General features: G+C 71.1%; 105 protein-coding genes and 1 riboswitch (1 of these 106 running past the window's edge). Of the genes, 43 read left to right on the top strand and 62 right to left on the bottom strand.

All coding sequences use genetic code 11. The annotated features are described in order from the left end of the window. From BUE30_RS03610 to BUE30_RS03590, 5 genes are all read right to left on the bottom strand, one after another. On the bottom strand, positions 1-695 hold the 5' portion of the coding sequence (locus BUE30_RS03610; protein WP_073326452.1) for an ABC transporter ATP-binding protein. It extends 304 nt beyond the left edge of the window; only the first 695 of its 999 coding nucleotides appear in the window; it begins with the start codon at positions 693-695; the stop codon falls past the left edge of the window. Beyond that, positions 692-1,675, bottom strand: coding sequence for an ABC transporter ATP-binding protein (locus BUE30_RS03605; RefSeq protein ID WP_073326451.1), 984 nt, complete (start codon positions 1,673-1,675; stop codon positions 692-694). Before BUE30_RS03605 ends, BUE30_RS03610 begins: the two co-directional genes overlap by 4 nt. Next, positions 1,672-2,541, bottom strand: coding sequence for an ABC transporter permease (locus BUE30_RS03600; protein WP_073326450.1), 870 nt, complete (start codon positions 2,539-2,541; stop codon positions 1,672-1,674). The genes BUE30_RS03605 and BUE30_RS03600 overlap by 4 nt, the downstream gene beginning before the upstream one ends. Next, the gene (locus BUE30_RS03595; RefSeq protein WP_073326449.1) at positions 2,538-3,470 is read right to left on the bottom strand and encodes an ABC transporter permease; all 933 of its coding nucleotides are present in this window, start codon (positions 3,468-3,470) and stop codon (positions 2,538-2,540) included. Before BUE30_RS03595 ends, BUE30_RS03600 begins: the two co-directional genes overlap by 4 nt. Positions 3,471-3,555: 85 nt before the next feature. Beyond that, a complete protein-coding gene (locus BUE30_RS03590) occupies positions 3,556-5,133 on the bottom strand; it encodes an ABC transporter substrate-binding protein (protein ID WP_073326448.1) in 1,578 nt (525 codons plus the stop codon). 175 nt (positions 5,134-5,308) lie between these two features. On the opposite strand from BUE30_RS03590, the gene BUE30_RS03585 reads away from it, so the two are divergent. The 8 genes from BUE30_RS03585 to BUE30_RS03550 all read left to right on the top strand — a co-directional run bounded on the left by BUE30_RS03585 (position 5,309) and on the right by BUE30_RS03550 (position 13,383). Beyond that, a complete protein-coding gene (locus tag BUE30_RS03585) occupies positions 5,309-6,289 on the top strand; it encodes a GntR family transcriptional regulator (RefSeq protein WP_073326447.1) in 981 nt (326 codons plus the stop codon). Next, positions 6,286-6,984: a creatininase family protein gene (locus BUE30_RS03580; protein WP_073326446.1), complete on the top strand. Its 699-nt coding sequence runs from the start codon at positions 6,286-6,288 to the stop codon at positions 6,982-6,984. The genes BUE30_RS03585 and BUE30_RS03580 overlap by 4 nt, the downstream gene beginning before the upstream one ends. Then, positions 6,981-8,006 (top strand): ketopantoate reductase family protein, encoded by a 1,026-nt coding sequence (locus BUE30_RS03575; RefSeq protein ID WP_073326445.1) that lies wholly within the window; start codon positions 6,981-6,983, stop codon positions 8,004-8,006. The genes BUE30_RS03580 and BUE30_RS03575 overlap by 4 nt, the downstream gene beginning before the upstream one ends. Continuing rightward, on the top strand, positions 8,003-8,743 hold the full coding sequence (locus BUE30_RS03570; protein ID WP_073326444.1) for an SDR family NAD(P)-dependent oxidoreductase: 741 nt from the start codon (positions 8,003-8,005) through the stop codon (positions 8,741-8,743). The genes BUE30_RS03575 and BUE30_RS03570 overlap by 4 nt, the downstream gene beginning before the upstream one ends. Beyond that, positions 8,740-10,104: a M20/M25/M40 family metallo-hydrolase gene (locus tag BUE30_RS03565; RefSeq protein WP_073326443.1), complete on the top strand. Its 1,365-nt coding sequence runs from the start codon at positions 8,740-8,742 to the stop codon at positions 10,102-10,104. Before BUE30_RS03570 ends, BUE30_RS03565 begins: the two co-directional genes overlap by 4 nt. Further along, positions 10,101-11,408: an amidase gene (locus tag BUE30_RS03560; protein WP_170865605.1), complete on the top strand. Its 1,308-nt coding sequence runs from the start codon at positions 10,101-10,103 to the stop codon at positions 11,406-11,408. The genes BUE30_RS03565 and BUE30_RS03560 overlap by 4 nt, the downstream gene beginning before the upstream one ends. A gap of 281 nt (positions 11,409-11,689) precedes the next feature. After that, positions 11,690-12,907 (top strand): GTP-binding protein, encoded by a 1,218-nt coding sequence (locus BUE30_RS03555; protein ID WP_073326442.1) that lies wholly within the window; start codon positions 11,690-11,692, stop codon positions 12,905-12,907. A gap of 185 nt (positions 12,908-13,092) precedes the next feature. Continuing rightward, positions 13,093-13,383, top strand: a complete 291-nt coding sequence (locus BUE30_RS03550; protein WP_073326441.1) for a DUF6525 family protein — start codon at positions 13,093-13,095, stop codon at positions 13,381-13,383. Between the two features lie 208 nt (positions 13,384-13,591). On the opposite strand, the gene BUE30_RS03545 is transcribed toward BUE30_RS03550, so the two are convergent. The 9 genes from BUE30_RS03545 to BUE30_RS03505 all read right to left on the bottom strand — a co-directional run bounded on the left by BUE30_RS03545 (position 13,592) and on the right by BUE30_RS03505 (position 22,963). Next, entirely contained in the window at positions 13,592-14,911 is a 1,320-nt protein-coding gene (locus BUE30_RS03545) for an ABC1 kinase family protein (protein ID WP_073326440.1), read from the bottom strand. Then, on the bottom strand, positions 14,905-15,378 hold the full coding sequence (locus BUE30_RS03540; RefSeq protein WP_073326439.1) for a DUF427 domain-containing protein: 474 nt from the start codon (positions 15,376-15,378) through the stop codon (positions 14,905-14,907). Before BUE30_RS03540 ends, BUE30_RS03545 begins: the two co-directional genes overlap by 7 nt. A 67-nt stretch (positions 15,379-15,445) precedes the next feature. Beyond that, positions 15,446-16,246, bottom strand: coding sequence for an ion transporter (locus tag BUE30_RS03535; protein ID WP_073326438.1), 801 nt, complete (start codon positions 16,244-16,246; stop codon positions 15,446-15,448). 245 nt (positions 16,247-16,491) lie between these two features. After that, positions 16,492-17,778 carry a hemolysin family protein gene (locus BUE30_RS03530; RefSeq protein ID WP_073326437.1) on the bottom strand — a complete coding sequence of 429 codons (1,287 nt, stop codon included), beginning with the start codon at positions 17,776-17,778 and terminating at the stop codon, positions 16,492-16,494. A gap of 407 nt (positions 17,779-18,185) precedes the next feature. After that, positions 18,186-18,836, bottom strand: coding sequence for an ABC transporter ATP-binding protein (locus tag BUE30_RS03525; RefSeq protein WP_073326436.1), 651 nt, complete (start codon positions 18,834-18,836; stop codon positions 18,186-18,188). After that, positions 18,830-19,567: an ATP-binding cassette domain-containing protein gene (locus tag BUE30_RS03520; RefSeq protein ID WP_073326435.1), complete on the bottom strand. Its 738-nt coding sequence runs from the start codon at positions 19,565-19,567 to the stop codon at positions 18,830-18,832. Before BUE30_RS03520 ends, BUE30_RS03525 begins: the two co-directional genes overlap by 7 nt. Next, on the bottom strand, positions 19,564-20,421 hold the full coding sequence (locus BUE30_RS03515) for an ABC transporter permease (protein ID WP_073326434.1): 858 nt from the start codon (positions 20,419-20,421) through the stop codon (positions 19,564-19,566). The genes BUE30_RS03520 and BUE30_RS03515 overlap by 4 nt, the downstream gene beginning before the upstream one ends. Next, a complete protein-coding gene (locus BUE30_RS03510; protein ID WP_073326433.1) occupies positions 20,418-21,401 on the bottom strand; it encodes an ABC transporter permease in 984 nt (327 codons plus the stop codon). Before BUE30_RS03510 ends, BUE30_RS03515 begins: the two co-directional genes overlap by 4 nt. Further along, positions 21,398-22,963 (bottom strand): ABC transporter substrate-binding protein, encoded by a 1,566-nt coding sequence (locus BUE30_RS03505; protein ID WP_083601062.1) that lies wholly within the window; start codon positions 22,961-22,963, stop codon positions 21,398-21,400. Before BUE30_RS03505 ends, BUE30_RS03510 begins: the two co-directional genes overlap by 4 nt. Before the next feature lie 154 nt (positions 22,964-23,117). On the opposite strand from BUE30_RS03505, the gene nikR reads away from it, so the two are divergent. The 5 genes from nikR (at position 23,118) to BUE30_RS03480 (ending at position 27,453) form a co-directional block, all read left to right on the top strand. Continuing rightward, entirely contained in the window at positions 23,118-23,585 is a 468-nt protein-coding gene (gene nikR / locus BUE30_RS03500) for a nickel-responsive transcriptional regulator NikR (RefSeq protein WP_073326432.1), read from the top strand. A 644-nt stretch (positions 23,586-24,229) separates the two neighbouring features. Continuing rightward, positions 24,230-24,336: riboswitch (TPP riboswitch) on the top strand. After that, positions 24,327-24,938 carry a YkoF family thiamine/hydroxymethylpyrimidine-binding protein gene (locus BUE30_RS03495; RefSeq protein WP_073326431.1) on the top strand — a complete coding sequence of 204 codons (612 nt, stop codon included), beginning with the start codon at positions 24,327-24,329 and terminating at the stop codon, positions 24,936-24,938. It overlaps the preceding riboswitch by 10 nt. A gap of 43 nt (positions 24,939-24,981) precedes the next feature. Then, positions 24,982-25,749, top strand: a complete 768-nt coding sequence (locus tag BUE30_RS03490) for an ABC transporter permease (protein ID WP_073326430.1) — start codon at positions 24,982-24,984, stop codon at positions 25,747-25,749. After that, the gene (locus tag BUE30_RS03485) at positions 25,736-26,476 is read left to right on the top strand and encodes an ABC transporter ATP-binding protein (protein WP_073326429.1); all 741 of its coding nucleotides are present in this window, start codon (positions 25,736-25,738) and stop codon (positions 26,474-26,476) included. The genes BUE30_RS03490 and BUE30_RS03485 overlap by 14 nt, the downstream gene beginning before the upstream one ends. Then, positions 26,473-27,453 (top strand): ABC transporter substrate-binding protein, encoded by a 981-nt coding sequence (locus BUE30_RS03480; protein ID WP_073326428.1) that lies wholly within the window; start codon positions 26,473-26,475, stop codon positions 27,451-27,453. Before BUE30_RS03485 ends, BUE30_RS03480 begins: the two co-directional genes overlap by 4 nt. Positions 27,454-27,624: 171 nt before the next feature. On the opposite strand, the gene BUE30_RS03475 is transcribed toward BUE30_RS03480, so the two are convergent. The 7 genes from BUE30_RS03475 to BUE30_RS03445 form a co-directional block, all read right to left on the bottom strand. After that, a complete protein-coding gene (locus BUE30_RS03475) occupies positions 27,625-28,512 on the bottom strand; it encodes an NAD-dependent epimerase/dehydratase family protein (RefSeq protein WP_073326427.1) in 888 nt (295 codons plus the stop codon). Then, positions 28,509-29,336, bottom strand: a complete 828-nt coding sequence (locus tag BUE30_RS03470) for a glycosyltransferase (protein ID WP_073326426.1) — start codon at positions 29,334-29,336, stop codon at positions 28,509-28,511. The genes BUE30_RS03475 and BUE30_RS03470 overlap by 4 nt, the downstream gene beginning before the upstream one ends. Beyond that, entirely contained in the window at positions 29,333-30,553 is a 1,221-nt protein-coding gene (locus tag BUE30_RS03465; protein WP_073326425.1) for an NAD-dependent epimerase/dehydratase family protein, read from the bottom strand. Before BUE30_RS03465 ends, BUE30_RS03470 begins: the two co-directional genes overlap by 4 nt. Before the next feature lie 198 nt (positions 30,554-30,751). Beyond that, on the bottom strand, positions 30,752-32,272 hold the full coding sequence (locus BUE30_RS03460; RefSeq protein WP_073326424.1) for a tripartite tricarboxylate transporter permease: 1,521 nt from the start codon (positions 32,270-32,272) through the stop codon (positions 30,752-30,754). Positions 32,273-32,285: 13 nt separating this feature from the next. Continuing rightward, positions 32,286-32,732 carry a tripartite tricarboxylate transporter TctB family protein gene (locus BUE30_RS03455; protein WP_073326423.1) on the bottom strand — a complete coding sequence of 149 codons (447 nt, stop codon included), beginning with the start codon at positions 32,730-32,732 and terminating at the stop codon, positions 32,286-32,288. A 12-nt stretch (positions 32,733-32,744) separates the two neighbouring features. After that, on the bottom strand, positions 32,745-33,722 hold the full coding sequence (locus BUE30_RS03450; RefSeq protein ID WP_073326422.1) for a Bug family tripartite tricarboxylate transporter substrate binding protein: 978 nt from the start codon (positions 33,720-33,722) through the stop codon (positions 32,745-32,747). A gap of 150 nt (positions 33,723-33,872) precedes the next feature. After that, positions 33,873-34,778 (bottom strand): LysR family transcriptional regulator, encoded by a 906-nt coding sequence (locus BUE30_RS03445; RefSeq protein ID WP_073326421.1) that lies wholly within the window; start codon positions 34,776-34,778, stop codon positions 33,873-33,875. Positions 34,779-34,884: 106 nt separating this feature from the next. Between BUE30_RS03445 and BUE30_RS03440 the strand changes: the two genes are divergently transcribed. The 5 genes from BUE30_RS03440 (at position 34,885) to BUE30_RS03420 (ending at position 38,671) form a co-directional block, all read left to right on the top strand. Next, entirely contained in the window at positions 34,885-35,823 is a 939-nt protein-coding gene (locus BUE30_RS03440; RefSeq protein ID WP_073326420.1) for a VOC family protein, read from the top strand. After that, positions 35,820-36,425, top strand: a complete 606-nt coding sequence (locus BUE30_RS03435) for an alpha/beta hydrolase (protein ID WP_073326419.1) — start codon at positions 35,820-35,822, stop codon at positions 36,423-36,425. Before BUE30_RS03440 ends, BUE30_RS03435 begins: the two co-directional genes overlap by 4 nt. Positions 36,426-36,680: 255 nt before the next feature. Then, positions 36,681-36,932, top strand: a complete 252-nt coding sequence (locus tag BUE30_RS03430) for a hypothetical protein (RefSeq protein WP_073326418.1) — start codon at positions 36,681-36,683, stop codon at positions 36,930-36,932. A gap of 528 nt (positions 36,933-37,460) precedes the next feature. After that, positions 37,461-38,162, top strand: a complete 702-nt coding sequence (locus BUE30_RS03425) for a cytochrome c oxidase assembly protein (RefSeq protein ID WP_073326417.1) — start codon at positions 37,461-37,463, stop codon at positions 38,160-38,162. Beyond that, positions 38,159-38,671 (top strand): CopD family protein, encoded by a 513-nt coding sequence (locus tag BUE30_RS03420; RefSeq protein WP_073326416.1) that lies wholly within the window; start codon positions 38,159-38,161, stop codon positions 38,669-38,671. Before BUE30_RS03425 ends, BUE30_RS03420 begins: the two co-directional genes overlap by 4 nt. Here the strand turns inward: BUE30_RS03420 and BUE30_RS03415 are convergent. Then, positions 38,641-39,156 carry a DUF2231 domain-containing protein gene (locus tag BUE30_RS03415; RefSeq protein ID WP_073326544.1) on the bottom strand — a complete coding sequence of 172 codons (516 nt, stop codon included), beginning with the start codon at positions 39,154-39,156 and terminating at the stop codon, positions 38,641-38,643. The two genes, BUE30_RS03420 and BUE30_RS03415, sit on opposite strands and share 31 nt — an antisense overlap. Before the next feature lie 78 nt (positions 39,157-39,234). On the opposite strand from BUE30_RS03415, the gene BUE30_RS03410 reads away from it, so the two are divergent. The 3 genes from BUE30_RS03410 to BUE30_RS03400 are packed head-to-tail and all read left to right on the top strand — an operon-like array spanning position 39,235 to position 42,655. Beyond that, positions 39,235-39,831, top strand: coding sequence for a cytochrome c oxidase subunit II (locus BUE30_RS03410; protein ID WP_244526258.1), 597 nt, complete (start codon positions 39,235-39,237; stop codon positions 39,829-39,831). Positions 39,832-39,884: 53 nt separating this feature from the next. Beyond that, a complete protein-coding gene (gene ctaD, locus BUE30_RS03405) occupies positions 39,885-42,341 on the top strand; it encodes a cytochrome c oxidase subunit I (protein ID WP_073326543.1) in 2,457 nt (818 codons plus the stop codon). Then, positions 42,338-42,655, top strand: a complete 318-nt coding sequence (locus BUE30_RS03400) for a hypothetical protein (RefSeq protein WP_073326415.1) — start codon at positions 42,338-42,340, stop codon at positions 42,653-42,655. Before ctaD ends, BUE30_RS03400 begins: the two co-directional genes overlap by 4 nt. Positions 42,656-42,734: 79 nt before the next feature. Here BUE30_RS03400 and BUE30_RS03395 read toward each other — a convergent pair whose 3' ends face one another. The 6 genes from BUE30_RS03395 to BUE30_RS03370 form a co-directional block, all read right to left on the bottom strand. After that, a complete protein-coding gene (locus BUE30_RS03395) occupies positions 42,735-45,005 on the bottom strand; it encodes a TRAP transporter permease (RefSeq protein WP_083601060.1) in 2,271 nt (756 codons plus the stop codon). 144 nt (positions 45,006-45,149) lie between these two features. Next, positions 45,150-46,142, bottom strand: coding sequence for a TAXI family TRAP transporter solute-binding subunit (locus BUE30_RS03390; RefSeq protein WP_073326414.1), 993 nt, complete (start codon positions 46,140-46,142; stop codon positions 45,150-45,152). A gap of 286 nt (positions 46,143-46,428) precedes the next feature. Continuing rightward, a complete protein-coding gene (gene idi / locus BUE30_RS03385; RefSeq protein WP_073326413.1) occupies positions 46,429-46,944 on the bottom strand; it encodes an isopentenyl-diphosphate Delta-isomerase in 516 nt (171 codons plus the stop codon). Then, the gene (locus BUE30_RS03380) at positions 46,941-47,657 is read right to left on the bottom strand and encodes a DUF2238 domain-containing protein (protein WP_073326412.1); all 717 of its coding nucleotides are present in this window, start codon (positions 47,655-47,657) and stop codon (positions 46,941-46,943) included. The genes idi and BUE30_RS03380 overlap by 4 nt, the downstream gene beginning before the upstream one ends. 48 nt (positions 47,658-47,705) lie before the next feature. After that, positions 47,706-48,047 carry a response regulator gene (locus BUE30_RS03375; protein WP_083601058.1) on the bottom strand — a complete coding sequence of 114 codons (342 nt, stop codon included), beginning with the start codon at positions 48,045-48,047 and terminating at the stop codon, positions 47,706-47,708. Between the two features lie 34 nt (positions 48,048-48,081). Continuing rightward, entirely contained in the window at positions 48,082-49,137 is a 1,056-nt protein-coding gene (locus BUE30_RS03370) for a PAS domain-containing protein (RefSeq protein ID WP_073326410.1), read from the bottom strand. Positions 49,138-49,384: 247 nt separating this feature from the next. On the opposite strand from BUE30_RS03370, the gene hisD reads away from it, so the two are divergent. From hisD to rnd, 4 genes are all read left to right on the top strand, one after another. Beyond that, positions 49,385-50,674 carry a histidinol dehydrogenase gene (gene hisD, locus BUE30_RS03365; protein ID WP_073326409.1) on the top strand — a complete coding sequence of 430 codons (1,290 nt, stop codon included), beginning with the start codon at positions 49,385-49,387 and terminating at the stop codon, positions 50,672-50,674. A 320-nt stretch (positions 50,675-50,994) separates the two neighbouring features. After that, a complete protein-coding gene (gene purM, locus BUE30_RS03360) occupies positions 50,995-52,050 on the top strand; it encodes a phosphoribosylformylglycinamidine cyclo-ligase (protein ID WP_073326408.1) in 1,056 nt (351 codons plus the stop codon). Next, a complete protein-coding gene (gene purN / locus BUE30_RS03355; RefSeq protein WP_073326407.1) occupies positions 52,047-52,643 on the top strand; it encodes a phosphoribosylglycinamide formyltransferase in 597 nt (198 codons plus the stop codon). Before purM ends, purN begins: the two co-directional genes overlap by 4 nt. Positions 52,644-52,765: 122 nt before the next feature. Continuing rightward, entirely contained in the window at positions 52,766-53,932 is a 1,167-nt protein-coding gene (gene rnd / locus BUE30_RS03350) for a ribonuclease D (protein WP_073326406.1), read from the top strand. Between the two features lie 4 nt (positions 53,933-53,936). Here the strand turns inward: rnd and BUE30_RS03345 are convergent, their stop codons facing one another. From BUE30_RS03345 to moaA, 3 genes are read right to left on the bottom strand one after another with little or no spacing between them, the layout of a single operon-like run. After that, positions 53,937-54,971 carry a glycosyltransferase family 4 protein gene (locus BUE30_RS03345; protein WP_073326405.1) on the bottom strand — a complete coding sequence of 345 codons (1,035 nt, stop codon included), beginning with the start codon at positions 54,969-54,971 and terminating at the stop codon, positions 53,937-53,939. Then, entirely contained in the window at positions 54,968-56,227 is a 1,260-nt protein-coding gene (locus BUE30_RS03340) for a 3-deoxy-D-manno-octulosonic acid transferase (RefSeq protein WP_073326404.1), read from the bottom strand. Before BUE30_RS03340 ends, BUE30_RS03345 begins: the two co-directional genes overlap by 4 nt. A gap of 23 nt (positions 56,228-56,250) precedes the next feature. Then, positions 56,251-57,252 carry a GTP 3',8-cyclase MoaA gene (gene moaA / locus BUE30_RS03335; protein ID WP_073326403.1) on the bottom strand — a complete coding sequence of 334 codons (1,002 nt, stop codon included), beginning with the start codon at positions 57,250-57,252 and terminating at the stop codon, positions 56,251-56,253. Between the two features lie 97 nt (positions 57,253-57,349). Between moaA and BUE30_RS03330 the strand changes: the two genes are divergently transcribed. Next, on the top strand, positions 57,350-57,859 hold the full coding sequence (locus tag BUE30_RS03330) for a D-galactarate dehydratase (RefSeq protein ID WP_073326402.1): 510 nt from the start codon (positions 57,350-57,352) through the stop codon (positions 57,857-57,859). Between the two features lie 43 nt (positions 57,860-57,902). Here the strand turns inward: BUE30_RS03330 and glmS are convergent, their stop codons facing one another. The 3 genes from glmS to BUE30_RS03315 form a co-directional block, all read right to left on the bottom strand. After that, the gene (gene glmS / locus BUE30_RS03325; RefSeq protein WP_073326401.1) at positions 57,903-59,720 is read right to left on the bottom strand and encodes a glutamine--fructose-6-phosphate transaminase (isomerizing); all 1,818 of its coding nucleotides are present in this window, start codon (positions 59,718-59,720) and stop codon (positions 57,903-57,905) included. A gap of 4 nt (positions 59,721-59,724) precedes the next feature. Beyond that, on the bottom strand, positions 59,725-61,077 hold the full coding sequence (glmU, locus tag BUE30_RS03320) for a bifunctional UDP-N-acetylglucosamine diphosphorylase/glucosamine-1-phosphate N-acetyltransferase GlmU (protein ID WP_073326400.1): 1,353 nt from the start codon (positions 61,075-61,077) through the stop codon (positions 59,725-59,727). A gap of 109 nt (positions 61,078-61,186) precedes the next feature. Further along, positions 61,187-61,657, bottom strand: coding sequence for a pyridoxamine 5'-phosphate oxidase family protein (locus BUE30_RS03315; RefSeq protein ID WP_073326399.1), 471 nt, complete (start codon positions 61,655-61,657; stop codon positions 61,187-61,189). 178 nt (positions 61,658-61,835) lie between these two features. On the opposite strand from BUE30_RS03315, the gene BUE30_RS03310 reads away from it, so the two are divergent. From BUE30_RS03310 to BUE30_RS03285, 6 genes are all read left to right on the top strand, one after another. Continuing rightward, the gene (locus BUE30_RS03310) at positions 61,836-62,192 is read left to right on the top strand and encodes an NADH-quinone oxidoreductase subunit A (protein WP_073326541.1); all 357 of its coding nucleotides are present in this window, start codon (positions 61,836-61,838) and stop codon (positions 62,190-62,192) included. 279 nt (positions 62,193-62,471) lie between these two features. Beyond that, positions 62,472-63,005 (top strand): NuoB/complex I 20 kDa subunit family protein, encoded by a 534-nt coding sequence (locus BUE30_RS03305; RefSeq protein ID WP_073326398.1) that lies wholly within the window; start codon positions 62,472-62,474, stop codon positions 63,003-63,005. Between the two features lie 165 nt (positions 63,006-63,170). After that, positions 63,171-63,788: an NADH-quinone oxidoreductase subunit C gene (locus BUE30_RS03300; protein WP_073326397.1), complete on the top strand. Its 618-nt coding sequence runs from the start codon at positions 63,171-63,173 to the stop codon at positions 63,786-63,788. Between the two features lies 1 nt (position 63,789). Then, positions 63,790-64,680 carry a sulfotransferase gene (locus BUE30_RS03295; protein WP_073326396.1) on the top strand — a complete coding sequence of 297 codons (891 nt, stop codon included), beginning with the start codon at positions 63,790-63,792 and terminating at the stop codon, positions 64,678-64,680. Next, positions 64,680-65,906: an NADH-quinone oxidoreductase subunit D gene (locus tag BUE30_RS03290; protein WP_139300474.1), complete on the top strand. Its 1,227-nt coding sequence runs from the start codon at positions 64,680-64,682 to the stop codon at positions 65,904-65,906. Before BUE30_RS03295 ends, BUE30_RS03290 begins: the two co-directional genes overlap by 1 nt. A 53-nt stretch (positions 65,907-65,959) precedes the next feature. Further along, on the top strand, positions 65,960-66,436 hold the full coding sequence (locus BUE30_RS03285; RefSeq protein WP_073326394.1) for a hypothetical protein: 477 nt from the start codon (positions 65,960-65,962) through the stop codon (positions 66,434-66,436). A gap of 4 nt (positions 66,437-66,440) precedes the next feature. On the opposite strand, the gene BUE30_RS03280 is transcribed toward BUE30_RS03285, so the two are convergent. From BUE30_RS03280 to BUE30_RS03250, 7 genes are all read right to left on the bottom strand, one after another. Continuing rightward, on the bottom strand, positions 66,441-67,178 hold the full coding sequence (locus BUE30_RS03280; protein WP_073326393.1) for a proteasome-type protease: 738 nt from the start codon (positions 67,176-67,178) through the stop codon (positions 66,441-66,443). 36 nt (positions 67,179-67,214) lie between these two features. Further along, positions 67,215-68,021, bottom strand: coding sequence for a transglutaminase family protein (locus BUE30_RS03275; protein WP_073326392.1), 807 nt, complete (start codon positions 68,019-68,021; stop codon positions 67,215-67,217). A 5-nt stretch (positions 68,022-68,026) separates the two neighbouring features. Continuing rightward, entirely contained in the window at positions 68,027-68,965 is a 939-nt protein-coding gene (locus BUE30_RS03270; RefSeq protein WP_073326391.1) for an alpha-E domain-containing protein, read from the bottom strand. Positions 68,966-68,969: 4 nt separating this feature from the next. Beyond that, positions 68,970-70,370 carry a circularly permuted type 2 ATP-grasp protein gene (locus BUE30_RS03265; protein WP_244526267.1) on the bottom strand — a complete coding sequence of 467 codons (1,401 nt, stop codon included), beginning with the start codon at positions 70,368-70,370 and terminating at the stop codon, positions 68,970-68,972. A 382-nt stretch (positions 70,371-70,752) separates the two neighbouring features. Next, the gene (locus tag BUE30_RS03260; protein WP_073326390.1) at positions 70,753-74,292 is read right to left on the bottom strand and encodes an error-prone DNA polymerase; all 3,540 of its coding nucleotides are present in this window, start codon (positions 74,290-74,292) and stop codon (positions 70,753-70,755) included. Positions 74,293-74,867: 575 nt separating this feature from the next. Further along, on the bottom strand, positions 74,868-76,934 hold the full coding sequence (locus tag BUE30_RS03255) for a Y-family DNA polymerase (RefSeq protein ID WP_244526257.1): 2,067 nt from the start codon (positions 76,932-76,934) through the stop codon (positions 74,868-74,870). 351 nt (positions 76,935-77,285) lie between these two features. Continuing rightward, positions 77,286-77,996: an ImuA family protein gene (locus BUE30_RS03250; RefSeq protein ID WP_073326389.1), complete on the bottom strand. Its 711-nt coding sequence runs from the start codon at positions 77,994-77,996 to the stop codon at positions 77,286-77,288. Positions 77,997-78,152: 156 nt separating this feature from the next. Here BUE30_RS03250 and BUE30_RS03245 point away from each other — a divergent pair, with 156 nt between their 5' ends. Together BUE30_RS03245 and BUE30_RS03240 are read left to right on the top strand one after the other, a co-directional pair. Continuing rightward, positions 78,153-79,115: an XdhC family protein gene (locus BUE30_RS03245; protein ID WP_073326388.1), complete on the top strand. Its 963-nt coding sequence runs from the start codon at positions 78,153-78,155 to the stop codon at positions 79,113-79,115. A 10-nt stretch (positions 79,116-79,125) separates the two neighbouring features. Beyond that, positions 79,126-80,100, top strand: a complete 975-nt coding sequence (locus BUE30_RS03240; protein WP_073326387.1) for a molybdopterin-binding protein — start codon at positions 79,126-79,128, stop codon at positions 80,098-80,100. 56 nt (positions 80,101-80,156) lie between these two features. Here BUE30_RS03240 and BUE30_RS03235 read toward each other — a convergent pair whose 3' ends face one another. From BUE30_RS03235 to BUE30_RS03190, 10 genes are all read right to left on the bottom strand, one after another. Continuing rightward, positions 80,157-80,435 carry an ArsR/SmtB family transcription factor gene (locus BUE30_RS03235; RefSeq protein WP_073326538.1) on the bottom strand — a complete coding sequence of 93 codons (279 nt, stop codon included), beginning with the start codon at positions 80,433-80,435 and terminating at the stop codon, positions 80,157-80,159. Positions 80,436-80,691: 256 nt separating this feature from the next. After that, a complete protein-coding gene (locus BUE30_RS03230; protein ID WP_073326386.1) occupies positions 80,692-82,323 on the bottom strand; it encodes an alpha-D-glucose phosphate-specific phosphoglucomutase in 1,632 nt (543 codons plus the stop codon). Positions 82,324-82,383: 60 nt separating this feature from the next. Continuing rightward, entirely contained in the window at positions 82,384-84,465 is a 2,082-nt protein-coding gene (gene glgX, locus BUE30_RS03225) for a glycogen debranching protein GlgX (RefSeq protein WP_073326385.1), read from the bottom strand. A gap of 9 nt (positions 84,466-84,474) precedes the next feature. After that, positions 84,475-85,902 (bottom strand): glycogen synthase GlgA, encoded by a 1,428-nt coding sequence (gene glgA, locus BUE30_RS03220; RefSeq protein WP_073326384.1) that lies wholly within the window; start codon positions 85,900-85,902, stop codon positions 84,475-84,477. Beyond that, positions 85,899-87,155, bottom strand: a complete 1,257-nt coding sequence (gene glgC / locus BUE30_RS03215; protein ID WP_073326383.1) for a glucose-1-phosphate adenylyltransferase — start codon at positions 87,153-87,155, stop codon at positions 85,899-85,901. Before glgC ends, glgA begins: the two co-directional genes overlap by 4 nt. Positions 87,156-87,172: 17 nt before the next feature. Beyond that, positions 87,173-89,365, bottom strand: a complete 2,193-nt coding sequence (gene glgB / locus BUE30_RS03210; RefSeq protein ID WP_073326382.1) for a 1,4-alpha-glucan branching protein GlgB — start codon at positions 89,363-89,365, stop codon at positions 87,173-87,175. A gap of 78 nt (positions 89,366-89,443) precedes the next feature. Continuing rightward, positions 89,444-90,070 (bottom strand): nucleoside/nucleotide kinase family protein, encoded by a 627-nt coding sequence (locus BUE30_RS03205; protein WP_073326381.1) that lies wholly within the window; start codon positions 90,068-90,070, stop codon positions 89,444-89,446. Between the two features lie 20 nt (positions 90,071-90,090). After that, a complete protein-coding gene (locus tag BUE30_RS03200; protein ID WP_073326380.1) occupies positions 90,091-90,867 on the bottom strand; it encodes an ATP-binding cassette domain-containing protein in 777 nt (258 codons plus the stop codon). Next, the gene (locus tag BUE30_RS03195) at positions 90,867-91,934 is read right to left on the bottom strand and encodes an ABC transporter permease (RefSeq protein WP_073326379.1); all 1,068 of its coding nucleotides are present in this window, start codon (positions 91,932-91,934) and stop codon (positions 90,867-90,869) included. The genes BUE30_RS03200 and BUE30_RS03195 overlap by 1 nt, the downstream gene beginning before the upstream one ends. Positions 91,935-92,062: 128 nt before the next feature. Further along, positions 92,063-93,094, bottom strand: a complete 1,032-nt coding sequence (locus tag BUE30_RS03190) for a sugar ABC transporter substrate-binding protein (protein ID WP_073326378.1) — start codon at positions 93,092-93,094, stop codon at positions 92,063-92,065. A 164-nt stretch (positions 93,095-93,258) separates the two neighbouring features. Here BUE30_RS03190 and BUE30_RS03185 point away from each other — a divergent pair, with 164 nt between their 5' ends. The 6 genes from BUE30_RS03185 (at position 93,259) to clpX (ending at position 99,892) form a co-directional block, all read left to right on the top strand. Next, positions 93,259-94,464, top strand: coding sequence for an ROK family transcriptional regulator (locus tag BUE30_RS03185; RefSeq protein ID WP_073326377.1), 1,206 nt, complete (start codon positions 93,259-93,261; stop codon positions 94,462-94,464). A gap of 111 nt (positions 94,465-94,575) precedes the next feature. Next, entirely contained in the window at positions 94,576-95,352 is a 777-nt protein-coding gene (otsB, locus tag BUE30_RS03180) for a trehalose-phosphatase (RefSeq protein ID WP_073326376.1), read from the top strand. 4 nt (positions 95,353-95,356) lie between these two features. Next, complete coding sequence (locus BUE30_RS03175) at positions 95,357-96,718, top strand: alpha,alpha-trehalose-phosphate synthase (UDP-forming) (RefSeq protein ID WP_073326375.1); 1,362 nt, start codon at positions 95,357-95,359, stop codon at positions 96,716-96,718. Positions 96,719-96,806: 88 nt separating this feature from the next. After that, entirely contained in the window at positions 96,807-97,703 is an 897-nt protein-coding gene (locus BUE30_RS03170; RefSeq protein ID WP_244526256.1) for a YihY/virulence factor BrkB family protein, read from the top strand. Positions 97,704-97,857: 154 nt separating this feature from the next. Next, on the top strand, positions 97,858-98,487 hold the full coding sequence (locus BUE30_RS03165; RefSeq protein WP_073326374.1) for an ATP-dependent Clp protease proteolytic subunit: 630 nt from the start codon (positions 97,858-97,860) through the stop codon (positions 98,485-98,487). 127 nt (positions 98,488-98,614) lie between these two features. Then, positions 98,615-99,892, top strand: coding sequence for an ATP-dependent Clp protease ATP-binding subunit ClpX (clpX, locus tag BUE30_RS03160; protein WP_073326536.1), 1,278 nt, complete (start codon positions 98,615-98,617; stop codon positions 99,890-99,892). 64 nt (positions 99,893-99,956) lie between these two features. On the opposite strand, the gene BUE30_RS03155 is transcribed toward clpX, so the two are convergent. Then, positions 99,957-100,373, bottom strand: coding sequence for a (R)-mandelonitrile lyase (locus BUE30_RS03155; RefSeq protein WP_073326373.1), 417 nt, complete (start codon positions 100,371-100,373; stop codon positions 99,957-99,959). A gap of 77 nt (positions 100,374-100,450) precedes the next feature. Here BUE30_RS03155 and BUE30_RS03150 point away from each other — a divergent pair, with 77 nt between their 5' ends. The 3 genes from BUE30_RS03150 to BUE30_RS03140 are packed head-to-tail and all read left to right on the top strand — an operon-like array spanning position 100,451 to position 101,644. Beyond that, positions 100,451-100,837 carry a RidA family protein gene (locus BUE30_RS03150; RefSeq protein WP_073326372.1) on the top strand — a complete coding sequence of 129 codons (387 nt, stop codon included), beginning with the start codon at positions 100,451-100,453 and terminating at the stop codon, positions 100,835-100,837. Positions 100,838-100,892: 55 nt separating this feature from the next. Then, positions 100,893-101,276, top strand: coding sequence for an NADH:ubiquinone oxidoreductase subunit NDUFA12 (locus BUE30_RS03145; protein WP_073326371.1), 384 nt, complete (start codon positions 100,893-100,895; stop codon positions 101,274-101,276). After that, on the top strand, positions 101,273-101,644 hold the full coding sequence (locus BUE30_RS03140) for a DUF2155 domain-containing protein (protein ID WP_083601052.1): 372 nt from the start codon (positions 101,273-101,275) through the stop codon (positions 101,642-101,644). The genes BUE30_RS03145 and BUE30_RS03140 overlap by 4 nt, the downstream gene beginning before the upstream one ends. On the opposite strand, the gene aat is transcribed toward BUE30_RS03140, so the two are convergent. The 10 genes from aat to BUE30_RS03090 all read right to left on the bottom strand — a co-directional run bounded on the left by aat (position 101,608) and on the right by BUE30_RS03090 (position 112,398). Further along, positions 101,608-102,255 (bottom strand): leucyl/phenylalanyl-tRNA--protein transferase, encoded by a 648-nt coding sequence (gene aat / locus BUE30_RS03135; protein ID WP_073326370.1) that lies wholly within the window; start codon positions 102,253-102,255, stop codon positions 101,608-101,610. The two genes, BUE30_RS03140 and aat, sit on opposite strands and share 37 nt — an antisense overlap. 13 nt (positions 102,256-102,268) lie before the next feature. Then, positions 102,269-103,615, bottom strand: a complete 1,347-nt coding sequence (gene accC / locus BUE30_RS03130) for an acetyl-CoA carboxylase biotin carboxylase subunit (protein ID WP_073326369.1) — start codon at positions 103,613-103,615, stop codon at positions 102,269-102,271. Between the two features lie 10 nt (positions 103,616-103,625). Then, the gene (accB, locus tag BUE30_RS03125; protein WP_073326368.1) at positions 103,626-104,120 is read right to left on the bottom strand and encodes an acetyl-CoA carboxylase biotin carboxyl carrier protein; all 495 of its coding nucleotides are present in this window, start codon (positions 104,118-104,120) and stop codon (positions 103,626-103,628) included. Positions 104,121-104,281: 161 nt separating this feature from the next. Then, positions 104,282-104,836, bottom strand: coding sequence for a hypothetical protein (locus BUE30_RS03120; protein WP_139300455.1), 555 nt, complete (start codon positions 104,834-104,836; stop codon positions 104,282-104,284). A 225-nt stretch (positions 104,837-105,061) separates the two neighbouring features. After that, entirely contained in the window at positions 105,062-107,008 is a 1,947-nt protein-coding gene (acs, locus tag BUE30_RS03115) for an acetate--CoA ligase (protein WP_073326366.1), read from the bottom strand. Between the two features lie 58 nt (positions 107,009-107,066). Continuing rightward, a complete protein-coding gene (locus BUE30_RS03110) occupies positions 107,067-107,840 on the bottom strand; it encodes an ABC transporter ATP-binding protein (RefSeq protein ID WP_073326365.1) in 774 nt (257 codons plus the stop codon). 14 nt (positions 107,841-107,854) lie between these two features. Then, positions 107,855-108,613 carry an ABC transporter ATP-binding protein gene (locus BUE30_RS03105; RefSeq protein WP_073326364.1) on the bottom strand — a complete coding sequence of 253 codons (759 nt, stop codon included), beginning with the start codon at positions 108,611-108,613 and terminating at the stop codon, positions 107,855-107,857. Between the two features lie 12 nt (positions 108,614-108,625). Beyond that, positions 108,626-109,834 carry a branched-chain amino acid ABC transporter permease gene (locus BUE30_RS03100; RefSeq protein WP_073326363.1) on the bottom strand — a complete coding sequence of 403 codons (1,209 nt, stop codon included), beginning with the start codon at positions 109,832-109,834 and terminating at the stop codon, positions 108,626-108,628. 4 nt (positions 109,835-109,838) lie between these two features. Continuing rightward, on the bottom strand, positions 109,839-110,870 hold the full coding sequence (locus BUE30_RS03095; protein ID WP_073326362.1) for a branched-chain amino acid ABC transporter permease: 1,032 nt from the start codon (positions 110,868-110,870) through the stop codon (positions 109,839-109,841). 133 nt (positions 110,871-111,003) lie between these two features. Then, a complete protein-coding gene (locus BUE30_RS03090; RefSeq protein ID WP_073326361.1) occupies positions 111,004-112,398 on the bottom strand; it encodes a substrate-binding protein in 1,395 nt (464 codons plus the stop codon). Positions 112,399-112,424 lie beyond the last annotated feature (26 nt).

Genomic DNA, 112,424 nt, shown 5'->3' with positions numbered 1-112,424 from the left:
ACCGCGACCCGGTGCGAGATGTGCCGCACCAGCCGCAGGTCGTGGGCAACGAAGACGACGGTGAGGTGCAGCCGCTCCTGCAGTTCCAGCAGCAGGTTCACGACCTGCGCCTGCACGCTCACGTCCAGCGCGCTGACCAGCTCGTCCGCCACCAGCACCTCGGGCTCGACGCAGAGGGCGCGGGCGATGCCGATCCGCTGGCGCTGGCCGCCCGAGAATTCGTGCGGCCGCTTGTCGGCCGATCCGGCGGGCAGGCGGACGAGGTCCAGGAGCTCCTCGATCCGGGCGGGGATCTCGGCGGCGGGGCGCATGTCGTGGACGCGCATCGCCTCGGTCAGGATCTGGCGGACGGACATGCGGGGGTTCAGGGACGAATAGGGATCCTGGAAGATCATCTGGACCCGGCGGTTGAACGCGCGCCGGTCCGGCCCGGTCAGGCCCGACACGTCGGTCCCCTCGTGGACGATGCGCCCGCCGTCGAGGTCGAGGAGGCGCACGAGGCAGCGGGCGAGGGTGGACTTGCCGCACCCGCTCTCGCCGACGATGCCCAGCGTCTCGCCCCGCTTCACCTCCAGACTGACGCCGTTCAGGGCGTGGACCGCACGCTGCGGCCGGCCGCGCAGCCGCTCCAGCACGCCGCGGGTGATGGGGAAGTCCTTGCGGACGTCCTCGACGCTCAGGACGGTCTCGCTCATACCGGGCTTCCTTCCGCGGCGACGGCGTCCGCATGGTGGCAGGCCGACAATCTTTCGCCGACCCGCGGCTCCAGCGCCGGCACGTCGCGGCGGCAGATGTCGGTGGCGAAGCGGCAGCGCGGATGGAACGCGCAGCCGGGCGGCACCCGGTCCAGCTGCGGCGGCGTGCCCTCGATCGAATGCAGCACCGACCGCGCCGCGCTGGCCCGCGGGACCGAGGCCATGAGACCCGCCGTGTAGGCATGGGCCGGGCGGGCGAAGACGTCGGTGACGCTGCCCGTCTCGACGATCCGGCCGGCATACATCACCGCCATCCGGTCGCAGGTCTCGGCGACGACGCCCAAGTCATGGGTCACGAGCACGACGCTCATCCCCAGCTGGTCCTTCAGGTCGAGGATCAGCTTGAGGATCTGGTCCTGGATCGTGACGTCGAGCGCGGTCGTGGGCTCGTCCGCGAGCAGCAGCCGCGGCTCGGAAGCGAGCGCGATGGCGATCATCACGCGCTGTCGCATGCCGCCCGAGAACTGGTGCGGGAACTCGTCCAGCCGCCGCCCGGCATCGGGGATGCCGACGAGATCCAGCAGCTCCTTCGCCCGGGCGGTACGGGCGCGGCCGCGCAGGCCCGTATGGGCGCGCAGGTTCTCCTCGATCTGCACACGGACGGGCAGGACCGGGTTCAGCGAGGTCATCGGCTCCTGGAAGATCATCGAGATCTGGCGGCCGCGCACCGCCCGCAGCTCGCGGTCGCCGGCCGTGACGAGGTCGCGCCCCTCCCACTCGACCCGCCCCGATACCGCGCCGCCCACCGGCAGCAGGCGCAGGAGCGCCCGCAGGGTCACGGACTTGCCCGATCCGCTCTCTCCGACGAGGCCCAGTACCTCGCCCTGCGCCACGTCGAAGCTGACGCGGTTCACCGCCGTCAGCCGGCTGGCCCCCGCCCCGAAGGTGGCGGTGAGATCGCGCACGCGAAGAAGGCTCATCGCCGCGTCCTCAGCAGTTCTGCCAGCCCGTCGCCGAGGAGCGAGAAGCCGAGGCCGGTCACGACGATGGCGAGGCCGGGAAAGACGCCCATCCACCAGGCCGTCGACATGAAGTTCTTGGCCTCCGCGATCTGCACGCCCCATTCCGCCGCCGGCGGCTGCGCGCCGAGGCCGAGATAGCCGAGCGACGAGCCGAGCAGGATCGCCAGCGCCATGTCCGTCATCCAGTAGACGATCGCCGGCGTGATCGCGTTCGGCAGCAGGTGGCGGAAGATGATGCGCGCATGGGTGTAGCCCATCGCGCGGCCGGCATCGGCGTAGTCGAGCCGTTTCTGCACCCGCACCTCCGCCGCCGTGATCCGCGCGTAGAACACCCATCCGACCAGGCCGACGGCGATGTACATGTTGCCGAGGCCGGGACCGAGCACGCTGACGATGGCGATCACCAGCACGAGGAAGGGGAAGGTGATGACGGCGTCGACGACGCGGCCAAAGATCGTCTCGGCGATCCCGCCCGCATAGCCGACCAGGGCGCCCACGGCGGTGCCGAAGACGAAGGGAAAGATCGTCGCGAAGATCGCGATCTGCATGTCGATCGTGTAGGCGTGGATGACCCGGGACAGGACGTCCCGCCCGAAATTGTCGGTGCCGAACGGATGCGCCGCGCTCGGCCCCTGCAGGACGGCGTTGTAGTCGAAGGCGAGCGGGTCGTAGGGGGCGAAGAGCCCCGGAAAGGCTGCGACGAAGACCGACAGGCCGAGGATCAGCGCACCGCCGATGAACGGCAGGGGCAGATGCCCCGGACGGGGCAGTCGGACCGACCGGCGCGCGGCGTCCGCGGCTTCGGGCTGGGCGCTCTCGCTCATTTCGTCACCCGCGGGTCGAGCCAGGCCTGCAGCAGGTCGGTCAGCAGGAAGGTGATCGAGACGACGACGGCCAGCGTCACGGTCAGCCCCTGCACGACCGGGTAATCACGGCCGTAGATGCTGTCGACCATCAGCCGCCCGGCGCCGGGAATGGCGAAGACGGTCTCGGTGATGACCGCCCCGCCCAGAAGCGTGCCGATCGACAGGCCGAACAGCGCCAGCGTCGAGATCAGCGCATTGCGCAGGATGTGACGGAACAGGATGAGCCGGGTCCGAAGCCCCTTGGACCGGGCGAAGGTGACGTAGTCGGCGTCCAGCACCTCGATGATCGCGGCACGCAGGTTGCGCATAAGGATCGCCGACAGCGACAGGGCCAGCGTCACGGCGGGCAGGAACAGGTGGTAGAGGTGCTCCGGGAACGTATCCCCGTAGCCGCCGACGGGGAACCAGCGCAGGTTCGCGCCGAAGACGGTCAGCAGCACGAGACCGATGTAGAAGACCGGCATCGACAGCCCCACCTGGAAGCCGCCGCGGATCAGCGTGTCGGGCAGCCGCTCGCGCCGGAGGGCCGCGACGAAGGCCAGCGGAATGGCGATGATCAGGGCGATCGCGGCGGCCATCAGCGTCAGCAGCATGGTGATCGGCAGCCGGTCGGCGATCAGCTGCGTGACCGGGATCCGCAGCGAGATCGAGTTGCCGAGATCGCCGGTCAGGAAGGACTTCACGAAGACCCAGAACTGCACCGGGATCGACCGGTCGAGCCCCAGTTCGCGGTTGATCCGTTCGACGTCGGCGTCGAGCGCGCGGTCGCCCAGCACGGCGCTTGCCGGGTCGCCCGGCAGCAGCCGCACGAGGACGAAGACGACCACGAGGATGAAGATCAGCGTCGGGATCAGTTGCACCAGGCGGCGCGCGATGAATTCGGGCATCGACAAGGGGAGGGGGACCTTTCGTCCGGGGTCTGCCCGGGAGGATGGGCGGGGGCCCCGGGAAAGGGCCCCTGCCGGAGGGCGCTTATTCCTGCTCGATCCAGGCGCCGCGGAAGATGTTGTTGCCGAGCGGGATCTGCACGAAGCCGTGGACGTCGTTCTGCAGCGCGACCGGGTAGGGCGTCTCGTAGAGCGGGACGATCGGCCCCGTCGTGTTGAAGATCTCCTGGATCCGGGCGTATTGCTCGGTCCGGGTGGCGACGTCGATCTCGCTCTGGCTCGCCTCGAACAGGCTGTCGACCTCCTCGTTCATCCAGCCCGAATGGAGGGCGTCGATGGTCGGCGAATAGGCGAAATAGGACGTGATCTGGCCCGGATCGGCGATGTCGTTGGTCCAGCCCGCGACGCGCATGTCGAAGGTGCCGTTGCGGTACTCCTCGGTGCGGGTCGCGTTGTCGACCTGCTGGATCTCGAGGTCGATGCCGATCTGGCCCCACATCTGCTGCAGCGCGGTCGAGATGCCGATGTCGTCCTGGTTGCCCGCAAGCGCGAGGATCGAGGTGCTGAAGCCGTCCGGATACCCGGATTGCGCCATCAGCTCCTGCGCCCGTTCCAGGTCGTAGGGATAGAGCGGGCCGTCCCCCGAGGCGAGCGGGGTCGCCATCGACATGTAGCTTTCCATCGGGGTGCCGACGCCGAAGGTGACGGTCTGGATGATCGCTTCCTTGTTGGTGGCGTAGTTCATCGCCTCGCGCACCAGCGGGTCGGACAGCGGGTTGTCCTCTCCTCCGATCTCGTCCCGCACGTTCATCGTGATGTAATGGACGTAGGTCGAGGGAAAGAGCTCCATCGTGATGTTCGGGTCGTTCTGCAGTTCCTGCACCCGTGCGAAGGGGATCATCTCGGCCCCGTCCAGCTCGCCCGACTGGAGGCGCAGGATCCGGGTGGCGTCGTCGGGGATCACTTCGAAGGTGATCGCGTCGAGATAGGGCAGCTTCTCGCCGTCCTCGCCGTCTGCCCAGTAGTATTCGTTGCGCACCAGGTGCATTTCCGAGCCGCGATCCCAGCTCTCCAGCACGAAGGCGCCCGAGCCGACCGGGTTCTGCGCGAAGGCCTCGGCCTTCTCGGCGTCGGTCTCGCCGTCCGCCGCCTCGAACGCGGCCTGCGGCATGATGGCGGAGTTGAAGACCGTCAGCGCCGGAATGATGGCCGGGTCGGGCTGGCTGAGGCTGATCCGGATCATCCCATCCTCGGGGGAGGTGACCTCGCTGACCGAGGCCAGGAGGAAGTTCCAGATGCCGTTATCGGGGTTGCGGGCGCGGTCGAGCGACCAGATCACGTCGTCCGTGGTGATCGGGCTGCCGTCCGAGAACATGATGTCCTCGCGCATCGTCAGCGTGACCGTCATGCCGTCCTCGGACACCTCGTACCCGGTGGCGAGGCCGGGCTCGACGCCGCTGCCGTCCTCGGAGGGCAGCAGGAGCGTGTCGTACATGTTCGACAGGATCCAGATGTCGACATTGGCGTCGTTCAGCACCGGATCGAGGAACAGGCTGTCCGCATAGCGGCCGTAGGTCAGCGTGCCGCCGCGCTCCTGGGCGAGCAAGGGCGTCGCGGCGAGCAGCGCGGTGGCCGAGACGGCCATGGTCCTGAGAATGGTCATGCTTCCTCTCCGTTGAAGTGTTCTATTTTGGAGAAGCGTTGCAAACGAATTGTATTCAGTCAATGGAGCAGTTGGCTGGACGCGTCGAAATTTCGTGGCTAGTCTCACCCAGAAGGCCGGGTTTTCGGGATCACTGCCCGGAAATCGTGCTACAAATGAAGGACGGGGCAGCGGGATGGGTGATACGGACGGGGACAGGGCGCGACCGCGGGCCGACATGCGGGCCCGCATCGTCCATTCGATTGCGGACGGCTCGCTCGGCGCCGGCGACGCGCTGCCCTCGGTCCGCGAGCTGGCCGCCGAGGCCGGGGTCGCGCCGATGACCGTCAGCAAGGTCTACGCCCAGCTGCGCGCGGCCGGGCTGGTGGAGAGCCGGCCCGGTTCCGGCACCTTCGTCGCCCCTTCCGCACTGGCGCGCCTCGGCGCGTCGGGCGCGGACCGGGTATGGTCCGACCTCGACGCCGCCATCGACCGGGCGCTCGACGCGGGGCTGAGCGCCGACGACGTGACCGCGCTCTTCGCCGCCCGCATCCTGCGCCGGACCGGCCGCGCCCGACCCGCCCGCGTCGTCGTGGTCGGCCTGTTCGAGGACGCGACCCGCAGTTACGCCCGCCGGATCGCCGCCCAGCTGGGAGAGGCGGCCTCGGTCGGGGCGGTCACGCTGGGGGTGCAGCCGGGCCAGGTGCCGGCCGAGACGGCGGACAGGCTGCGCGAGGCGGAGATCATCCTGACCTTCGCCGCGCTGGTCGGCCGGGTCGAGGCGCTGGGGCCGGCCGCGCCCATCGTCGCCCTGCGCTTCATCCCGTCGGAGGAGACGCGAATGGCGCTCGCCTCGATCGACCCGATGGCCCGGGTCGCCGTCGTGTCCCGCTTCGCCGATTACCTGCCCGTGCTGGAGCTGGGCGTGCGCCGCTTCGCCCCGCATGTCGCCGACGTGACCGTCACGCAGATGGAGACGGGCGACGTCGCCGCCACGGTCGAGGGGCGGAGCGTCGTCGTGATGTCCACAGGCGCCGAGGCGGCGGCCGAACGCGCGCCCGCCGCGACTCATGTCGAATACCGCCACGTGCCCGACCCGGCGGATGTGGACCGGCTGGTCCGCCCGCTGCTGGACCGGATGCAGGCAGACGCACCGGAACGAAAGGACGCCAGATGAAGATTTCCGACATGAGCTGGGGACAGGTCGAGGCCTATCTCCAGGACGACGACCTCTGCGTCCTGCCCTTGGGCAGCACGGAACAGCATGCCGGCCTGTCGCTGAGCGTCGATTCGATCCTTGCCGAGAAGGTCGCCGTGGATGCTGCCGAGCCACTGGGCGTGCCGGTCTTCCCTGTCCTTCCCTACGGCCTGACGCCCTATTTCGCCGCCTATCCGGGGACCATCTCGCTGCGCGTCGAGAGCTATGTCGCGGTGATCCGCGACATTCTCGACGGGCTTTACCGGCAGGGCTTCCGCCGGATCGTCATGGTCAACGGCCATGGCGGCAACGCGCCCGCCGGTGCCTTCGCCATCGAGTGGATGGCCGACCATCCGGGCACCTCGGTCAAGTTCCACAACTGGTGGAGCGCGCCCCGGACGATGGCCAGGGTGCAGGAGACGGACCCGGTCGCCAGCCATGCCAGCTGGATGGAGAACTTTCCCTGGACGCGGCTGGTCGAGGCGAACGACCGGACGCAGAAGCCAATGATCGATCTGCAGCGGATGCGGGCGATGGATCCAGAGCGGGTGCGCGCCTATCTCGGCGACGGCAATTTCGGCGGCGTGCCGCAGCGCCCCGACGACGAGATGCACGCGATCTGGGAGATCGGCGTGGAAGAGACCCGCGCCGTGATCGAGGGCCCCTGGGAATGAGCCCGATCCTGATCTGGGGCGCCGGCGCCATCGGCGGCACCCTCGGCGCCGCCTTCCTGCGCGCGGGCCGCGATGTCGTGTTCGTCGATTCGGACGCCGGTCACGTCGACGCCATCAACGAGACCGGCCTGCGGATCGACGGCCCGCTCTGGACCGACACGGTCCGCGCCCCGGCCTACGGGCCGGACGGCCTGCAGGGCACGTTCGACACCGTCTTTCTCTGCGTGAAGGCGCTGCATACCGGCGCCGCGATCCGCCAGCTGGCGCCGCACCTTGCGAACAACGGCTGCGTCGTATCGGCCCAGAACGGCCTGAACGAGATCGAGATCGCCGAGGTGGTGGGCGAGGCGCGGACGATCGGCTGCTTCGTCAATTTCGGCGCGGACTACCTGGAGCCGGGGGTGGTCCACTATTCCGGCAAGGGCGCGACGGTGATCGGAGAGCTGGACGGCGCTCGGACCGAGCGGGCGGAGGCGCTCTACGCCCTGCTGAAGGACTTCAACCCGGATGCCGTGCTGACCGACAACATCTGGGGCTTTCTCTGGGGCAAGCTGGTCTACGGCGCCCTTCTCTTCGCCACAGCGCTGACGGACGATCCGATCGCCGACGTGCTCGACTCGCCCGAGGCCCGCCCGGTTCTGACGCGGCTGGGGCAGGAAGTCGCCCGCGTCGCGTCCGCCTCGGACGTGCGGCCCGAACCGTTCGACGGGTTCGACCCCGCCGCCTTCGCCCCGGGCGCGCCACAGGCGGCGCTCCACCGTAGCTTTGCCGACATGGTCGCGCACAACCGCCGCTCGGCGAAATCCCATTCCGGCATCTGGCGCGACCTCGCCATCCGCAAGCGCAAGACCGAGGCCGAGGCGCAGCTCGGCCCCATCGTCGCGGCGGGCGAGCGCACCGGCATCCCGACCCCCGTCACGCGGCGCGTGATGGAGATGATCCGCGAGATCGAGGACGGGCAGCGCAGGCTCGACAGTGCCAACCTCGCCGACCTGGCCCGCGACACGGGAGAGCCAGCATGAAACTCGACTTCACCGGCAAGGCGGCACTGGTCACCGGCGCCGGCCACGGCATCGGCCGCGCCATCGCGCTGGCCTTCGCCGCCCGGGGCGCGTCGGTCACCGCGCTCGACCTCAACGAGGCCGGCCTAGCCGAGACCGCCGGCATGGGCGACGTGCAGACCCGCGCGCTCGACCTCGGCGACCGCGCGGCGGTGCACGAGGTGATCGGCGCGCTCGGCCCGCAGGACATCCTCGTCAACTGCGCCGGCGGCGTGCGCGGGCAGGTGGGCCGGCCGCTGGAGGAGATCACGGAAGCAGACTGGCAGGCGATCTTCGACGCCAACCTCGCCGGGACCTTCTGGGCGAGCCAGGCCGTCGCGCCGGGGATGAAGGCGAAGGGGGCGGGGCGGATCGTCAACATCAGCTCGGGCGCGGGGCGGGGTGTCAGCCTCACCGGCATCCAGGCCTATGCCAGCGCCAAGGCCGGCCAGATCGGCCTGACCCGCCAGCTCGCCCACGAGCTCGGGTCCTTCGGCATCACGGTGAACTGCGTCGCCCCCGGCTTCGTCCGCTCCAACCCCACGACCGAGAAGCAGTGGGACGCGATGGGGCAGGCCGGGCAGAGCGCATTGCTGGAGCGGATCGCGATGCGCCGGCTCGGCACGCCGGACGACATCGCCCACGCGGTGCTGTTCTTCGCCTCGGACTTCGCCGGGTGGATCACCGGCGAGACGCTGGGCGTGGACGGCGGCAAATGAGCGCCGCGGAGGACTGGCTCGCCGCCCACGAGGCGGAGGGGGTGGAGACCATCGCCGCCTTCTGCCGCATCCCCTCGCTCTCCGCCGATCCCGCCTATCGAGAGGCCATCCCCGAAGCCGCCGGCTTCGTCGAAGCGCGGCTGGCCGAGGCGGGCTTCGGCACGGTCGAGCGGATCGAGACCGGGGGCCATCCGTGCGTCTATGCCGAGCGGATCGTGGACCCGGCGAAGCCCACGGTCCTCGTCTACGGTCACTACGACGTGCAGCCGCCCGATCCGCTGGACAAGTGGCGCTCGCCGCCCTTCGAGCCCGAGGTGCGGGACGACCGGCTCTACGCGCGCGGCGCGGCGGACGACAAGGGCCCGCTGACGGTGGCGCTGCACGCGCTGCGGGCGCTGCACGAGACGTCCGGGCTGCCGCTCAACGTCAAGGTGCTGGTGGAGGGCGAGGAGGAATCCGGCTCGCCCCATTTCGCGCCCACCGTCGCGCGCATGAGGGACCGCCTCGCCTGCGACCTCGTCGTCAGCGCGGACGGCGCGATGTGGCGGGCGGACCTGCCCTCCGTCACCGTGGCCAGCCGCGGCATGGTCGCGCTGGATGTCGAGGTGGCCGGCGCGGGCAAGGACCTGCATTCCGGCCGCCACGGCGGCAGCGCGCCGAACCCGGTACGGGCGCTGGTGCGGATGCTGGCGGGGCTGCACGACGACGAGGGCCGGGTGATCGTGCCCGGCTTCGCCGACGACGCGACGCCGCCGGACCCCCGGATCGGCGAGGCGATCCGCGCCTCCGGCTTCGACGTGAGCGCCTATTTCGACGGGATCGGCGCGCCCCGGCCCGATCCGCTGCCCTCGGCCGAAGAGCTGCTGACCCGGCAATGGCTGATCCCGACCCTGGAATTCAACGGCATCTCGGGCGGCTATGCGGGCGAGGGGACCAAGACGGTCATCCCCGCCACCGCCCGCGCCAAGATCACCTGCCGCCTCGTCGCCGGGCAGGAGCCGGACGCCGTCGTGGCCGCCATCGAGGCGCAGCTGCGCGCCCTCCTGCCGCCCGGCTATGCGCTGGAGGTCCACCGCCACGGGCCGGGCAGCGCGGCCTTCGCCTCCGATCCCGACCTGCCGGGTCTCAAGGTGGCCGAGGAGGTGCTGGAAGAGATCATGGGCCGGCGCCCCCTGCGCGTGGCGATGGGCGCGACCATCCCCATCGGCGAGGTCTTTCAGCGGTATCTGGGCCGGGGCGTCGTCTTCTTCTCCTTCGCGACGGCAGACGAGGACTACCACGCGCCGAACGAGTTCTTCCGCCTGTCCAGCTTCCGCAAGGGCTGCATCGCCTGGATCCGCCTGCTGGAGCGGCTCGCTTGAGCGCCCGCGGCCTGCTCGAGCGCTACGCGTCCGGGGACGATCCGTGCGAGGAGGTCGAGCGGGCGCTGGCGGCGGTGGAGGAATGGGAGCCGCGGCTCAACGCCTTCGCCCATGTCGCGCGGGACTCGGCGCTCGCGCAGGCGGAGGAGAGCCGCCGCCGCTGGCGGGACGACACAGCCCGCCCGCTGGAGGGCGTGCCGGTCGCGATCAAGGACCTGATCGATGTCGCGGGCCAGCCGACCGGCTGGGGCACGAAGGTGGAGCCGCCGCGACCGGCGAGGGCCGACGCGCCGCTGGTGGCGCGGCTGAGGGCGGCGGGCGCGGTGCTGATCGGCAAGACCAACTGCCTCGAATATGCCTACGGCGTCGCGCATCTCGAGATCGGCCAGACCAACAACCCGCACGATCCGTCCCGGACCGCCGGCGGCTCCTCCGGCGGGTCGGCGGCGGCGGTGGGCGCGGGGATCGTGCCGCTGGCCGTGGGCACCGATACCGGCGGCTCGATCCGCATCCCGGCGGCCCATTGCGGCATCGTGGGGCTCAAGCCGAGCTACGGGCTGGTGCCGCTGGAGGGGGTGTTTCCCCTCTCCTGGACGCTGGACCATGCCGGGCCGCTGGCGGGTGACGTGGCGGATGCGGCGCTGATGCTCGGCGTCCTGGCGGGGCAGGCGATGGCGGCGTCCGCGCCCCGGGCTCCGCGCATCGGCGTGCTGCGGGCCCACTGGCCGGCGGCGGCAGAGAACCGGGCGACGGCGGCGGCGATGGACGCCGCGCTGTACAGGCTCGGCGCGGCGGAGCTGGTGGAAGTCACGATCCCCGAGCTGGGCGGGGCCAACGCCGCGCTACTGGATCTGCTGCTGCCGGAGGCCTCGGTCATCCACCGGGATCTGCACGCGAGGAATCCCGGGGGCTATGCACCGGGGACGCGCTCGCAGATCGAGGCGGGATTCGACCTTCCCGCCACCCGCTATGTCGACGCCATGCGCGAGGCGGCGCGGGTCCGTGCGGCGGTCGAGGCGGCCTTCCCGCGGGTGGATCTGCTGCTCTCGCCCGCCGTACCCTTTCCCGCGCCGCACGAGGATCCCGAGATCGGCGACGCGGGCGACAGCGAGATGCTCGCCTCCGGCTTCGCCAACCTGACCGGTCATCCGGCGCTGACCCTGCCCTGCGGCGCCGTCGACGGCCTGCCGGTAGGTCTTCAGCTGGCCGGCCCCCTCGGACGGGATGCCGCGCTGCTCGCGGCGGCGCAGGTGGTGGAACGCATGCTGGGCCGGGCAAGCGACACCGTCGGGACAACCGACTGAGCGGAGCGGGGCGCCGTCCCGGCCCCGACGCAAGATCGCCCACGGCCCGCTCCGCAGTCGAGGACCGGCCCCGGGTAATCCCTTCCCGGGGACGCCTCATCGTCGTGCTGCGCCCGGCCGGACGCGCCGATGAGGGCCGCGCTCCCGGCCGGCATGGCAAGGCTGGACTGGTCGCCGGGAGGGGGCCCTTGCACGATCCCGCGGGTCTGCCTTCGAGGGGGCTTGGCCACCCCGACGATCCGGGTTATTGGTTATGTCATATCATAACAACTAGGTTTCGCATGGCCCTCCCGGATGCCCGCCTTCCCGTGACCATCCTGTCCGGCTTCCTCGGCGCCGGAAAGACGACGCTGCTGAACGACGTGCTCGACAATCGCGACGGCCGCCGCGTGGCGGTGATCGTCAACGACATGTCGGAGGTGAACATCGACGCCGACCTCGTGCGGGAGGGGGGCGCGGATCTCAGCCAGACGGACGAGACGCTGGTCGAGATGTCGAACGGCTGCATCTGCTGCACGCTGCGGGACGACCTTCTGATGGAGGTGCGCCGGCTCGCCGAGGAGAGGCGCTTCGACTACCTCCTGATCGAGTCCACGGGCATCTCCGAACCATTGCCGGTCGCGGCCACCTTCGATTTCCGCGACGAGGCGGGTGTCAGCCTGTCCGACGTCGCCCGGCTCGATGCGATGGTCACCGGCGTCGACGCCGTGAACCTGCCGCAGGACTATTCCAGCCACGATTTCCTTCGCGACCGGGGCGAGGCGACCGGCGCGGGGGACGAGCGCAGGCTGGTGAACCTGCTCGTCGAGCAGATCGAGTTTGCGGACGTCGTCGTCCTGAACAAGGTGACGGATGCCGGCCCCGAGCGCACCGGGGCCGCCCGCAGGATCATCCGCAGCCTCAATGCCGACGCCCGGATCATCGAGACCGACCGCTCGCGTGTCCCGCCGAGCGGGATCATGGGCACCGGCCTCTTCGACTTCGACCGCGCGCAGGCCCATCCGATGTGGGCGAGAGAGCTCTACGGCTTCGCCGATCATCTGCCCGAGACCGAGGAATACGGCATCTCGTCCCACGCCTATCGCGCCCGCCGCCCGTTCGAACCCGAAAAGATCATGGCCGTGCTGAACGGCGCCCTGCCGGGCGTGATCCGGGCCAAGGGACATTTCTGGATCGCGACGCGGCCGGACTGGGTGGCGGAGTTCTCGCTCGCGGGGGCGCTGTCCTCGGTCGCGCCGCTCGGCACGTGGTGGGCCTCCGTCCCTCGGGATCGCTGGCCGGGTCACGAGGCGGCCAGAATCTCCCTCTCCCGGCACTGGGCCGAGCCCCGGGGGGACCGGCGACAGGAAATCGTCTTCATCGGCGCCGGAATCGACTGGGACGCGTTGAAGGCACGGCTCGACGCGGCGCTTCTGCCCGAGCATCTCGCGACGGGGCCCGATCACCTGCCGGTCCTGCCCGATCCCCTTTCCCGTTGGCACCGCCCGGAGGCGGCCTGATGCGCGAGGGCAAGCGAACCGCCCGGGGAAGCCCAACGGACATCGACGGAGCGTGCCCGCCGGCCCGGACGTTCAAGGGACCGTCCCGGGATCATGCCGGCCCCGGGGCGCGCGGCGGGGTTCGCGTCCCCGGTGACCCGGGCGCGGGGCCGGATGCGCACAGGGCCCGGGGCGGCGGAGGCCGGATGTCCCGCAATCTGGGCCAGACCGGACTGCGCGGGACATGGCGCAGCGGATGTCCGATGCGCGAGTTCGACGATCTGCCGCCGCAGCTTCGTACCTGGCTGGCATCGGCCATCCTGCCGTGGCGTCCGCGCTCGGTCCGCCGCGCCTTCGAGCGGGCCATGCGCCGGACCCGCAACCCCGCTGAGGCGCTGAAGGTTCTCGACGAGATCCAGAGCCGGCAGATCGCGCGCGATGCGCGTGATGTCTGGGGAGGCGGGTATCCCCTGGACAGCGAGAGCCGCAATACCTGAGGGGCGCGCCGGCCCGGAACGCCCCGCCCGGTGACCAGGGCGGACGGGGTGGACCCTGACGTTCGGGCCGGGACGTTCCGGCCGGCGACCCCGGATCGGCCGGGAGGTTCGGAACATCCCCGGCCGTCCGAACCGGAGACGGGATCCCTTCCGATCCGCATCGGGCGGTGACCGGCTGCCCCGTGGGGTACCGGCCCGGCGACGCGCCTCAGGGGACGAACCGCCCGACCACCTCCGTCAGGTCGACCCGCGCCCGCAGCCGGGCGGCGAGAAGATACATTCCGGCCACCTTGCGCTGGATCAGGAGCGCACCGACCGGCGGGACGTGGATCGCGGCGCGCTCCACTCCCATCTCCATCCCCATGTCGCGCAGGTGTAGCGGCAGGTCCGAGGCCCCGAAGTCGAAGGGACCCGGGCTGCGGAGGGGGGACATGGCGAGATCGAACATCAACAGGACGATCTCGCGGTGGCGGGCGGACAGGCCGGGGCCGATGAGGCCGGTCTCCTCCAGGGCCGTCTCGGTGGCGGCGCGGTCGCGCGACAGCCCCGCCCGCATCAGCCGGCGGAAGGCCTCCTGCACCCCCGGAGCGATCTGCCGGACCGCGCCGAAGTCGAGAAGCACGATCCGTCCGCCCGCCTCCACGAGGTAGTTGGCGAAATTCGGGTCGGTCTGCATCCGGCCGAGCTCGAAGAGTTCGCGGAGCGTCAGGTCGATCAGCCGCCGGGCGGTCTCGTCGCGCAGCTCCTGCGGGGCAGCGGCGAGGCGCTCGACCGGGAGGCCGGTGACGTATTCCATCGCCAGGACGTTCGGGGTGCAGAGGTCCGGATGACGCTTCGGGACGAGGAAGGCCGGATCCCCGGCCAGCAGGGCGCCGAAGAGATCGAGATTTCGCCCCTCGCGGATATAGTCGGCCTCTTCATGCAGCTGCGCGCGGGCCTCCGCCATCAGGGGAGCGAGGTCGAGCCCCCTCGGCGCGGCGCCTGACCAGCGGATCAGCCCCGCGATATTGGCGATGTCGCTGTCGATGCTGGCCCGCACGCCCGGATACTGCACCTTGAGCGCCAGCTCGCGGCCGTCCCTGGTGACGGCGCGGTGGACCTGCCCGATGGAGGCGGCGGCGATCGGGCGCACGTCGAACCGGCGGAAGCGCCCGAGCCAGCCCGGGCCCCATTCGGCGTCGAGCACGCCCCGCAGCTGACGGGGCGGCATGGGGTCGGCATCGCTGCGCAGCCGGTCGAGGATGGCGGCGATCTCGGGCGGCAGGACCTCGCCCGCATCCATCGAGAGGAACTGGCCGACCTTCATCGCCGCCCCGCGCAGCCTTGCGAGCTCTCCCGCGACGCGCTGCGCGTTGGCCGGGGTGAGCAGCAGGTCGCGGGATCCCGGCCCGGCGCCACCGGCGATCTGCCTCAGCCCCCCGAAAGCGGCGCGACCGGCGATGCCGCCCGCGAGTCCCCCCAGGCGGGCCAGGCGCGAGAGCCGCCCCGCCGGCACCCGGACGCCGGGACGGCCTCGATCCGTCACCATCCTTCGGTTCCCCGCGCCCCCTTGATCCGCCCGCGCAGGTTGGACGTGACCCAGCCGCCGTAGAAGTCCCCCGGTTGCGGGATGACGCGCTCCTCCCCGACGAAGCACGCCTCCATCCGGGCCGCGTAGAAGGCGAAATAGCCGGCCAGCCCGGCAAAGGCGGGGGTGGGCGCGTCGTAGCACCAGCCCGCCCGGCGGGCGGTGACATCCCTCGCGATCACGTCGACATAGCGCGCGCGCCCCTTCCATTCGCAGAAGCTGGCCCCGGCGGCGGGGGACAGCCGTGCCGCGACGTCCTCTGGCGGGAAGTAGTAGGTCGGCGCATGGTGGGTCTCGAGCACCCTCACGCCCCGGACCGTCTCGGCCGCGACCGCACCGCCGAGGCGCACGAGCAGGCGCTGCGGCACCGGCTCCAGCCGGGGCGGGCGGGGGTAGTCCTGGACGGTCTCGGGGGGCAGATCGCTCATGGAGTTGAGATATGCCTCCGGCCGCCTTGGACAAAGCGGCGGATGCCCGCAGGGGGGCGAGCGGGCCTCAGCGGTCGTCCGGCCCCTCGCGGTGGACCCTGCCGTCCGGAAGGCGCCGCTCGATGGCCTCCAGCCGTCTCAGGACCTCGTCCCGGTAATCCTCCGTCGCGGCGTTCGATTCCTGCGCATGGGCATCCTGCATGCTGTTGACGATCAGGCCGACGACGAGGTTCACGACCGCGAAGGTCGTCACGAGGATGAAGGGCACGAAGAAGGCCCAGGCGTAGGGATAGACCTCCATCACCGGGCGGACGATTCCCATCGACCAGCTTTCGAGCGTCATGATCTGGAAGAGCGAATAGGCAGAGCTGGGGATCGACGCGAACCATTGCGGAAAGGCATCGCCGAAGAGTTTCGTCGCCATCACGGCCGCGATGTAGAAGATCAGCGCCATCAGCAGGAAGACCGACGCCATGCCTGGCAGGGCCGAGATGAACCCCTCGACCACCCGGCGCAGGGTCGGCGCGACCGAGATGATCCTCAGGAGCCGCAGGATCCGGAGCGCGCGCAGCACGGAGAGACCCTGCGTGACCGGCACCAGCGCGACGGCGACGATCGTGAAGTCGAAGACGTTCCAACCCGACCGGAAGAACGACAGGCCGCGCGCATAGATCTTCAACGCGATCTCGACGACGAAGATCGACAGGCACAGCACGTCGAGGAGGACGATAAGTCTGCCGGCGGCGGCCATGGCGGTATCGGACGTCTCGAACCCGAGGACCACCGCGTTGAACAGGATCACGCCCGTGATGAAGTTCCGCGTCGATCGACGGTCGAGGAGTCGTGCGACGGATTGGCGGAGCGGCATGACTGACCCCATTCTCGAGAACCGGCCCCTCTATGCTGGGGGTCGCAATGCGGCGCAAGCCGGGTCCCGGGGGGACGGGAGACGGCGGAGCCCATGGGCGGGAAGCGCGTCCGTCCATGCCCTGCTTGCGGCGGCCGGTGGCAGGTCCGGGGCGCGTTCATCGTCCGGGGCGCGCGACGGACCGGACCGGGTCGCGGCGGCGACACGGACCTGCGGGCAGCCCCGCGCCGGACCTCCGGGGGGGGTCAGCCCGGCGGCGCGGCCCGCGTGACGAGGACCTTGTCGATGCGGCGCCCGTCGAGATCGAGGATCTCGACCCCGAGCCCGCCGATCCGCATCGTCTCTCCCACATCGGGGAGGGTGCCGAGATGATCGAGGATCAGTCCCGCGACGGTCTCGTAGGCGCGATCGTCGGGCAGCGCGAGGTCGACGCGCGCCGCGAACTCGTCCACCGGCATCCATCCGGCGACGAGGAGGCTGCCATCCTCCCGCGCGACGATCTTCGGCTCGGGGGTCTCTCCCTCGAGGAAATCGCCCGCGATCGCCTGCAGCAGGTCCATCGCCGTGATGACGCCCTCGAAATGGCCGTATTCGTCGAAGACGAGCACCATGTGCGCCTTCGCCCGCTTCAGCGTCTCGATGACGTCGAGGGCCGGCATACCGTCGCGGACAATGGTCGCTGGTTCGACCAGCGCGCGCAGCCCCGCGAGGTCCGGCGCGGGGCCGGACGCGATCACGTCCCGGGTGGCGAGAACACCGACGATGTCGTCCGCCTCTCCGTCCCGGACCGGAAGCCTGGAGCGGCGGGTCGTGCGGAAACGGTCCATCACGGCGGCCGGCCCGTCGGCCAGATCCACCAGTTCCACTTCGTGGCGCGGCGTCATCAGGCCGCGCGCCGTCCGGTCCGCGACGCGCATCACGCCCTCGATCATCTCGGTCTCGGCATGCTTGATGACACCGGCCTGGCGGGCCTCGGAAATGACCAGGCGCACCTCCTCGTCGCTCAGGCCGCTCTCGCCCCGGCCGGACTGGCCGAGCAGCGCGAGCACGGCCTTGCCGGACCGGTCGAGCAGCCACACGAAGGGGGCGGAGACGCGCGCGACGAGGATCATGGCCGGAGCCACGCGGGCCGCGACGGCCTCCGGCGCCCTGAGCGCGATCTGCTTCGGCACGAGCTCGCCGACGATGAGGGAGAGGTAGGTGATGACCACCACCACGCTTCCGACGCCGAGCGTTCCGGCGGCCCCCTCCGGGGCGCCCGCAGCGACCAGCGCGTCGGCCAGGCGAACGCCCAGCGTCGCGCCCGAGAAGGCCCCGGACAGCACGCCGACAAGCGTGATTCCGATCTGGACCGAGGACAGGAAACGGCCCGGATCGCCCGCGAGCCGCATCGCGGCCGAGGCGCCGCGGCTGCCGCGCTCGGCCATGACCTTCAGGCGCGCCGGCCGCGCCGAGACTACGGCAAGCTCGGACATCGCCAGAAAGCCGTTCAGCAGGATCAGCAGCAGGAGGATGACGATCTCGACGATCATCCTGCATCGCTACGCGCAGCGCCGGCCGGCGACAATCGCCTTCGTCGCGGATCGGCGGTGTCGGTCCCTCATTTCGGCGCGACCCGCCGCCCCGGCGGGCGGTGGGCGGCATTGTGCTTCGGGTGGACCTGAGTGCGGACCGGCGGGCGCTCCGCGCGGATCGCGGCCGGGAGCGAGACGGGGCGGGAGCGAAAAGGGGCGGGAGCGAGACGGGCCGGGAGCGAGACGGGCCGGGAGCGAAAAGGGGCGGGAGCGAGACGGGCCGGGAGCGAAAAGGTGCGGGAGCGAGACGGGCCGGGAGCGAAAAGGGGCGGGAGCGAGACGGGCCGGGAGCGAAAAGGGGCGGGGACGACGACGCCGGCGATGGCCCCGCTGCACGGGGGCCGGGTCGTGCGGAAGGCTCGGGCTCAGGCCCCCGTCGGAAACCGCGCGCGCCCGGGCGGTCGGACGATCCTTCCGCCATCCAGCATCATCGCCCGATCGCAGAACCGGGCGTGAAGGGCCCCGGCATGGGAGATCAGCAGCACGGCGATCCGGCGCCCCGCGCAGAGCCGGGTCAGCGCCCGCAGGAGGCGGTCCTGTTCGATCGCGTCCAGCTGGCTCGTGATCTCGTCGCAGATCAGGAGGGCCAGCCCCGGATGGAACAGCCGCGCGAGCGAGACCCGCGCCAGTTCGCCGCCCGACAGCTGATCGGGGCGCCGGTCGGCCCATTCGGTCCTGACGCCGAGCGCGTCGAGGACCTCCGGATCGGGGGGGAGGCCGTTCGCCAGGATCCGGCGGACCGGCCAGCGCGGATCGACCGCGAGTTCCGCCGATTGGGGGGCATGCTGCACGGGGGCCGGCACCCCCGGCCGGGCCGGTGCCGGAATGGCCCCGTCAAGGCGGATCTCGCCCCGATCGGGGGCCAGACGCCCCGCGAGGATCCGCCCGAGGGTGGTCTTGCCGGAGCCGGAGGGGCCGCCGAGGCCCACGACCTCGCCCCTCGCGAGGTCGAGATCGGCGCCGTCGAGGATCCTCCGCCCGCCGATGGCATGGGCCAGGTCGCGCGCGGTCAGCATGCGGCCTCCCCGCCGGGGCGGGCGAGGGCGGGCTGGGCCTGCCATAGCTGCCGGGTGAAGGCCTCTCGCAGAGCGGTCCCGCCTTGCGCGAAGGCGCCGGCCGGCGCCGTCTCGACATGCCGCCCGCCGCGCAGGATGACGACCCGCGACGCGATCCTCGCCAGGCCGACCAGGTCGTGGGAGATCACGATGACGCCGCGGCCCGAGGCGGCGAGCCGCGCGAGCACCGACAGGACCCGGCCGCCCGCTTCCTCGTCCAGTCCGACGGTCGGTTCGTCGGCGACGATCCAGTCGGCGCCCGTGGCCAGGGCCGTGGCCAGCAGCGCCCGGCGTGCCATGCCGCCCGACAATTCGTGCGGGTAGAGCCTTGCCGCGCCCGCCGGCAGGCCGACCGAGGCCAGGGCGCCGGACGGATCGGCCCGCCGGTTGCACAGGCGCGCGAACCGCCCGATCTGGCGCCCGACCGGGGCGAGGGGGTCCAGCGCGTCGAGCCGCTGCGGGGCCAGCGCCACCGCCCCGGGTCCGGCCGGTTCCCCGTCGACGGCGATCCGGCCCGTCCGGACGGCGCCGGGCGGCAGCGCCCCGGCCAAGGCCTCGGCGAGGAGGCTCTTGCCGGCGCCCGAACTGCCGGTCAGCCCGACGATCTCGCCGCGCGCCAGCGACAGCGAGACCCCCTCCAGAACCGGGCCGGCCGGGAAGGAGACCGACAGATCCTCGACATCCAGCGTCATGTCGTCCCCCCGGCCGGACCGGAAAGCCGGCGCAGCGCCTCTCCCAAGCGCTCGAAAATCAGGGCGACCAGCATCAGGCCGAGGCCGGGGGCGGCGGCGACCCACCAGTGACCGGCCATGATCTCGCGCAGGCTTTCGGCCAGCATCACGCCGATCGAGGGCAGGTGCGGTTCGATCCCGAGGCCGATGAAGCTGAGCCCGGCCTCGTGCAGGATCGCGTGGGGGAAGATCACGACGAACCCCGCGACGATCTGCGGCACCAGGTGGGGGGCGAGATGGTGCCGGGCCACCCAGAGCCGCGACCGCCCGAGCGCGCGCGAGATCGCGACGTAGTCCGAGGCGGCGATGACCTGCGCCTCGTGCCGCAGGACGCGCGACAGGCGCGGCCAGTGGGTCAGCGCGACGGCGACGATTACCCCGGCCGTGCCGCCCCCCATCGCGAAGGCGATCATGATCAGCAGCACGAAATGCGGCAGGCCGAGCGCGAGTTCGGTCAGTCCCCCGACGAGGTGGTCCGCGGCGCGCCCGAGGGTCGCCGCGAGGCCCAGAACCAGGGCGACGAGGGTGGAGGCGCCGGCCGCCAGCAGCCCGACCTGCACGCTCTGCGCAAGGGCCGCCAGGGTCCGGGCGGCGATGTCGCGGCCCAGCAGGTCGGTCCCGAGGGGATGGGCCGGCCGCGGCGCCAGCGCCCGCGCGGCCGCGTCGACCGACAGGGCCCCCTCGGGCAGCAGCGGCGCCCCCGCGAGCACCGCGCCCAGCAGCGCCAGCGCGATCATCCCGTGCCGCATCGCCCGCCGCTGCGGATGGCGGGGGCGGGCGGGCCGCGCGCGGATCGGTTCGGCCGCGTCGCTCATGCAGCCCGCCGCAGCCGCGGATCGGCCAGCCGGGCCGCGATGTCGGCCAGCAGGTTGCCGGCGAAGACGAAGAGCAGCGTCGCCAGCCCTATCCCCATGAGGAGCGGCGCGTCCGCCCCCGTCGCCGCGCGCACCGTCGCCTGGCCGAGGCCGGGCCAGGCGAAGACGGCTTCGGCCAGGACCGAGCCGCCGAAGAGCTCGCCTGCGCCGGCCAGGTGCAGCGTCAGCGCCACGCCCGCCGCATGGCGCAGGCCGGGCCCGAAGGCGAGGTGGAGGGGCCTGGCGCCGTGGGCCGCGAGGTGCCGCGCCGCGGGGCCGTCGAGGAAGGCGATCAGGCTCTGCCGGGTATGGAGCACCAGCGGGGCCAGCCCGACGACGGACAGGGTGACGACCGGCAGCACCATGTGGCGCCAGCGATCCGCCAGCGCGACCTCCGAGTCCAGCCGTCCCGGCGGGGCCGCGCAGCAGGCCGGCAGCCAGCCCAGTCCGACGGCGAAGAGCGCGACCAGCAGGATCGCGATCCAGAAGCCCGGGCTGGCGGCCAGCACGACGGCGATGGTGCGGATCACCCGGTCGGGCCAGCGCCCGCGCGTCGCCCCCGCGACCAGTCCCAGGAGCGTGCCCAGCACGAAGGACAGCGCGAAGGCCGACCCGACCAGCGCCAGCGAGGCCGGCAGACGGGCGGCGATCACCTGCAGCACGGGCGCGTTGAAGGTGATGGACCGGCCGAGATCCCCCTGCACGAGCCGGCCGAGCCAGCTGGCGAAGCGCTCGGGCGCGGGCCGGTCCAGCCCCCAGGCGGCGGCGATGGCCTCCCGCTGCTCCGGACCGATCTGCGACGTGCGTCCGCCGACATAGGCCTGGACCGGGTCGATCGGGGCCATCGAGATCAGCACGAACAGCCCGGTCGCGGCCAGCGGCAGCAGCCAGGCCAGACGGAGGAGCCGTCCGGCCACCAGCGCCGGGAGCCAGGCGTTCATTCGCAGGTCCAGCGCCAGGAGGGCAGGTCGTGGGTGATCGGGAAGCCGTGCCCGTGCGGATGGACCTGCAGCGGCCCGGGATCGAGGCAGTCCGACACCCAGTAGGAATGGTCGAGATTGACCATCCAGGCCCAGGTCGCGTCGCCCCGGGGGCCGAACCCGGTCTCTCCGTCCCAGGCGGCGGCCTGCCAGTGAGCGAGGGAAGGCTCGAAACCGATCGCGGCCTCGGCCGCCTCGAGATGAGCGTCCACCACCGGATTCCGGTAATGGCCGGTATTGTAGTAGTCGACGCCGGCATAGGCCCCGTGGTGCAGGTAGAGGATCTCCGACGGGTCATGTGCGCCCCAGCCCAGCACGACGACCTCTGAATGCATCAGGGCGCCGATCTCGTCCCAGCTGGCGCCGGTCGGCCGGGCGTCGATGCCGATCCCCCGCAGCTGGTCGGCGGCGCCGAGCGCCAGTGCCTGCCGCGTGCTGTCGCCGGCGGGATAGAGCACCCGGAAGGCGGCGGGCAGGCCGTCCTTCTCGCGCAGACCGTCGCCGTCACCATCGCGCCACCCGGCCGCCTCCAGCGTGGCCATCGCCGCCGCCGGGTCGTTTCCCGGGATCGCGGCACCCGGGTTGTCCCAGGGCAGGCCGTCGGCCGGGCCCGTCGCGGGGCGGCCGTGGCCGTTCAGGGCCAGCGCGACCAGCGCCTCGCGGTCGAGGGCCTGGTTGATCGCCAAGCGGACCGCCCGGTCCGCCGTCACGTCGTTGCCGATCGGCGCGCCCGCCCCGGTGGTCCCGCCCGCCCTCGGCACCATCGGGAAGGCCAGCCCGCGATTGTCGACCGACTCGACATGCAGCACCTTCATGCCCCGCGGCGCCGCATCCGCCATCGCGGGCGGCACGGCGACGAGGTCGGCGATCCCGGTGCGGGCCAGCGCCTGCCCGGCCTCTTCCGAGCCGAAGACGAAGCTCACCCTCTCGAAGGCGATCTCGCCGCCGTGCCAGTAGGGATTCGGCTCGACCACCAGCTGCTCTCCCTCGCGCCACTCGACCATCCGGAAGGGGCCCGAGCCGACGGGATGCCGGGCATGGTCGTCGCCATAGGTCGCGGCCGGCACGATCCCGAGCGTGGCGAGCCGCGAGACGAATGTGATCCGGGGCTCGGTCAGCTCCAGCTCGACCGTCGTGGCGTCGAGGGCGCGCGCCTCCGCCAGGACCGTCAGGTCGGCGAGCCCGCCGGCCTCTCTGGCGGTGTTGTAGGTAAAGGCGACATCCGCCGCGGTCAGCGGCGTTCCGTCCGAGAACAGGGCGTCGCCGCGCAGCGTCACCCGCCAGACGAGCCCGTCTTCGGAAAGGGTCCAGTCGGTGGCCAGGTCCCCGACGAGGTCGAGCGCGGCATCCCTGCGCAGCAGGGTCGAGTAGAAGAGCGGGCTGCCATAGTGGCCCCAGCCCATGATCGGATCGAACCCGCCGTCAGGCTCTCCGCCGATGGCAAGCACCAGCGGCCGCGCCCCGGCCCCGGCCGGCAGCATCAGGGACAGGGCGATGGCGGCGGTCGAAAGGGGGCGGAGCATCCGGGATCCACAAGGTATGAAATTTCGAGTCTAAATTCATACCCTGCGCGCGGCGGTGTAAAGCAATGATCCGGTTGCGCCCGGGAGTCCGAGCGCGGATGGTCGCGGGGCAGGGACGGGGCCACGGACGGGGCCAGGGACGGAGGAGGGCGTCATGCAACGGATCACCATCGCGATCGAGGACGAGCTTCTGGCCGAACTGGACCGGCAGATGGGACGATCCGGCGCCACGAACCGGTCCGAGGCGATCCGCGATCTGCTCCGCCGGGCGCTGGCGCGGGACGCGCCGCAGGACGCGGATTGCGTCGGCATCGTCAGCTACGCGCTCGACCTCTCGGCGCGAGATCTCGGCCGGCGGGTGCCCCGGGCCCGCCATTCCCGCCACGACCAGGCCGTCGCGGCCATGTCGGTCCCGCTGGATCATTCGACCGCCATGGAGGTGACGGTGATGCGCGGCAAGGTGGCCGAGGTCGAGGATTACGCGCACGGCCTCTTCGCCGAGCGGGGGATCCGCCACGGCAACCTGTCCCTCGTGCCGGTGGACGACGTGGCCGAGACCCACCGGCATGGCGGGGGCGAGCCGCATCTGCACAGCCATCTGACGATCAAGGACGGGTTCTGATCTGGGGGCGGACCGCCAGGGTCCCCGTCGAGGCGTTTCCTGCGGACCCGGATCGATCGGTTGGCGGGCCCCTTGCGGGGACGCCCGGCCGCCATGACCGGCCATTCTCCCGCCCCCGATGCCTGAGGGGCGGGCCGCCATCTGCACCGCTCCCGCCGGGGCAGAGACGACGCGGCGATCCCGTCGCCCCGCGGCGCAAGCGACGCGATGCCCCGGCCCTTTGCGGCGCGATCTCCCTGCATGCCGCGCCCGGGGGCGGGGGGGCCGCGCCCGCCGCCCGTGCGAGGTCGTCGACCTGTCCCGCGGCATCGCGGGGTCCGGCGGCTCGTCTCCGTCGTCCCCGGGTCCTCCCGACCGCGCCACCCGGTGCACCGGGCGTGCACTCGAGGTGCGAGGAACGGGGGCGGTCCGGTGCCCATCCTGTCGGACGCGGCGCGGACCGAGGGCGACCGCCTGCGGAAGCGACCCGCCGCCGCTCTGCAGATCGGGAAATGTCCCACCGCTTCCGCAGCCCCGGCCCGTTCCGCCACGGCATTCCTTGTCGAGGATCCTGCGAAGGCCGCCGCGGCAAAGGCGTCGCGGCCATCCCGCCGAGGCGCCGCCGGGATGAGGCATTGACAACGGGGATCGTCGTTCCGATGTTGCGGTCACACCAGGGGTGCCCCGGACGGGGCTGAGATGCGCGGGACCGCGCGAACCCTTCACAGCTGATCCGGGTCATGCCGGCGGAGCGAGGTTCCCATGTTCATCGGCGCGCAAGTGTCGCTCTATCCCATGTCGTCCCGGTTCGTGGACGTCATCACGTCGAGCCTGCAGGCTCTCGACCCCCACAGGCCGGATCTCAGGATCGAGACGGACGACATCTCGACCCTGATGGTCGGCGCGCCCGGCCCCCTTCTCGACGGGATCCGCGACCTCTTCACGGCCGCGGCGCGGCAGCCCGAGCATGTGACGATGCATGTCACCCTGTCACGCGGCTGCCCGGGCGAGCCGGACGATCCGTCCTGCCGCTGCGACACGCTGAGCGAGGCGCAGAGCCTGCCGCTGGACGAACGGATCCGGCGCGCCGGGCAGGCGGTCGCCGCATCCCCCGGGACCGGGGTACCCATCGACGTGCAGTTCTCTCTCTACGTCCTGGGGCAGGACCGCCACATGGACGAGATCTACGGCTGCATCGAATTCCTGAAGCGGTCCGGAACCTTCTTCCGATCGAAGAACTTCTGCACGCGGCTGCGCGGGGATGCCGGCGCGGTGTTCGAGGCGGTGCGGCAGGCATTCCTCCGGTTCGGCCCGGCCGAGGGTCACGTGACGATCGACCTGACCGCCTCGGCCAACAGTCCCAGCCTCGCCTGACGCGCCGCCCCGGGCGCCCGGCGTCCGGGGACGCGATCCCGCCATGCAGCTTGTCCGACACTTCGCCCCCACGGCGGGCCTCGCGCTCGCCCTCCTCCTCGGATGGGAGGTCTATTGCCGTCTCTCCGGCATCCCGTCCTTCGTCCTGCCGCCGCCGAGCGGCGTCGTCCGGGTGCTCTGGACCGAACGCTCGGCGATCGGCCCCCACGCCCTTGCGACGATCGGGGTCGCCACGCTCGGCTTCGGCCTGTCCGTCGCCTTCGCCTTCGCCGCGTCCGTGGCGCTGCATTTCCTGCCCTGGCTCAGGCGGGGCGCGATGCCGATCTTCGTCGCGAGCCAGACGATCCCGATCGTCGCGCTCGCGCCGCTGATGATCCTGTGGTTCGGCTTCGGCCTGCTGCCCAAGGTCCTGCTGGTCATCCTCGTGACCTTCTTCCCGATCCTGGTCAGCCTGCTCTCGGGCTATGCGGCCGTCCCGCAGGCCTGGCTCGATCTCCTGCGCTCGATGGATGCGGGCCGCGCGGCGATCTTCCGCAGGGTCACGCTGCCCGCCGCGCGCGCGTCGTTCCTCGCCGGGCTGCGGATCTCGGCCACCTACGCGATCGTGGCGACGATCTTCGCCGAATATGCCGGGGCGCGGCGCGGTCTCGGAATCTACATCCTCGCCGCGAAGAACAATTTCCGCGCCGATCTCGTCCTCGCGGCGGTCGCCCTGTCCGCCGCGCTGACCCTGGCGCTTCTCGGGCTTCTGCGGCTCGCGGACCGGATCACCGCCGGGCGGTTCGGGGGGCCTGCCGATGCTGCGGGTTGAGGGCCTGACCGTGCGCGCCGGCGAGGGCCGGGTGACGCAGGACGTGTCGTTCGAGGTGGCCGAGGACCGGCTGACCTGCCTGATCGGGCCCTCCGGCTGCGGCAAGACCTCGGTCCTGAAATGGCTCGCGGGCGTTCTGGCGCCCTCGCTCGCCGCGACCGGGCGGCTGAGCATCGACGGCGCCCCCGCGACGACGCCGGACCGCAGGATCGCCTACCAGCCGCAGCAGGATGCGCTCCTGCCGTGGCTCATCGTCGCCGAGAACGCGGCGCTCGGCCTGTCGATCCGGGGCCGGCGCCGGGCCGAGGCGCGCGAGGCGGTGACCCCGCTCCTCGCCTCGTTCGGCCTGGCGGGCACCGAGGACGCGTTTCCCGCCGCGCTGTCCGGCGGGATGCGCCAGCGCGCGGCCTTCCTGCGCACGATCGTGCAGGACAGCCGGTTCGTCCTTCTCGACGAGCCGTTCTCGGCGCTCGACGCCGTGACCCGGCTGAGCATGCAGGACTGGCTCGCCGCGCGCCTCGACGAGGTGCCGCGCGGGATCCTGATGGTCACGCACGACCTGCACGAGGCCACGCGACTGGCGGACCGCATCCTGGTCATGGCGGCGCGGCCCGGCCGGATCGTGGCGGACATCACCATCGACACCCCCCGCGGGGACCGGACCGAGGCCGCGCTGGCCGGGACCCGTTCCCACCTCAAGACCAGACTCCTGGAGGAGACCCCATGAAGCACGCCATCCTTCTCGCCTGCCTGGCCCTGCCCACGGCGACAGCCGCGCAGGAGCGGCAGGACCTGTCCATCGCGCTGGACTGGACGCTGAACACCAACCATGTCGGCCTGATCGTCGCGCAGGAGCAGGGCCTGTTCGAGGCGGCCGGGCTCGACGTGGAGATCCTGCCCTATTCCGACACCGCCTCCAGCGCGCTGCTCGCCGCGGGCGCGGCGGATTTCGCCTACATGACGTCGCTCGGCTTCATGACCGCCCGGGCGAGCGGAGCGGAGATCGTGGCCCTCTGGGCGACGATGCAGCACGAGACCGGGCGCCTCGTCTACCGCAACGACGCCGGGATCACGCGCCCCGCCGATCTGGAGGGCCGGACCTATGCGGGCTTCGGCAGCGCGTGGGAGGATGCGCTGATCTCGACGATGATCGCGTCCGATGGCGGCAATGCGGAGTACGACACCGTCACCCTCGGCACCGGCGCCTACGAGGCCCTCGCGACGGGCCGCGTCGATTTCACGCTGGAGGTGGCGACCTGGGAGGGCGTGAACAGCGCGCTTCTGGGACGGGAGCAATCCTCCTTCGCCTACGCCGATTACGGCGTCCCCGACCAGCAGAACGGCTATATCGGCACGCGCACCGGCTACCTCGCCGAACATCCGGACATCGTCAGTCGGTTCATGACCGCGGCGCAGGCCGGCTACGCCTGGGCGGCGGATCATCCCGACGAGGCGGCCGCGATCCTGATCGAGGCCGGCGACTTCCCGAACCCGGACCTCGTCCGGGGCTCCATGCAGGCGCTGGTGGAGGGCGACTACCTCGTGGCCGCCGATCGCCCCGTCGGCGGGATCGACGCCGGGCGCTTCGCCCGGATGGCGCGGTTCCTGTTCGACAGCGGCGTCCTGACCGGGCCGGGCGGCGAGCCGCTGGACTGGCCGGGCGACGTGACCGGGTGGATCGACCAGGGCTGGATGGCCGAATGATCCCGGGCGCCGTGGCCCCCGGCTCTGACAGCCGGCAGGCCGCGGCGCCATCCCGGGACCGGCCCCGCCGCGCCGCTCGGCCCCGGGCCGCAGGCCGGGGGTGCGAGGGCCTCGTCCCCAACGGCATCCTCTGCCTGCAGGACAGCCCGCGGGCCGTGGTTGCGGCAGCGATCAGGCGGGACGTGGCCGCGCGCCGGACACCATGCCGGCGAGAACGTCCCGCAGGCGGCGCGCCCCTGACGGGGTCCAGCCCAGTCGTCGCAGGCGATCCGTCGTCATCACGCTGACGAGGCCCGGGTCCGAGCGGGGCGGAAGGGGGGTCTGAACGCCGGAGAGGGTCGAGACCGCCGCCAGCAGATCCCGGCGGTCCAGCACCAGGTCCGTGACGTTGAAGAGAGCCGGCTCGACCGCGTCTGGCGGCGCGACGGCGACAAGCCGGACCGCCTCGGCGAGGTCGGCGGAATGGACCTCGCTCGCGACGCGGGGCGTGACCGGACGGCCCCCGAAATAGTCGTCGAATAGTCGCGCCCACTTGTGCTCGAGACCGGGCACGGGGGGGCCGAAGACCCCCGTCGCGCGCAGGCTGGCCACCGCCATGCCGGCCGAGGCCAGTCGGAGCAGCTCCTCCTCCGCGCGCAGTTTCACCTGCCCGTAGAGCGTGTCGGGCCGGGGGGCGAGGCCCTCGTGCAGGATCGTTCCGGGCGGGTAGTCGCCGTAGACGGCCCGCGACGACAGCAGGACGATGCGGGCCACGCCATGGTCGCGGGCCGCCCCGAAGAGGCGGATCGTGCCGTCGAGGTTCCGGCGCAGGAATGCCTCCGGCGCATCGCCTTCGCCGCCGCGGTAGCGACCCGGGACGTGGGACAGGGCCGCATGGACGAGGACCTCGTGCCCGCGCAGGTCTGGCGCAGGCCCGTCGAGATCGAACGGCGCGAAGCCGGCCGCCTCGTGCCGGCTGGGACGGCGGCCGAGCGTCGTCACCTCGTGACCGGATCCGATCAGGTGCGCGACGACGTGATGCCCGACGAAGCCGGTCGCCCCCGTGACGGCGATCCTCATCGGGGGGAGGGCAGGTCTGCGAGCGCGGGGACCGGGCCGTCCCCGGCATGGGCCGCCCAGAGGTCGATGAGGGGGCGGAGCGCGTCGGCCCGCGGATGCGGCGACATCCACGGCTTCTCGTACTGGTAGTGCAGGACGCGGATCGCGGACCAGGTCCACAGGTCCGGCAGGTTCAGCCAGACATATTGCAGCATGTTGTCGAAGATCGGCAGGCCGTGCCATTCCGGGAAGAAGCTCTCGAGGAACGTCTGGTCCGTCCGTCGCCAGAAGGCGCCCGGCCGGTCGAGACGGGCGAGCATGCGCGCGAAGGTCGCCTCGCTCGGTCGCGCGGTGAAGACGCCCGAGTTCAGCCGGTGGAAGTCGGCGAGGGACTCGTAGACGTTGGGCGCGGCGGAGAATTCCGGATAGTCGAAGAGCCGGTCGATGTTCTGCAGCACCAGCGTGTCCGCATCCAGGAACACGACCCGCCCGTAATCCAGCTGCCAGAGGCGCAGCTTGACGAAATTGTCGAGCGGCGTGTGGAACGGCGGCTTCGATCCCTTCGTGAAGGGCGACCGGGCGTGCAGCGCGGATTTGGCGTGCGCGCTGTTGAAGGCATCGGAGGTCGGTAGAAGCTCGACCGGGACGAGACGGACGTCGAAGGCCGCCAGCGGCTCCAGCGCCGCCGCCGGCACGCCGTTCGTATGCATCACGACGATGTCCGCCCCCGTGCCGCCGAGGCGGAGGGACCGTGCGAGGGCGCGGGCCCCCAGGGCGAAATCCGCGTTCGTCACCAGGGTGACGTAGGCCGCGTCCCCCCGCGCCGCGCCGGAGGCGAAGGTCACGAGACCGACTTGAGCTTCCGGCCCTCGGGATCCCGCTCGACCTTCGCGGCCAGATCGCGCGTCCAGGCAGAGACGGCCGGCACACGGCTGCGGTCGATCCGGTGCGCGAACTTGCGGGCGACATCCACAACCTCGCCGAGGAGCCCCTCGGCCAGGGTCGTCGGCTGCAATCCGAGGGCGAGGAACTTGCTGTTGTCGACCACGAGGTCGTTCTCCGCCGCTTCCGCGCGGGGGTTCGGCAGGTGCGTCACCCTCGCGCCCGTCACCTTCGCGACCAGGTCCGCCAGGTCGCGGACGCGGTGGGTCTCGGTCATCTGGTTGAAGATCTCGACCCGGCTTCCGGCCTGCGGCGGCGCAGCCAGCGCGAGCTCGATGCAGCGGACGCTGTCCTGGATGTGGATGAAGGCGCGGGTCTGCCCGCCCGTGCCGTGCACCGTCAGCGGATAGTCGATCGCCGCCTGGATCAGGAAGCGGTTGAGGACGGTGCCGTAATCCCCGTCGTAATCGAACCGGTTGATCAGCTGCGGGTGGCGGCGGGTCTGGTCGGTATGGGTGCCCCAGACGATGCCCTGGTGCAGGTCGGTGATCCGCAGCCCGTCGTTCTGGGCGTAGAACTGGAACAGGATCTGATCGAGGCTCTTGGTCATGTGATAGACCGAACCCGGCCTCGTCGGGTAGAGGATCTGCTGCGGGATCTTCTCCCCGTCGGGCCTGGTGATGTCGACGTCGAGATACCCTTCGGGGATCGTCGCACCGACGCTGGAATAGCCGTAGACGCCCATCGTGCCCAGATGGACGACGTGCGCGTCGATCCCGCTTTCCACCAGCGCCGCCAGCAGGTTGTGGGTCGCGCTCACGTTGTTGTCGACGGTGTAGACCTTGTGGCGGTCGCTCTTCATCGAATAGGGCGCGGCGCGCTGTTCGGCGAAGTGGATGACGGCATCGGGCCGGTGCTGGATCAACCAGGCCTTGATGCGCTCGTAATCCCGGGCGAGGTCGAGCAGGTGGAAGTGCAGGCGCCGCCCGGTGAGGTCGTGCCAGATCCGGCAGCGTTCCTGGATCGAATCCATCGGGGTGAGGGACTGCACGCCGAGCTCGGTGTCGATCCAGCGCCGCGACAGGTTGTCGATGATATGGACGTCGTGGCCCTGCTCGGACAGGTGCAGGGTGGTGGGCCAGCCGACAAAGCCGTCCCCGCCGAGGATCGCAATCTTCATGGGTCGGATCTCCGTCATGTTCGAGCCGGCTCGGTTCGAGCCCGCTGCCTTTCTATGCCCGCGATGTGACACCGCCCTGACACCGGGGCCTGTTACCGCGTTCCATTCGATGGGTGAAGTCTTGCCGCCCTGCGCCCGGACGCATCGGACGGATGTCGCCGGGCCCTCCGTCCCGCCGAGGGGGTCCCTCCCGGCGCGTCACCGCGCCCCATCGTCCGGCGCCGCCGCGCCGACCGCCCGTCTGCGGCCCCGGGCCTGAACGAGCGAATGGACCAGCAGCGCGGCGGCCGCCACGACGAAGAAGGCCGAGATCGGCCGCTCGAGGAAGACCATCGGATCCCCGCGCGAGATCAGCAGCGCGCGGCGCAGGTTCGTCTCGATCAGCGGGCCGAGGACGAAGCCCAGCAGCAGCAGCGCCGGGTTGAACCGCGCCAGGGCCAGCAGGTAGCCGACGAGGCCGATCCCGGCCACCATCAGGATGTCGAAGGTCAGCCCCCGCACCGACCACACGCCGAGGCAGACGAAGACCAGGATCGCGGGATAGAGCCAGCGGAAGGGGATCCGCAGCAGCGACACCCAGATCCCGATCAGCGGCAGGTTCAGCACGAGCAGCAGCAGGTTGCCGATGCCGAAGCTCGCGACGAGGCCCCAGAACATCTCGGGCCGGGCCTCCAGCATCATCGGCCCCGGCTGGATGCCGTGGATCACCAGCGCGCCCAGCATCAGCGCCATGATCGGATCGCCCGGGATGCCCAGGGTGAGCGTCGGGACGAAGGCGGTGATGGCGGCGGAATTGTTCGCCGCCTCCGGCCCCGCGATCCCCTCGATCGCGCCTGTGCCGAACCGCTCGGGCCGGCGCGCGACGCGCCGCTCCATCGCGTAGGCCAGGAAGGAGGAGAGGGTGGAGCCGGTGCCGGGCAGCGCCCCGAAGAAACTGCCGAGCGCGCCACCGCGCAGGACGGGCAGGGGCATCCGTCGCAGGTCCTCGCGCGTGGGGATCAGCGTGCGCAGCGCGATCCGCCCCGCCACCGCCTGCCGGCCCGGGTCGCGCACGTTGCCGATCACCTCGGCCACGCCGAACAGGCCCATCGCCAGCGCGACGAGGTTGATCCCGTCCAGCAGCTCGGCCCGGCCTATGACGAAACGCTGGACCCCCGAATTGACGTCCGTGCCGACGCAGCCCAGCAGCATGCCGAGCACGATCATGGCAAAGCCCTTGGCCGGGTGCGCGCTGCCGATGGTCGAGGCGGCGACGAGGCCGAGCACCATCATCGCCGCGTAATCCGCCGCGCCGAAGGCGACCGCCGCGCGCGACAGCCAGCCGGCCAGCAGGACCAGCACGACGATTCCCAGCACCGATCCGGCGAAGGAGGCCGCCATCGAGGTGAAGAGGGCGACCCCCGCCCGGCCCGACCGGGCCAGCGGGTAGCCGTCGAGCGCGGTGACCGCCGATTGCGGCGTGCCGGGCAGGCGCAGCAGGATCGACGAGACCGCGCCGCCGTATTGCGCGCCGTAATAGACCCCGGCCAGCATGATGAGGGCGGCCTCGGCGCCGATGTAGTAGGTGATCGGCAGCAGGAGCGAGATCGCGGCCATCGCCCCGATCCCGGGCAGCACGCCGATCAGCGTGCCCAGCGTGACGCCGAGCACGCAGTAGACCAGCACGCCCGGCTGCAGCGCGAAGGCGAAGCCCGTCAGCAGCCCGTCCCAGGTTCCCATCCCCGCGCCCGTCTCAGGTCCGGGGCCAGAGCGGCAGGGTCATCCGCAGCCCGACATGGAACAGCAGCACCGTCAGCCCGGTGACCAGCACCGCCAGGACCGCGCGCCACAGCCAGCCCGGCCGGGGGGCGGGCAGCGTCGAGACGAGGACGGAGAGGGCCGTGGCCGGCACCAGCCCCAGCGGCCGCAGCCCCAGCCCGAAGACGAGGATCGCGCCCAGCACGCAGGCGGCCGCCCAGGGCTCGGGCGTCACCGCCGCGCCCGCCCGCTTCAGCGCCGGCAGGGCGATCGCCAGCCCCAGCCCCGCGAGCGCGAGGCCGAGCCCGATCGGAAAGGCCCCGGGGCCGAGCCGGCGCAGCGTGCCGGGATCGTAGGTGATCCACGCCCAGCCCGCGGCGCCGAGGCCCAGAAGGGCGATCGCCAGCCCGCCCCAGATGTCCGGCCAGTCGCGCTTCACCACTCGCGCCGCACGTTATTCGGCGGCCTCGATCCGGTCGAGCACGCCGCCCCACATGGCGGTGTCCTGCGCGATCCGCTCCTCCATCCCGGCGGCAGTGCCCGGCGCCGCGACCCAGCCGATGGCAAGCAGCTGCTCCTGCACGGCGGGGTCGGCGAGGATCTCGTTGATCTCGGTGTTCAGCCGCTCGACCACGGCGGGGTCGGTGTCGGCCGGCGCGATGAAGCCGTTCCAGAGCTCGGCGCGGAAATCCTCCGGCAGGCCCGCCTGGCCGGCCATGACCGGCACGTCGGGCACCTGGGCGAAGGGCTCGGCCGAGGTGATGCCCAGCATCCGCAGCTGCCCGCCCTCGACCAGCGGCAGCGCGGCGGAGGGCGCCATGAAGCCCGCGTCGATCTCGCCGCCCGCGATCGAGGTCGTGACCTCGGCATAGCTGGTGAAGGGGATGTGAAGCATGCTGACGCCCGCCTCGGCGGCGAAGAGCTCGGCCGTCAGGTGCGCGCCCGAGCCCTGTCCGACCGATCCGTAGGCCAGCGCCTCGGGCTCGGCGCCCGCGGCGTCGACGAAGCCCTGCAGGTCGGCGATGTCGGACTCCGCGTTCACGGCGAGGACGAGCGGCGATGTCGCGATCAGCGTCACCGGCACGATGTCGGCGTCCACGTCGTAGCCGGTATCGTCCATCGTGCGCTGCGCGGTGGTCAGCGGGCCGTTGATCGTGGTGCCGAAGGTCAGGTCGTCCCCGGCGGCGACCAGCATCTGCTGGATCCCGATGACGCCGCCGGCGCCGGGCCGGTTCTCGACCACGATCGGCTGGCCGAGGCGCTCGGCCAGTGGCTCGGTCACGATCCGCGCCAGCGTGTCGGGCGAGGAGCCGGCAGGAAAGCCGACATAGACGTGCAGCGGGCCGGACGGCCAGCCGTCCTGGGCCAGGGCAGGGGCGGCGGCGCAGGCGGCGGCGAGCGCGAGCGCGGCGCGGCGGGTCAGTCGGGTCATCTCTGTCTCCTCCTCCTCGGGTCGAAGGCAACCAATACCAGCTCCGCCAGAGGCGCAATGGGGGAACGGGGGCCGCCGCCCCCCGGGATCCTCGCGCGCAAGCCCCGGGCCGGGCCGGCGGGAAGCGTCGCCGCGACCGGGCCGCCGGGCTCAGAATGCGAAACCGGCCCGGTCCCGCAGGTAGGCCTCGAAGAAATCGGTGAAGGTGGCGACCAGCGGGGGCAGCTCGTCGTAGGGCGGGTAGAAGATGCCGAGAGAGAGGGGCGCGCTCTCCCAGTCCGGCAGCACGGTCTCGACCGTGCCGTCCCGCCGCGCCCCTTCCGTCAGGAAATCGGGGAGGAGGGTCATCCCCGCCCCCGAGGCGGCCAGCGCCAGCAGGACGTCGCCGTTGTTGCAGACGATGCCCGATCCCGCCGTGACCGCAACCGTCCCGCCTTCGCGGGCAAAGCTCCACCGCTCCGCCGTGCCGTCCGCGCCGTAGGACAGGCAGAGCGCGGGGTCGAGATCGCCGGGCGCCCCGGGGCGCGGCGCGCGGTCGAACAGGGACGGGGCGGCGACGACATGGCGGGGGATCGCGCAGATCCGCCGCCAGATCGTCGAGCGGTCGGTCGGCGGCGCCGAGATGCGGATGGCGAGGTCCACGCCCTCGCCCAGGATGTCGATCAGCCGGTCGGCGAGGTTCACCCGCAGCCGCACGTTCGGGAAGGCGAGGCGGAAGGCCGCGATCAGCCCCGGCATCGTCTGCTGGCCGAAGGACATCGGCACGCTGATCGACAGCGTCCCCCGGTCCGGCCGCAGCGCGCGCTCGAGCTCGGCCGAGGCCGCGTCGAACTCCGCCAGGATCGGGGCGTAGCGCGCCGCCACCCGCGCCCCCGCCGCCGTGGGGGCCACCCGCCGCGAGGTGCGGACGAGCAGCTGCTGGCCCAGATCCTCCTCCAGCCGCGCCACGATCCGCGTGACCGAGGCCGGCGTCATCGCCAGCGCCCGCGCCGCCCCGGCGAAGCTGCGCCCTTCGGCCACCTGCAGGAAGACGCGGATGGATCGAAGGTCGGGCATCGTTGCAGTCCGGGCAATGGTGAATGGCGTGACATTATCATTCCGGAAATGACGGCCCGCGTCTATCTGTCCTGCATCGCCACGCGAGACAGGATCGGAGAGCACGATGATCGACCGGATCAGGGGCCTGCACCACGTCACCTCGATGGCCGGGGACGCCTCGGCCAACAACCGCTTCTTCACCGGCACGATGGGCCTGCGCCGGGTGAAGAAGACCGTCAATTTCGACGCGCCGGAGGTCTACCACCTCTATTACGGCGACGAGGTCGGCACGCCCGGCTCGGTGATGACGACCTTCCCCTTCGGCCGGATGCCGCGGGGCCGCCGGGGCACCGGCGAGGTCGGCGTGACCGAGTTCGCCGTGCCGAAGGGGTCGCTCGGCTACTGGGCGGACCGCTTCGCCGCGCGGGGCGTCACCGGGCTGGCCGAGGACAAGTTCCTCGGCGCGCGGCGTCTGACCTTCGACGGGCCGGACGGCGATTCCCTCGCCCTTGTCGAGGACGAGGATCGCGGCCGCACCGGCTGGACCGGCGCCGGCGTCCCCGAGGAGGCCGCGGTGCTGGGCTTTCACGGCGCGCGCCTTCGGCTGCGCGACGCGGGCGGGGCGGACGAGCTGCTGCGCTTCATGGGCTACCGCAAGGCCGAGACGGCCGGCAACGTGACGCGCTACCTGATCGAGGGCGGCAACGCGGCCGACAGCATCGACATCGAGGAACTGCCCGACGCCCCTGCCGCCGGTCAGGGCGCGGGCTCGGTCCATCACATCGCCTTCGCGGTCGAGGACCGCGCGGCCCAGCTCGAGGTGCGCAAGGCGCTGCTCGATACCGGCTACCAGGTGACGCCGGTGATCGACCGGGACTATTTCTGGGCGATCTACTTCCGCACCCCGGGCGGCGTCCTGTTCGAGATCGCGACGAACGAACCCGGCTTCGACCGCGACGAGGACACGGCCCATCTGGGCGAGGCGCTGAAGCTGCCGACCCGTTACGAGCCGCTGAGGGACCGGATCGAGGCGATCCTGCCCGGCATCGAGGAGGCGGCATGAGCGTCGACCACTACACCGCGCTCACAACCGGGCCCGCCCCGGGGGCGCCGCTGCTCTTCGTGTTCCACGGCACGGGCGGGACCGAGCGGCAGTTCTTCGAGCTCGGCCAGCAGCTCGTCCCCGGGGCGGGGATCGTCTCGCCCCGGGGCGACGTGTCGGAGGGCGGCGCCCTGCGCTTCTTCCGTCGCACGGGCGAGGGCGTCTACGACATGGACGACCTCGCCGCCCGGACCGCGCGGATGGGCGACTTCGTCGCCGCGCACCGGGCGCGGCATCCCGGCGCGCCGGCCTACGGGTTCGGATATTCCAACGGTGCGAACATCCTGGCCTCGGTGATGATGGCGCGGCCCGAACTCTTCGACCGGGCCGGGCTGCTGCACCCGCTGATCCCCTGGGCGCCGGACCCCGTCCCCGGCCTCGCGGGGCGGCGCGTGCTGATCACCGCCGGTCGGCGCGACCCGATCTGCCCCTGGCCCCTGAGCGAGCGCCTGATCGACTGGACCCGCGCCCAGGGCGCCGAGGTCACGACCGAGATCCACGAGGGCGGGCACGAGCTGCGCGAGGCCGAGATCGACGCCCTGTCCCGCCTGCTGACCGGCTGAGCCCCGGCGATCCTCCCCTCGGGCCCCACATCTCGGCCGGGGCATGGCGCCGGGGGGGCGGGGCCGGTGGCCCCGGGGCGATCCGCCGCGCCGCCCATCGCCCGCCCGTCCGATCCTGCGTGGAAGGCGGCGCGTCTCGCGCCCCTCTCGGACGCCGGGGGGGGGGCGCTGGACAGCGCCGGAAAGCCGGGCGAACCTTTCGCGCCGCGAGGCGTTGGGCCACGAACCCCCGAAGCCCGCCCCCGGGAGGACAGCATGGAAGCCCGCTGGATCGCGATCATCATCCTGACGCCCTTCACCCTTGCCTTCATCTACGCCGCGATCCACGAGATCATGCGCTACAGGTCCGAAGGGCGGGCGACCTACGGCCTCGTCTACGACGAGGAGACGGGCACGACCCATGTCACCGGCATCGCCGAGGACGAGGAAGCCTACGACATCTCGGATTTCGACCCCAGCGAGTACAACGACCCCCTCGGCGGGGAGAAGCCGGACGAAAAGGCCTGAGGCCGGGACGGAGGTCGGGTGTCGGACGATCCCGGTCGCCTCGGCAAGCGCGCGTCCGGCGGCAGGAGGATGGCCGGTGGCGAGCGGGGGACTGCGGGCCCGACCGGGCGCCCCCCCCCCGCAGATCGCGCGCGGCTCGCGTCGAATCCGAGGCGGCGCTCGGATTGTCGAACCCGTGACCGAGCGTGAATCGTGGGCAACCCGGGGCTAGGCGCGGTTCGTGCCCGACCCGGACCCGCGCCCGGATGGTGGGCGACCCGGAATTGCGCGCGGATCGTGCGTGATCCGTGCCTGCGTGCGGTCGGATGATCCGGGGACGGGGGAGATCTGCCCCCCCCCCAGCGCCCCGCGTCGGGCCCCCCGCAAGGCCATGTCGCGTGGCTCGGTGCCCATCCGCCGCCCTTGCCCCGCCGTTCCGCGTTCCGCCACGGCCCCGAGGGGGCGGCGGCCGTTGAAGGGCAGGCATGGCGGATTAGCTATCGGCCCGAAGGCGCGCGGTGCGGACGCGCCGCAAGCGACGGGGGGCCGATGCAGGGCTGGATACTGGAGGGCACCTATTGCGGTGCCGCCCCCGTGCCGGGGGAACTGCTCTGGTCGTGGAATTTCGATCCCGCCTTGCTGGTCGCGCTGGCGGCGCTGACGCTGGCGACGCGGGGATCGCGGGCGATCTGGGCGGTCCCGGTGCTCTTCCTGGCCTTCGTCTCGCCGCTCTGCGCGCTGTCCTCGGCCCTGTTCGCCGCGCGCACGGTCCACCACGTCCTGCTCGTCGCGGTGGCGGCGCCGCTGCTGGCGACCCGCTGGCCCGCGCGGGCCGGAACGGGGGCGGCGCTGCCCTTCCTCGTCTCGACCGCGCTGCTCTGGGGCTGGCACGTCCCGGCGGCCTACGATCTCGCCCTCTCCGACACGGCGGTCTACTGGGCCATGCAGCTCTCGCTCCTCGGCTCGGCGACCTGGTTCTGGCGCGCGGTCCTCTCGGCCCGGGCCGCCCCCGACGCGGTGCTCTGGTCGCTGGCGGGGCTGATGCAGATGGGCTTCCTCGGCGCGCTGCTCACTTTCGCCCCGGCCGCGCTCTACGCCGCGCACGCGCTCGCGCCCTACCAGTGGGGACTGACGCCGCTGGGCGATCAGCAGCTCGGCGGGCTGATCATGTGGGTGCCTGCGGCACTGCCCTACCTCGCGATGATCGCCCTCGCCGCCCGGCGCGGATGGCAGGGGGCCACCCCCGCATGACGGTCCTCCTCACGGGGCTGATCCCGCATTTCAAGGCGTTCCACGTCGCGATGCTGCTGGTCTGGTGCGGCGGACTGTTCGCGCTGCCGCTGATGCTGGCGCGGCACGATCCGGCGATCGGGCAGGCGGACTACACCCGGATCCGCAGCGCGACGCATTACGCCTACACCTACTTCATCACCCCCGCGGCGGTGCTGGCCATCGCGTCGGGCACCGCGCTCATCTTCCTGCGCGAGGTCTTCGTCACATGGATGTTCGCCAAGCTCGTCTTCGTGGCGGGGCTCGTCACCTTCCATGTCTGGGTCGGCTACGTCCTCGTCGCGGTGGCCGAGCGGGAAGGCCGGCACAATGCGCCGCGGCCCGGCCTGCCGCTGACGCTCCTGCTCGTGCCGGTGATCGCGATCCTGTTCCTCGTCCTCGTCAAGCCGGAACTCCTCGAGATCCCGGTTCCCGGCTGGCTGAGCGAGCCGAGGGGCAATCAGCTGCCCTTCGACGTGCCCAGACGGTAGTCGAAGACAAGTTTGCCGCCATGCCAGCCCGTCACCATCACGACCAGCACGTTGAAGCCGGAGAGCAGGATGCCGTAGGGCAGGATCGCCGCCTCGTAGCCCTGCAGCCGGTAGCCCCAGTTCGCGCCCAGCAGCGACAGCAGCAGCACGGCGATCACGAAATGCGTCCACGCGGCCGAGCGGATGCGGATCCCCGGCACCATCAGCAGCTCCATCGTGCCGGTCGCCCCGGCGGCGAGGCCGAAGAGGAAGGCGGTGCCGGCCGCCCAGACCGCCGCGCGCGCCCAGAACACCTCGCCCGACCACCAGTAGAGCAGGTCCGCCCCGAAGCAGCAGAAGGTCAGCGCGACCGGGAAGGCCACGCTCATCGCGTGGAGCGGGTGGCCCCAGAAGCCGATGATGCTCTCGGTATCGTCGAATCCCGGGGCCTGCGCGATCGGGTCGACCAGCTCGTCGCCCTGCTTCTGTTCCATCTGCCGCGCCATGCCCGGTCCCTCCGTCTGCCTGCCTTCGCCCTGCTAACGTCCGCCGCGCTCGCCGGTTGCGAGGACGCGCTCTCGGCCGTGCATCCCGCGGGGCCCGCCGCCGCGGCGATCTCGCGATTGTGGTGGGTGCTGCTGGTCGGCGCCACCCTGATCTTCGGATTCGTGATGGCGCTGATCGCGCTGGCCTGGCGCCGCCCGGCGGGGACGGGCGACGAGCGCCGCTTCGTGATCGGGCTCGGCCTCGCCTTCCCGTTGACCGTGCTCGCCGCGCTGCTGGCCTACGCGCTGGTCCTGGGCGAGCGGCTGCTTCCCCGTCCCGGGCCGGACGTTGTGACGGTCCGCGCCGAGGCGAGCCAGTGGATCTGGCGCTTCGGCTACCCGGACGCCGAGGGGCGCGCGACCGAGAACGTCCTGCACATCCCCGCCGCCACCCCCGTCGATGTCGAGATCACGACGACCGACGTCGTCCACAGCTTCTGGGTGCCCCGGCTCGCGGGCAAGCTCGACGCCGTGCCCGGCCACGTCAACGTGCTGCGGATCGAGACGGACGGGCCGGGGGAATTCGCGGGCCTCGGCTCGGAATACAACGGCCCCGGCTATGCCGGGCACCGCTTCACCGTGATCGCCCACGCGCCCGAGGACTGGGCCGCCTTCCTCGCAGGGGACCTGCCATGACCGTCCCCGGCGAAAGCGCCCCCTCGACCGCCCCCTCGACCGACGCCGCGCCGATGACCGCCCTGCGCCGTCACCGCGCGCTCACCCGGATCTGGGCCTCGGATCCCGGCTGGAAGGGCTGGTTCACCACCGTCAACCACACCGATCTGGGGCGGATGTTCCTGTCCGTGGCGGTGTTCTTCTTCGTCGTGGGCGGCATCCTCGCCATGCTGATCCGCGCGCAGCTGGCCTCGCCCCGCTCGGCCTTCGTGGGGCCGGACGTCTACAACCAGCTCTTCACGATGCACGGGACATTGATGATGTTCCTCTTCGCGATCCCGCTCTTCGAGGGGTTCGCGGTCTATCTGCTGCCCAAGCTGCTGGGCACGCGCGACCTCGCCTTTCCGCGCCTCACCGCCTACGGCTTCTGGTGCTACGTCTTCGGCGGCTCGATGCTGATCTTCTCGATGCTGGCGGGGATCGCGCCGGACAGCGGCTGGTTCATGTATCCGCCCCTGTCCTCCACGCTGGGCAGCCCCGGCATCAATTCGGATTTCTGGCTGATCGGCATCACCTTCGTCGAGATCAGCGCCATCGCGGCGGCGGTCGAGATCACGGTGACGATCCTGCGCTACCGCGCGCCGGGCATGAGGCTCAGCCAGATGCCGATCTTCGCCTGGTACGCGCTGGTGACGGCGGTGATGATCCTGACGGGCTTTCCGCCGCTGATCCTCGGCTCGATCCTGCTGGAGCTCGAGCGCGCCTTCGGCCTGCCCTTCTTCCAGGTGGCGGATGGCGGGGATGCGCTGCTCTGGCAGCACCTGTTCTGGCTGTTCGGCCATCCGGAGGTCTACATCATCTTCCTGCCCGCCGCCGGCGCCATCTCGACCATCATCCCCGTCATGGCCCGCACGCGGCTCATGGGCTACGGCTGGATCGTGGCGGCGGCGGTGTCGCTCGGCGTGCTGAGCTTCGGGCTCTGGGTGCACCACATGTTCACCACCGGCATCCCGCATATGGGGCTGGCCTTCTTCTCGGCCGCCTCGACGCTGGTGGCCGTGCCGACGGCGGTGCAGATCTTCGCCTGGATCGGGACGATGTGGCGCGGCAGGCCCGAACTGCACCTGCCGATGCTCTGGATCCTCGGCTTCTTCGCGACCTTCGTCATCGGCGGGCTGACCGGGGTGATGGTCGCCGTCGTGCCCTTCGACTGGCAGGTCCACGACACCTACTTCATCGTGGCGCATCTGCATTACGTGCTGATCGGCGGCTTCGTCTTCCCGATGCTCGGCGCGCTCTACTACTGGATGCCGCATTTCATCGGGCGCAAGAGCTACTTCAAGATCGGGCCGACCGCCTTCTGGCTGGTCTTCGCGGGCTTTCACGGAACGTTCCTCCTGCTGCACTGGGCGGGCCTGCTGGGGATGCGGCGGCGCATCGACACCTACGAGAGCGGCCAGGGATGGGAGGCGATCAACATCCTCGCCTCGGTCAGCAGCTTCGTCATGGCGATCGGCTTCGCGCTGGTCCTCGTCGACATCGTCGTGAACGCGGTCGTCTCGGTCCGCGGCTCGCGCAACCCCTGGGGGGCGGGGACGCTGGAATGGGCGATGCCGACCCCGGCGGCGGCCTACAACTTCGCGTCGCTGCCGGTCGTGACCTCGCGCGATCCGCTTTACGACGATCCCGAACTGCCGGCCCGCATCGCGCGGGGCGAGGGCTATCTCGGCGATCCCGTGCGCGGTCGGCGCGAGACGCTGAGCCTCGACATCTCGACGGGACGGCCGGCCTACATCGTCGTCTATCCCGGCAACACCGCCATGCCGATGGCGATGGCGGCGGTGACGGGGCTGTTCTTCCTCGGCCTGCTGGTCAAGGCCTACTGGCTGGTGCCGCTGGCCGCGCTCGGCGTGGCGGGCTTCGCGCTGAACTGGGTGCGCGCGCTGGGCGCCCGGCGGGAGGAGGGCGCGCTGCCCGCCGGGCAGGGCCTCTCCCTGCCGACCGCGTCCGAGGTGCCGGATCCGCCGGGCTGGTGGGGCTCGCTCTTCCTGCTGCTGGCGGACGGCACCCTCTTCGGCTCGCTGCTCTTCGGTTACGCCTTCCTCTTCACCATCGCGCCGAACTGGCCGCCGCCCGCCTGGGCCGAACCGGGGGCGGGCGTCGCCCTCGCCGCGCTGGGTGGGGCGGCGCTGGTCGGGGCCGGGCGGCTGACGCGGGGCGGGGCGGGGGCCGTCGTCACGCTGGCAGGGCTGGTCGCGCTGGCCCTCGCCTGTCTGCTGATGCTGCGGCACGCGCCTGATCCGACCGCGCATGCCTACGACGCGACGCTCTGGGTGCTGACGGGCTACGCGCTGTTCCATCTGAGCGTGGCGGCGCTGATGGCCGGGGCGCTCTTCGCGCGGCGGCGGGCGGGGATCGTCTCGGCGCGGATCGGCGGCGAGGGGCGGATCCTCGACCTCTGGGCCGGCTACGCGGCCCTCGTCACGCTGATCGGCCTTGCCGTGACCGCCGCGCCGGGGGTGCTGGGATGAGCGACATCCACCGCCTCACCTGGCCGATCACGATCTGGCTCGCCGCGTTCTGCGCGGTCTACGGGCTGCACGGCCTGCTCTGCTCCAGCCGGTTCGCGGGGGCCTTCGGCGACGGGACCGGCCGGGCGCTGCTGATCGCGGCGGCGCTGGCCGCGCTCGCCGTGCAGGCGGGGCTGGTGCTGGCCCTGCGCGGTCCCCGCTGGGGCGGACCGCCCGGCACCATCCGCACGATCAGCCTGACCCTCGCCTCGGTCGCGCTCGTCGCCACGGCCTGGACCCTGATCCCGGTCGTCGCGACCTCGCACTGCCTCTGACACTAGCCCGCAACGGAAAGCGGCGGCCCCCGCGAGGGGCCGCCGCCGGTCGTTCGCGCGGGAAGGGGGGGGAAGGGCGTCAGTCCGCGCCTTTCACCACCAGCGGCGCGCCCGGATCGGGGCGGAACACCCGCTGCACGAGGTAGACCGCCACGGCGAGCCCGACGCCCAGCAGGTCGGTGACCAGCCCGCCCTCGATCATGAAGAGCGCGGCCGCCAGCAGGCCGGCCCGCACGAACCAGGCCGCCCGGCTGCCCAGGAACCACCCCTGCACCCCGGCGGAGAGGAAGAAGACCCCGACCGTCGCCGTGACCCCGGCCCGCAGGATCTCCACCCAGGTGCCGTCCATCAGGATCGCCGAGTTGTAGAAGAACATGAACGGCACGATGAAGGCGGCGATCCCGATCTTGAACGATGCCGTCGACGTCTCCATCGGGTTCGCGCCCGAGATCCCCGCCGCCGCGTAGGAGGCGAGCGCGACCGGCGGCGTGATCGCCGAGAGCACGGCGAAGTAGAAGACGAAGAAATGCGCCGTCAGCTGCGGAATCCCCAGGTCGACGAGGCCCGGCGCCACGACCGAGGCCGCGACCGCGTAGGCGGCCGTCGTCGGCATCCCCATCCCCAGCAGGATCGCGATGCACATGGCGAAGAACAGCGCGAGAAGCTGCGACACCCCGGCGAGACCCAGCAGGAGGTTCGAGAACCGCGCCCCGACCCCGGTCAGGGAGATGACGCCGACGATGATGCCGGCGCAGGCGCAGACGGCGATGATCTGGATCGACATGATCCCCGCCAGCTCGAACGCCTTGGACACGCTGCGCGGCCCCATCCGGTAGGGCGTGAGCCAGCTCACGACCGCCGCCGACAGGGTCGCCAGCGTTCCCGCCCGGATCACCGAATATCCCATGAACAGCGCGACGATCAGGATCACGATCGGCAGGAACAGGTAGACCCGCCGCACCATGGCCGCGAATTTCGGCAGCTCGTCGCTGCGCATGCCGCGCATGCCCAGCTTGGCCGCCTCGAAATCGACCATGAAGAAGACCGACACGAAGTAGAGCACCGCCGGGATGATCGCCGCGATGGCGATGTCCGTGTAGGGGATGCCCGTGATCTCGGCCATGATGAAGGCGCCGGCGCCCATGATCGGCGGCATGATCTGCCCGCCGGTGGAGGCGGCGGCCTCGACCGCGCCCGCGGTCTTCTTGTGATAGCCGACCTTCTTCATCAGCGGGATGGTGAGCGAGCCGGTCGCCACCACGTTGCCCGCCGAGGTGCCGTTGATCATGCCCATCAGGCCCGAGGCGAAGATCGCGACCTTGGCCGGCCCCCCGCGCGAGCGGCCCGCCATGGCGAAGGCGAAATTGACGAAGTAGTCCCCGACCTTCGACGCCTGCAGGAACGCGGCGAAGATGATGAAGAGGATGATGTAGGTCGAGGAGACCGCCGTGGTCGGCCCCAGGATGCCCGCATCCGTGTAGACCTGGCTGAAGAATCGCTCCCAGCTGATCGCGGGCGATTGCAGGAAGCCCGGCAGGTACTGCCCGGTGAAGACGTAGGCGAGGAACACCACCGAGATGATGACGAGCGCGAGGCCCGCGACACGGCGCGTCAGCTCCATGATCAGGAGCGTACCCGCCACCGCGGCGATGGAGATGCCGATCGGCGCGAAGGGGGTGCCGGTCGAATTGCGCATGAGCGTGCCGTAGATCACGATCAGGTAGGAGGCGACGGCGACCCCGCAGAGGCCGAGCAGGATGTCCGTCGGCGCGAACGATGCGCGCGGGGCGCTGTGCGCCCAGGACAGCAGGATGCCCCCCACCGTCGCCACCATCAGCGGCACGCCGAAGAGCCAGATCTCGCGGAAGCGCAGCGTCTCGTCGATGCCGTTCCACATCAGCCCGTTCGAGATCTGGATCGCGAACCAGATCGTGACGCCGAGCGAGAACAGCGCCGGCAGCATCAGCGCGGTGGCGACGAGGCCGAGCGGCCGGCGCACGGGCCGGTCCCGCGCCTCGCCTTCCGCGAAGGGCGCGGATGCGAAGAGCAGGAAGCCCAGCAGCAGCGCGCCCGCGATGTGCACGATGCGGAAGTTCCAGGTCTCCATCGGGAAGCTCGGCAGGAGCGGCAGCTCGATCCCCGTCCAGCGCTCGATCGACAGACCGTTGAGGGCCGCCATGTGGAACGCCGCGTAGATCGCCGCGAAGCCGCTGATGAACCAGAACCGCCAGCCGCCGAAGATCCGGCGGTTGCTCTCGATCGCCTCGTCGTCGACGCCGTCGGCGATGGTCACGTCCTGCGGGGCGGCCGCGGCGGCGGCGGGATCGTCACGGGTGTCGGCATGGCTCATCGGCGCGGCCCTCTGTCAGCATGCGGGGGGTGGGGTGGGGACCGGACGGCCGTCTGGGGCCGCCGGTCAGCGGGTCGAACGGTTGTGGGTCCGTGGCCCGGTCCCGCGCCCCGGAGGGGGGCGCGGGGGGATCGCGGCGCGGGATCAGTTCGCGCTGTAGATCATGTCGTCGGCGATGTCGGCGCCGGCATTCTCCTCGAACCAGGCGGCCGCGCCCGGATGCCAGGGCAGGACGGTGTTCTTGTCCCAGTTCTCCACCACCGTCTCGGTGGCGGCCTGGTGGATGCCCACCATCCGCTCGTTGTCGGACATCACCACGTCGACCACGGCGTTGATGAAGCTGTCGGGCAGCGAGCAGTCGGCGATGGCGAAGTTCCACATCGCGACCGACCGGGCCGGCGCCTCGAGCGTGGTGTAGGTCTCGGCCGGGATCTCGAAGGCGGAGACCGGGAAGGCGTCGATGATCTGCGCCTGCTCCTCCTCGGTGAACTCGATGATGTTCACGTCCGTCTGCACCTCGAGCTGGCTGACCGCCGGGACCGGAATGCCGACCGCGAAGGCCACCACGTCGAGCAGGCCGTCCTGCAGCTGGCCGCCGAGATCGTCCCAGCCGCCGTTGCGCCGCTCGTACTCGACGCCGAGCTCGTCCATCATCGCCGGGAAATACGTGTCCGAGGTGGACCCGGCGGGACCGAAGCCGATCCGCGAGCCGGCCGGGATGTCGGCGATCGAGGTGATGCCCGAGGATGACAGGGCCGTCACGCTGAACGGCGTCTGGTACATCGGGAAGATGGCGCAGGCATTGTCCATCGCGAGGCCCGGGGCGATCGGGTTGTTGCCCGCCAGTGATTCCGCGGCCGGGCCCATCGTGGTCATGCCGAAGGCGGCGTCGCCGGTATGCACCAGCGCCATGTTCTGCATCGGGCCGCCGGTCACTTCGGCGCCGCCCGAGATGCCCAGTTCCTCGGCGACGAGGTTCGCCCAGCCCGAGCCGTAGACGAAGAAGGTGCCGCCCTGGCTGGCGGTGCCGACCGTGAAGCTCTCCGGCCAGCCGGTGCGGTCCTGGTCCTGGGCGAGGGACGGGGTCGCCGCGAGCGCGGTCGTCGTGGCCAGTGCGGCCAGAAGGGTCTTGGTCATTGTTGTCCTCCGATGTCGGTACGGGCGTGCCGGATCCCGAGGTCCGGCCCGCCCGCTCCATCACGGCGCGTGGCTCCTCCGGCGCGCCGTTGTGCGGCCGATCATATCAACCACTCGGAATTTGATGTAAGCCGGAAAAGTCGCCGGTTGCGCATTCCGCGGGCGACGACTTGCGAGGCGCGGGGCATTTTTCTGCCAGATGCGGCGCGCGATGTCCCCGGGACGTCCCCGTGCCGGGTCGTTCCCCGCCCCATTCGGGGCGAGGGACGCCGGCCCGGTGGCCGCCTCAGACGGCGATCAGGTCGCGGTGCCGGGCGAGGTAGATCCGCAGCCAGGGCACGAAGCGCTCCGGCGTTTCGGCGATCTCGCGGTCCAGATCGCCCCAGGAGACCCAGCGCGTCGCGCCGACCTCGGCCGGGTCGGGGCGCGCCTCGATCCGGGCGGGCAGGGGGGCGGTGAAGATCTCGACCACCTCATGCTCCGTCAGCCCGCCGCCGACATCGGCGCGGTAGGTGACCTGCCCCCGATGCTGCAGCACCGGCACCGCGATCCCCAGTTCCTCGCGCAGGCGGCGATGGGCGCAATCCTCGGCGCTCTCGCCCCAGAACGGGTGCGTGCAGCAGGCATTCGCCCAATGCCCCGGCGTGTGGTACTTGGTGTCGGCCCGGCGCTGGATCAGCGTCGCATCCCCCTCGGTCACGAAGACCGAGATCGCCTTGTGTCGCAGCCCCTCGCGGTGGACCTGCATCTTGTCGATCGGCTGAAGGCGGCCGTCCTTCCAGGCGGGGACGAGATCCCTCATGCGCGGTCCGCCCGGGCGGCGCCGGTATCCGGGGCGGTCTCGAGCCCGCCCATGTGCCGGTCCGTCCATTGCCCGTAGATCACCGGGTTCGCGGCGCAGAACTCGACCAGCAGGCCCGAGAGCGGCGGCCGTGCGCCCCGCTTGAGCGCGGCCTGCGCGGCGATCGCGCCGTAGGTCGCCCCGACGATGTTCACCGCGACGTCCCCCATCGTGTCGGGCAGGCCCGAGCGCTGGGCATTGGTGCCGAAGAGCGCGTCGATCGAGAATTCCATCAGCTCCCACGCGCCGCCGACCAGCGCCGCGAAGGACACGGCGAGGATGCTGCCGATCCACAGCCCGGTGCGGGGCCGTCCCCCTTCCGTCAGCAGAAGGACCATCGCCCAGCCCGCCAGCGCAAGGACGGACGAGGCGACGAGGTGCAGCGCGATGTCCCACCAGGCGAAGCGGGTGTAGAAGCCGCCGACCTCGCCAAGCCCGAAGGCGGCGAGGCAGAAGATCAGGATGCCCGGCGCCAGCGCGCGCGGCAGCACGATTCCCGACAGCGCGGTGTAGAACCGCGGCAGCCCCGCCAGCACCATCGCCCCGCCGGCGGCGACGGCGAGCAGCGCGTCGCCCCGCACCGCGCCCGCCACCAGCAGCGCGCCGGCGATCGTCCAGGCGGTCGCCGTGGCGGCGGAAGAGGCGGGTCGGGGCATCGGGCGGCGATCGTCCATCTGGGTCAGCGCCTTACATAGCCCTGCCGGACGGGGGGCAAGCGTCCGTCACGCCCGCAGGAGCGCCAGCGCCCGGCGCACCACCTCGTCCGACGGGACCGGCTTGCGCAGGACCGGAACGCCCAGCGCCTCCATCCAGTCGCGGTCGACCCGGTTGTCCCCGGTATGCAGCAGGAACGGCACCCCGAGCGCGATCAGCCGCTCGGCCACCGGGCGGCTGGTCACGCCGGGTGCCAGGCTGACGTCGAGGATCGCCACGTCCGGCGGGTCGTCCTCGACCAGTCCCATCGCCCCGGCGAGGTCCGAGGCGGGCAGGGGGCGGGCGCCCGCATCCTCGAGGCAGAGCTCGAGGTCCAGGAGGATGATCGCCTCGTCCTCGAGAACGAGCACGCGGACCGGATCCGGGGTGGGAGAGGGTTCGATGTCAGGCCTGCCGCGGAAGTTGCAACAGGATACGCGCGTGCAGCCCTTCGGGGTCCCAGTCGCGGTCGATCCGGCTGCCCATCCCGGCCAGAAGACGGTCGATGATCTGGGTGCCGTTCCCCCCCGGCGCCGCCTGCACCGCCGGGCCGCCCGTCTCGCGCCAGTCGACGACGAGATATCCGTCCTGCTCGCCCCAGGTCACGTCGACCCGGCCGTCCAGGACCTTGAGCGCGCCGTGCTTGACCGCGTTGGCCGCCAGCTCGTTGAGGACGAGGCCGAGGGTCGAGACGATCGCGGGCGAGGTGCGCACCTCCGGCCCCGTCGCGCCGACGCGGCCATCGCCGTGCGGCGCGAGGACCGCACGGATCGAGGGGGCGATGTCGATGTCGCCGGTCGTCGCCGTCTCGCCGAAGGTGGGCTCGTGCGCCCGGCCGAGCGCGTGGATCGCCGTCGCGATCCGGTCGGTCACGTCGCGGGCGTCGAACTTGCGCCCGACCATGTTCACGATCCCCGCCATGACCGCGAAGATGTTCTTGATCCGGTGGCTCAGCTCGCTGGCCATGAGGTCGGCGTGGCGCTGTTCGGTCCGCGCGGAATGGACCTCGGTCACGTCCCATTGCGAGCCGAAGATGTAGAGCAGCTTTCCCTCCGGGTCGTAGATCGGCCCCAGATGCAGCGCGTTCCAGAACGGCGTGCCGTCCTTGCGGTAGTTCAGCAGCTCCACGACCGCTGTGTTCTCGGCCTTGAGCGCACGGCGGATCCGCTCGACCGAGGCCGGATCGGTGTCCTCTCCCTGGAGGAAGCGGCAGTTCCGGCCGATGATCTCGTCGTCGGAATAGCCCGTCAGCTCGCGGAAGGCGCGGTTGGCGAAGACGATGGGCATGTCCGGCGCGTTGGGATCGCTGAGGCAGACCGCCATCCGGGTCTGCGCCATCGCCTGCTCGAACAGGATGCCGGTGCCCCGCCCGAACCGGGCCGAGGCCTCGTCGCCATCGGTGCCCGGCTCCTCGCCGAAGGCGCGGGCGGCCTGGTCATAGGGGGGCTCGCGGTCGGGCATGGGGGATCCTTTCCCATGGACAATCTGCCGGCCGGGGACGGCGCCCGCCGGTCGCCTCTTGATGCGGGCAGGGCCCGCGGGATTGCAAGCGCGCCGAGGTCGCATCCCCGTGTGGCGGCCTTTGCCGATCCGCAGGGCAGGGCCACCGGGGCCGGGGGCGGGCGGCCCCCGGGCCCGTCGTGGTTTTTTTGTTGCGGCAGCTCGGCACGCCCCCTAATGAATACGTATGCAAATCGACGGAGTCCCCATGCCTGCCACCTCCCACCTTCCCGCCGGAGTGACCCGGGTCCGCGCCCCCGGCCGCGACGCCGCCCGCGATACCGGCGATATCGGGCCGCTGGTCGCGGACATCCTCGCTGCCGTGCGGGACCGGGGCGACGCCGCGGTCGCGGAATTCGCCGCGAAGTTCGACGGCAGCGACCGGACGGCCTTCGAGGTGACGCAGGACGAACGGGACGCGGCGCTGGCCGGTCTGGATCCGCAGACCCGGGCGGACACCGAATTCGCGATCGCCAATGTCCGGCGCTTCGCCGAGGCGCAGCTCGGCACGATGCTGCCGCTCGACATCGAGCCTCTGCCCGGCATCCATCTCGGCCACCGGGTCATCCCGCTCGAGCGGGTGGGCTGCTACGTGCCCGGCGGGCGCTACCCGCTGCTTTCGGCCCCGATCATGACCATCGTGCCGGCCAAGGTCGCCGGGGTGGGCGAGGTCATCGCCTGCCTGCCGCCCAACGCCCATCCCGCGATGGTGGCGGGCTGCCATCTCGCCGGGGCCGACCGCATCTTCCGTATCGGCGGCGCGCAGGCCATCGCGGCCATGGCCTACGGCACCGACACCGTGCCCCGCGTCGACAAGATCGTCGGTCCGGGCAACGCCTTCGTCAACGAGGCCAAGCGGCAGGTCTTCGGCCCCGTCGGCATCGACCAGCTGGCGGGCCCGTCCGAGATCTACGTCCTGGCGGACCATACCGGCGACGCCGAGATGATCGCGACCGACCTGCTCGCCCAGGCCGAGCACGACGTGCGCACCCGCGTGGGCCTCATCACCACGCACGCCCCGCTGGCCGAGGCGGTGGAGGCCGAGGTGACGCGCCAGCTGACCGAGCTGGCCACCGCCGAGACCGCCGCCCAGGCCTGGCGCGATTACGGCGAGATCGCGGTCTGCGAGGACGAGGCGGCGATGATCGCCTATTCCGACATGATCGCGGCGGAACATCTGCAGGTCCATGCCGAGGACCCGCAGGCCCTCGCCGGCAAGCTGCGGCACTACGGCTCGCTCTTCATCGGCGAACTGGCGAGCGTGGTCTATTCCGACAAGTGCGTCGGCACCAACCACACGCTGCCGACCATGGCGGCCGGGCGCTATACCGGCGGGCTCTGGGTCGGGGCCTATGTCAAGGTCGCGACGCATCAATGGCTCACGCCCGAGGGCGTGCGCGCCGTCGCCCCGCCCGCCGTGCGACAGAGCGCGAGCGAGGGGCTGGACGGCCATCGCCGCGCCGCGCAGCTGCGACTGGACCGGATGCAGGCGGGCTGAGGCAGGCGGGCTGACACGGGCGGGCAGGGGCGCGACGGCCGCCGGCGGACGGGCGCTTCGCGGACCGGCGGGTCGACCGGACCCTTCCGGGCCCCCGACCTCGTCCCTGCCGGGGGGGGGCACGGCGCGCAGGGGCCCTGCCGGGGCGGCGCGCCGCGCGGGGGCACGGCCCCCCGGTCGCCGTGACGGGACCGAACGGATCCCGGGGCCGCCCGGCTGCTCCCGCGCGAAGCTTCCCCGGCGCAAGTTCCGCTGGCCCCCGGCCCGCCCCTGCGCTAGGCGCGGGGCCATCCTATGCAAGGCCGGACGGGGACGGGACGATGACCGAGATTCGGGGCAGGAACGGGCTGAGCTATGCCGAGGCCGGGGTCGACATCGACGCCGGCAACGCGCTGGTGGAGCGGATCAAGCCGGCGGCGAAGCGCACCGACCGGCCCGGCACGATGGCGGGGCTGGGGGGCTTCGGCGCGCTCTTCGACCTCAAGGCGGCGGGCTACGACGACCCCGTCCTCGTGGCCGCGACCGACGGCGTCGGCACCAAGCTGCGGATCGCGATCGAGACCGGCCATGTCGGCGGCGTCGGGATCGACCTCGTCGCGATGTGCGTCAACGACCTCGTCTGCCAGGGGGCCGAGCCGCTCTTCTTCCTCGACTACTTCGCCACCGGAAAGCTCGACCTCGACCAGGCCGCCTCCGTCATCGAGGGCATCGCCGAGGGCTGCCGCCTGTCGGGCTGCGCGCTGATCGGCGGCGAGACGGCCGAGATGCCGGGCATGTATCACGGCGGGGATTTCGACCTCGCCGGCTTCGCCGTCGGCGCGATGGAGCGGGGCGCGGCCCTGCCGGCGGACGTGGGGGAGGGGGACGTGCTGCTCGGCCTCGCCTCCACGGGGGTCCATTCCAACGGCTATTCGCTGGTCCGCCGCATCGTGGAGCGGACGGGCCTCGGCTGGGACGCGCCCGCCCCCTTCGCGGAGGGCAGCCTGGGCGAGGCGCTGCTGGCGCCGACCGCGCTCTACGTCCGGGGGGCCATCGCGGCGGTCAAGGAGGGGGGCCTGATCCACGCGCTCGCCCATATCACCGGCGGCGGCCTGACCGAGAACCTGCCCCGCGTCCTGCCCGAGGGGCTGGGGGCCGAGATCGACCTCGGCGCCTGGGCGCTGCCCCCGGTCTTCGGCTGGCTGGCCGCTGAGGGCGGGATCGACGAGGCCGAGATGCTCAAGACCTTCAATTGCGGGATCGGCATGGTCGCCGTCGTGCCGGAGGGCCGGGCGGACACGGCGCGCGCGCGGTTCGAGGCGGCGGGCCATGCGGTGCACCGGATCGGCCGCGTCGCGGGGGGCGCGGGCATGCGCTATACCGGCCGCCTGACTTGAAGCGGGTCGCGATCCTGATCTCGGGCGGCGGCTCCAACATGGTCCGCCTCGTCGAGGACATGGGGCGGGACCATCCCGGCCGGCCCGTCCTCGTCCTGTCGAACCGGCCGGAGGCGGCGGGGCTGGCCCGCGCCCGCGCGCTGGGCGTCGCCACGTTCGCCGTGGATCACCGGGCCCATCCGGGGCGCGAGAGCTTCGAGGCCGAGCTGGACCGCGTCCTGACCGCCGCACGGCCCGACGTGATCTGCCTCGCCGGCTTCATGCGGATCCTCACGTCCGGTTTCGTCCGGCGGTGGGAGGGGCGGATGCTGAACATCCACCCCTCGCTCCTGCCCAAGTTCCCCGGCCTCGACACCCATGCCCGCGCGCTGGAGGCGGGCGAGGCCGAGCATGGCTGCACCGTCCACGAGGTGACCCCCGAGCTCGATGCCGGGCCGATCCGGGGGCAGGCGCGGCTGAAGGTGCGCCCCGGCGACACGCCGGACAGTCTGGCCGCGCGGGTGCTGGAGCTGGAGCACCGCCTCTATCCGGCCGTGCTGCGCCGGGTGCTGGCGGGCGAGACCGCCCCGCTGGACCTGCGCGCCCCGGCCTGACCCTGTGGACCTGATCGCCGACGCGGGTTAGGTTTCGCGGCCTTCCCCGCGGGGAAGGGTTCGTGCCATCCGCCTTCCCCACGGGGAAGGTCCGTTTCACAGACGAAAGCCGCCCGTCCCCGATGCAGATCATCAAGACGACCGACGCCCTCGCCGCCTTCTGCGAGCGGGCCGCGCGTCACCCCTATGTCACCGTCGATACCGAGTTCCTGCGCGAGCGGACCTATTATCCCAAACTCTGCCTGATCCAGCTGGCCTATCCCGGCGAGGCGGAAGAGGAGGATGCGGCCATCGTCGATCCGATCGAGGGCGAGGGGCTGGACCTCGGCCCGCTCTACGCGCTGTTCGAGGACCCGGGCGTGGTGAAGGTGTTCCACGCCGCGCGGCAGGATCTGGAAATCTTCTACGTCGACAAGGGGATCATCCCCGCGCCGCTCTTCGACACGCAGGTCGCGGCGATGGTCTGCGGCTTCGGCGAACAGGTCGGCTACGAGACGCTGGTCCGCAAGATCGCCAAGGCCGAGATCGACAAGTCCTCGCGCTTCACGGACTGGTCGCGGCGGCCGCTGTCTGACGCGCAGCTGCGCTACGCCATCGCCGACGTGACCCATCTGCGCGAGATCTACGAGAGCCTCGCCGCCGACCTGAAGCGGACCGGCCGCGCCCGCTGGGTGGCCGAGGAGATGGCGGTGCTGAACGATCCCGCCACCTATGTCACCGACCCGGACGAGGCGTGGCGGCGGGTCAAGACGCGGACCGCCTCCGGCAAGTTCCTCGCCATCGTGCGCGAGCTGGCGCGATTCCGCGAATCCTACGCGCAGGCGCGGGACGTGCCGCGCAGCCGCGTCTTCAAGGACGACGCGCTGGTCGAGCTCGCCTCGACAAAGCCCGCCTCGGAGAAGGATCTCGGCCGCTCGCGCCTGCTGCTGCGCGAGGCCCGCAAGGGCGAGATCGCGGACGGCATCCTCGCGGCCGTCAGGGCCGGGGTGGAGACGCCCTCCGCGCAGCAGCCGCGGGCAGACGACCGGCGCGCGCAGCTGCAGGTGAACCCCGCGCTCGCCGACCTGCTGCGCGTCCTGCTCAAGGCGCGGGCCGAGGCCGAGAACGTGGCGCCCCGGCTGATCGCCTCGGCCGCCGATCTCGACGCGCTGGCGGGCGGGGATCGCGACCTTCCGGCCCTGCAGGGCTGGCGGCGCGAGGTGTTCGGCGACATGGCGCTGGCGCTCTGCGAGGGGCGGGTGGCGCTGGCGGCGAAGGGGCCGAACGTCGTGACGGTAAAGCTGGGGTGACCCGCTAGCGCGCAGCCGCCAGCATCTCGCGGTAGATCGCATTGAGGGCGGCGGCCTCGTCCTCCAGCCGGAAGCTCTCCGCCACATGGGCCGGGCCCGCCGCGCCCCAGGCGACGCGCGCGGGCGCGTCGTCCAGGGCGCGGGAGAGGGCGGCCTTCAGCGCGGGTGCGTCGCCGCGCGGCACGATGAGGCCCGTCCGCTCGGGCACGACCAGCTCGTCGAAGGCGCCCGCATCGGTGGCCACGACCGCCGCGCCGCAGGCCATCGCCTCGAGCGGGGTGAGGCCGAACCCCTCGTGTCGCTGCGGCGCGACGTAGAGGTCGAGCGCGCCGAACCAGCCGGCCATCTCCCACGGTCGCGCCTCGGGGCGGAAATGGATCCGGTCCGCGACGGGCGAGGCGGCGGCGCGGGCCCGCAGATCCGCGGCGAAGCGGGCGAATTTCGGAGCCGTGCCACCCATCACGACGGCATGGGCCCCCGGCCGGTCCGGCAGCAGGTCCAGCATCGCGTCCAGGAACAGGTCAGTCCCCTTGGAGGGGCGGATCCGGCCGTAGCAGCCGACCAGCAGCCCCTCCGGCAGGCCGAGTTCGCGGCGCAGCGCCGCCCGATCCGGGGGCGGGCGGAACGCGTCCGTGTCGATCCCGTGCCGGATCACCGTGGCGGGCCGGGTCAGGAAGGCCGCGCTGCGATCCGAGGTCGCGACGATCCGGTCCATGCGGCCGATGAGCCAGCGCGTATAGGCCGTGTGGCGCCGCTGCGAGGCCGAGGTGAAGAGCAGCCGCAGATCCTGCCCCAGCGCCCGCAGCACGAGGCCGCCCAGCATCTCGACATTGCGGCGCGCGTGCCAGACCCGGGGCCGGCGCGGCAGGAAGGGCAGGCGGTGCAGCGGGATCCGCGGCACCTCCGGCGGAAGGGCCGGGCCGCAGGCGGCGATGGCGATGTCCCGCGCCTGCGTCGGCACGAGGCGCACCAACGTCGAGGTGACGCCCGAGATCCGCCGCTTGAAGCTGGGGGCGATGACGTCGGGATCGGGCCTCATCCGGCGCGCTCCGCCAGCGACAGGATCTCTTCCGCGAGAGAGTCCACGTCCGCGCCCTGCCGCTCGGCCACCGTCAGGGCCGCGGCGTCGAAGGCGGCGCGGGCCGGCGCGTCGCCCAGCAGGGCCGAGACCGCCGCCCCGATCCCGTCCGCCGGCACCTCGCGCGCGCCCCCCGCCTCGGCGAGGGCGGCATGGGCGGACGCGGCATTGGCGATGTCGGGTCCGTGCAGCACACCGCGGCCCAGCCGCGCCGGCTCCCACGGGTTGTGGCCGCCCGCGCCGCGCCACGATCCGGCCAGAGCTACGACCTGCGCGAGGTGCAGCCAGGTCCCGATCTCTCCCAGCGTGTCGCAGAGCCAGACCGGGACATCCGGCCCCGGCACCTCGCCACGCGACCGGCGGGCGAGGGGGAGGGCCCCGCCGATCTCGTCCGCCACGGTGTCGAAGCGATCCGGATGGCGCGGCGCCAGAAGGAGGAGGGCGCCGGGATGCTCCCGCAGCACCTCTTCATGGGCGGCGAGGGCCAGTGCCTCCTCGCCGGCATGGGTGGAGAGCATCGCCCAGACTGGGCGTCCGGCGAGGCGGGGAGCGAGGGCGGGCGCGTCGCCCCCTGGCAGGGGCGGCGCGGCGGCCTTGAGGTCGGCCGGCGGGCGCAGCGCCTCGGGCCGGACACCGATCATCGCGAGCTGCCCCCCGATCGCCGCGCTCTGCGGCTGGACGAGCGCCAGACCGCCGAAAAGCCATGCCGCGCTGAGGGGAAAGCGCGACCAGCCCCGCAGGCTGCCGTCCGACAGACGCGCGCCGACGAGGGCGGCGGGGATGCCGCGGCCTCGCACCGCGGCGAGCCAGCTGGGCCAGATCTCGCTTTCGGACAGGACCAGGGCGGCGGGCCGCCAATGGTCGAGGAAGCGCCGGGTCGCGGAGGGCGTGTCGATGGGGGCGAACTGGTGGATCGCCCCCTCCGGCAGCCGCCGGGCCAGCACCTCGGCCGAGGCGGCGGTGCCGGTCGTGACGAGGCAGGTCACCCGCCCCTGCAGCCGCGCGACCAGCGGCAGGAGGGCCACGCCCTCGCCGACGCTGGCGCCGTGCAGCCAGATCACGGGGCCGTCCGGTCGCTTCAGGCCCGCCCGGCCCCGGCGCTCGGCGAGGCGGCCGGACGGAACGCCCGCCGCCGCCAGCCGCCCCGCCGCGCGCCGCCCGAGCATCGGGCCGGCGAGCCGGCTGGCGGCGGAATAGAGGGCGAGGGGCAGGGGCATTGCGGGGCGGCAGGCCGGGGCCGTCAGCCGCCGGTATGGCTCATGTGGCGCGAGACGCGGCCCGAGACGTCCTGCCGGGAATAGTCGAAATCGTGGCCCTTCGGCTTCAGCGCGATGGCGGCGCGGATCGCGTCCTCCAGCACCGCGTCGTCCTCGCTCGACCGCAGCGGTCCGCGCAGGTCCGAATGTCCCTCCTGCCCGAGGCAGGTATAGATCTCGCCGGTGCAGGTGACGCGCACGCGGTTGCAGCTTTCGCAGAAATTGTGGGTCAGCGGCGTGATGAAGCCGATCCTCGCGCCCGTCTCCTCCACCCGGACGTAGCGGGCGGGGCCGCCCGAACTCTCGGGCGTGTCGGTCAGGACGTAATGCGCCGCCAGCTGCGCGCGCAGGTCCTTGAGCGACCAGTACTGGCCGATCCGGTCCTCGTTGCCGATATCGCCCATCGGCATGACCTCGATGAAGGTCAGGTCCATGTCGCGTCCCGCGCACCATTCGACGAGGGCGAAGAGCTCGTCCTCGTTGAATCCCTTGAGCGCGACGGTGTTGATCTTGACCCGCAGGCCGGCGGCCTGCGCGGCGTCGATCCCCTTCAGCACCTGCGGCAGTCGCCCCCAGCGGGTGACGCGGGCGAACTTGTCCTCGTCCAGCGTGTCGAGGCTGACATTCACCCGCCGCACCCCGGCGGCGTAGAGGTCGGCCGCGAAGCGCGCGAGCTGGCTGCCATTGGTGGTCAGCGTCAGCTCCTTCAGCGCGCCGCTGTCCAGATGCCGGCCCATCGCGTTGAAATACGTCAGGATGTTCCGCCGGACGAGCGGCTCGCCCCCGGTGATGCGCAGCTTCTCGACTCCCAGCCGGACGAAGGCGGAGGAAAGGCGGTCCAGCTCCTCGAGCGTCAGGAGGTCCTTCTTCGGCAGGAAGGTCATGTTCTCGGACATGCAGTAGACGCAGCGGAAGTCGCAGCGGTCCGTGACCGAGACGCGCAGGTAGCGGATGGCGCGGGCGAAAGGATCGACGAGGGGTTCCATCGACGCGAACCTAGGGCCCGGCAGGGGGCCGCGCAAGGCGGGGGCGGGGACGGCAAGAGGCGTTGCGCGGGGGCGGGCCCGGCCGTAGGGTCGCCGCATGACCCGGTATTCCGTCGCCCTCGCGCCCGCCTTCGCCCTTCTGTCCGCCTGCGCCACGCTCCAGCCTGCCTCGGCTCCGTCCTCCGGGCCGGATGCGACCGCCGCCGCCCAGCAGGCGGCGATCGGCGCGCCGCCGCCGGTCGAGACGCTGGACCTGACCCCGCCGCCGCCACCGCCCGCCGGCGCGACCACCGCCGACCAGTTCGACACCACGACCGAGGAGGACCGGGCCGAGGCCACGGCCGCGACGGCGGGCGGCGAGACGCAGCTGGGCACGACGCTGGCCACGCTGGGCAACCCGGCCTCGCCGGGGATCTGGATCGAGACGCCCTTCGTGACGAGCGTGACCGCCGGCCGGGTGGAACGGTCGAACGGCGAGGGGATCAACATCGAGCTGCGCCCCTCCGGCGGGCAGCCCGGCTCGGGCAGCGAGATCAGCCTGCCGGCGATGCAGCTCCTCAACCTGCCGCTGACGGCCATCGAGGAACTGACGGTCTACTCGCTCTGATCGCGCGAGCCAGGACCAGGGCGCCCGGCCACGCGGCCGGGCGTCACTCCACCGTCACCGACTTGGCGAGGTTGCGCGGCTGGTCCACATCCGTGCCCTTGGCCAGCGCCGTGTGGTAGGCCAGCAGCTGCGCCGGAACGGCGTAGAGGATCGGCGCGAGCGCGGGCGGGCAGGCGGGCAGGCGCAGCACCTGCCACACACCGTCCCCCGCCTCGTCCGCGCCCGCCGCGTCGGTGATCAGCACGACCTTTCCGCCGCGGGCCATCACCTCCTGCATGTTCGAGACCGACTTGTCGAAGAGCTCGTCCCGGGGCGCCATGACGATGACCGGCACGCTCTTGTCGATGAGCGCGATCGGCCCGTGCTTGAGTTCGCCCGAGGCGTAAGCCTCGGCGTGGATGTAGCTGATCTCCTTGAGTTTCAGGGCGCCCTCATGGGCAAGCGGATACATCCGGCCGCGGCCGAGGAACAGGATGTCGCGCGCCTCGGCCAGCCGGGCGGAGATCGCGTGCGCGGCGTCGTCGATGCCGAGCGCCTGGTTCATCAGCCCCGGCAGGGTCCGCAGCTCGTCCAGCCGGGCGGCGAAGGCGGCATCGTCCAGACGCCCGCGGGCCCGGGCGGCGTCCAGGGCGAGCAGCAGCAGCACCGTGAGCTGACAGGAGAAGGCCTTGGTCGAGGCGACGCCGATCTCGGGCCCGGCATGGATCGGCAGGGCGAGGTCGCTTTCCCGCGCGATGGAGCTTTCGGCGACGTTGACCACCGACAGGATGCGGTCCGCCTTGCCCCGGCAATAGCGCAGCGCGGCGAGCGTGTCGGCCGTCTCGCCCGACTGGCTGACGAAGAGCGCGGCGGTGCCGGCGCCGATGGGCGGCTCGCGGTAGCGGAACTCGCTGGCCACGTCGACCTCGACCGGCAGGCCGGCGATCTGCTCGAACCAGTACTTCGCCGTGAGGCAGGCGTAGAAGGCCGTCCCGCAGGCGACCATCGTCAGCCTCTCGATGGCGGCGAAGTCGATCCCGGGCGCGGGCAGCTCGACCCCGTCCTTGCCCATATAGGCGCCGAGAAGATCGGTCAGGCGGGCCGGCTGCTCGGCGATCTCCTTGGCCATGAAATGCCGGTGGCCGCCCTTGTCGACCTGCGCGGTCTCGGTCCGGATCCGCTGCTCGGCCCGGCGGACCGCTCTGCCGGCGGCATCGCGGATCGTCGCCCCGGCGCGGGTGACGACGGCGCGGTCGCCCTCCTCGAGATAGGTGATCCGCCGGGTCAGCGGGGCGAGCGCGATCGCGTCGGAGCCGACGAACATCTCGCCCTCGCCATGCCCGATCGCGAGGGGGGAGCCCTTGCGCGCGGCGATCATCAGATCCTCTTCCCCCCGGAAGAGGAACAGCAGGGCATAGGCGCCGGTCACCACCTCCAGCGTCGCGGCGACCGCCGCCTCGGGGTCAAGTCCGGCATCCAGATGGCGCTGCGTCAGCAGGGTCACAGTCTCGGTGTCGGTATCGGTCTCGTGCCCGATCCCGTCCGCGGCCAGCCGCTCGCGGATCTCGCGGAAGTTCTCGATGATTCCGTTATGCACGACCGCGACCCCGGCCGTGGCATGGGGATGCGCGTTGCGGACCGACGGGGCTCCGTGGGTCGCCCAGCGGGTATGGCCGATGCCGGACCGGCCCGAGAGCGGCTCGTGCACCAGCAGGTCCGAGAGGTTGACCAGCTTGCCGACCGCGCGGCGCCGGTCGAGCGCGCCATCCCGCACGGTCGCGATTCCCGCACTGTCATAGCCGCGATATTCCAGCCGCTTCAGCGCCTCGACCATCAGGGGCGCCGCTTCGTGGGTGCCGAGCACCCCGATGATTCCGCACATTGGACTACCCCTTGCCGCCGGCGGCCCTGGCCGCGCGCAACTTGTCGAAGAACCGTCGGGCGAAGCCCGGTTTGATCTCGGCCCGGGCCCGGCCGACCGCCATCGCGCCCTCCGGCACGTCCTGCGTCACGACCGTTCCGGTCGCCGTCATCGCCCCGTCGCCGATCCGGACGGGCGCGACGAGCATCGTGTTCGACCCGACGAAGACATCGGCCCCGATCTCGGTCCGGTGCTTGAAGACGCCGTCGTAATTGCAGGTGATCGTGCCCGCCCCGACATTCGTCCGTGCGCCGATCGCGGCGTCGCCGATATAGGTGAGGTGGTTCACCTTGGCGCCCGCGCCGATCTCGGCCTTCTTGATCTCGACGAAGTTGCCGACATGCACGTTCTCCTCCAGCCGGGCGCCGGGGCGCAGGCGGGCGAAGGGGCCGATCGTGGCGCCGGGGCCGACCGAGGCGCCCTCGAGATGCGAGAAGGCGCGGATGCGGGCGCCCGGGGCGACCGTGACGCCGGGGCCGAAGACGACGTTCGGCTCGACCACGCAATCCCGGCCGAGCGCGGTATCGCGCGAGAGGAAGACGGTCCCGGGCGCGATCAGGGTCGCGCCCGCCTCCATCGCCGCCTGTCGCGCGCGGGCCTGGAAGGCGTCCTCGGCGGCGGCCAGTTCGGGGCGGGAATTGATGCCCAGCGTCTCGGCCTCGTCGCAGGTGACGTATCCGCAGGACCGGCCGGCCGCGCGGGCGAGGCCGACGATGTCGGTCAGGTACAGCTCCCCCGCCGCGTTGTCGTCCGTCACGTCGTCCAGCAAGTCGAACAGAAGTCCGGCATCCGCGCAGATCACGCCGGAATTGCAGAGGGTTATCGCCCGCTCCTCATCCGTCGCGTCCTTGAACTCGACGATCCGGTCCAGCGTCTCGCCCGTGGTGACGAGCCGGCCGTAGCGACCCGGCTCCGCCGCCTCGAACCCCAGGACCACGACCGCGTGCCGCTCGCGCGCGGCGCGCATCTCGCGCAGCGTGTCGGTGCGGATGAAGGGGGTGTCGCCGTAGAGGACGATCGCATCGCCCCGCGCCCCCTCGAGCGCGGCGCGGGTCTGCATCACGGCATGGCCGGTGCCCTTGCGCTCGCGCTGCTCGACCAGGATCGCGTCGGGGGCATGCGCGGCCACCGCGCGGCCCACCTCGGCGGCGCCGTGGCCGGTGACGACGACGAGGCGCGCGGGAGAGAGCGGCTCGGCCGAGGCGATGGCATGGACGACGAGCGGGGCATTCCCGATCTCGTGCAGGACCTTCGGCCGGTCCGATTTCATCCGCGTGCCCTGGCCCGCCGCCAGGACGATCACGTTCACCTCGTCCATCGTCGCCCGCTGCCCCCTTGCCCCGTTTTGCGGCCTTTTCGCCCGCCGGGCGGGCCCGGGGCAAGGGGGGGACGATCACGCGGGGTGACGAAGGGTTACCGGCCGGGCGCTAGAAGCGGATATGGCCGTGATCGCCCACATCGGGCTTGGCCCCGGTGACGTTCGCGCGGGCGATCTCGAACAGGAACTTCGCGCCGCCATCAGTCGCCCAGACCTCGGCCTCGCGCAGGTCGAGCCGCAGCAGCTGCACGTCGGGATCGTCCTTGCCGCCCTCGAACCAGGCGGCCGGGACGCGGCCCCAGAACTCGTCGAGATGGGCCGGATCGGTCACCGCCGTCAGGGTTCCGTGGATCCGCGCCCAGAGGTTCGCCTTGGGATCGGCGAGCATGTAGACCGCTTCGGCCGGGCTGCGGCTCGCCTGGGCGAGGTCGGTCTGCCTGGCCGTGATGAAGAACAGCGTGTTCGTGTCGCGCTCGACGTAATGCGACATCGGCACGGCCGCCGCGTTGCCGGCGCCGAGCATGCCGGCCATCACGTCGTCGAGATGCTTGTAGAACTGGTCGGGGGTGACGGTATCCATCGGGGGCCTCCTGCCTCTGCTCGGGATCGGCCGGGAAACGAGGGGGCGCGGGCGCGGGTTCCGGGGGGCCGCCGCTTCGTTGACCCTCCGCGCCGGACGGGCTAAGGCTGCGGCGGACCCGCCCACCAGGAGAGAGCGCTTCATGGGAGACGTCGTCGTCGTCGCCGCCGAGACCGGGATGCTGCGGGAATACCTGCCGATCCTGATCTTCCTCGGCCTCGCCCTCGCCATCGGGGTGATCCTGATACTCGCGGCCGTCGTGCTGGCGGTCCGCCGCCCCGATCCCGAGAAGGTGTCCGCCTACGAATGCGGGTTCAACGCCTTCGACGACGCGCGGATGAAGTTCGACGTGCGGTTCTACCTCGTCTCGATCCTGTTCATCATCTTCGATCTCGAGGTGGCGTTCCTGTTTCCCTGGGCGGTCGCGTTCCAGCATGTCAGCATGGTCGGCTTCTGGTCGATGATGGTCTTCCTCGGCGTGCTGACGATCGGCTTCGCCTACGAGTGGAAGAAGGGCGCGCTCGACTGGGAGTGACCGACCGGTCGGGGCAATCCGCTTCTGGCCGGCCGGCCCCGCATCGCCGGGCCTCTGGAGCCCGGACCTTGCCGATCCGCCGGGGCCGATGCGGGACGCTACCTGCCGCCGCGACCGGGCGGGGGCCTTGTTGCCGGGGGGCCGGATTCCCCGGCCCGCCTCTGGAAAGCGTGACGCCGCGCCGCGCCCGCGCGCGTTGACCCCATGCCCCGATCCGCATAGATCGAAACCCAGAATTGAGCGGCCCCCCGCCGCCCCCGATCGCGAGAGGTCCCCCCGATGGGCGTCGCCACCAATCCGAACCATGCCGGAGCCGACCGCGAGGTCGCGACCCAGGCGCTGAACCGCGAGCTGCAGGACAAGGGCTTCCTCGTCACCTCGACCGCGGACATCGTGAACTGGGCCCGCACCGGCAGCTTGCACTGGATGACCTTCGGCCTCGCCTGCTGCGCGGTCGAGATGATGCATTCCTCGATGCCGCGCTACGACCTCGAGCGGTTCGGCACCGCCCCGCGCGCCTCGCCCCGGCAATCGGACCTGATGATCGTGGCCGGCACGCTGACCAACAAGATGGCCCCGGCCCTGCGCAAGGTCTACGACCAGATGCCCGAGCCGCGCTACGTGATCTCGATGGGATCCTGCGCGAACGGGGGCGGCTACTACCATTACAGCTATTCGGTGGTGCGGGGCTGCGACCGCGTGGTCCCGGTGGACGTCTACGTCCCCGGCTGCCCGCCCACGGCCGAGGCGCTGCTCTACGGGATCCTCCAGCTGCAGCGGAAGATCCGCCGGACCGGAACCATCGTCCGGTAACGGCCCGGGGTCGCGCCGTCCGGTCCGGATGGCCGCCCCGCCAGATAGACGCCGGCGTCGCAGCGGGGCTGCGCCGCCGCCCGACCGGGGCGCCAGCGGCGCCGGGGCGGGCTGGGCCCACAGGCAGCCCGTCGGAAGAGGCGACAGACCCCGGGGAGACACGGCATGTCCGAACAGATGCAGGAAATCGGCACGTATATCGAAGGCAAGCGCCCCGACTGCGTCGCCGGCTGGGAGATCGCGCAGGGCGAGCTGACGGTCACCGTCGCGCTGGGCTCGCTCAAGCCCTTCATCGAGTTCCTGAAGTCGGATTCGACCTGCCGGTTCAACAGCCTCGTCGACATCACGGCGGTGGATTATCCCGGCCGGGCGAAGCGTTTCGAGGTCGTCTACCACTTCCTCTCGATGTACCGGAATCACCGGATCCGGCTGAAGGTGCATATCCGCGAGGAGGACATGGTCCCCTCGATCATCGACGTGCATCCCTGCGCCAACTGGTTCGAGCGCGAGATCTTCGACATGTTCGGGATCCTGTTCTCGGGCCATCCGGACCTGCGGCGGATCCTCACCGATTACGGCTTCCGCGGCTATCCGCTGCGCAAGGACTTCCCGACCACGGGCTACACCGAGGTGCGCTACGACGAGGTCGAGAAGCGCGTCGTCTACGAACCGGTGAAGCTGGTGCAGGAATATCGGCAGTTCGATTTCATGTCGCCCTGGGAAGGGGCGGAATACATCCTGCCCGGCGACGACAAGGTCGCCCCCGACGGCCACAAGAGCTGAGATGGGCCAGCCGCTCCTCATCTGCCTCGGCGCGACGAAGGCGGGAACGTCGTGGCTGTATCGCAGCCTCGCCGATCACCCGGACACGTCGCTGCCCGCGGTGAAGGAACTGCATTACTTCGACACGTTCGACGCCGGCCCGCGCGAGAAGCAGCTCGCCGCCTACCGCGCCCGACTATCCGCGTTCGAGGCGGCGCGGGACGAGGCCGGGGCCGCCGGCCGCGGCTGGCAGGCGCGGAACATGGCCCGGCGGATCGCCGACATGCGCGGCACGCTGTCCGTCATGGCGGGCGCGCGGGACGGCGATGCGGGCTACCTGGCGCTGATGGACGAGATCGGGCAGGGCCGGCTGACGGCCGACATGACGCCGAACTACGCGCTCGCGGATGACGGCGCGCTGGCGCGCCTCGCCGTGCTGCCCGGAGCGGTCTTCGTCTACCTGGTGCGCGATCCGCTGGCCCGGCTCTGGTCCCATGTCCGGATGCAGGCCGAGCGGCAGCGCCAGCCGGGAGAGGACGTGCCGAAGAAGGCGAACGCCACCCTCTGGCGCATCCTGAACCGCGGGCAGGAGACGCATGTCCTCCATCGCGGGGATTACGCCGCCGCGATCGCCCGGCTCGAGGGGACGCTGCCCCCGGACCGGTTCCGCGTCGAGGTGATGGAGCGGCTGACGACCCCGTCCGGCTGGGCCGCCTTCTGCCGCTGGCTCGGCCTCGCGCCCTCGGATGCGGACGGCACCGCCCGCGTGCACGAGGGGCCGAAGATCCGGATGCGGGGCGACCTGCGGGTCCCGGCGCTGAAGATGCTCAAGGATCAATACGCCTGGGCGCGCGCGCGCTTCGGCGACCTGCCGCCCCCCTGGGCGGACAACATGCGAGAGGCTTTGTCATGATGGACGGCTCCACCCCCAATGCCCGCGGTTTCTCGGACGCGCAGACCGAGGAGCAGTCGATCCGCAACTTCAACATCAATTTCGGGCCCCAGCACCCGGCGGCGCACGGCGTGCTGCGTCTCGTGCTGGAACTCGACGGCGAGGTGGTCGAGCGGTGCGATCCGCATATCGGCCTGCTCCACCGCGGCACCGAGAAGCTGATGGAGAGCCGGACCTACCTGCAGAACCTGCCCTATTTCGACCGGCTCGACTACGTGAGCCCGATGAACCAGGAGCATGCCTGGTGCCTCGCGATCGAGCGGCTGACGGGGACCGAGGTGCCGCGCCGGGCGCAGATCATCCGGGTCCTCTTCTGCGAGATTGGCCGGATCCTGAACCACCTGCTGAACGTGACCACGCAGGCGATGGACGTGGGCGCGCTGACGCCCCCGCTCTGGGGTTTCGAGCAGCGCGAGGATCTGATGATCTTCTACGAGCGGGCCTGCGGCGCGCGGCTCCATGCCGCCTATTTCCGGCCCGGCGGCGTGCATCAGGACATCCCCGACCAGCTGGTCGAGGATATCGACGCCTGGGCGCAGAAGTTCCCCGAATTCATGGACGACCTCGACGGGCTGATCACCGACAACCGCATCTTCAAGCAGCGGAACGTCGATATCGGCATCGTCACCGAGCAGGACATTCTCGACTGGGGCTTCTCGGGCGTGATGGTCCGGGGCTCGGGCCTCGCCTGGGACCTGCGGCGGGCGCAGCCCTACGAGTGCTACGACGAGTTCGAGTTCCAGATCCCGACCGGCCAGAACGGCGATTGCTACGACCGCTACCTCGTCCGGATGGAGGAGATGCGCCAGTCCGTGCACATCATCCGCCAGGCCTGCGAGAAGCTGCGCCACGAGAAGGGCGACGTGCTGGCGCGGGGCAAGATGACGCCGCCGCGCCGGACCGAGATGAAGACCTCGATGGAGGCGCTCATCCACCACTTCAAGCTCTACACCGAGGGCTTCCACGTTCCCGCGGGCGAGGTCTACGCGGCGGTCGAGGCGCCGAAGGGCGAGTTCGGGGTCTATCTGGTGGCCGACGGCACCAACAAACCCTACCGGGCCAAGCTTCGGGCGCCGGGCTTCCTGCACATGCAGGCGATGGACCACATCGCGTCCGGTCACCTGCTGGCCGACGTGGCGGCCATCATCGGCACGCTCGACATCGTCTTCGGCGAGGTGGACCGCTAGACGCGGGCCCCGGATCGCGGCATCCTTCCCCTGCGGCAAGGGGAGGGGTGCGCATGCGGTTCTGGTCGGTCGGGGGGGCGGTGCTGCTCGTCGCCTGTGCGGAGGCGGGCGGGCCCGGTGCCGTCGATGACGTCGAACCGACGCTGATCGGACCCGGCGCCACCGAGGCCGATTTCCTCGCCACGCTGTCCGACGAGGAGCTGTTCCCGGACCTCACGCCCGACGGGGCCAGGCTGGCCCGGAGCCTGCTCTACGAGAATGTCATCGACCGGGACGCGGCGCTGATCGAGGGGGCGCAGGCCTGGGATTGCGCCGACCCCTTCGACTACGATTCCGGAGAGGACACCGCCCGGTTCGAGACCGTGGTCGGAGAACGGCTGGCACGGCTGGCCGGGTTCGCGCCGGTGGACGTGCCGGTGATCGCGCCGATGCTGGGCAGTCATGTCATGGCGCCCATCTCGGACGAAATCTGGGACCTTCTCTACATCGAGCAGAACGACGCGGTCACCCTGCGCCGCTGCGCGATCTGAGCGTTCAGATCTCGGTCGGATAGTCCGGCAGCGAGTCGAGTGCGCTGCGCAGCGCGTCGCCCCAGCCCTCGGACACGGTGCGATAATACTCGTCCTCGATCCGGATCCGCGACTGACGCACAGGCTGAAGGCTGTCGGCCGGGTAGTAGGTCAGATCGAGCGGCGGGCCCACCGAGAGGTTCGCCTTGATCGTCGAATCGAAGCTGACGATCAGCAGCTTGGCGGCCGCGGCGAGCGACATCTGCCGGTCATAGGCGCGGACGAGGATCGGCCGGCCGTACTTCGTCTCTCCGATCTGGAAGAAGGGCGTATCCGAGCCGGCCTCGATGAAGTTGCCTTCGGGATAGATCAGGAAGAGGCGCGGCTTGCTGCCCTTGACCTGCCCGCCGACGATCAGCGTCGCCCCGAAGGGCGAGGCGCCGACCGGCCCCGCCTCGGCATGTTCCGAGATCACTTCCTTCAGCGTGTTGCCGACCGTGCGGGCGACCTGGAACATCGACGGCAGGCCCAGGATCGAGGGCGAGCGGTCGGAGGGCGCCTTCATCCGCTCGTCGATGAGGCTGACGACCGCCTGCGTGGTGGCGAGGTTGCCGGCGCAGAGCAGGGTGACGACGCTCTTGCCCGGATCGCACCAGGTGAAGGTCTTGCGGTAGGTGGATATGTTGTCGACGCCCGCATTGGTGCGGGTATCGGACATGAAGACGAGGCCGTGATCGAGCCGCAGGGCGACGCCGTAGGTCATGGGGCGGAGTATTCGCAGAATCGCATGGAGAAAGCGTTACTGCTGGATCTGAGCGACTTCGACGGTGACGTCGAGATCCTCCTGCGCCTGGCCGTAGCGCGTGCCGTGGATCGGTGCAGCCTCGCCATAGTCCCGGCCCGTCGCGACGCGGACATAGCGGGTATCGGGCGAGATCCCGTTCGAGATGTCGAAGCCGACCCAGCCCAGCCCCGGTACATGCGCCTCGGCCCAGGCATGGGTGGCGTCCTGCACCGTCCGGTCCTCCATCAGCAGGTAGCCCGAGACGTAGCGGGCGGGGAACCCCTTGGACCGGGCGCAGGCGATGAAGATATGGGCGTGGTCCTGGCAGACGCCCTTGCCGGCGGTGATCGCCTCTTCGGCGGTCCAGCCGGATTCGGTACGCCCGGTCTCCCACGCGACGCGGGCGCGGATCTCGTGCGACAGGCGGTGCAGCCGCTCCAGCGGTTCGCCGTCGATCCTCGCCGCGGCCACGATCGACCGGCATCCGACCCCGGCCCGCGTCATCTCGGTCGGCCGCTCGAACATCCAGAGCGGGGTGAAGCCGCCATGCGTGCCGATGACGCCGTGCATGTCCTGCACGTCCACGATGCCCTCGGACGTGACGGAGAGCCGCGTCGCCCCGGGCGCGAAACTGACGAGCTGGACGGTGTTGCGGTTCTGGTCGGTGAAGCTCAGCTCCAGCTGGCCGCCCTCGATCCGGGTGCGCCAGTCCACGATCGTCTGGCCCGATCCCGATTTCGGCGTCAGGCGCACCTGCTGCAGGCCGTAGGGAACGGGGCCGTCGTAGGAATAGGTCGTCGTGTGGCGGACGGAGAGGCGCATCGGGGTCACTCCGTGAACCGGAAGTCGATCTCGACCTGGCGGCCGAGCGCGCCCAGATCGACGAGGAAGGTCTGCAGGAACTCGTGCAGGCCGCGGTCGAAGATCTCGTCGACCTCGCGCGACAGGTATTGCAGGGCCAGCCCTTCGGCCATGTCGTGGCAGGGCAGGCGCATGTCGTAGTCCTGCGCGAGGTAGCCCAGATTGTCGCGGATCTTGCCGATGCAGAAGGCGAGGGAGCGCGGCATCCGGCGATCTAGGATGAGGAACTGGGCGATCTCTCGCGGGCGCGGCTCCTGTCCGAAGACCATGCGGAAGCCGCCCTCGGCGCTGTTCGAGGCGAGGATCGAATCCCATTGCATGTTGTCGAGGCTGGAACCCACCGCGCTCGCCGAGGGCAGCAGCACGTAGTACTTCACGTCGAGAATCCGGGCTGTGCTGTCCGCGCGCTCGCAGAAGGTGCCGACACGCGCGAAATCGTAGATGTCGTTGCGCAGCATGGTGCCGTGCAGCGCTCCGCGGACAAGCGCCGTGCGCTGGCGGATGCGCGACAGCACCTCCGGCAGGTCGCGCTCGCTGACCCTGCGGGCAAGGAGGTCCTGCAGGTGCAGCCAGGCCTCGTTGACGCTCTCCCACACCTCGCGGGTGAGGGCGGTGCGCACCAGCTTGGCATTGAGGCGGGCCGCCTCCATCGTGCTGATGACGGAGGAGGGGTTCTCCCTGTCGCGCAGCAGCCAGTCGATCGCGTCGTCGCGACCGACCTCGTCGTACTTGGCGCTGTAGCTGCCATAGGCGGCGGCGGTCTGCAGGACCGAATCCCACTCCCCGTCCGCGCCCGACCGCGTGAGCGCGAGCCGCTGGCCGGCATCGACCAGCCGCGCCGTGTTCTCGGCCCGCTCCAGATAGCGGAACATCCAGTAGAGCCCGCCGGCCGTCTTTCCCAGCATCGCCCTATTCCTCCAGCACCCAGGTGTCCTTCGTCCCGCCGCCCTGGGAGGAGTTCACCACGAGGCTGCCCTTCTTGAGCGCCACCCGCGTCAGGCCGCCGGGCGTGATGTTCACCCCCTGGGGCGAGACCAGAACGAAGGGCCGCAGATCGACATGGCGCGGCGCGAGACCCGCCTTTGTCATGATCGGGCAGGTCGACAGCGACAGCGTGGGCTGTGCGATGTAGCCCGCGGGCTTCGCCTCCAGCTTCTTGCGGAAGAGGGCGATCTCCTTCTTGGTCGCGGTGGGGCCGATCAGCATCCCGTAGCCGCCCGAACCGTGGACCTCCTTCACGACGAGGTCGGGCAGGTTGTCGAGCACGTAGCGCAGCGAGTCGGGATCCGAGCAGCGCCAGGTGGGCACGTTGTTCAGAAGCGGCTTCTCGCCCGTGTAGAACTCCACGATGTCGGGCATGTAGCTGTAGATCGCCTTGTCGTCGGCGATGCCGGTGCCCGGCGCGTTGGCGATGGTGATGCCGCCCGCCCGGTAGACGTCGAAGATCCCCGGCACGCCGAGCGCGCTGTCGGGGCGGAAGTTCAGCGGGTCGATGAAGTCGTCGTCGATCCGGCGGTAGAGCACGTCGACCGGGCGAAAGCCCTGCGTCGTGCGCATCGCGATCTTGCCGTTCACCACCCGCAGGTCCGACCCCTCGACCAGCTCGACGCCCATCTTGTCGGCGAGGAAGGCGTGCTCGTAATAGGCAGAATTGTAGATGCCGGGCGTCAGCACCCCCACGACGGGCGGCCCGTCGCAGGTCTGCGGCGCGCAGGCGGCGAGCGAGCGGTGCAGGTTCTGCGGGTAGTTGGACACCCGCTTGACCTTGTTGCGGCTGAACAGCTCGGGGAACATCCGCAGCATCGTCTCGCGGTTCTCGAGCATGTAGCTGACGCCCGACGGCGTGCGGGCATTGTCCTCGAGCACGTAGAACTCGTCGTCGCCGGTGCGGACGAGGTCGATGCCGACGATATGGGTGTAGATGCCGCCCGGCGGCTCGACCCCGATCATCTGCGGCAGGAAGGCCTCGTTCCGGGCGATCATCTCGGCCGGCAGGCGGCCCGCCTTCACGATCTCCTGCCGGTGGTAGATGTCGTGGAGGAAAGCGTTGATCGCCCGCACCCGCTGCTCGATCCCGCGGGAGAGGCGCTGCCATTCGGACCCTGCGATGATGCGCGGCACGATGTCGAAGGGGATCAGCCGCTCGGCCGCCTCCTTCTGCCCGTAGACGTTGAAGGTGATGCCGGTGAGGCGGAAGATCTCTTCCGCCTCGCGCTGCTTGCGCTTGAGCCTTGCCGGGTCCTCGCCGTCATACCAGCGCTGGTAGGCCGCGTAGGGGGGGCGGGGCCCCTGGCTCTGCGATTGCTCCATCCCGCCCATGGACTGGGCCTGGGAGAGGGGGCCCCACATCTCGTCGTAGGTCTGCGTCTGTGTCTGCGCCATGACAGAGGATCATAAGGGGCCGAACGGCAAGGGCAACTCGGCGGCCGGGGGACCGGTGATGTTCCGGCGGCATGTGCCTGCTTTTTGAGCGGAGACGCAGGGGCGGCAAGGTGGCCGGATGGGTCGGTCCCGCGGGATTCGAAGACGACGCCCGCCGCGAGAGCGCCGGCCTACCCCCGGGGCGGCGATCTCGCCGCTCGTCCGTCGCCGGGAGGTCGTTCGGACTGTCCCGCATCGACCGCCGCTGCCCCGCCGCCGGATCGCCCCCCGGGGCGGGCGGTCGCGCGCCGTCGATGCGGGGGGCAGGGGGTCAGTGGAAGTCGCGGCTCTTGGGCAGGATCCGCAGGTTCCTCGGATGGCCCGGCCGCGGCGCCTCGGTGTTGAAGCGCGGATCGCCCCGCCCGCCCTTCTTGATCTCGTCCGCCGGTTGCAGGCTGTCGGGCATCCCGCCCGATCCCTGGGCCCCCGATCCCTGCACCCCGCTTCCCTGACCCTGCGCCTCGGGGCTCCATTTCGCGGGCAGGGGCGACTTGACGTGATCGGCGCGCGACAGCTGCGCAGGCAGCGTCTCGGGCGCGAGGCGGTAGAGCGCGTCGGTCCGGTCCTCCAGCCGGTCCGCGACGATGTGGATGATCTCCACGTCGCGCTGGACGTAGCCGTGGATCACCAGGAGGCGCGACTGCATCACGGTGCGCCGGAACGCCTCCATCACCTTGGGCCAGACGACGAGGTTCGCCACCCCGAACTCGTCCTCGACGGTGATGAAGCACACGCCCTTGGCGCTGCCCGGCCGCTGGCGGATCAGGACGAGGCCGGCGAGCTTCACCTTCTGCCTGTTGCGACTGGTCCGCAGGGCGGCGCTGTCGATATAGCCCTGCTGCCGCAGCGATTTGCGCAGGAATGCCATCGGGTGCTTCTTCAGGGACAGGCGCAGCGTCTGGTAATCGGCCACCACCTGCTCGGCCACCGGCATGGCGGGGAGCGGCACCTGCCGCTCCGCCCCCTCGTCGCGGGTGCCCCGGAAGAGCGGCAGGTCCGGCGCGTCGTGCAGGCCCTTCGCCTCCCACAGGGCCTGCCGCCGGTCGAGGAACATCGAGCGCATCGCATCCGCCTCGGCCAGCCGGCGGACATGGGCGGCGGACAGCCCGCCCTTCTCCTGCAATTCCTTGAGATCGGCATAGGGCCCGTCGCGCCGGTCGGCGAGCGCGCGGGCCGCATCCTCGCGCATGCCGCCGATCTGCCGCAGCCCCAGCCGCACGGCGAAGGCGCCCGCGCCCGGCATCGGGCGCGGCCCCATCTCGGCCGGGCCCGCGATCATCGTCGCGGTCTGGCGCGCCCCCTCCGACCAGCCGGCATAGCCCATCGCGCCGGGCTCCAGCGTGCAGTCCCAGTCGGAATAGTTCACGTCCGGCGGGCGCACCTCCACCCCGTGCTCGCGCGCGTCGCGCACGATCTGCGCGGGCGCGTAGAAGCCCATCGGCTGGCTGTTCAGCAGCGCGGCGCAGAACACCGCCGGGTAATGGCATTTCAGCCAGGACGAGACGTAGACCAGCAGCGCGAAGCTCGCCGCGTGGCTCTCGGGAAAGCCGTATTCGCCGAAGCCCTTGATCTGGTCGAAGCAGCGCCGCGCGAAGTCCTCCTCGTAGCCGCGCCGGACCATGCGGCTCACCATCTTCTCCTGCAGCCCCTCGATCATGCCGCGCGACCGGAAGGTCGCCATCGCCTTGCGCAGCTCGTTCGCCTCCTTGGGCGAGAACTCGGCCGCCTCGATGGCGATCTTCATCGCCTGCTCCTGGAAGATCGGCACGCCCAGCGTCCGGCCCAGGATCTCCTTCAACTCCGACGGATTGTGCGGCGCGCCGGGCGAGGGATATTCGACCGCCTCCTCCCCGTTCCGCCGCCGCAGGTAGGGATGGACCATGTCGCCCTGGATCGGTCCCGGCCGCACGATCGCGACCTCGATCACCAGGTCGTAGAACTCGCGGGGGCGCAGACGCGGCAGCATGTTCATCTGCGCCCGGCTCTCCACCTGGAAGACGCCGACGCTGTCGCCCCGGCAGAGCATCTCGTAGACGCGCGGATCCTCCTGCGGGATGCTCGCGAGGCTCAGGTCCCGCCCGTAATGCGCCGAGATCAGGGAGAAGCACTTGGCGATGCAGGTCAGCATGCCGAGCGCGAGGATGTCGACCTTGAGGATCCCCAGCGCGTCGATGTCGTCCTTGTCCCACTCGATGAAGCTGCGGTCGGGCATCGCGCCGTTGCCGATCGGCACGGTCTCGGTCAGCGGCCGCTCGGTCAGGATGAACCCGCCGACATGCTGGCTCAGATGCCGGGGCATCCCGATCAGCTGCCGGGCGAGCCGGATGGTCATGCGGATGACGGGATCGGTCAGGTCGAGTCCCACCTCCCTGACGTGATCCTCGCCCACATCGTTGCCGAAGGACCCCCAGACCGTGCCCGCGATGGCGCCCGTCACGTCCTCGGACAGGCCCATCACCTTGCCCACCTCGCGGATGGCGCTGCGGGGGCGGTAATGGATCACCGTCGCGCAGAGCCCGGCCCGGTCCCGGCCGTATTTGGCGTAGATGTGCTGGATCACCTCCTCGCGGCGCTCGTGCTCGAAATCGACGTCGATGTCGGGCGGCTCCTTGCGCTCCTCGCTGATGAACCGCTCGAAGAGCAGGCTGTGCTGCGCGGGATCGACGGAGGTGATGCCGAGCACGTAGCAGACGGCCGAATTCGCGGCCGAGCCGCGCCCCTGGCAGAGGATGGGGGGCGAGGCCTCCTCCCGGGCGAAGCGGACGATGTCGTGGATGGTCAGGAAGTAGCGCGCGATGTCGAGCTTCTCGATCATCGCCAGCTCCTTCTTCAGCGTGGCCTTCGTGCCCATCGGAACGCCGCCCGGGTAGCGCGCGGCGGCGCCGCGCCAGGTCAGCGCCTCGAGATGCGCCTGCGGGGTGGCATGCTGCGGGATCACCTCGCGCGGATACTCGTATTGCAGCTCCTCGAGGTCGAAGCGGCAGGCATCGGCCACCTGCCGCGCGGCGCGGATCGCGTGCGGCCATTCGGCGAAGAGGCGCTGCATCTCCTCGGGCGATTTCAGATGCCGTTCGGCATTGGGCTCCAGCAGCCGTCCGGCCTCGGCGAGCGTGGTCCTCTCGCGGATGCAGGTCATCACGTCCTGGAGCGGGCGCCGGTCCGGGGCGTGGTAGAGCACGTCGTTCGTGGCGAGGATGGACATCCCCGCCTCGCGCGCCAGCCGGTCGAGCCGGTTGATCCGCGCCCGGTCCCCGGCGCGGTAGCGCCGCGCGGCGGCGATCCAGCCCATGTCCGGCAGGGCGTCCTTCAGCCGGGCGAGCGCGCGGGAGAAGCCGCGCAGATCGTCGGGCGGCAGCAGGATCAGCTCGGATCCCCCGGCATGGGCCGCGAGATCGTCCAGCGTGAGCGCGCAGATCCCCTTGGCCTGCCAGTTGCCCTCCTCGTCCTCGCGCCGCCCCTTGGAGATCAGGCGCGAGACCCTTCCATAGGCCTCGCGGTTCGTCGGGTAGACGAGGAACCCCTCGCCGCTCGTCAGCACGATCCGCGTCCCGATCACCGGCCGCAGCGCCGCCTTCTTCGCCTCGGTATGGATCCGGACCACCCCGGCGAGGGTGTTGAGATCGGCGATGCCGATGGATTCGTAGCCCAGCGCATGGGCCGTCAGCGCCAGGTCCACCGCGTCGGAGGCCCCCCGCAGGAAGGAGAAGCATGAGGTCAGCCCGAGTTCGACGAAGGGCGCGCGCGGATTGGGCGCGAAGCCCTGGTCATCGCCCAGGGTGCGCTTGGGATGCTGGTGATCGTTCTCGGGCATGGCTCACCGCCCCGCCGCGCCGCAGGGGGCGGCCGGGGAGGGGGGGCTGTCTGCCCCCCCGCGCTTCGCGCCCCCCCCGAGAGGTATTTGAGGCAAGATAAGAGCGCGAAACCCTTTCTTAACCTCCACCGGGTAGACAGGGGATACGGTACAGGCTGGAGAGCCGATGACCGTGCAAGGTAAGGGCCGCGCCGTCAGGCGCGACCGGGCGGAAGGAATGGGTCCTGGACACCGGACCTTCCGCCATACCCCCTGCTCCGCGGGACTCGGGCGGATGCGATACCGCATCCGTCCGGCCCGGGCCGGTCCGTACGCTCTGCCGGACATGCCCCGTCACCTGTTCGGACGAGGACCGGAATTCCCGAGCTGGCTTCCCGGGATGAGGCACGGTCGGGCAGGGGAAAGACCCGCGACCAAGGGCCGGAGGCCGGAAGGGTCCCCGCCGGCAGCTGTTCCCGCCCCACCTCTTCTGCTCTTATCTTGCGCCAAATACCTCTCGGGGGGTGAATTGGCGTAGCCAAGAGGGGGGCAGACAGCCCCCCCTCCGACCTCACCGCCCGGTGTGCCGCCGGACCTCACGCGAACACTCCGTGCAGGAACCAGTCCGGCGTGCGGCCGCGGCCATCGCCTTCCAGCCCGTGGCGATAGATCCAGTAGCGCCGGCCGGACTGGTCCTCGATCCGGTAGTAGTCGCGCAGCCGCGTCGTCGGGCGGTCCGCCCACCATTCGGGGGCGATCCGTTCCGGCCCGTCGAATCGCAGGATCCGGTGCGGCACGCGGCGCCAGACGAACTGGGCGGGCGGCCCCTCGGGCACGGCGTAGAGGACGCGTACCTCCTCGGGCGGCTCGATCAGGCGCCACGGGCGCGGGAGGCGCGCCGGACGGGAGGGACGGGCAGCGACGAGGGCAAGGGCCGGACGCCCGCCCGGCGGGGTCGGCGGGCGCGGTGCCGCGGGGGTCTGGGGGGCCGGGCGGCGCGCCCGGGGCGGGGCGGGGCGGGGCGCGCGCCCCATCGCGCTGGCCCATCCCTCCGCCCGCTCGGGCACGTGCCGCTCGCGCGGGGCGGGGCGCAGCACGTTGCCCGGGCCGAACCGCCCGGCCAGGCGGTCGACGAGGCGAGCCAGCGCCTCGCCGCTCCCGGCCGCGCCGTCGAGGCGGGGGGCGCGGGCGTCCAGCCGCTCCGCCACCTCGGCATGGAGCGTGAGCAGGTCGAAGCCGAAGCCGGGATCGATCCGCTCGAGCCGGCCGTCGAACAGCCGCACGATATGGGCGGGGTCGCGCGTGGCCGCGCTGGTGGCGACGCCGAGCGCGCTCACCTCTCCGTCCGTCCGGTAGACCGTCAGCACGGCGCGGCGCAGGCCGAACCCTTCCGCCGCGAGCGCGGCGGCGAGTTCCTCCGCCAGGGCGGGGAGATGCGCGGTGGGATCCTGCACCGGTTCGGCCAGCCGCGCCTGCACGGCGAAGCGGGGCGGCTCGTCCGGGGCATCGAGCGGCTCGGCCAGGCGGCCGGTCGCCTGGTCGAGGCGCAGCAGCGGGTTGCGCGGCGCCTCGGCGCGCGAGAACCGGCGGGCGAGCGACAGCCGCGGCACCGCAGCGAGGTCGCCGATCGTCTTGAGCCCCAGCCGCTGCAGGACCTGCACCGTATCCCCGTCGATCCGCAGGGCGCGCACCGGCAGCGGGGCCAGCCGGGCGGGCAGGTCCCCGGGCCGGGCGATCCCGCGCAGATCGCCGAACCGCGCGAGGGCCCAGGCCGCGCCGCGGGTGGGGGCGATGGCCAGCTCCGCCTCCAGTCCCAGCGTGCCGAGCGCGCCCTCGATCTCGGCCAGCATCGCCGGCTCGCCCCCCCAGAGATGGTCCGAACCGGTCGTGTCGAGCACCAGTCCCGCGCCGCCGCGCGCGGTCAGCCCGTCGCTCGCGCTCCAAGGGCAGAAGCGGCGCATCCACAGGACCAGCCGCGCCAGCGCGGCCGCGTCGCCGGCGGTGTCGGCGAAGGCGATCTGCAGGTCCGGGATCAGCGCGCGCGCATCGACCACGCGCCCGCCCGCGGCGGCGCCGGCCGCCTCGGCCGCGCGGGTCGTGGCGTGGATCACCGGCCCGTGCGCGCCCTCCACCGCGAGGGCCATCGGCAGGTCCGGCGCCACCGCCTCGCCCGTGCGCGCACGGTGGCGCAGGTAGCGCGTCATCGAGAAGCGGGGCAGGTGGATCGACAGGATCCGCCGCGCCGCGGCCCGTGGCTCGGCCGGCTCCGCCGCCTGGCCGCCGGCGGAACTCCCGCCGGGTGCGAAAGCCGGCGCGCGCCCGGCCGGGCGGCGCATGGCGGTCGCCGGCCCGGGGGTGCGGGGCGGGGTCCCCACGGGAGAGAAGGCGTCCTCGTCGGCGCGGCCAGGGCCCGAGCCGGAGCCCGAACCGGCGCCGGGCGGCCCGGGATCGTCCCGTTCCGCCCGTTCCGCCGCGCGAAGGGCGGCGAAGGCCTGGGCGAGCAGGTCCGCATCCGCGTCGCGTCGGGGCGGCGCGGCGGGCAGGGTCAGCGGCACGACCCCTGCGGCGGAGCGACGCTCGGGGCGCGGGGGCGCTGCGATGGTGGAACGGGGCCGGTGGCGGGCGGGGGCGGAGAGGACCGGCAGCTTGTCCTCGTCCGTCATCGCAGGGGGCCTCCGGCCATTCCGGGGGAGGTGGGCCCCCCGGGGGGGCATCGATGCGGGTCCATGAATCGTGTCCTCCTGCCTGCCGGCGTCACTCCGTCGCCCGCGATCCCGGCTGCCGTGGTGCCGGGCCGCATGATCCTGGGGGTCATGATCGCGAGATTCCTTCCTGGCCCCGGGCCTGGCCCCGGGCCTGACCCCGGGCCTGACCCCGGGCCTGACCCCGGGCCCTCCGTCTCCGCGCGGGACGGGACGCGCGCCCCTTTCTTGCGGGGATCGCACATGCCGCGGCGGCTATCTGACGGGAGCGCGAGGCCGCGGACCGGCGCATGCCCCGGCATGCTCGTGCCGTCAGGGCCCCGCCGCGATGTCCGCCTCCGGGCCCCCGCCCGGGGCGGCCTCGCGGCCAGCCTCGATCCCGTGTTCCAGCACCAGTCCGCGCTCTTCCTCATGACGTGCCACCCAGGAGGCGGGGGCGCGGAAGCGCGAACGGAACAGCTCCGCCCGCCAGAGCGGCTGTCCCGGCGCGCGGGAATCGTCCGGATCGGGCAGCGAGGGCAGCGAGCCGACGCGCCATCGCTCGCGCGCGGCCGAGAGCGCCGGCGTCGCGGCGCGGCGCATCAGCCAGCAGGGCACGCCCTGCGCCTCGGCGCGCAGCGCCAGACGCTTGCTGGCGGTGAAGTCGAGCTGCGGCGGATCCCCCCAGACCTCGCCGATCGCCCCGACGAGCCCCGCGGCCCCCAGCCCCTGTTCCAGCGCCCAGAGCACGTCGACGGGGCGCGGGACGGTGACGTAGATCGGGTCGAACCCCTCCGGCAGGCCGGCCATGCAGGGCATTCCTGCCTCGCGCCGGGAGAGCCGGTCCTGCACCCAGAGCACCGGCCCGTCCAGGGGCAGCTGCGCCAGGACGAATCCCGTCGCCGCCCCGTCCGCGGCGCTGTCGGAAAAGACCTCTGACAGGGTGCCCATGGGCCTGTCGCCCTTCTGGCGCAGGCGGCTGGGCTGCCGCGGCGCGGGCAGGTCGGCAAGGGGCGAGGCGGGATCGGGCGGGGTGCACGACAAGGGATCCTCTGGGTCTGGATGTTCGCTTTATGTTCTCTCTCCGTTCTAGGGTGAGTCGCGCCGCCGGTCAAACCCGGATCGCATCCCGCCGCCCCTCCGGGCCCGGTTGCGCTCTGACCGCGCGGGGCGCATCCTCCGCGCGAGGAGGATCCGCCCATGACGCCCGACATCCCGACCCTCGCGCTCGACTGGCACCGCGCCGGACGCGGCGCCGCGCTCGCCACCGTGGTGGAGACCTGGGGCTCGGCCCCCCGTCCCGTGGGCAGCCAGCTGGCCATCGACGGGGAGGGGGCGATCGAGGGCTCGGTCTCGGGCGGCTGCGTCGAGGGCGCCGTGGTCGCCGAGGCGCTGGAGGCGCTGGAGGACGGGGCGCCGCGCCTGCTGACCTACGGGGTCAGCGACGACGACGCCTTCGCCGTGGGGCTGGCCTGCGGCGGCACGATCCGGGTGCTGGTGGAGCCGGTCGGCACCGCGATGCCCGAGGCGGTGCTGGCCGACCTGGTGGCGGCGCGGGCGGCGCGGCGGCCGGCGGCCTACGTCACGGACCTGGAGGGAGGGGCCCCCCGCCTCGCCGGGCCGGGGGATCACCCGGACCGCTTCCGCCTCGACCGGTCGGGCGTGGAGGAGGACGGGCGCACCTTCGTCGCGATCCACAATCCGCCGCTGCGCATGGCGATCGTCGGCGCGGTCCACATCGCCCAGGCTCTGGTGCCGATGGCGCGGATCGCGGGCTACGACGTGACCGTGATCGACCCGCGCCCCGCCTTCGGCTCGGCCGCGCGGATCCCGGACGCGCCGATCCTCGACGACTGGCCCGACGCGGCGCTGGAGAGCCACGGCCTCGACGCGCGGACCGCGCTGGTGACGCTGACCCACGACCCCAAGCTCGACGACCCGGCGATCCGCGCGGGGCTGGGATCGGAGGTGTTCTATCTCGGCTGTCTCGGCTCGACCCGAACCCATGCCAAGCGGGTGGAGCGGCTGCGCGAGGCGGGGTTCGACGCGGCGGCGATCGCGCGGATCCACGCGCCGGTCGGCCTCGACATCGGGGCGCGCTCCCCGGCCGAGATCGCGGTCTCGATCCTCGCCCAGATCACCGAGCGGCTGCGGCGGGGATGAGGCGCGCGCGATGAGATTCGGGCCGGTCCCCGTGGACGAGGCGGCGGGCGCGATCCTCGCCCACTCGACGCAGCTGCCCGGCGCGCGGCTCAGGAAGGGCCGCGTCCTGAGCGCGGAGGACGTGGCCGCGCTGGCCGGGGCCGGGCATGACAGCGTCACCGTCGCCCGTCCCGATCCCGGCGAGATCGGCGAGGACCCGGCCGCGGACCGGCTCGCCGCCGCGCTGCTGGCCCCGGGGCTGCGCGCCTCGCGGGCGGCGACGGGGCGCGCCAACCTCTACGCGCGCGGCAAGGGCGTGCTGCGGATCGACCGCGCGGCGGTCGACGCGCTGAACCGGGTCCACCCGATGATCACCCTCGCCACGGTGCCCGAATGGTACCGCGCCGATGCCGGCACGATGCTGGCGACGATCAAGATCATCTCCTACGCCGTGCCGGAGGAGGCGCTGGACCGCGCGGCGGCGGCGGGGCGGGGCGCCTTCGCCTTCCATCGCGTCGCGCGGCGCCGGGCCCGGCTGATCCAGACGGTGACGGGGGACAGGGCCGGCAAGTCGAAGGCGGTGCATGCCCGGCTCGCCGCGCTGGGGCTCGAGTCGCTGCCCGAGCGGTCGGTCCCGCACGAGACGGGGGCGCTGGCCCGGGCGCTGGCGGCGGAGGTGGAGGCCGACCTCGTCCTGATCCTCACCGGGTCGGCCACGTCCGACATCGACGACGTGGCCCCCGCCGCCCTCGTCGCCGCGGGGGGAAGGGTCGATCATTTCGGGATGCCGGTGGACCCGGGCAACCTGCTCTTCCTCGGCGCGCTCGGAGACCGGCCGGTGATCGGGCTGCCGGGCTGCGCGCGGTCACCCGCGCGCAACGGCGCGGACTGGGTGCTGGAGCGCGTGGCCTGCGGGGTCCCGGTGGACGGCGCCGACATCGCGGGGATGGGCGTCGGGGGCCTCCTGAAGGAGACGCCTGACCGGGGCCGACCGCGCGAGGGCTAGGGTCCGCCCCGCGCGACGCGATGCCGGGCCCCGCCGGGGCGGTCCGGCGGTCCCGCCTAGCGGCAGTAGATGTCGTAGAGGGTCTCGACGATGCGCTTGGCGCGCGGGTCGGCGAGGGCGTAGCGGATGGACTTGCCCTCGCGCCGGGGGGTGACGAAGCCGTCCTGCCGCAGACGGGCGAGCTGCTGCGACACCGCCGATTGCCGCGCGCCCAGCACTTCCTCGAGCTCGGAGACCGACTTCTCGCCGCCGGCGAGCTGGCACAGGATCGTCAGCCGCCCCTCATGGGCGAGCGCCTTGAGCATCGCCACCGCCTCCAGCGCCTGCGCACCCATCCTGTCGAGCGTTCCGGGATCCGAGAAATCGGGAGTATCGGTCAAGGGACCTGTCCTGTCGGGGGCTGCCGCCCGGTGGGCCGAACCCCCATCCTAGTCCCTGCGCCGATGACGGGCAACGGCCCGGGCCGAGCGGCATCCGCGCGCCGATGACGGGGCCGGCGGCGCGGATCGGACGCGGTCGCGGGCGGCCCGGCGGGCTGCGTGCAGGGCGGCGGGGGCTTGGCGGCCCGGGGCGCCGCCCCCCCTTTCCGCGTCAGGTCACGACGTCGGGCGCGACCCGGCCGGTCAGCTCGCGGATGCCGGCGACCGCATCCGCGGCGGCGATGACGGGGGCCAGCGCTTCCTGCGGATCCTGGTCGAGCCGGGCGGGATCGGTCTCCACCCGCTCGAGATAGACGCGCAGCGTCGCCCCTTCCGTCCCCGTGCCGGAGAGGCGGAAGACGGCGCGCCCGCCCCCCTCGAAGCCGATGCGGATGCCCTGACCCTCGGCCCGCGATCCGTCGACGGGATCGTCATAGGCGAACTCGTCCGCGCTTGTGACGACCAGCTCTCGGGCCGTGGAGCCGACGAGGCTGTCCAGCTTGCCGCGCAGGCCCGCCATCAGACCGTTCGCCGCCTCGGTCTCGACCGCCTCGTAATCGTGGCGGGAATAGTAGTTGCGGCCGTAGGTCCGCCAGTGATCGGCCATCAGCTCGGCCACGGACTTGCCGGTCGCGGCGAGGATGTTGAGCCAGAGCAGGACCGCCCAGAGCCCGTCCTTCTCGCGCAGGTGGTCCGATCCGGTGCCGAAGCTCTCCTCGCCGCAGAGCGTGACCTTGCCGGCATCGAGCAGGTTGCCGAAGAACTTCCAGCCCGTCGGCGTCTCATAGGCCGCCATGCCCAGCGCCTCTGCCACGCGGTCGACGGCCGCCGAGGTGGGCATCGACCGCGCGACCCCGGCAAGGCCCCTGGCATAGCCCGGCGCCTGCGTGGCATTGGCCGCCAGCACCGCGAGGCTGTCCGAGGGCGAGACGTAGACCCCCCTGCCGAGGATCATGTTGCGGTCGCCGTCCCCGTCCGAGGCGGCGCCGAAATCGGGGGCGTCCCTGCCCATCATCTCGTCGTAGAGCGTCTTCGCCCAGGTCGGGTTCGGGTCGGGATGGCCGCCGCCGAAATCGGGGCTCGGCGTGCCGTTCACCACCGTCCCCTCGGGCGCGCCGAGCCGCCCCTCGAGGATCGCCCGGGCATAGGGCCCGGTCACGGCGTGCATCGCGTCGAAGCGGATGGAATGGCCGTCCGCGATCCATCCCCGGATCGCGTCCATGTCGAAGAGACGCTCCATCAGGGCGGCGTAATCCACGACCGGATCGACGATCTCGACGGCCATGTCGCCGAGCGTGGTCTCGCCGATGGCGGAGAGGTCGATGTCCTGCGTCTCGGCGATCCGGTAGCGCACCATCGCCTGGCTGGCGACGAAGATGCGGTCGGTCACCGCCTCGGGCGCGGGGCCGCCATTGGGGGTGTTGTACTTGAGGCCGAAATCCTCGTCCTCGCCGCCGGGATTGTGGCTGGCCGAGAGGATCAGGCCGCCATCGGTGCCGCGCTGGCGGATCAGGTTCGACGCCGCGGGGGTGGAGAGGATGCCGTTCTGCCCGACCACGGCGCGCGCGGCGCCGTTCGCCGCCATCATCCGCAGGATCACCTGGATCGCCCGGTCGTTGAAGTAGCGCCCGTCGCCGCCGACGACGAGCGTCTTGCCCTCGGCCCCGCCGATCGCGTCGAAGATCGCCTGGACGTAGTTCTCGAGATAATGGGCCTGCATGAAGACCTTCGTCTTCTTGCGCAGGCCGCTGGTGCCGGGCTTCTGGCCCGCGATCGGGCGGCTGTCGACGTAGGAATGTTCCACGGGGCTCCCTCCTCCTTTGTCTTGTTGCGGAGCCCGGAAAGCGCCCGGGCCGTCAGCGCATCATGTGGTCTCCTGCACGAGGACGACAACCGTGTCCGCAGCGACGCGCAGCCGCTGCGAGACGCGCTTCGGCTCGAACGATCCGCTGCCCGCGTCGAGCGTGCGGACCCACCGGCGGCCGCGCGCGGGGGCGGGCAGGGTGACGGTCAGGCCGGGCCCGGCATTGAGGACGAGGAAGACGGTGAATTCGCTGTTGGCGTATTCCGGCGTGCCCGAGGCGATGCGCATCTCGGCGCAGAGGTAACGGTGGGCGGGATCGTTCCAGTCCGCCTCGGCCATCGGGGTGCCGTCGTAGTTCCACCAGAAGAGGTCGGCCCGCCCGTCGATCCGCCGCGCGGTGGAGTGCAGGAAGCGGTACTGCCGCAGGATCGGATGGGCCCGGCGGAAGGAGATCATCCGGCGGCAGAAGAGCAGGAAGTCGCGGTCGGCATGGTCCCAGTCGACCCAGCCGACCGCGTTGTCCTGGCCGAAGGCGTTGTTGTTGCCTCCCTGCGAATTGCCGATCTCGTCCCCGGCGAGGATCATCGGCGTGCCCTGGCTGAGCAGGAGCGTCGCCATCAGGTTCCGCCGCCGCCGGGCGCGCGCCTCGATCACCGCGCGGTCGGTCGTCGGCCCCTCTACCCCCAGATTGTCGGAATGGTTGTCCGAATGGCCGTCGCGGTTCTCCTCTCCGTTCGCCTCGTTGTGCTTTTCCGCGTAGGAGACGAGGTCGGTCAGGGTGAAGCCGTCATGCGCGGTGAGGAAGTTCACCGACGAGGTCGCGGGCCGGTCGTCGTGGTCGAATTGCGGGGCCGAGCCGACGATGCGCGAGGACAGCTTGCGCATCAGCCCGTCATCGCCCCGCCAGTAGCGGCGCACCTGGTCGCGGAACTTGTCGTTCCATTCGCGGAACGGATAGGGGAAGGCGCCGAGCTGATAGCCGCCGGGGCCCACGTCCCAGGGCTCGGCGATGAGCTTCAGCTGGCTGAGGACGGGATCCTGCCGGATCGATTGCAGGAACGGCCCGTCCCGGTCGAACCCGCTCGCCCGCCGCGCCAGCGTGGTGGCGAGGTCGAAGCGGAAGCCGTCGACGCGGAACGTCTCGGCCCAGTAGCGCAGGCTGTCGAGCACCATGCGGACGACCATCGGGTGATCCATGTTGAGCGTGTTCCCTGTGCCGGTATCGTTGATGTAGTAGCGCGGGCTTTCGGCCAGGCGGTAATAGCTGGCATTGTCGAGACCGCGGAAGGACAGGGTCGGCCCCAGCTGGCTGCCCTCGGAGGTGTGGTTGTAGACCACGTCGAGGATCACCTCGATCCCCGCCGCGTGGAACCGGGCTACCATCTGCTGCATCTCGGCGATCTGGCCGTGATGCAGGTAGCGCGGGTCGGGGGCGAAGAACCCGTGGGTCATGTAGCCCCAGTAGTTCGTCAGCCCCTTCTCGATCAGCCAGCGGTCGTTGAGGAAGGCCTGCACGGGCAGCAGCTCGATCGCGGTGACGCCGAGCTTCGTCAGGTGGTCGAGCACCGGGTCCGACGCCATGGCGAGGAAGGTGCCGGGCGCGGTCACGTCGCCGCGCTGCATCGTCAGGCCCCGGACATGCGCCTCGTAGATCACCGTGTCCGACCATTTGCGCGAGGGCCGGCTATCGGCCCCCCACGAGAAGGCGGGATCCACCACGATGCATTTGGGCATGTAGCGGGCGCTGTCGCGGGTATCGAAGGTGAGGTCGGCATGCCGGCTGCCCGCCTCGTAGCCCATCAGCGCGTCATGCCAGTAGGGATGGCCGGTCAGCTGCTTGGCATAGGGGTCGAGCAGCAGCTTGTGATGGTTGAAGCGATGCCCCTCGTCCGGGCGGTAGGGGCCGTGGGCCCGGTAGCCGTAGCGCTGGCCCGGCCCGATGCCGGGCAGGTAGCCGTGCCAGATATGGCCGTTGCGCTCGGGCAGGTCGATCAGCAGGTATTCGTTGCCCGCCCTGTCGAACAGGCACAGCGACATGCGCGTCGCATGCTGCGAGAAGACGGCGAAGTTGGTGCCCTCGCCGTCGAAGGTCGCGCCGAGGGGGTTCGGGCGGCCGGCCCGGATCGCGATGTTTCCCGCCATGTCCCCGGATCAGTGCGAAAGGAGGTCCCGGTAGAGGGCCGCGTAGGCCCGGGCCGACTGCTGCCAGCCGACGGGATGTTTCATCGCGTTCTTTTGCAGAAGGGTAAACATCTGGCGGTCCGCAAAGAGGTCACAAAGCCGATCGAGGGCCGCTTCGAGCGGTTCGCGGGCAACAGGATGAAATTGCAGGCCCGTCGCCGCCCTGGCCGCCAGCCCGGCGGGAGAGGCGTTGACGATCGTGTCCGCCAGCCCGCCGGTCAGCGCCACGACAGGCACGGTCCCGTAGCGCAGGCCGTAGAGCTGCGTCAGGCCGCAGGGCTCGAACCGGGAGGGGACGAGGATCGCGTCGCCCCCGGCGATCAGCCGGTGCGACAGCGCCTCGTCGTAGCCGATCCGGACGGCGACATTCGCCTCCGACGCCGCCCGGTCCCGGAACGCCGATTCGAGCCCCGGATCGCCCGAGCCGAGCAGCGCGAGCTGCCCGCCGCGCCGCGTCAGGACCGGCAGCGCCTCCAGCAGCAGGTCGAGGCCCTTCTGCTCGGTCAGGCGGCTGACGACGACGCAGAGCGGTCCCTCCGCCTGCGGCAGGTCCATCTCGACGCGCAGCGCCGCCTTCGCCTTCGCCTTGCCCTTCGGCGTGTCGTAGGCGGCGATGGCGGGGTCGGTGGCCGGGTTCCAGACCGCCTCGTCGATGCCGTTCAGGATGCCCGTCAGGTCGCCGCGCCGCGCCCGCAGGAGGCCCTCGAACCCCATGCCGAACGCCCCGGTCATCAGTTCCGCCGCGTAGGTGGGCGAGACGGTCGTCAGCCGGTCCGACATGGCGAGCCCGGCCTTCAGGGCCGAGATCTGTCCCCAGAACTCGTAGCCCTCCGGGGTGAAGCCCTCCGGCCGCAGCCACATCGCCCCGGCCCTCTCGGGCGGCGCGTATCCGTGGAACGCGATGTTGTGGATCGTGAGCACGGTCCCGACGCGTCCCCGCAGGCCGCGCTGGTCGAGGAATTCGGGCACGAGGCCGCCCTGCCAGTCATGCGCATGGACGATGTCCGGCCGCCAGTCGCCCGCCTCGCCATCCGCGATCGCCGCGGCGGCGTAGCAGAGCGCGGCGAAGCGTTCGGGATTGTCCGCCCAGTCCCGCCCCTCGGGCGAGAGGTAGACGGACCCCCCGCGGTCGTAGAGATGCGGCGCGTCGAGCACGTAGAGCTCGACCCCCGCCACGCGGCCGCGCAGCAGCCGTCCGACCCCGCCCATCAGCGGATCGAAGGTCAGGACGATCCCGTCCTCCATCGCCGCCATGACCGCCGGGTAGCCGGGCAGCAGGACGCGCATCTCGACCCCCTCGGGCGCCAGCGCGGCGGGCAGGGCGCCCACCACGTCGGCGAGCCCGCCGGTCTTGACCAGCGGCGCGCATTCCGAGGCGACGGAGAGGACGCGCGTCAATGCGCGGCCTTCCAGGCGTCGATCATCGGCTGGGTGATGAGGGTCACGCCCTTGTCGGAGACGCGGAAGAACCTGGCATCCTCGGTCGCGTCCTCGCCCACGACGAGCCGCTCGGGGATGTGCACGCCGCTGTCGATCACCACGTTCCGCAGCCGCGCCCGCCGTCCCACGTTCACCCGCGGCAGGACGACCGCGTTCTCGAGCACGGCGTAGCTGTTGGTGTGGACGTTGGTGAAGAGCAGCGAGTTGCGCACCTCGGTCCCCGAGATGATGCAGCCGCCCGACACCATCGAGCTGATCGCGATGCCGCGACGGTCCTTCTCGTCGTGGATGAACTTCGCCGGCGGGACGCTTTCCGAATAGGTCCAGATCGGCCAGTCCTTGTCCCAGAGGTCGAGCTCGGGGGTGAAGTCGGTGAGGTCGATATTGGCCCGCCAGAAGGCGTCGACCGTGCCCACGTCCTTCCAGTAGGCCGGCGCGCCCCCGGCCCGGACGCAGGACCGGTCGAAGCGGTGGGCCATCGCCTTGCCGTTCTTGACGATGTCCGGGATCAGGTCGTTGCCGAAATCGTGGCTGGAGCTGTTATCCGCGGCGTCGTTCGTCAGCAATTCGCGCAAGTAGGGCCATGAGAAGACGTAGATCCCCATCGAGGCGAGGGCGACCTCGGGATCCTCGGGCGTGCCGGGCGGGTCGGCCGGCTTTTCGAGGAAGTCGGTGATCCGGTCCTGCGCGTCGACATGCATCACGCCGAAGGCGGTCGCCTCCATCCGGGGCACGGTGAGACAGCCGATGGTCACGTCGGCGCCGCTTTCCACATGCTCCTGGAGCATGATCTCGTAATCCATCTTGTAGATGTGGTCGCCCGCGAGGATCACGATGTAGTCGACGCCGTAGCTGTCCACGATGTCGATGTTCTGGGTCACGGCATCGGCGGTGCCGCGATACCAGTTGACGTCGTCCATCCGCTGCGATGCGGGCAGGATGTCGAGGAACTCGTTGCGCTCGGCCCGGAAGAAGCTCCAGCCGCGCTGGCAGTGACGAATCAGGCTGTGCGCCTTGTACTGGGTGGCGACGGCCATCTTGCGGATGCCGGAATTCATCGCGTTCGACAGGGCGAAGTCGATGATCCGGGCCTTGCCGCCGAAATAGACGGCCGGCTTCACCCGCCGGTCCGTCAGCTCCTTCAGCCGGGAGCCGCGGCCCCCCGCCAGCACGAACGCCATCGAGCGCTGGCCCAGTCTGCGGTTGTCCATCACGTCCTCCCTCGGTGTCATCCGCCGGTCCGGCCATCCAGCCGGAACATCAGCGTCGATAGCGGCGGCAGGGTCAGCGACAGGGACTGCATGTGACCGTGCGCGCCCTCCTCCTGCGTGCTGGCCCCGCCCATGTTGCCCCTGTTGCCGCCGCCGAAGAGGCCGGCATCGGTGTTCAGGATCTCGGTCCAGTGGCCCGCCCGCGGCACGCCGATCCGATGGCCGGTGCGTTCGACCGGCGTCATGTTGCAGACGACGAGGACCGGCGCGTCCCCTGGCCCGCCCTTGCGCAGCCAGGCATAGACCGACGCATCGGCATCGCTGGCGTCGATCCACTGGAAGCCGTCGTGGTCGCAATCCCTGACATGCAGGGCCGGTGTCTCGCGGTAGAGGCGGTTGAGCTCGCGCACCAGGGTCTGAACGCCCGCGTGCATCGGCTGCCCGGCCGCGTGCCAGTCGAGCTCGCCCTCGTGGGACCATTCGTGGCCCTGGGCGAATTCGCAGCCCATGAAGAGCAGCTTCTTGCCCGGATGCCCCCACATGAATCCGTAATAGGCGCGCAGGTTCGCGAACTTCTCCCATTCGGTCCCCGGCATCTTCTGCAGCATCGATCCCTTGCCGTGCACGACCTCGTCGTGGCTGATCGGCAGGATGAAGTTCTCGCTGAAGGCGTAGTGCAGGCCGAAGGTCATCTGGTGATGGTGGTGGGACCGGTAGAGCGGATCGCGCTGCATGTACGACAGGGTGTCGTTCATCCAGCCCATGTTCCACTTGTAGCCGAAGCCGAGCCCGCCGGCATCCACGGGGGCCGAGACCTGCGGGTAGGACGTGCTCTCCTCCGCGACGGTCATCACGCCCGGATGGTCCCCGTAGGCCAGCGTGTTCATCCGCCGGAGCATCTCGATCGCCTCGAGATTCTCGCGCCCGCCATGCCGGTTCGGCACCCACTCCCCCTCGCGGCGGGAATAGTCGCGGTAGAGCATCGAGGCGACCGCATCCACGCGCAGCCCGTCGACATGGTACTCGTCCAGCCAGTAGAGCGCGTTCGCGGCGAGGAAGTTCTGCACCTCGGCCCGGCCGTAATTGTAGATCAGCGTGTTCCAGTCCTGGTGGAACCCCTCGCGCGGGTCGGCATGTTCGTAGAGCGCGGTGCCGTCGAACTGGGCCAGCCCGTGGGCGTCGGCCGGGAAATGTCCCGGCACCCAGTCCAGCAGCACGCCGAGCCCCGCCTCGTGCGCCGCGGCGACCAGGTCGCGGAACTCGTGCGGGGGGCCGAAGCGGATCGAGGGGGCGAAGAGGCCGACCGGCTGGTAGCCCCATGAGCCGTCGAACGGGTATTCGGAGAGCGGCATGAACTCGATATGGGTGAAGCCCATGTCGCGCACGTAGCCGACGAGGTCGCGGGCCGCCTCGCGGTAGGAGAGGGGGCGTCCGCCCTCGTCCCAGCGGCGGCGCCAGCTGCCCAGATGCACCTCGTAGATGGACACGGGGGCGTCGCGCCGCCCGCGCGCCGCGCGCCCCGCCATCCACGCGCCGTCGCTCCAGCCGTAGCCGGCGATGTCGCGGATCACGCTCGCCGTCTCGGGCGGGTGCTGCGCGCCGAAGCCGACCGGGTCGGCCTTGCCCGGCAGCAACTGGCCGTGGGCGCCGACGATCTCGTACTTGTAGGATTGTCCGTCATGGGCGCCGGGGACGAAGATCTCCCACACGCCGGTCCCGCCGCGGCGGCGCATCGCGTGACGGCGGCCGTCCCAGGAATTGAAGTCTCCGACGACCGAGACCCGGCGTGCATTCGGCGCCCAGACGGCGAAGCGGGCGCCGCGCACGCCCTCGACCTCGGCCGGGTGCGCGCCGAGCGCATCCCAGAGGCGGTGATGCCGTCCCTCGCCCAGCAGATACTCGTCGAGCTCGCCGAGGACGGGGCCGAAGCGATAGGCGTCCTCGTATTCCCATGTCGCGCCGTCCGCGCCGTGGCCGCGCAGGATGTAGGGCTTCGTCCCCGGGACCTTGCCTGTGAAGACCGCCCCGTCCGCGCGGTCCAGCGGGTGGGCCTTGCCGGCGATCACGGCCTCCAGCCGGTCCGCGCCGGGATCGATCGCGGTGACCCAGCGCGACCGGCCGACCCGGTGCGGGCCGAGGACCGAGAACGGATCGTCGTGGCGCGCCTCGTTGAGGCGGGCGAGGGTGTCGGCGTCGAGATGGTCGGCCATGATTTTCCTCCCCGTTTCCTCAGGATAGGCCGCCCTCCGCAGCGATCAACGGCGGCGATCATCGGCGGGGTGCGGCCCTCAGGTCAGGACGTGGTCCGCCTCGAGCCGCCGTTCGATCACCCGCGTCGCGTTCACCAGATCGTTCGCCTCGGCCCGGCGCGTCGCGGCCGCCCGGGACAGGTTGTGCGACAGCCAGCGCTGGATCAGGCGGGCCCGCAGCTCGGGCAGCTCGACGTCGAGATAGACCGACACGTCCCACAGATCCGCCAGCGCCGACCACGGCGCCTCGTCCAGCAGCAGGTAGTTGCCCTCGACGATCACCACCCGGTGCCAGGGCGCAACCTCCTGCGCGCCGGCGATGGCGATGTCGCGCGTGCGGTCGAAGACGGGGGCGAACACCTCTTCGCCCGCGCGGATCCGGCGCATGAGCGACAGGAAGCCGTTCGCGTCGAAGCTTTCCGGCGCGCCCTTTCTGGGCAGCAGTCCGCGCGCCTCCAGCACCGCGTTGTCGAGGTGGAAGCCGTCCATCGGCACGACGACCGTGGGCACCTTCTGCACGTTCATCCGCTTGGCCAGCTCGCCCGCCAGGGTCGACTTGCCCGACCCGGGCGCCCCGGCGATTCCGACCACCAGCCGGTCCTGCCAGCGGCGCAGCTCGTGCAGCCGGTCGGAGAGGAGGGTGACCTGGGCGGTGATGTTCTTCATGCGCGCAGCGTCCGGCGAGATCAGGCCGGCGTTAACGTTCCCTCGGGCACCTTGGCTCCCGTCATGTAGGCTACCGCATCCGACATCGAGTGATCGCGCGGGTCGATGACGCAGAGCCGCCGGCCCAGGCGATGGACGTGGATCCGGTCGGCGACCTCGAAGACATGCGGCATGTTGTGGCTGATGAGGATGATCGGGATGCCGCGCGCCTTCACGTCCTTGATGAGGTCGAGGACGCGCCGGCTCTCCTTGACCCCCAGCGCGGCCGTCGGCTCGTCGAGGATGATGACGCGGCTGCCGAAGGCGGCGGCCCGCGCGACGGCGACGCCCTGCCGCTGCCCGCCGGACAGCGTCTCGACCGGCTGGGTGATGTTCTGGATCGTCATCAGGCCGAGATCGTTCAGCTTCTCGCGCGCGAACTGTTCCATGTGGGTCCGGTCGAGCTGGCGGAACAGCTTGCCCATGATCCCGGCTTTGCGCACCTCGCGGCCCATGAACATGTTGTCCGCGATGGAGAGGGCGGGCGACATGGCGAGGGTCTGGTAGACCGTCTCGATCCCCGCCTCGCGCGCGTCGTTGGGCGAGGCGAAGCGCACCCGGCGCCCCTCGAGCGTCACCTCGCCCTCGTCGGGGATCACGGCGCCCGACAGTGCCTTGATGAGCGTCGACTTGCCGGCGCCGTTGTCGCCGATCACGGCGAGGATCTCGCCCGGGTAGAGGTCGAAATCGCAGTGGTCGAGCGCGACGACGCGGCCGTAGCGCTTCACCAGGTTGCGACCCTTGAGGATGGGGTCCATCAGGCGGTCACCTTTCTGATCCACTGGTCCACCGCCACGGCGGCGATGATGAGAAGGCCGATGAAGAAGTAGGTCCATTGCGCGTCCGCGCCGAGCAGCCGCAGGCCGAGCGAGAACACCCCCACGATCAGCGCCCCGAACAGCGCCCCCAGGATCGACCCGCGCCCGCCGAAGAGCGAGATGCCCCCGATCACGACGGCGGTGATGCTCTCGATATTGGCCTCGTAGGCCGAGGTGGGAGAGACCGAGCCGATCCGCCCGATCAGCGCCCAGCCGGCAAAGCCGCAGATCAGCCCGGCCAGGCCGTAGACGCTGAGCAGCGTGCCGCGCACGTTGACGCCGGACAGCTGCGCCGCCTCGGGATCGTCGCCCACGGCATAGACGTGGCGCCCCCAGGCGGTGTGCTTCAGCACCCAGGCCAGCACCAGGACCAGCAGCAGCATGAAGATCACGCCGTAGGTGAAGACCGCGCCGCCCAGGGTGAACTTGGTGCCCATGAACTGCAGCAACGGGGCCTGCGCCTCGATCTCCTGTGCGCGGATCGTCTCGTTCGCGGAATAGAGGTAGTTGGAGGCGAGGATGATCTGCCACGTCCCCAGCGTGACGATGAAGGGCGGCAGCTTCATCCGGCTGACGAGGAAGCCGTTCAGCAGTCCGCAGAGGAGGCCGAAGATCAGCCCCGCGAAGACGGCGAAGACCGGCGGGATCCCGTAGCGGAAGGCGAACTGGCCCATGATGACCGACGAGAAGACGGTGATCGCGCCGACGGAGAGGTCGATGCCCGCCGTCAGGATGATGAGGCTCTGCGCCGCCGCCACGATGCCGACGATCTGCACCTGCTGCAGGATCAGCGTCAGCGAGAAGGGAGAGAAGAACCGGTCCCCGATCAGCAGGCCGAAGACCGCGATCGAGGCGATCAGCACGATCAGCGGCACGAGCGCCGGGGTGACGTGCAGCGCGTGGTGGAACCGGCCCATCAGGCCCTTGTCGCGCTCGTCGAAGGCGGCGACCGCCTCCTCGCGGCGCTCGCGCACGGACGTCTCGTAATGGTCGCTGTCGCTCGACATGGGGTCTCCCTTCCCGCCGCGAGTGAGAAGGGGCGGGCCCGGCTCCTCCCTCCGGGCCCGCCCCCATGGGTCGATCCTGCGCCCACGCGGGGCCCCGGATCAAGCGTGTCGATGATCCTGCGCGGGCATCAGCCCCAGCAGAGATCCGTGCCCTCGGCGCTGTCGATGCTGTCGACGCCCTCGGCCGGCTGGTCGGTCACCAGGCGCACGCCGGTATCGGTGAAGTCCTTGCCCTCGGTCGGCTGAGGCAGGGTGCCGTCGGCGGCGTAGGCGGCGATCGCCTCGATCCCCAGCCGTGCCATGTCGAGCGGGTATTGCTGCGAGGTCGCGCCGATCACGCCGTCGGCCACGTTCTGCACGCCGGGGCAGCCGCCATCGACCGAGACGATGAGCACGTCGCTCTCCATCCCGACGGAGCGGAGCGCCTCGTAGGCGCCGGCGGCGGCGGGCTCGTTGATCGTGTAGACGACGTTGATCGAGGGATCGACGGCGAGCAGGTTCTCCATCGCCGTGCGTCCGCCTTCCTCGTTGCCGGCGGTCACGTCGTTGCCGACGATGCGCGGGTCCTCCTCGTCGCCGATCACGTTGGGATCGCCGAGCTCGATGCCGAAGCCCTGGAGGAAGCCCTGGTTGCGCAGCACGTCGACCGAGGGCTGGCTGACGCTGAGGTCGAGCATCGCGATGCGCGCATCGGCCGCTTCATCCCCCAGTTGTGCCGCGGCCCACTGGCCGATCAGCTCGCCCGCCAGGAAATTGTCGGTGGCGAAGGTCGCGTCGGCGCTGTCCGCCGGCTCGAGCGGGGTGTCGAGCGCGATAACCAGGATGCCCGCGTCGCGCGCCTGCTGCACCGACGAGACGATGGCCGAGGTGTCGGACGCGGTGAGCAGGATGCCGTCCACGCCGTTCGCGATGCAGGTCTCGATCGCGTCGACCTGGCTCTCGTTGTCGCCGTCCACGGTGCCCGCATAGGCGTTGAGCTCGATCCCCAGCTCGTCCGCCGCCGCCTGCGCGCCCTCGCGCATCTTGACGAAGAACGGGTTGGTGTCGGTCTTGGTGATGAGGCAGGCGCTCGTTCCCTCGGGGGCCATGTGGGCCTCGGCGAAGGCGGGGCCGGCCAGCGCGACCATGGCGAGTGCCGAACAGGCGATATAGGTCTTCATCTTGTCCTCCCGGTTACAGGGACCCGGCGTCCTCCCGCCGGATCTCGGGATCGGGATTGACCCGACCCTCGTTGAAGAGAAGCAGGTTCCGACCCGTCGGTCAATAAGTAAGTGTTAGTGATTAATTCCTTTCCAGCGCCGGCGGTTCAACCTATAAGGGAGGAATGACGGTGCCCATCGAACAGCTTCGTGCCCATACGCCCGGCGTGAACCAGCAGGGCCTGCGGGACTACAACGAGCGCCTGATCCTGACGATGATCCAGAAGGCCGGCGCGTTGCCGGGGGCGGACATCGCGCGGCAGGCGGGCCTCTCGCCGCAGACGGTGTCGGTGATCCTGCGGCGGCTGGAACAGGACGGGCTGATCGTCCGGGGCGAGCCGATCCGCGGCACGGTCGGCAAGCCGCGCGTGCCGATGGCGCTGGCCCCCGGCGGGGCGCTGTCGATCGGGGTCAATATCGGCCGCCGCTCGGCGCAGGTCGTGCTGATCGACTTCACCGGCGAGATCCGGGACCGCCGCCGCACGACCTATCGCTGGCCGACCCCCGAGATCGTCCTGCCCTTCGTGCGCGAATCGATCGAGGATCTGGCCGGCGGCCTGTCCGAGGCGCAGCGCGACCGGATCTCGGGCATCGGCATCGCCAAGCCCTTCGAGCTCTGGAACTGGCACGATTCGGTCGGCGCGCCCGCCGACGCGCTGAACGCCTGGAAGGAGACGAACTTCCCGGCCGAGCTCGGCCGCTACACGGATCTGCCGGTCTTTCTCGAGAACGACGCCACCGCCGCCTGCCGGGCCGAGCAGGTCTGGGGCCACGGCCGGGTCGCGGACAACTGGGCCTCGTTCTTCATCGGGGCCTTCATCGGCGGCGGGCTGGTCCTCGGCGGTACCGTCTTCGACGGGGCGCGGGGCAATGCCGCGGCATTCGGCTCGCTTCCGTCCCGGGGGCCGGGGGGCAACCCGCGCACGCTGATCGACACCGCGTCGCTCTACCTGCTCGAGGCGAGCATCGAGGCGGCGGGGCAGGAGGGGACGGGCATCTGGCAGAGGCTCGACGACTGGAGCGAGTTCGAGGAGCAGGTCTCGATCTGGGTCGCCAATGCCGGCCGGGCGCTGGCGGACGCGGCGCGGACCGTGACCGCCGTCACCGATGTCGAGGCGGTGGTGATCGACGGCGCGATGCCGCGCGACGTGCTGCACCGGCTGGTCGCCACGATCGAGGAGGAGTTGCCCCGGCTCGACCTGCAGGGCCTCGTCCGGCCCCGGATCCTGCCGGGCAGCTGCGGGCCCGAGGCGCGGGCCATGGGCGGGGCCATCAAGCCGGTGCAGGCGCAGCTTCTTCTGGCTGGGCGGGGTCTGCAGATCGCGAACTAGATCGCCGGCCGCGCCGCAAGGGAAGCCGCCCCGCGACTTTCCCGTCCCGGGCGGCGGCCTAGATGACCGCGCGATAGGCCGGAGCGACCGGCTGCGGGCGCGGGGACCGGCATGAGCAACCTCATCGAGGGCGACGAGAGAGATCTCAACCTGGCGCTGGGCGCGCTCGACCCCGGAGAGGCGGCGGTCTTCCTCGATTTCGACGGCACGCTCGTCGACCTGGCCGAGACGCCGGACGGGATCGTCGTCGGCGCCGACCTGCCGGGGCTTCTGACCGCGCTTCTGGACCGCACGGAGCGACATGCGGCGCTGGTCAGCGGGCGCGCGGTGCCGCACCTCGCCGGCTTCCTGCCGGATTTCGGGGGGCTTCTGATCGGCGGCCACGGGGCCGAGCAGCGCGAGGGCGACAGGCTCGAGCGGCACCCGGCCGCGACCGGCGACGCGCTCGGCCGCGTGATCGAGGCGACGGAGGCCTTCGCAGCCGGCAAGGCGGGGCTCATCGTCGAGCGCAAGCCGACCGGCGTCGTCCTGCACTACCGTCGCGCCCCGGAGCGCGCGGCGGAGGCGACCGCCTTCATCGAGGAGCAGGCGGCAGCCTATCCCGAGTTCGAGTTCCATGCCGCCAAGATGGCGGCCGAGCTGCGCCCCGACGGGATCGGCAAGGCCCCCGCCATCGCCGCCCGGATGGACCGCGAGGGCTGGGCCGGCCGCACGCCGGTCTTCCTCGGCGATGACGCCACGGACGAGCCGGCGCTCGCCTGGGTGGCGGGGCAGGGCGGCATCGCGGTCAAGGTGGGCGAGGGCGAGACCACCGCGCCCTACCGCCTGGCGGACCCGTCCGCCGTCCGACGCGTTTTGTCCGCGTGGATAACGATCACAGAGGAGTGAACCCGTGGCCGGCCGTCTCATCGTCGTCTCGAACCGGATCCCCACCGACAGCGCGCCGTCCGGCGGGCTGGTCGTGGCGCTGCACGACGCGCTCAAGGCCCGCGGCGGGATCTGGATCGGCAATTCCGGCAAGGTCACCGACAGCCCGGCCGAGGGGCTGACCCCGATCGCGGACGAGCCCTACCGGCGGCGGTCCTTCGACCTCACCCCGGCGGAACACAAGGGCTTCTACCTCGATTACGCCAATTCGACGCTCTGGCCGCTCTTCCATCACCGGGCGGACCTCATGACGCTCGACCAGGACGCGGCGCGGACCTACTGGGAGGTGAACCGCAAGGTCGCCCGGCTGATCGCCGCCGAGGCCGGGCCGGACGACATGATCTGGGTCCACGACTACCACTTCCTTCCGCTCGCGCGGGCGCTTCGGCTCGAGGGGGTCGAGAACCGGGTCGGCTTCTTCCTGCACATCCCGTTCCCCAACGTCTCGGACGTGCCGGCCCTGCCCGAGAACAAGTACCTGCCCGAATGGGTCGCGGCCTACGACCTCGTGGGGCTGCAGACGGTGCGCGACGTCTCGGCGGCGATCAACGTCCTGCGCGAGAACGGGGCCGAGATGCTGCTGAAGGGACGGATGAAGTTCCGCGACCGGCAGTTCCGCCTCGCCAGCTTTCCGATCGGGATCGATGTCGACGACTTCGCCGAGGCCGCCGACGCGGCCGGGGATGCCGACCGAACCCTGCGGCTCGACCCCGGCGAGAAGCTGGTCCTCGGCGTCGACCGGCTGGACTATTCCAAGGGCATCCCGAACCGGTTCGCCGCCTTCGGCGAGTTCCTCCGCACCGGCCAGCCGGATGAGCCGCGCGCGACGCTGCTGCAGATCGCGCCGCCCAGCCGCGAGGACGTCGAGGCCTATCGCGATATCCGCGAGGAGCTGGAGGAGATGGCCGGCCGGGTGAACGGCGAACATGCCGAGCTCGACTGGACGCCGATCCGCTACATCCGGAAGAACATCCCGCGCGAGATCCTCGCCGGTCTCTACAGGCGGGCGGACGCGATGCTGGTCACGCCGCTGGCGGACGGGATGAACCTGGTGGCAAAGGAATACGTCGCCGCGCAGGACGGCGCCGATCCGGGGGTGCTGATCCTGTCGCATTTCGCCGGCGCGGCCGAGCAGCTGGACGCCGCGCTGATGGTGAACCCCTACGATATCGGCGACACCTCCCGAGCGATCCGTGCCGCGCTGTCGATGCCCGAGCACGAGCGCATCGCCCGCCACCTGTCGCTGATCGCCGCCATTCGCGAACACGACATCGACTGGTGGACGACGACCTATCTCGACGCATTGGCCACAGCCGGCACGATTTGACGCCGCGCGGATTCGACAAGCGGGGATCCGCGCACTACCCCTCCTCGGGCAGGCGCAGCCGTGCCGCCCTCAGGATGGACCCCACGGCATGGAACGGATCAAGGATTTCGGCGGGACCTTCCTGAAGGTCTGGATGGTGGCCGACCGGGTCCATCTGGGCCTGATCGCGGCCGCCGTCGCCTTCTTCGGGATGTTCTCGCTGTTCCCCGCGGTCGCGGCGCTGATCTCGATCTTCGGCCTCTTCGCCGATCCGCGCGTCGTGCTGACGCAGTTGCAGCTGATGCAGGAGCTGGTGCCGGGCGATGTCTACGACGTGCTCTTCCGGCAGATGGAGGCGCTGCTCTCGGCCCGGCCCGAGACGCTGACCTTCAGCGCGGTGCTGTCGCTGTCGATCGCCATGTTCTCGGCCCGGGTCGCCATCGCGGCGCTGATGCGGGCGCTGAACGCGATCTACGACCGCCCGCTGCGGGGCGGGGTCCGCAGCCTTCTGGTGGCGCTGGGCATGACCGCCTCGCTGATCGGCGTGGCCTTCACCGCGCTGACCCTCGTCGTGATCGTGCCCGTCGTCATCGACTTCCTGCCGCTGCCCTGGCAGGCGGCGGCGGTGATCGAGCTGTCGCGCTGGCTGATCGCGATCTCGGTTCTGATCGTGGGTCTCGGCATCCTCTACCGTTTCGGCCCCAACCGGCGCGAGGCGCGCCCGCGCTGGATCACGCCGGGGGCCCTGCTGGTCATCCTGCTGTGGCTGCTCGCGTCGACCGGCTTCTCGCTCTACCTGTCGAATTTCGGCCGGTACAACGAGGTCTACGGCTCGATCGGGGCGGCGGCGGCGATGCTGATGTGGCTCTACATCTCGGCCTACCTCATCCTGCTCGGCGCCGCGGTGAACGTCGTGCTCGAGCGGCGCGGTCTCGCCCGCGACCATCCGCGTCCGGCGCACCTGACCCATCCCGAGGCGGGCAGCGAGAACGCCCCGCTGGGTTGAGCCGCCGGCCGACGTCGCGGCGGCCCTCCGCGCGCCGGCAGGTGCCCTTGCGAGCCCCCGGCGGGATACCTAAGATTCGCTCAGGACTTTTTCCCTACCCGTAAAGCGCCCGTGGCCCCCGCGCCCGGGCGAATGTCCCGAAAGGCCCCCCGACATGCGCGACCCCGTGGAAACCTACATGAACCTCGTTCCGATGGTGGTCGAGCAGACCTCCCGCGGCGAACGGGCCTACGACATCTTCTCGCGCCTGCTGAAGGAGCGGATCGTCTTCCTCAACGGTCCCGTCCATGACGGGATGAGCCAGCTCGTCGTGGCGCAGCTGCTGCACCTCGAGGCGGAGAATCCGAAGAAGGAGATCTCCATGTACATCAACAGCCCCGGCGGCGTCGTGACCGCGGGCCTGTCGATCTACGACACGATGCAGTACATCCGCCCCGCCGTCTCGACCCTCGTCGTGGGGCAGGCGGCCTCGATGGGGTCGCTGCTGCTGACGGCGGGGGCGAAGGGGATGCGCTTCTCGCTGCCCAACAGCCGGATCATGGTTCACCAGCCCTCCGGCGGCTACCAGGGCCAGGCGACGGACATCATGATCCACGCGCAGGAGACGCAGAAGCTGAAGGACCAGCTGAACCAGATCTACGTCAAGCATACCGGCCAGCCGCTGAAGAAGGTCGAGGCCGCGCTGGAGCGCGACAACTTCATGTCGCCGCAGGACGCCAAGGAATGGGGCCTGATCGACGAGATCGTGGAAAGCCGCGACGCCCAGCAGGACGCTGTGAGCTGAGACCCCAAGGGGGCGTGAACACCACGGCGACGTTTTGGCGTTGAGCCTGCAAAACGGCTGCCCTATCGTCCGCCGATAGGGCAGCACGAACAACATGCGAACGGCCACCGGGCCGGAGGTGAGCGAGATGGCGACTACGTCGAACGGCGACAGCAAGAACACGCTCTACTGCAGCTTCTGCGGAAAGTCGCAGCACGAGGTGCGCAAGCTGATCGCGGGACCGACCGTGTTCATCTGCGACGAATGCGTCGAGCTGTGCATGGACATCATCCGCGAGGAGACGAAGTCCGCCGGGCTCAAGGCCTCGGACGGCGTGCCGACCCCGCGCGAGATCTGCGACGTGCTGGACGATTACGTGATCGGCCAGCTTCACGCCAAGCGCGTGCTCTCTGTCGCGGTCCACAACCATTACAAGCGTCTGAACCACGCCCAGAAATCCGCCGATATCGAGCTGGCGAAATCCAACATCCTGCTCATCGGCCCGACCGGCTGCGGCAAGACGCTGCTGGCCCAGACGCTGGCCCGCATCCTCGACGTGCCGTTCACCATGGCGGACGCGACGACGCTGACCGAGGCGGGCTATGTCGGCGAGGATGTCGAGAACATCATCCTCAAGCTGCTGCAGGCCAGCGAATACAACGTGGAGCGGGCGCAGCGCGGCATCGTCTACATCGACGAGGTCGACAAGATCACCCGCAAGTCCGACAACCCCTCGATCACCCGCGACGTGTCGGGCGAGGGGGTGCAGCAGGCCCTGCTCAAGATCATGGAAGGGACCGTCGCCTCCGTGCCGCCCCAGGGCGGACGCAAGCATCCGCAGCAGGAATTCCTGCAGGTGGACACGACGAACATCCTGTTCATCTGCGGCGGCGCCTTCGCGGGACTCGACAAGATCATCGCCCAGCGGGGCAAGGGCAGCGCGATGGGCTTCGGCGCCGACGTGCGCGACCCCGACAGCCGCGGCATCGGCGAGATCTTCCACGATCTCGAGCCCGAGGATCTGCTGAAATTCGGCCTGATCCCCGAATTCGTCGGCCGCCTGCCGGTGATCGCCACGCTCGAGGATCTGGACGAGGGCGCGCTGGTCACCATCCTGACCGAGCCGAAGAACGCGCTGGTCAAGCAATATGCCCGCCTCTTCGACATCGAGGACGTGAAGCTGACCTTCACCGACGACGCGCTGAAGGCGATCGCCCGCCGCGCGATCGAGCGCAAGACCGGCGCCCGCGGCCTGCGGTCGATCATGGAGGACATCCTGCTCGACACGATGTTCGACCTGCCGTCCCTGACGGACGTGTCCGAGGTGGTGGTCAACGAGGAAGCGGTGAGCCCCGACGCCGCGCCGCTGATGATCTACGCCGACCAGGCGGGCAAGAAGTCCGGCGCCAAGGCGACGGCGAGCTGACGGACCGACGCATTCGGGGAAAAGGGGCCGGCATCGTCCGGCCCCTTTTCCGTTCCGGCGCCCCTCAGCCGGGCACCGCCCGCCCGGTGCCGGCATAATGCGCCTCCTCGACCGGGTCGGACCAGTCCACCGCCTTGCCGTCCAGCGCCTCCTGCATCGCGATATGGGTCATCTCGCCGTCCGGTCCGGCGCCGTGCCAGTGTCGCTCGTCGGGGGCGAACCAGACCGTGTCCCCGGGATGAAGGGTGAGGATCTCGCCCCCGTCGCGTTGGGCCCGGCCCTCGCCCGAGAGGACGTGGATCGCCTGGCCGAGCGGATGGGTGTGCCAGTGGGTGCGGGCCCCGGCCGCGAAGGTCACGAGGTAGGATCGCAGCTGCGACGGCTCGGGCGCCTCGATCACCGGGGCGATGCGGACCCGGCCCGTGAAGGTTTCGGGCGCGCCGTCCGTGACGGGGCGGGACGTGGCGGGATGATGGTCCATGTCGGCTCCTCCTTGTGCGGCGCCAGCTAGCGCCCGCCGATCTTGCGGCGACCCGGGGCGGCGCCTAGCGTGGCAGGATGGATCGCCGCCTGATCACCACCGGATCCCCTTTCGAGGAGCGGATCGGCTATTCCCGCGCCGTCGTGGCGGATGGCTGGGCCTTCGTCTCGGGGACGACGGGCTACGATTATGCCACGATGACCATGCCGTCGGACGTGGCCGACCAGTGCCGCAACGCTCTGGCGACGATCGGCCGCGCGCTGGAAGAGGCGGGGGGCGACCTCTCGGACATCGTCCGCATCCGCTACATCCTGCCCGACGCGGCGGACTGGCCCGCCTGCTGGCCCGTGACCGCCGCAGCCTTCGGCGCCAGCCGTCCCGCCGCGACGATGATCGTCGCCGGCCTGCAGGAGCCCGAGATGCGGATCGAGATCGAGGCCACGGCACGGCTCCGCCGGGGGTGACTGGACGGGACCGCCCCCCTCTGGCATGAGGAGGCGAGCCTCCGAGGAGACAGCGATGAGCCTCAAGACCAAGATCCTGCGCGCCCTGACCTGGTGGAACGGCCAGACGTTCAACACCCAGTTCTTTACCTGGCGGCACGGGGAGAAGGTGGGCGAGGACGAGCAGGGCAACGTCTACTACCGCAACTCGGACGACACGAAGCGCTGGGTGATCTACAACGGCGAGATCGAGGGCAGCCGCATCGCGCCCGAATGGCACGGCTGGCTGCACCGGACCTGGGATCAGCCGCCGACGCAGGCGCCGCTGAGGCGCCAGTCCTGGGAGAAGCCGCACCTGCCGAACCTGACCGGGACGCCGCAGGCCTATGCCCCCGCCGGATCGATCCTGCGGGGTGAACCCGCGCCGCGTTCGGATTACGAAGCCTGGTCCCCGGAATGATCCGCCTTCCGCGCGCCCTCGCGATCGTGGCGCTGTGCCTCGGCACGGCCGGCGGCGCCGCCGCCCAGCAGGCCGAGACGGGGACGGGCGGCACGATCCGCGTGCTCGACAAGATCACCGGGCAGGTCACGGATCTCGAACTCGCCAATGGCGAGGCGGCGTCGGTCGGGCACCTGTCGATCGCGCTGGGCGAGTGCCGCTATCCTGCGGGCAACGCGGCGGGCGACGCCTGGGAATGGCTCACCATCTTCTACCAGGCGGTGCCGGACCCGGTCTTCCAGGGCTGGATGGTCGCCTCGGCCCCCGCGCTGAACGCGATGGACCATCCGCGCTACGACGTCTGGGCGCTGCGCTGCACAACCCCCTGACCGGGGCCGGGTGGCCCCGGCGCCTCCCACGAGGCAGTCTCGCGGATCGCCAGCTCCAGCAGGGTGCCGTAGGTGCTGCGGTCCACCTCGATCGCGCCGAGACTGGCGAGATGATCGGTCAGGAACTGCACGTCGAACAGGGCGAAGCCGCCGGCGCGCAGCCGGTCCACGAGATAGGCCAGCGCCACCTTCGACGCGTCCCGCTGCCGCGAGAACATGCTCTCGCCGAAGAAGGCCGCGCCCAGCGTCACGCCGTAGACCCCGCCGACCAGCGCGGCCCCGGGGGCGGGGCCGTCCCAGACCTCGACCGAATGGCCGTGGCCCAGCCGGTGGAGCTCGCCGTAGAGCCGGCGGATCGTCGGGTTGATCCATGTCTCGTCCCGGTCGGCGCAGCCGTCGACCACCGCGTCGAAGGCGGTGTCGATCGTGATGTGGAACCGGTCCCGCCGCAGCACCCGCGCCAGCGAGCGCGAGATGCGGAAGCCCTCCAGCGGGATAATGCCCCGCCGCTTCGGATCGACCCAGAACAGGTCCGGGTCGGTCCGGCTTTCCGACATCGGGAAGACGCCCGCCGCATAGGCCGAGAGCAGCGTGCGGGCCGTCAGGGCCATGGCCGGGCGGGCCTCAGGCGTAACGGCTCTTGAGCCAGCGCTCGAGCCAGTGGATGTCGTAATCCCCCGACTGGATCGCGGGCTCGGCCAGCAGGTCGTTGAAGAGGGGGATCGTCGTCTCGACCCCGTCGATGATGAGCTCGCCCAGCGCGCGGGCGAGGCGCGACAGCGCCTCGGGCCGGTCGCGGCCATGCACGATCAGCTTGGCGATCAGCGAATCGTAGTAGGGCGGGACGCGGTAGCCGTCGTAGAGCGCCGAATCCATCCGGACGCCCAGACCGCCCGGCGCGTGGTACTGGGTGATCTTGCCGGGACGCGGGGCGAAATCGGGCACGGTCTCGGCATTGATCCGCACCTCGATGGAATGGCCGTTGATGACGAGATCGTCCTGCCCGAACGACATCGGCAGGCCGGAGGCGACGCGGATCTGCTCGCGCACGAGGTCCACGCCGAAGATCCCTTCCGTGACCGGATGCTCCACCTGCAGGCGGGTATTCATCTCGATGAAATAGAATTCGCCGTTCTCGAACAGGAATTCCACCGTGCCGGCGCCGGCATAGCCGATCTCGGCCACGGCATCGGCACAGATCCTGCCGATCCGCGCGCGCTGTTCGGGGGTGATGACGGGACCGGGGGCCTCTTCCAGAACCTTCTGGTGGCGCCGCTGCAGCGAGCAGTCCCGCTCGCCGAGATGGACCGCGCCGCCCTTGCCGTCGCCGAAGACCTGGATCTCGATGTGGCGGGGCTGCCCGAGATACTTCTCGATATAGACCTCGTCGTTGCCGAAGGCGGCCTTCGCCTCGGACCGCGCGGTCTGGAAGGCGCGCTCCATCTCGCGGTCGTCATGGGCGACCTTCATGCCGCGGCCGCCGCCGCCGGCCGTCGCCTTGATGATGACCGGGTAGCCGATGTCGCGGGCGACGGCCCGGGCCGAGACGAGATCGGGCACGCCCCCGTCCGAGCCGGGGACGACCGGGATGCCCAGCCGCTTCGCCGTCTCCTTGGCGGTGATCTTGTCGCCCATGATGCGGATATGCTCGGCCGAGGGGCCGATGAAGGTCAGGCCGTGATCCTCGACCGCCTGCACGAAAGCGGCGTTCTCGGACAGGAAGCCGTAGCCCGGATGGATCGCCTGCGCGCCCGTGATCTCGCAGGCGGAGAGGATCGCGGGGAAGGAGAGGTAGGATTGCGGGCTGGGCGGGGGGCCGATGCAGATGGCCTCGTCCGCCATGCGCACGTGCATCGCGTCGGAATCGGCCGTCGAGTGGACCGCCACGGTGGCGATGCCCATCTCGCGCGCGGCGCGGATGACGCGCAGGGCGATCTCGCCCCGGTTGGCGATCAGGATCTTGTCGAACATGGGCTTGCCCTCATTCGATGATCATCAGGGGCGCGCCGTATTCGACCGGCCCGCCATCCTCGACGAGGATGCGCTTGACCGTGCCCGACCGCGGGGCCGGGATCTGGTTCATCGTCTTCATCGCCTCGATGATTAGGAGGGTATCGCCCTCCTTCACGCTGTCGCCGGTGCTGACAAAGGGCGGAGAGCCGGGCTCGCCCTGCAGGTAGACGGTGCCCACCATGGGCGAGGTGACGGCGCCGGGATGGCTGGCCGGGTCGGCGGTCGGGGTCGCCGCCTGCTGGGGCGTCGCGGGCGCCTGGGGCGTCGCCGGCGCGGCGGGGGCGGGGGCGACATGCTGCTGGACCGGGGCCGGCGGCGCGGCGCGGGAGACGCGGACGTTCAGCCGCCCCTCGTCGCCGTATTCGCGTTTCACCTCGAGTTCGGTCAGGTCGTTCTCCTGCAGCAGCTCGGCGAGCGCGCGGATGAAGCTGACGTCGCTTTCGTGTGTGTCGGCCTTGCCCATATCGGTCTGTCCCCTTGCGCCCGGCGAATGTTCCCCGCTCTGTCCCGGACGCCCGGGAGCGGGCGCCGATCCGGCGGTTTGCCCGGTGTTATAGGCCAAGGGGAGGGCGCGGAAAAGCCGGGGCGAAACGGGGCGGCCCGGGACCGCCCCTTGCCCCAGCGTCAGGCGGGGGGCGGGTCGCGGTCGGCCGGTGCGGCGCGAGTGTCCGGGGCGCCGGACTGGTCGCTGGACCGGTCGCCGGACCGGGCGGGGGGCGCGTCAGGTACCGGGTCGGATCGGGGCGCAGCGGCGGAGCGATCGCTCGGGCCGGCCCCGTCGTTGGCCGGCCCGGGCGGGGCCGAATCCCCCGGCTCCGCGTCCGATTGCTGCGGGACCGGCGGGGTCGAACCCGGCGGCGGCGATCCCGGCCGATCCGATCCGCGCGGCGCCGCGCGGGATGCGGCCGCGTCCGGTGATCCGGCCTCGTCCCCGCCCCCCGCGCCGCCCGGCGGGGTGCGCCCGCCTTCGGCGTCGCGGGGCAGCATCGTGATGCCGAAGGGCTTGAGGACGCGCGGCGTGCCGCGCAGGCCGTCCGGCGCACCGATCTGGGCGCGCGCGACCTCTCCCGCCTGCGCGGTGGAGGCGGGGGCGAAGGCCGGGGCGGCGCCCAGCGGCGCGGCGGGATTGGGGTCGGTGGTCAGGGCCGCCGCGTCGGCGGCGGGGCGTAGGTCGGCCATGGGGCGGGGGACCGCCGCCATGGACGTCGCCGGGGCGATCGGTTCCATGAGGCTCTCCATTCGGGATTGCAGGCCGGTTCTGGCCTTCCGGTCCCATCCTACCACGGCGGCGCCATGATCCGGCCGGGAATCGCGGCAGGTGGTAACCGGGGCATTAACCCCGGCTCACCCCACCCGGCAGTCCCGAAGGGCCCGGGCGCAAGCGGGGCGCCCGGGGGCGGCGCCTCAGCGCCGGTTCTGCCGGTTCTCGATCAGGTCGTCGACGACCTCGGGCTCGGCCAGGGTCGAGGTGTCGCCAAGCGCGCCGTAATCGTTCTCGGCGATCTTGCGCAGGATCCGGCGCATGATCTTGCCCGAGCGGGTCTTGGGCAGGCCGGGCGCGAACTGGATCAGGTCGGGCTTGGCGATCGGTCCGATCTCCTGCCGGACCCAGTCGGCCAGCTCCTTCTTCAGCCCGTCCGACGGCTCCTGCCCGCCCATCAGCGTGACATAGGCGTAGATGCCCTGGCCCTTCACGTCGTGCGGGTAGCCGACCACGGCCGCCTCGGCGACCTTTTCGTGGGCGACGAGCGCGCTCTCGACCTCGGCCGTGCCCATGCGGTGACCGCTCACGTTGATCACGTCGTCCACGCGGCCGGTGATCCAGTAATAGCCGTCCTCGTCCCGGCGGCAGCCGTCGCCGGTGAAGTAATAGCCCTTGTACTGCTGGAAGTAGGTCGCCTCGAACCGGTCGTGATCGCCCCAGACGGTGCGCATCTGCCCCGGCCAGCTGTCCGCGATGGCGAGGACGCCCTCCGCCGGGTTCCCCTCGACGACCTTGCCGCTCTCGGCCTCCAGCACAACCGGCCGGATGCCGAAGAAGGGCAGGGTGGCCGATCCCGGCTTGGTCGCCGTCGCGCCGGGCAGGGGGGTGATCAGGTGGCCGCCCGTCTCGGTCTGCCACCAGGTGTCGACGATGGGCACGCGGCCCTTGCCGACGACCTCGTTGTACCAGGTCCAGGCCTCGGGATTGATCGGCTCGCCTACGGTGCCCAGCACCTTGAGATCGGAGAGATCGTATCTCTCGACCGGCTCGGTCCCCTTGCCCATCAGGGCGCGGATCGCAGTGGGGGCGGTGTAGAACTGGTTGACCCTGTGCTTCTCGCAGACGGCCCAGAAGCGGCCGGCATCGGGATAGGTCGGCACGCCCTCGAACATGATCGTCGTGGCCCCGTTCGCGAGCGGGCCGTAGACGATGTAGCTATGCCCCGTAACCCAGCCGACATCGGCGGTGCACCAGAAGACGTCGCCGTCATGGTAGTCGAACGTGTACTGGTGGGTCATCGCCGCATAGGCGAGGTAGCCGCCGGAGGTGTGGACGACGCCCTTCGGCTTGCCGGTCGAGCCGGAGGTGTAGAGGATGAAGAGCGGATCCTCGGCCCCCATCTCCTCGGGCGGGCAATCGTTCGAGACCTGCGCCTCCATCTCGTGCAGCCAGTAATCCCCCTCGGCGCGGAAGGCGATCTGCTGGCCGGTGCGCTTGACGATCAGGACCTTGGGATCCTCGTTCGAGTTCACCAGCGCCTTGTTCACGTTGTCCTTGAGGTTCGTCACCCGGCCGCCGCGCGGCGCGCCGTCGGCGGTGATGACGACCTTGGCCTGGCAATCGTCGATCCGGTTCGCCAGCGCGTCGGGCGAGAAGCCGGCGAAGACGATGGAATGGACCGCGCCGATCCGCGCGCAGGCGAGCATCGCATAGGCGGCCTGCGGGATCATCGGCAGGTAGAGGACGACCCGGTCGCCCCGTCCCACGCCCAGCTCCTTCAGCACGTTGGCGAACTTGCAGACATGGGCGTGCAACTGGCGGTAGCTGATATGCTGCGCCTCGTCGCCCGCCTCGTCCGGCTCCCAGATGATGGCGGTCTGGTCGCCGCGCTCCGCGAGGTGGCGGTCGATGCAATTGGCGGCGACGTTGAGCGTGCCGTCCTCGAACCACCTGATCGACACGTTTCCGAAGTCGAAGCTTGTCTCCTTGACCCTCGTGAACGGCTTGATCCAGTCGAGGCGCTTGCCGTGCTCGGCCCAGAAGGCGGCGGGGTCCTCGACGGACTCGGCATACATCCGGTCGTAGGTCGCCTTGTCCGCATGGGCGGCGCGGGCCATCTCGGCATTCGGCTCGTAGCTGTCTTTCATGTCCTGTCCTCCCGTTGGCGCCCCCGGGGGCCGCAGCCGCGCCCGGGGGCGTCTCGCCTCAGATGGCGAGGTATTTCGATCGCAGCGCCTCGTCGTCCAGCACCTCCTGCGCCGAGCCGTCGAAGACCACGGACCCGGTGTCGAGGATCACGGCGCGATCCGCAAGCTTCAGCGCGGCCACGGCGTTCTGCTCCACGATGATCGTGGTGATCCCCTGGTCGCGGATGATGGCGAGCGTTTTTGCGATCTCCTGCACGATGACGGGGGCGAGGCCCTCGTAGGGCTCGTCCAGCAGCAGCACCTTGATGTCGCGGGCCAGCGCGCGGGCGATGGCGAGCATCTGCTGCTCGCCCCCCGACAGGGTCACCCCCTCCTGCTGGCGCCGCTCGCCGAGGCGGGGGAAGAGCTCGTAGATCCGGCTCAGCGACCAGCCGACGGGGGGCTGGATCTGGGCGAGGCGCAGGTTCTCCTCGACCGTCAGGCCGGGAATGATGCGGCGGTCCTCGGGCACCAGCGCGATACCGGCCTGCGCGGCCTGATGCGCGCGCATCGTGTGCAGAGGCTGGTGGTCGAGCCAGATCTCGCCGTGCTTCAGCGCCGGGTTGTCGAGCCGCGCGATCGTCCGCAGGGTCGAGGTCTTGCCCGCCCCGTTGCGGCCCAGCAGGGCGAGGATCTCGCCCTCGTGGATGTCGAAGCTGACATCCTGCACGATGTAGCTCTCGCCGTAATAGGCCTGGATGCCCCAGACGGAGAGATACTTGGCCGAGGTGCCGGCCATGTTGCGGTTCCTGTCGAAGGCCCCGTGGGGGCGGATCGCCTCGATATGGGTCATTTCTCGCTCGTCCCTCAGACCTGCGCCTCGCCCAGATACGCTTCGCGCACCTTGGGATGGCCCTTGATGTTGTCCGGCGTGTCCTCGATCAGCGGCGTGCCCTGGGCGAGCACGGTGATCCGCTCGGCGAGGCTGAAGACGACATGCATGTCGTGCTCGATGATGCACATGGTGATCGGGCGCTTGTCCTTGATCTCCTTCAGCAGGTCGATCGTGTTGTTGGTGTCGGCCCGCGCCATGCCCGCCGTCGGCTCGTCCAGCAGCAGCAGCTTCGGCTCCTGCACCAGGCACATCGCCATCTCGAGCCGCCGCTTGTCCCCGCGGGACAGGCTGCCCGCATGGGCGCCCGCCTTCTCCAGCATCGACACGTCGGCCAGCATCGCCTCGGCCTGGTCGCGGATCCCGCCCTCGGACCGGACGGAGCGGAGCGCGTGCATCCGGAACGCCCCGTCGCGGCGGGCGAAGCAGGGGATCATCACGTTCTCCAGCACCGTCAGATCGGCGAAGATCTCGGGCGTCTGGAACACGCGGGAGATGCCCATCTGGTTGATCTCGTGCGGCTTGCGCCCCAGCACCGACTTGCCGTCGAACATGACCGACCCGCTGTCGGGGATCAGCTTGCCGACGAGGCAGTTCAGCAGCGTCGACTTCCCCGCCCCGTTCGGCCCGATGATGGCGTGGACCGTCCGCTCGGCAACGGAGAGGTTCACGTCCCCCAGCGCCTGCAAGCCGCCGAAGCGCTTGTTGACGCCCTTGACCTCGAGAATGCCCATCTCGCGCGCTCCTTATTCGGCAGGGTGCTTGGCGGCGGCCTCGGCCTCGGCGCCGCCCGCGTTGCGGCCCCGGCGGCGGAACAGCCGGCCGATCCGCGTGCCGCCCTCGACCAGCCCGCCGGGCAGGAAGATGACGACGGCCATGAACATCAGACCCAGCGTCAGGTGCCAGCCCTTGCCCACGAAGGGGTGGAAGACCGTGACGAGGACATCCTCCATCCCGTCGGGCACGGCGCCGAACCAGGCATGCAGGACACCGTCGTTGATCTTGGAGAAGATGTTCTCGAAGTACTTGATCAGGCCGGCGCCCAGGACGGGGCCCAGCAGCGTGCCCGCCCCGCCGAGGATGGTCATCAGCACCACCTCGCCGCTCGCGGTCCACTGCATCCGCTCTGCCCCGGCGAGGGGGTCCATCGCGGCCAGAAGCCCGCCGGCGAGGCCGGCATACATGCCCGAGATCACGAAGGCGGCCAGCGTGTAGGGCCGGGTGTTGAGGCCGGTATAGTTCATCCGGTTCTGGTTCGACTTCACCGCCCGCAGCATCATCCCGAAGGGCGAGCGGAAGATCCGGATCGACAGGTAGAAGGCGATCAGCATCAGGATCCCGGCGAAGTAGTAGCCCGCGCCGATGGTGAACTCCCACGATCCCATGTGCAGCACCGTGGTCTCGCGCATCTCGAGCCCGAAGAGGTCCGTGACCGGCAGCGAGGTCGGCCGCTCGCCCCCGTCGAGGATGCGCGGATCGTCCAGCGCCAGCTGCAGGCCCGTCTCGCCGTTGGTGATCGGCGTCAGCACCGAATAGGCGAGCGCGTACATCATCTGCGCGAAGGCCAGCGTCAGGATCGAGAAGTAGATCCCCGACCGCCGCAGCGAGATGAAGCCGATCACCAGTGCGAAGAGCCCGGCCACCACGGTGCTGAGGATCAGCGCCGGGATGACGTTCATGCTGAGCAGCTTGAACATCCAGACCGCGGCGTAGGAGCCGAGCCCGAGGAAGGCCGCGTGGCCGAAGGACAGGTAGCCCGTCAGGCCGAACAGGATGTTGAAGCCGATCGCGAAGATCCCGTAGATCACGAAGCGCTGCATCAGGTCCGGGTAGCCGGCGTTGAACTGGGCCAGGCTCGACCCGATCGGAAAGGGGTTGAGGATCACCGGGGCGAACACGACCAGCGCCGTGACGACCAGGAAGAGGGTGAGATCGCGTCCGTGAAGTCCGAGCATTGTCCTACTCCTCCATCACGCCCTTGCGGCCCAGCAGGCCGCGCGGCCGGGTGAGCAGGATGACGATGGCAACCAGGTAGATGATGATCTGGTCGATGCCGGGCAGCAGCGACTTGACCGCGTTCATCGAGGCGAAGCTCTGCAGGATCCCCAGGAGGAACCCCGCGGCGACGGCGCCGGGCAGCGAGCCCATGCCGCCCACCACCACCACGACGAAGCTGAGGACGAGGAAGTCCATTCCCATGTGGTAGTTGGGCGAGAGGATCGGTGTGTACATTACCCCCGCCAGCCCCGCGACGATCGCGGCGAGGCCGAACATCAGCGTGAAGCGCCGGTCGATGTCGATGCCGAGCAGGCCCACCGTCTCGCGGTCCGCCATGCCGGCGCGGACGACCATGCCGAAGGTGGTGAACTGCAGGAAGGCAAAGACCCCGGCGATGATGATCCCGGCGAAGAAGAAGTAGACCAGCCGCCAGACCGGGTAGATCACGCTGCCCGCCTGCAGGCCGAGCCAGGCGCCGAAATCGACCGAGCCGCGCAGCGCGTCGGGCGCCGGGGTGGGGATCGGATTGGCACCGTAGAAGGCCTTGATGATCTCCTGCAGCACGATGGCGAGGCCGAAGGTCACGAGGATCTGGTCGGCATGCGGGCGCTTGTAGAAGTGGCGGATCAGGCCGCGCTCCATCACGATGCCGATCACCAGCATCACGGGGATCGCCAGCAGGATCGCCAGCGGGACGGACCAGTCGAGGATCCAGGCCCCCGCGCTCTCGCCGAAGATGTCGTAGACGTAGGGGACGTCGACCTGCAGCGGGTTGCCGAGGAAGTCGGTCCGCTCGGGGTCGGTGACCTGATGGGACAGGCCGAGGATGGCGTTCAGCGTCACCGCGCAGAAGGCGCCGATCATGAAGAGCGCCCCGTGGGCGAAGTTCACGACCCCCAGCGTGCCGAAGATGAGGGTGAGGCCGAGGGCGATCAGCGCATAGGCCGAGCCCTTGTCGAGGCCGTTCAGGATTTGCAGCAGGAAGGCGTCCATGTCTCGCTCGGATGTTCGGCGGGCCGGGTCGGGGCCGCGCGGGCCAAGGGGCAGGGCGAAAGGGCGGGGCGGGCGAGGGGCCGCCCCGCGCGAGAGGGTGCGGGACGGGCGCCGGCCCGCCCCGCATCCGGCGTCAGGCGCCCGGGTTGCATTCCCCGAGGTCGCCGCCCTCGAACATCGGGTTGTCGGGCTCGTACCAGACCTGCGCGGTCGGGGTGACCTCCACGATCTCGAGCGTGTCGTAGGCCGAGGTCGGCGCCTCGGCGCCCTTCATCACGAGTACGTCCTTGAAGCACTGGTGATCGGCGGCGCGGTACAGCGTCTGCCCGTTGCCGAGGCCGTCGAAGAGGAAGCCGGTATTCGACTCGCTGTCGATCCCCTCCAGGCTGCCGGGAGTGTCGCGCCCCTCCAGCGCCTCGACGACGCCGCAGGGATTGAACGTGCCCGCCCGGGCGACCGCGTCGGCATAGAGCAGCGTCTGCACGTAGCAGGTATGGGCCGCGTTCGAGGGCGGGAAGCCGAACTTCTCGCCGAAGGACCGGGTGAAGGCCTGCGAGCCGGCATCCTGGAGCTGCCAGTTCCAGTTCATCGAGCCGTAGACGCCCTTGATCGCCTCGCCCGCGCCCGCGGCCATCAGCTCGGAATAGAGCGGCACGACGATCTGGAAGTCGTGCCCGTTCACCTGCCGGTCGCGCAGCCCGAACTGCACCGCCTGGGTGAGCGAGTTCACCATGTCCCCGCCGTAATGGTTGAGGACCAGGATGTCGGCGCCCGAGTTCAGCACCGGCGCGATGTAGGACGAGAAGTCCCCGGCGCCGACCGGCGTCAGCACGTTCTCCACCATCTCCCAGTTGCCGATGGAGCCCATCGCCGCCTCGATCGAGGCCTGCTGCGTCCAGCCCCAGGTGTAGTCGGCCGTCAGGTGATAGGCGCGACGGCCCTCGCCATAGGCCTGCGTCAGCACCGGGCCGAGCGCGGCGCCCGACATGTAGGCGTTGAAGAAGTGGCGGAAGCCGTTGGCCTTCTTGTCCTTGCCGGTGGTGTCGTTGGAATGGGTCAGGCCGGCCATGAAGATCACGCCCGCCTCCTGGCAGAGCGCCTGGACCGCGACGGCCGGGCCCGAGGACGAGCCGCCCGAGATCATGATCGCGCCATCGCGCTGGATCATCGACTGGGCCGAGGCGCGGGCGATGTCGGACTTCGTCTGGGTGTCGCCGGTGACGTATTCCACCCGCTTGCCGAGGATGCCCGTCCCGTCGAGGTTCTTGTTCGAGAAGGTGTTCAGCATCCCGCCGTCGCCTTCACCGTTCAGATGCTCGACCGCGAGCTCGAAGGCGCGCAGCTCGTCCGCGCCCTCGTCGGCATAGGCGCCGGTCTGCGGCACGTTGAAGCCGAGCACGACCGTGTCGCCCTGCGGGGCATTGGTGTAGCCCGATTCCTGCGCGCGCAGGTATGTCGGCAGCGCGAGGCCGCCCGCGGCCACGGCGCCGGTGCGGAGCACGCCGCGGCGGGTGAAGTGTCTGGACATCGTTTCCTCCCTTGTTGGCGATCCGG

Source organism: Wenxinia saemankumensis (assembly GCF_900141735.1).
Taxonomy (GTDB): Bacteria; Pseudomonadota; Alphaproteobacteria; order Rhodobacterales; family Rhodobacteraceae; genus Wenxinia; species Wenxinia saemankumensis.
Note: the sequence above shows the minus strand (reverse complement) of the source record. Positions and strands in the feature narration are given on the sequence as shown.

Bases quoted from the DNA above. Each gene is read 5' to 3' on its own strand.
- BUE30_RS03605 (WP_073326451.1), bottom strand. From the start codon at position 1,675: ATGAGCCTTCTTCGCGTGCGCGATCTCACCGCCACCTTCGGGGCGGGG.
- BUE30_RS03600 (WP_073326450.1), bottom strand. From the start codon at position 2,541: ATGAGCGAGAGCGCCCAGCCCGAAGCCGCGGACGCCGCGCGCCGGTCG.
- BUE30_RS03595 (WP_073326449.1), bottom strand. From the start codon at position 3,470: ATGCCCGAATTCATCGCGCGCCGCCTGGTGCAACTGATCCCGACGCTG.
- BUE30_RS03590 (WP_073326448.1), bottom strand. From the start codon at position 5,133: ATGACCATTCTCAGGACCATGGCCGTCTCGGCCACCGCGCTGCTCGCC.
- BUE30_RS03585 (WP_073326447.1), top strand. From the start codon at position 5,309: ATGGGTGATACGGACGGGGACAGGGCGCGACCGCGGGCCGACATGCGG.
- BUE30_RS03580 (WP_073326446.1), top strand. From the start codon at position 6,286: ATGAAGATTTCCGACATGAGCTGGGGACAGGTCGAGGCCTATCTCCAG.
- BUE30_RS03575 (WP_073326445.1), top strand. From the start codon at position 6,981: ATGAGCCCGATCCTGATCTGGGGCGCCGGCGCCATCGGCGGCACCCTC.
- BUE30_RS03570 (WP_073326444.1), top strand. From the start codon at position 8,003: ATGAAACTCGACTTCACCGGCAAGGCGGCACTGGTCACCGGCGCCGGC.
- BUE30_RS03565 (WP_073326443.1), top strand. From the start codon at position 8,740: ATGAGCGCCGCGGAGGACTGGCTCGCCGCCCACGAGGCGGAGGGGGTG.
- BUE30_RS03555 (WP_073326442.1), top strand. From the start codon at position 11,690: ATGGCCCTCCCGGATGCCCGCCTTCCCGTGACCATCCTGTCCGGCTTC.
- BUE30_RS03550 (WP_073326441.1), top strand. From the start codon at position 13,093: ATGTCCCGCAATCTGGGCCAGACCGGACTGCGCGGGACATGGCGCAGC.
- BUE30_RS03545 (WP_073326440.1), bottom strand. From the start codon at position 14,911: ATGGTGACGGATCGAGGCCGTCCCGGCGTCCGGGTGCCGGCGGGGCGG.
- BUE30_RS03540 (WP_073326439.1), bottom strand. From the start codon at position 15,378: ATGAGCGATCTGCCCCCCGAGACCGTCCAGGACTACCCCCGCCCGCCC.
- BUE30_RS03535 (WP_073326438.1), bottom strand. From the start codon at position 16,246: ATGCCGCTCCGCCAATCCGTCGCACGACTCCTCGACCGTCGATCGACG.
- BUE30_RS03530 (WP_073326437.1), bottom strand. From the start codon at position 17,778: ATGATCGTCGAGATCGTCATCCTCCTGCTGCTGATCCTGCTGAACGGC.
- BUE30_RS03525 (WP_073326436.1), bottom strand. From the start codon at position 18,836: ATGCTGACCGCGCGCGACCTGGCCCATGCCATCGGCGGGCGGAGGATC.
- BUE30_RS03520 (WP_073326435.1), bottom strand. From the start codon at position 19,567: ATGACGCTGGATGTCGAGGATCTGTCGGTCTCCTTCCCGGCCGGCCCG.
- BUE30_RS03515 (WP_073326434.1), bottom strand. From the start codon at position 20,421: ATGAGCGACGCGGCCGAACCGATCCGCGCGCGGCCCGCCCGCCCCCGC.
- BUE30_RS03510 (WP_073326433.1), bottom strand. From the start codon at position 21,401: ATGAACGCCTGGCTCCCGGCGCTGGTGGCCGGACGGCTCCTCCGTCTG.
- BUE30_RS03505 (WP_083601062.1), bottom strand. From the start codon at position 22,963: ATGCTCCGCCCCCTTTCGACCGCCGCCATCGCCCTGTCCCTGATGCTG.
- nikR (WP_073326432.1), top strand. From the start codon at position 23,118: ATGCAACGGATCACCATCGCGATCGAGGACGAGCTTCTGGCCGAACTG.
- BUE30_RS03495 (WP_073326431.1), top strand. From the start codon at position 24,327: ATGTTCATCGGCGCGCAAGTGTCGCTCTATCCCATGTCGTCCCGGTTC.
- BUE30_RS03490 (WP_073326430.1), top strand. From the start codon at position 24,982: ATGCAGCTTGTCCGACACTTCGCCCCCACGGCGGGCCTCGCGCTCGCC.
- BUE30_RS03485 (WP_073326429.1), top strand. From the start codon at position 25,736: ATGCTGCGGGTTGAGGGCCTGACCGTGCGCGCCGGCGAGGGCCGGGTG.
- BUE30_RS03480 (WP_073326428.1), top strand. From the start codon at position 26,473: ATGAAGCACGCCATCCTTCTCGCCTGCCTGGCCCTGCCCACGGCGACA.
- BUE30_RS03475 (WP_073326427.1), bottom strand. From the start codon at position 28,512: ATGAGGATCGCCGTCACGGGGGCGACCGGCTTCGTCGGGCATCACGTC.
- BUE30_RS03465 (WP_073326425.1), bottom strand. From the start codon at position 30,553: ATGAAGATTGCGATCCTCGGCGGGGACGGCTTTGTCGGCTGGCCCACC.
- BUE30_RS03460 (WP_073326424.1), bottom strand. From the start codon at position 32,272: ATGGGAACCTGGGACGGGCTGCTGACGGGCTTCGCCTTCGCGCTGCAG.
- BUE30_RS03450 (WP_073326422.1), bottom strand. From the start codon at position 33,722: ATGACCCGACTGACCCGCCGCGCCGCGCTCGCGCTCGCCGCCGCCTGC.
- BUE30_RS03445 (WP_073326421.1), bottom strand. From the start codon at position 34,778: ATGCCCGACCTTCGATCCATCCGCGTCTTCCTGCAGGTGGCCGAAGGG.
- BUE30_RS03440 (WP_073326420.1), top strand. From the start codon at position 34,885: ATGATCGACCGGATCAGGGGCCTGCACCACGTCACCTCGATGGCCGGG.
- BUE30_RS03435 (WP_073326419.1), top strand. From the start codon at position 35,820: ATGAGCGTCGACCACTACACCGCGCTCACAACCGGGCCCGCCCCGGGG.
- BUE30_RS03430 (WP_073326418.1), top strand. From the start codon at position 36,681: ATGGAAGCCCGCTGGATCGCGATCATCATCCTGACGCCCTTCACCCTT.
- BUE30_RS03425 (WP_073326417.1), top strand. From the start codon at position 37,461: ATGCAGGGCTGGATACTGGAGGGCACCTATTGCGGTGCCGCCCCCGTG.
- BUE30_RS03420 (WP_073326416.1), top strand. From the start codon at position 38,159: ATGACGGTCCTCCTCACGGGGCTGATCCCGCATTTCAAGGCGTTCCAC.
- BUE30_RS03415 (WP_073326544.1), bottom strand. From the start codon at position 39,156: ATGGCGCGGCAGATGGAACAGAAGCAGGGCGACGAGCTGGTCGACCCG.
- ctaD (WP_073326543.1), top strand. From the start codon at position 39,885: ATGACCGCCCTGCGCCGTCACCGCGCGCTCACCCGGATCTGGGCCTCG.
- BUE30_RS03400 (WP_073326415.1), top strand. From the start codon at position 42,338: ATGAGCGACATCCACCGCCTCACCTGGCCGATCACGATCTGGCTCGCC.
- BUE30_RS03395 (WP_083601060.1), bottom strand. From the start codon at position 45,005: ATGAGCCATGCCGACACCCGTGACGATCCCGCCGCCGCCGCGGCCGCC.
- BUE30_RS03390 (WP_073326414.1), bottom strand. From the start codon at position 46,142: ATGACCAAGACCCTTCTGGCCGCACTGGCCACGACGACCGCGCTCGCG.
- idi (WP_073326413.1), bottom strand. From the start codon at position 46,944: ATGAGGGATCTCGTCCCCGCCTGGAAGGACGGCCGCCTTCAGCCGATC.
- BUE30_RS03380 (WP_073326412.1), bottom strand. From the start codon at position 47,657: ATGGACGATCGCCGCCCGATGCCCCGACCCGCCTCTTCCGCCGCCACG.
- BUE30_RS03370 (WP_073326410.1), bottom strand. From the start codon at position 49,137: ATGCCCGACCGCGAGCCCCCCTATGACCAGGCCGCCCGCGCCTTCGGC.
- hisD (WP_073326409.1), top strand. From the start codon at position 49,385: ATGCCTGCCACCTCCCACCTTCCCGCCGGAGTGACCCGGGTCCGCGCC.
- purM (WP_073326408.1), top strand. From the start codon at position 50,995: ATGACCGAGATTCGGGGCAGGAACGGGCTGAGCTATGCCGAGGCCGGG.
- rnd (WP_073326406.1), top strand. From the start codon at position 52,766: ATGCAGATCATCAAGACGACCGACGCCCTCGCCGCCTTCTGCGAGCGG.
- BUE30_RS03345 (WP_073326405.1), bottom strand. From the start codon at position 54,971: ATGAGGCCCGATCCCGACGTCATCGCCCCCAGCTTCAAGCGGCGGATC.
- BUE30_RS03340 (WP_073326404.1), bottom strand. From the start codon at position 56,227: ATGCCCCTGCCCCTCGCCCTCTATTCCGCCGCCAGCCGGCTCGCCGGC.
- moaA (WP_073326403.1), bottom strand. From the start codon at position 57,252: ATGGAACCCCTCGTCGATCCTTTCGCCCGCGCCATCCGCTACCTGCGC.
- BUE30_RS03330 (WP_073326402.1), top strand. From the start codon at position 57,350: ATGACCCGGTATTCCGTCGCCCTCGCGCCCGCCTTCGCCCTTCTGTCC.
- glmS (WP_073326401.1), bottom strand. From the start codon at position 59,720: ATGTGCGGAATCATCGGGGTGCTCGGCACCCACGAAGCGGCGCCCCTG.
- glmU (WP_073326400.1), bottom strand. From the start codon at position 61,077: ATGGACGAGGTGAACGTGATCGTCCTGGCGGCGGGCCAGGGCACGCGG.
- BUE30_RS03315 (WP_073326399.1), bottom strand. From the start codon at position 61,657: ATGGATACCGTCACCCCCGACCAGTTCTACAAGCATCTCGACGACGTG.
- BUE30_RS03310 (WP_073326541.1), top strand. From the start codon at position 61,836: ATGCTGCGGGAATACCTGCCGATCCTGATCTTCCTCGGCCTCGCCCTC.
- BUE30_RS03305 (WP_073326398.1), top strand. From the start codon at position 62,472: ATGGGCGTCGCCACCAATCCGAACCATGCCGGAGCCGACCGCGAGGTC.
- BUE30_RS03300 (WP_073326397.1), top strand. From the start codon at position 63,171: ATGTCCGAACAGATGCAGGAAATCGGCACGTATATCGAAGGCAAGCGC.
- BUE30_RS03295 (WP_073326396.1), top strand. From the start codon at position 63,790: ATGGGCCAGCCGCTCCTCATCTGCCTCGGCGCGACGAAGGCGGGAACG.
- BUE30_RS03290 (WP_139300474.1), top strand. From the start codon at position 64,680: ATGGACGGCTCCACCCCCAATGCCCGCGGTTTCTCGGACGCGCAGACC.
- BUE30_RS03285 (WP_073326394.1), top strand. From the start codon at position 65,960: ATGCGGTTCTGGTCGGTCGGGGGGGCGGTGCTGCTCGTCGCCTGTGCG.
- BUE30_RS03280 (WP_073326393.1), bottom strand. From the start codon at position 67,178: ATGACCTACGGCGTCGCCCTGCGGCTCGATCACGGCCTCGTCTTCATG.
- BUE30_RS03275 (WP_073326392.1), bottom strand. From the start codon at position 68,021: ATGCGCCTCTCCGTCCGCCACACGACGACCTATTCCTACGACGGCCCC.
- BUE30_RS03270 (WP_073326391.1), bottom strand. From the start codon at position 68,965: ATGCTGGGAAAGACGGCCGGCGGGCTCTACTGGATGTTCCGCTATCTG.
- BUE30_RS03265 (WP_244526267.1), bottom strand. From the start codon at position 70,370: ATGGAGCAATCGCAGAGCCAGGGGCCCCGCCCCCCCTACGCGGCCTAC.
- BUE30_RS03260 (WP_073326390.1), bottom strand. From the start codon at position 74,292: ATGCCCGAGAACGATCACCAGCATCCCAAGCGCACCCTGGGCGATGAC.
- BUE30_RS03255 (WP_244526257.1), bottom strand. From the start codon at position 76,934: ATGACGGACGAGGACAAGCTGCCGGTCCTCTCCGCCCCCGCCCGCCAC.
- BUE30_RS03245 (WP_073326388.1), top strand. From the start codon at position 78,153: ATGACGCCCGACATCCCGACCCTCGCGCTCGACTGGCACCGCGCCGGA.
- BUE30_RS03240 (WP_073326387.1), top strand. From the start codon at position 79,126: ATGAGATTCGGGCCGGTCCCCGTGGACGAGGCGGCGGGCGCGATCCTC.
- BUE30_RS03235 (WP_073326538.1), bottom strand. From the start codon at position 80,435: ATGGGTGCGCAGGCGCTGGAGGCGGTGGCGATGCTCAAGGCGCTCGCC.
- glgX (WP_073326385.1), bottom strand. From the start codon at position 84,465: ATGGCGGGAAACATCGCGATCCGGGCCGGCCGCCCGAACCCCCTCGGC.
- glgC (WP_073326383.1), bottom strand. From the start codon at position 87,155: ATGGACAACCGCAGACTGGGCCAGCGCTCGATGGCGTTCGTGCTGGCG.
- glgB (WP_073326382.1), bottom strand. From the start codon at position 89,365: ATGGCCGACCATCTCGACGCCGACACCCTCGCCCGCCTCAACGAGGCG.
- BUE30_RS03205 (WP_073326381.1), bottom strand. From the start codon at position 90,070: ATGAAGAACATCACCGCCCAGGTCACCCTCCTCTCCGACCGGCTGCAC.
- BUE30_RS03200 (WP_073326380.1), bottom strand. From the start codon at position 90,867: ATGGACCCCATCCTCAAGGGTCGCAACCTGGTGAAGCGCTACGGCCGC.
- BUE30_RS03195 (WP_073326379.1), bottom strand. From the start codon at position 91,934: ATGTCGAGCGACAGCGACCATTACGAGACGTCCGTGCGCGAGCGCCGC.
- BUE30_RS03190 (WP_073326378.1), bottom strand. From the start codon at position 93,094: ATGAAGACCTATATCGCCTGTTCGGCACTCGCCATGGTCGCGCTGGCC.
- BUE30_RS03185 (WP_073326377.1), top strand. From the start codon at position 93,259: ATGACGGTGCCCATCGAACAGCTTCGTGCCCATACGCCCGGCGTGAAC.
- otsB (WP_073326376.1), top strand. From the start codon at position 94,576: ATGAGCAACCTCATCGAGGGCGACGAGAGAGATCTCAACCTGGCGCTG.
- BUE30_RS03170 (WP_244526256.1), top strand. From the start codon at position 96,807: ATGGAACGGATCAAGGATTTCGGCGGGACCTTCCTGAAGGTCTGGATG.
- BUE30_RS03165 (WP_073326374.1), top strand. From the start codon at position 97,858: ATGCGCGACCCCGTGGAAACCTACATGAACCTCGTTCCGATGGTGGTC.
- clpX (WP_073326536.1), top strand. From the start codon at position 98,615: ATGGCGACTACGTCGAACGGCGACAGCAAGAACACGCTCTACTGCAGC.
- BUE30_RS03155 (WP_073326373.1), bottom strand. From the start codon at position 100,373: ATGGACCATCATCCCGCCACGTCCCGCCCCGTCACGGACGGCGCGCCC.
- BUE30_RS03150 (WP_073326372.1), top strand. From the start codon at position 100,451: ATGGATCGCCGCCTGATCACCACCGGATCCCCTTTCGAGGAGCGGATC.
- BUE30_RS03145 (WP_073326371.1), top strand. From the start codon at position 100,893: ATGAGCCTCAAGACCAAGATCCTGCGCGCCCTGACCTGGTGGAACGGC.
- BUE30_RS03140 (WP_083601052.1), top strand. From the start codon at position 101,273: ATGATCCGCCTTCCGCGCGCCCTCGCGATCGTGGCGCTGTGCCTCGGC.
- aat (WP_073326370.1), bottom strand. From the start codon at position 102,255: ATGGCCCTGACGGCCCGCACGCTGCTCTCGGCCTATGCGGCGGGCGTC.
- accC (WP_073326369.1), bottom strand. From the start codon at position 103,615: ATGTTCGACAAGATCCTGATCGCCAACCGGGGCGAGATCGCCCTGCGC.
- accB (WP_073326368.1), bottom strand. From the start codon at position 104,120: ATGGGCAAGGCCGACACACACGAAAGCGACGTCAGCTTCATCCGCGCG.
- BUE30_RS03120 (WP_139300455.1), bottom strand. From the start codon at position 104,836: ATGGCCGACCTACGCCCCGCCGCCGACGCGGCGGCCCTGACCACCGAC.
- acs (WP_073326366.1), bottom strand. From the start codon at position 107,008: ATGAAAGACAGCTACGAGCCGAATGCCGAGATGGCCCGCGCCGCCCAT.
- BUE30_RS03110 (WP_073326365.1), bottom strand. From the start codon at position 107,840: ATGACCCATATCGAGGCGATCCGCCCCCACGGGGCCTTCGACAGGAAC.
- BUE30_RS03105 (WP_073326364.1), bottom strand. From the start codon at position 108,613: ATGGGCATTCTCGAGGTCAAGGGCGTCAACAAGCGCTTCGGCGGCTTG.
- BUE30_RS03100 (WP_073326363.1), bottom strand. From the start codon at position 109,834: ATGCTCGGACTTCACGGACGCGATCTCACCCTCTTCCTGGTCGTCACG.
- BUE30_RS03095 (WP_073326362.1), bottom strand. From the start codon at position 110,870: ATGGACGCCTTCCTGCTGCAAATCCTGAACGGCCTCGACAAGGGCTCG.
- BUE30_RS03090 (WP_073326361.1), bottom strand. From the start codon at position 112,398: ATGTCCAGACACTTCACCCGCCGCGGCGTGCTCCGCACCGGCGCCGTG.